Origin of the sequence: Kitasatospora purpeofusca (assembly GCF_042691725.1) — a bacterium.
GTDB classification, from domain to species: Bacteria; Actinomycetota; Actinomycetes; order Streptomycetales; family Streptomycetaceae; genus Kitasatospora; species Kitasatospora purpeofusca_B.
Genome location: NZ_CP170483.1, coordinates 3,400,470 through 3,514,998 on the forward strand (window position 1 = coordinate 3,400,470; position 114,529 = coordinate 3,514,998).

Below are 114,529 nucleotides of genomic sequence, written 5' to 3' on the forward strand. Positions count from 1 at the left end.
CAGTCACCCATCGGACAATACGGACATCTGCTCGGCTCCTCCAAGCGCAACGCCGCCCCGCCCGGTCAGCCCCGCTCCTCCGCGGCGGCCGCCCCCGGCCACTCCTCGGCGGTCAGCGCGAACCGCTCGTGGTCCCGCCAGGCCCCCTGGAGGAACAGCATCCGCGGGGTGAACCCCTCGTGCCGGAAGCCCAGCCGCTTGGCCAGGGCGATCGACCGGTCGTTGTCCGGCTGGACGTTGATCTCCAGCCGGTGCAGGCCGAGCCCGCCCTCCGACTGCGGGGCGAAGCAGCGGTCCAGCACCAGCCGCAGGCCCTCGGTCATCCGCCCGGTCCCGGCGAACGGCAGGAACGAGTCGTAGCCCAGCGCGCCGTTGCAGAACCGGCCCATCGCGATGTTGGCCACATTGACCTTGCCGACCAGCCCGCCGGTCTCCCGGTCCACGATCAGGAAGGTCCGCAGGGCAGGCCCCTGGCGCTCCACCAGGTCGGGCAGCGCGTCCGGCTCCACCGGGTTCCACCGGCCGATGTGGTCGGCGGACCGCCGGACCGCCTCGGCGTACGCCACCTCGTCCCCGGCCCGCGGGGCCCTGATCGTCACTCGCATCGGACCATCATCTCGGATGACCATCGGGCATGCGAACGGCCCACCACCCGGAGGCAACCGGGCGGCGGGCCGTTCGCCGCACGTCTCCGGACCGCGCGCGGTCCGGAAGGACTACAGCAGGTCCTTGAACTCCTTGGGCAGCTCGAAGTCGGCCGGGCCCTTGCCCGCGCCGAGGCCGAACGCGCCCCCCTCGGCGGGCGGCTGGCCGCCACCGGCACCGAGTGCGCGGCGCTCGGCGGCCGCGGCCTCCTCCTGCGCCCGCTTCAGCGGGTTGCCGCTCTTGCGCTTGCCCTTGGCGGCCGGGGCCTTCTTGGCGGACTTCTTGCCGCCGCCGCCCATGCCCGGGATGCCCGGCATCCCGGGGACGCCCTTGCCGGAGGCCATCGCCGACATCATCTTGCGGGCGTCGAAGAACCGCTCGACCAGGTTCTTCACCTCGCCGACCTGGACGCCCGAGCCCTTGGCGATGCGGGCCCGGCGGGAGCCGTTGATCAGCTCCGGCTCGGCGCGCTCGGTCGGGGTCATCGACTTGATGATCGCGCCGACGCGGTTGACGTCCTTGTCGTCGATGTTGTTGATCTGCTCGCGGATCTGGCCCATCCCCGGCAGCATGCCCAGCAGCTTGGAGATCGAGCCCATCTTCTGGACCTGCTCCAGCTGGGACAGGAAGTCGTCCAGGGTGAACTGCTTCGGGCCGCCGCGCAGCTTGGCGGCGATCTTCTCGGCCTCGGCCTGCGAGAAGGTCTGCTCGGCCTTCTCGATCAGCGAGAGGACGTCACCCATGCCCAGGATGCGCGAGGCCATCCGGTCCGGGTGGAAGGCGTCGAAGTCGTCGACCTTCTCGCCGTTGGAGGCGAACATGATCTGCCGGCCGGTGACGTGCGCGACCGAGAGCGCGGCACCGCCGCGGGCGTCGCCGTCGAGCTTGGAGAGCACCACACCGGTGAAGTCGACGCCCTCGAGGAAGGCCTGCGCGGTGGTGACCGCGTCCTGGCCGATCATCGCGTCGACGACGAACAGGACCTCGTCCGGGTCGACGGCGGCCCGGATGTCGGCGGCCTGCTGCATCAGCTCGGCGTCGATGCCGAGGCGGCCGGCGGTGTCGACGACGACGACGTCGTACTGCTTCTGCTTGGCGTACTCGATCGAGTCCCGGGCCACCTGGACCGGGTCGCCGACGCCGTTGCCCGGCTGGGGCCCGTAGAACGCGACGCCCGCGCGCTCGGCGACGACCTGCAGCTGGTTGACGGCGTTGGGGCGCTGGAGGTCGCAGGCGACCAGCAGCGGGGTGTGCTTCTGCTGCTTCAGCCAGTGGCCGAGCTTGCCGGCGAGGGTGGTCTTACCGGCACCCTGCAGACCGGCCAGCATGATCACCGTCGGGCCGTTCTTGGCGAACCGCACCCGTCGGGTCTCGCCGCCGAGGATGGCGACGAGCTCCTCGTTGACGATCTTGATGATCTGCTGCGCGGGGTTCAGCGCACCGGAGACCTCGACGCCGAGCGCGCGCTCCTTGACCTGCTTGATGAAGGCCCGGACGACCGGCAGCGCGACATCCGCCTCCAGCAGCGCGATGCGGATCTCGCGGGCCGTGGCGTCGATGTCCGCCTCGCTCAGGCGGCCCTTGCCCCGGAGGTTCTTGAACGTCGCTGCGAGGCGATCGGAAAGGGTGTCGAACACGTCGTCGCGGGTCCTCTGCGGCATCGGTCTGAGTACGGTCGTCGCCCCCAAGGGTATCCGGCCGCCCCGGGGACGGTCTCCACCCGGGTTCGACCGGATCTCGCGGGCCTCCCGAGCGGCCTCGCGAGCGGCCTCCCGAACGGGCTCAGCCCAGCGCCGCCCGGACCGCCGCCGCCACCTCCCCGGCCCGCCGGGCGCAGAGCGGACGGCCCACCTCGTCGGTCAGGTAGAAGGCGTCCACGGCCTCCGCGCCGAGCGTCGACACGTGCGCGGTCCGCACCCGCACCCCGGCGCCGTCCAGCGCCCGGCCGATCCGGTGCAGCAGCCCGGGGGCGTCGTGCGCGCGCACCTCCAGCACGGTCGCGCTCGCCGAGGCCACCGGCGGCGCCACCACGACCACCGGCGGCGGAACCGGGACGCCACGCCGGCGCGGGGCCGCCGCGTCGCGCTCGGCCAGCCGGCGGGCGACGTCCAGCGAGCCGTCCAGCGCCCGGCGCAGGTCGCTCCGCAGCCGCGCGGCCTCCGGCAGCCCGCCGAACTCCGCGGCCACCGTCCAGGAGAGCAGCAGCACCGGCCCGGCGCCGACCGGGTCCAGCTCGCGCAGGCCCGCCGAGCGGACCGCCAGCCGGTGCAGGGCCAGCACCCCGGCGACGGTGCCCAGCAGGCCCGGCCGGTCCGGGACGGCCAGCAGCAGCCGCACGCCCGCCGGCCCGGCACCGGACGCGGCCGCCCCGCCGCCGGCCGACAGCGACAGCGCCGGCCCGCCGGTCCGGGCCGCCTCCACCGCCAGCCGCTCCTGCTCCGCGGTCGGCTCGCTCTCGGCGGCGCCGGGGTACCCGCCGGGCGCCCCGGTCAGCCGGGCGGCCGCGCGGGCGGCCAGGCCGTCCACCAGCGAGGCCCGCCAGTCGCTCCACGCGGCCGGGCCGGTGGCCAGCGCGTCCGCCTCGGTCAGCGCCCGCAGCAGCTCCAGCCGCGGCACCGAGCCGACCGCCTTGGTGACGGCCTCCACGGTGGCCGGGTCGTCCGGGTCCCGCCGGGTCGCGGTGTCCACCAGGGTCAGGTGGTGGCGGACCAGCACCGCCAGGGTCTCCACCGACTCCGGCTCGAAGCCCATCCGGGCGGCCAGGCCGCGGACGGCGGTCTCCCCCGCCTCGCTGTGGTCGCCCGGCCCGCCCTTGCCGATGTCGTGCAGCAGCGCGGCGACCAGCAGCAGGTCCGGCCGGGCCACCCGGCGGGTCATCGCGGCGGCCCGCACCGCGGTCTCCACCAGGTGCCGGTCCACCGTCCAGCGGTGCACCGCGTTGCGCTGCGGGCGGCAGCGCACCCGCTCCCAGTCCGGCAGCAGCCGGGTGATCAGCCCCCGCGCCTCCAGCGCCTCCCAGACCGGCAGGCAGGCCCCGCCCGCGCCGAGCAGGGTGACCAGCTGCTCGCGCGCCTCGTCCGGCCAGGGCACCGGCAGCGGCCGGCACTCCGCCGCCAGCCGGCGCACCGTCGCGTCCGCGAGGGTGAGGCCGTTCTGCGCGGCAGCGGCCGCGGCGCGCAGCGGCAGCACCGGGTCCGCGGCCGGGCGGGCGCCCTGGGCGAGCACCGCCTCGCCGTCCTGCTCGACCACGCCCTCGGCGAGCGGCCGGCGCTCCACCGCGCCCCTGGCCACCGCGCCCGCGCCCCGTTTGACGGCGGCGGCGAACGGGAAGCGCCGGTACGGGCGGCGGCCACGGCCGGCCCGCGCGGCCAGCACCCGCTCCACCGACCGCCAGGCGACGTCGGAGGCGTAGGCGACGGTCCGGGCCGCCTCGTAGACCCCGCGCAGCAGGGCGTCCGCGTCCGGCACGCCCAGCCGCTCGGCGACCTGGTCCTGGTCCTGCAGGGCGAGCCGATCGGTGGCCCGGCCGGTCACCAGGTGCAGGGCATCGCGGACGTCCGCCAGCCGGAGCGCGGCGGCGTCCAGGCCCTCCCGGGGCGCGTCGGCCAGCCAGCTCGCGGCGATCGCGCCGAGCACGACGACGTCCCGCAGGCCGCCGCGGGCCTCCTTCAGGTCGGGCTCCAGCAGGAACGACAGCTCGCCGTGCCGCTCGGCCCGCTCCCGGCCCAGCTCGCGCAGCTCGGGCAGCCGCCGCGGAGCGCCCGCCCGCCAGTCGGCGAGGACGGCGGAGCGCAGCGCGGCGGTGAGCGCCGGGTCGCCGGCCACGTGCCGGGCGTCCAGCAGGCCGAGCTGTGCCCGCAGATCGGCGGCGGCCACCGACCGGGCCTCGGCCGGGGTGCGGACCGCGTGGTCGAGCGAGGCCCCGGAGTCCCACACCGGGTACCAGAGGCGCTCGGGCAGGGCCGGGTCCAGCCGGCCCTCGTGCAGCAGCAGGACGTCGAGGTCGCTGCGCGGGGAGAGCTCGCCGCGCCCGTAGCCGCCGACCGCGACCACGGCGACCCCGGCGGGGGCGCCGGCCGCGGCGAACAGGCCGGCCAGCCAGTCGTCGGTGAGCGCGGACAGCGCGGTGCGCCGCTCCCGGCCGCCGGGGCCGGGGGCGGCGAGCAGCCGGGCCCGGGCGGCGGCGGGGCCGTCGGGGCCGGGCCGGCGGGCGTCGGGGGCGGTGGCCATGCGGTCGGGCCCCTCAGAGGGCGTCGGGGCCGCGCTCGCCGGTGCGGACCCGGACCGCCGTCTCGACCGGCACCGCCCACACCTTGCCGTCGCCGATCTTGCCGGTCCGGGCCGCGTTGACCAGGACGTCGATCAGCGGCTCGGCGTCCTCGTCCTCGACCAGGACCTCGACCCTGACCTTGGGGACCAGGTCCACGGTGTACTCCGCACCCCGGTAGACCTCGGTGTGGCCGCGCTGGCGGCCGTAGCCGCTCGCCTCGGAGACGGTCAGGCCGTGCACGCCGAAGGCCTGCAGGGCGGCCTTCACCTCGTCCAGGCGGTAGGGCTTGATGACGGCGGTGATGAGCTTCATCGGGCGTCCACCTCGGTCTTCTCGGTGCTGGGCGCCGTCGCTGCCGGCGCGGGTGCGGGTGCGGGTGCAGAGGCCGCGGCGACCATCACCGCGGCCGGGGCGGCCGGGCGGCCGAGGCCCGAGCCCAGGGCGCTGAAGTCGTACGCGGACTCGGCGTGCTCGGCCTGGTCGATGCCGCCCAGCTCGACCTCCTCGGCGACCCGGAACCCGATCACCCGGTCGACCGCCTTGGCCAGCAGCCAGGAGAGCACGAAGGAGTAGCCGCCGACCACCGCCACGCCCATCGCCTGCTTGCCCAGCTGCTCCGGCCCGCCGCCGTAGAACAGCCCCTTGGCGCTCTGGCCGACCGTCCCGGTGGCGAACAGGCCGACCAGCAGCGAGCCGATCGCCCCGCCGACGGCGTGCACGCCGACCACGTCGAGCGAGTCGTCGAAGCCCCAGCGGTACTTGAGGCCGATCGCGGCCGCGCAGCCGGCCCCGGCGACCAGGCCGATCGCCACCGCGCCGAGCGGGGAGACCGAGCCGCAGGCCGGGGTGACGGCCACCAGGCCGGCCACCGCGCCGGAGGCGGCGCCCAGCGTGGTGAACGCGCCGTGCCGCAGCTTCTCGAAGACCAGCCAGCCGACCAGCGCGGCGCCGGTCGCGACCTGGGTGTTGAGCAGGGCCATCGCCGCCACGCCGTTGGCGGCCAGCGCCGAGCCGGCGTTGAAGCCGAACCAGCCGAACCAGAGCAGCCCGGAGCCGAGCATCACCAGCGGCAGCGAGTGCGGGCGCATCGGGTCCTTGCGGAAGCCGATCCGCCGGCCGAGCACCAGGCAGAGCGCCAGGCCCGCGACCCCGGCGTTGATGTGGACGGCCGTCCCGCCGGCGAAGTCGATCACGCCGTTGCGGTCGCCGAGCCAGCCGCCGTTGCCGCCGTCGAAGAAGAAGACCCAGTGGGCGACCGGGAAGTACACCACGGTCACCCAGAGCCCGATGAACAGGCCCCAGGCCGCGAATCTCGCACGGTCCGCGACCGCCCCGCTGATCAGCGCCGGGGTGATGACCGCGAACATCAACTGGAAGGCGGAGAACGCGGTCACCGGGATCGTCCCGGTGAGGTCGGTGAGGCCGATCCCGTGCATCCCGAGGAAGTCCAGGTTGCCGATCAGACCGGCGCCCGCGTCGGGTCCGAAGCTGAGCGAGTAGCCGTAGAGGACCCACAGCACGCTGACGATGCCCAGCGACAGGAAGCTCATCGCCAGCATGTTCAGCGTGCTCCTGGCCCGGACCATCCCCCCGTAGAAGAAGGCCAGCCCCGGGGTCATCACCATGACCAGGGCCGCACTGATGAGTACGAAGGCGGTGTCGCCCGCGCTGAAGCCGTCCGGCATCGGCTCTCCTCCTGACTGGAAGCCGATCCGCACCCGGGTCCCTGTCCCGTGCACCCGGGGCGTCGGCGTTGACCAGGAGCGTGCCGAAGGCCGGTTTCGGCCGATGCGGCCGGGTGTTTCACCTCCGTGACGAGGGCGACCGCGGGGTTACACCCGCGTGAACACGGCACCGACCGTGCCGTCGGCGGCCGGCACGGTCGGTGAGGGGTGTCGCGGTGGCGGCTCAGACCACCGAGACGTACTCGGGGATGTCCTGGACCACCCGCTCCTTGAGCCGGCTGACCGCGTCCACGCCCTTGAACCGGGAAGCGGCGGCCTCGGTGGTCTTGCGGACCCGCGAGTTGAGCCGCTCGGAGCGGACCTTGGTGGCGATGTCCACCGCCTGCTCGGCGAAGACCGCCGCCTCCTCCGGCTCGTTCTGCAGCAGGTGCACGCTGGCCATGCCGACCAGGTTGAAGGCGAACGAGCGGACGTGGTCGCCGTCCTGCCGGAAGAGGTCGACCGCGCGCTCCATCACCGGCGCCGACATCGAGGCGTACAGCTCGGAGTTGTCCGAGTGGTAGGCGAGGTCGCGGAAGGAGTGCGCGTTCTCCGCGTTCAGCTCGGCCGGTGAGAAGAACTTCAGCCAGTCCGGGTCGCCGTCGCCCTCGCGGATGTCGGTGAAGGTGTCCTCGGCCAGCCGGATCGCCCGGGCGCACCGGTTCACCTCGCCGATCGTGGCGTACGCGCGCGCCTCCATCGCGTACAGCAGGGACTGCTGGCGCGGGGTGGCGGTGTCGCGGCTGCCGTACTGGGCGAGGTGGATCAGCTCCAGCGCGTCCTCGCCCCGGTTGAGGTGGATCATCTGCCGGCTCATGTCGGTGAGGATCAGCGCGCCGAACGGGCGGTCCCCGGCCTCCTTGGCGGCGTGCAGCGCCAGCACGTAGTACTTCTGCGCGCTGGGGTGCATGCCGACGTCGTAGGACATCCAGCCGGCCAGGTGGGCCAGCTCGGCGGTCAGCCGGAACAGCCGCCGGGTGGTCTGCTCGGGGTAGGTCTCCTGGAGCAGGTCGGTGACCTCGTGGAGCTGGCCGACCACGGCCTTGCGGCGCAGCCCGCCGCCGTTCTGCGCGTCCCACTGCCGGAACATGACGGTGGTCTGCTCGAGCAGTTCCAGCTCGGGCTCGGAGAGCCGGCCGGTGAACGGCTCGCCGCCGTTGGCCGCGGTCAGGATCGGGGTGGGGGCGCCGGTCGGGCCGGGCGCCAGCCAGCGCTGCATCGGCTCGATCAGGGCGGCACCGGCGGTCAGGGCGAGCGAGGTGCCCAGGAAGCCGCGCCGGTTGAGCATCAGGTCGCTGCGCGAGTAGTCGCTGATCAGCTGGACGGTCTGCGGCGCGCTCCACGGCAGGTCGACGCCGCCGCCGACGGTGGAGACCGGCACGGCGGCGCGCAGGCCGAGGTCCTCGATGGAGACCACCGAGCCGAACCGCTCGGAGAAGAGCTCGGACATGATCTTCGGGATCGGCTCGCGCGGCTGCTCGCCGTCGAGCCAGCGCCGCACCCGTGAGGTGTCCGTGGAGACGTGGTGCGCCCCGATCTGCCGGGCCCGGCGGTTGACCTGGCGGGCCAACTCCCCCTTGGACCAGCCGCTGCGGGCGAACCACGTGGTCAGCTTCTCGTTGGGTTGCTTCTCTGCCATGGGTCCGTCCCATCCCGCCCGGGCCCCCGGGGCCCCGATCGTGACCGCCCGACGGTTGCGGGCTCTTACCAGACGTGTCGTACCGGACTGCGGCGCTGGCGCCGCGGACGAACCGTCAGTTCCCCAACTCCGGGCCCGCCATGGCCCGGAGCGGACTCCCCGACGAGGTCCGTGTGCTGAACGTAACGCCCCGCACACCGCCCCGGGGAGCGGCCCTGGCGAAACGCCACCTTTCGCCACCCCCAGGAGTGAACCGAACCGTGTCGGCAGGCGGTTCACTAGGAAGTCCCGGCGGCCCGGCATATGCGGGCTGCCAAGTCCCCGACGGCACCCGGCTTTTCAGGCGAACCGCCGCCGCCACCGGCAGATTTGGCACCCGTACCGACCGACGGTCCTCCCGCGCACCGACGATCCGGCATCACCACCGCCGACCACAAGGCGGCGCACGGGGCGCACCAGGGCAACTGGCGCACACCCTGCGCTGCGCGCCGCCACCGCACCACGCACCACACACAGAAAAAGCAACACACAGTCACCGTCCCGTAACCATCGGCAACGAGAACCTGTTGGGGGAGGCATGGACAACCTGTTCGGCGTACTTCGACTGGGGCACCTGCGGCTGGCACCGCGGGGCGCGCGCCACCGCACCCGCGCCACCGCGAGCCAGGCGGCCGCGGAGTACACCGGGCGGTGGGGCTGGACCGTCGTCGTCGGCGAGCCGGCCCGCACGGCCTCCACCCCGCACCGCTGCCACTGCGGTGCGCCGCGCTGCGCCGCCCCCGGCCTGCACCCCGTCCACGGCGCCGGACCGGCCGCCCGCCCCGGCACCGACGTCTCGGTGCTGTTCCCCACCGGCCGCGCCTTCGACGTCCTCGACGTCCCCGAGCAGGCCGGCCTGCAGGCACTGGTCCGGCTGGAGCGGATGGGCACCCAGGTCGGCCCGGTGCTCGCCGCGCCCACCGGGCGGCTGCAGTTCCTGGTCGCACCCGGCACCGCCCGCCGGCTGCCGGACCTGCTCTACCGGATGGGCTGGGACGACGCGGCGCTCGACCTCACCTGCCACGGCGAGGGCAGCTTCGTCGCCGCGCCGCCCACGGTGCTCGCCGGCCTCGGCCCGGTGCGCTGGCTGCGCCGCCCCACCCGTGACAACGCCGGCTGCCCGCCCGAGGCCCGGCTGCTGCTCGGCACCCTCGCCTACGCCTGCCACCGCGGCCGCGAGCGCACCCGCGAACCCGCCTGGATCGCCTGAGCTGTACCTTCGCCCGCTCGCCTCCGGGGCGCTCTTGTCCGGCGCCGACGGTCGGCGTTCCAACACCGCGACTTCGTCACGGCCTCCTCGCTTCTCCCTTTCGGCACCGGCGCGCCCCTTCGGCTCGGGGCGGGTGGGCCTTCGGCCCGGGGCGGACGCGGTTGGGCCCGGCGCGGCGCGGGTGGGCCGGCGGGGAACGCCGAAGGGCCCGCCCCTCGCGGGAGCGGACCCTTCACCGGTGGCACCGGGCGGTGCTCAGTCCCCGATCAGCGCGTCCACGAACGCGCCCGGCTCGAACGGCGCCAGGTCGTCGGCACCCTCGCCGAGCCCGATCAGCTTGACCGGCACGCCCAGCTCGCGCTGGACGGCCACCACGATGCCGCCCTTGGCGGTGCCGTCCAGCTTGGTCAGCACGATGCCGGTGATGTCGACCACCTCGGCGAAGACCCGGGCCTGGATCAGCCCGTTCTGGCCGGTGGTGGCGTCCAGCACCAGCAGCACCTCGTCCACCGGGCCGTGCTTCTCGACGACCCGCTTGACCTTGCCCAGCTCGTCCATCAGGCCGGTCTTGGTGTGCAGGCGCCCGGCGGTGTCCACCAGCACGGTGTCCACGCCCTCGGCGATGCCCTCCTTGACCGCGTCGAAGGCGATCGACGCCGGGTCGCCGCCCTCGGGCCCGCGCACGGTGCGCGCGCCGACCCGCTCGCCCCAGGTCTGCAGCTGGTCGGCGGCGGCGGCACGGAAGGTGTCGGCCGCGCCGAGCACCACCCTGCGGCCGTCGGCGACCAGCACCCGGGCCAGCTTGCCGGTGGTGGTGGTCTTGCCGACGCCGTTGACGCCGACGACCAGGACGACCGCGGGGCCCTCCGCGTGCTTGGTGGAGTGCACGGTGCGGTCGGCGTCCTTGCCGATCAGCTCGACGAGCTCCTCGCGCAGCAGGCCGCGCAGCTCGTCCGGGGTGCGGGTGCCGAGCACCTTGACCCGGGTGCGCAGCCGCTCGACCAGCTCCTGGGTGGGGGCCACGCCGACGTCGGCGGTCAGCAGGGTCTCCTCGATCTCCTCCCAGGTGTCCTCGTCGAGGTGCTCGCGGGAGAGCAGCGAGAGCAGGCCCTTCCCGAGCGAGTTCTGCGAACGGGAGAGCCGCGAGCGCAGCCGGACCAGACGGCCGGCGGTGGGCTCGGGGACCTCGATGGCGGGGGCTTCCTCGACCGTCTCGGGGACGGCCTCGACCTCGGCCCCGACCTCGGCCTCGGCCTCGGGGAGCTGGACCTCCTCGACGGTGCGGCGCGGTTCCTCGGTCGGTGGCGCGGCCTCTTCGCCGACGGCGGGCTCGCGCGGGGTCGGGGGCGCCGTGATGACCGGCGCCTGCGACTTCGGGGGCAGCTGCTGGCGTCGTCTGCCGGAAACGACGAGTCCGGCGATCGCTCCGACGGCGACCACCGCGATGACTACGGCAAGAATCACGTATTCCATAACGCCCTAAGTATCCGCGACACCGATCCTCCCGGACCGCAGGCGGCCGGGTGGATCACCGGCGAACCGGCCGGGGACCGGAAGTGGATCACCGGTGGGTCAGGACCGCCGCTCCTTCCGGTCCTCCCGCAGCCGCTGGCTGATCACCTGCGAGATGCCGTCGCCCTTCATGGTCACCCCGTACAGGGCGTCGGCGCACTCCATGGTCAGCTTCTGGTGGGTGATCACGATCAGCTGGGAGCTCTCCCGCAGCTCCTCCATGATCGCGACGAGTCGGCGCAGGTTGGTCTCGTCCAGCGCCGCCTCGACCTCGTCCATGACGTAGAACGGGCTGGGCCGGGCCTTGAAGATCGAGACCAGCAGCGCCACCGCGGTCAGCGAGCGCTCGCCGCCGGAGAGCAGCGACAGCCGCTTGACCTTCTTGCCCGGCGGGCGGGCCTCCACCTCGACGCCGGTGGTCAGCATGGACTCCGGGTCGGTGAGCACCAGCCGGCCCTCGCCGCCCGGGAACAGCCGCGAGAACACGCCCTCGAACTGCGCGGCGGTGTCGTGGTAGGCGGCGGTGAACAGCTCCTCGACCCGCTGGTCGACGTCCTTGACGATGTCGAGCAGGTCGCGCCGGCTGCGCTTGAGGTCGTCCAGCTGTTCGCCGAGGAAGGTGTGGCGCTCCTCCAGCGCGGCGAACTCCTCCAGCGCCAGCGGGTTGACCTTGCCCAGCTGCTGGTACGCCCGCTCGGCCGAGCGCAGCCGCTTCTCCTGCTCGGCCCGGACGTAGGGGCGCGGCTCGCCCGGCGCCTGCCCCTCCTCCGGCGTGGACGGCGGGACGAGCTGGTCCGGCCCGTACGAGGCCAGCAGTTCGGAGCCCTCGATGCCGAACTCCTCCAGCGCCCGGCTCTCCAGCTGTTCGATCCGCAGCCGCTTCTCCGCCCGCAGCACCTCGTCGCGGTGGCCGGCGTCGACCAGCTTGTCCAGCTCGTCCTTGAGTGCGCGCCCGCGCTCGCGGTGCTCCTTCAGCTCCGCCTCGCGCGCCGCCCGGGCCTGTTCGACGGCGGCCCGCTCGGCGTCCGCGCGGGCGAGCGACACCTCCAGACAGGCGAGCAGCTGCCGGGCACCGGCGGTGACGGCGCCCGCGACGGCGGCGTCGTGCTCGGCGCGCCGGCGGCGTTCGGCGGCCCGGGCGCGCGTCTCGCGCTCGGCGCGGGCGGCCCGGTCCAGCTGCTCGGCCCGGCCGGCCAGGGCGCGGACCCGCTCCTCGTGGGTGCGCACCGCGAGCCGGGCCTCCAGTTCGGTCTGCCGGGCGGCGGTGGCGGCCGCGGCCAGCCGCTGCTGTTCGGCGGCGTCCGGCTCGTCCTCCCCGTCGGCGGCCGTCTCCTCGGCGACGGCCAGCCGCTCGGCCAGTTCCTCGGCGGTGGCGAGCAGCTGGGCCAGGCCGTCCTCGGCGCGGCGGGCGGCGGCGGTCAGCCGTTCGGCCTCGCCGGCGGCGGCCCGGGACTGTCCGCCGAGCCGGCCCAGGGTTCCCGCGATCTCGGCCCGCTCGCGTTCCAGCTGCCTTCGCCGGACGGCGAGTTGCTCCAGTTCGGCGGCCGACTCCCGGCGCTGCTCGGTGAGTTCGGCCAGCCGCCGGGCCGACTCGGCGCAGCGGACGTCGAGTTCGGCGATCGCCCGGGCGGTCTCGTCCACCGCGGCCTGGGTCTCCAGCAGGCTGGGAGCGGCGCCGGAGCCGCCGTGCGCGAAGCCGGCGCCGAGCCGGTCGCCCTCGGCGGTGACGGCGCTCAGCGCGGGGTGCGCGGCGACCAGCCCGAGGGCCTGGTCGAGGGTGTCCACCACCGCGACGCCGGCCAGCCGCCGGGCGACGGCGGCCCGCAGGTCAGCCGGTCCGTCGACCAGGTCGGCCGCCCAGCGGGCGCCGGGCGGCAACTCCCCCGCCGGGCCGTCCGGTTCGGGGGCATCGGCGATCAGCAGGGCGGCCCGGCCGGCGTCCTCCTTGCGCAGCAGCCGCAGCGCCTCGGCGGCGGTGCGGGGCGAGTCGACGGCCACCGCGTCGGCGGCGGCGCCGAGCGCGGCGGCGACGGCCGACTCGTGGCCGGGGGCGATCCGCAGCAGCGCGGCGGCCGGTCCCAGCAGCCCGGTCAGCCGGTCCCCGGCGGCGAGCAGCGCGCCGCTGCCGTCCTTGCGGCGCAGGCCGAGCGCCAGCGCCTCGCGCCGGGCGGTCAGCGCGGCCCGCTCGCGCTCGGCGGCGCCGGCGGCCTCCCGCGCGGCGGTGAGCTCCTGTTCGACGGCGGCGAGGCGTTCCCGGGCGTCGTCGTGCGCGGTGTCGGCCCGCTCGCCGTCCTCGGTGTCGGCCTCGACCCGGGCCCGCAGCTCCTCGTACTCCCGCCGGGCGGCCTCGGCGCGCTGCAGCGCCTCGTCGCGGGCCTCGGCGAGCCGGCCGATCTCGGCCTCGGCGGCGGCGGCCTTGGAGCGGGCGGCGGCGGCCTGCCCCTGGAGCCGGGCCAGCCCCTCGCGGCGGTCGGCGATGGCCCGGGCGGCGTCCTTGAGCCGGCGTTCCTCGGCGGCGAGGGCGCGTTCCAGCTCCGCCTCGGCCTCGACCGTCTCGTCGAGCGCCTCCCGGGCCTGCTCCAGGGCCTCGGCCAGCGCGGCCTCCTCCTCCCGGACGCGCTCGGCCTCGCGCTCCAGCTCCTCCGGGTCCCGGCCGCGCCGCTCCTCGGCCTGCCCGCCGGCGGCGGCGTGCCGGGCCCTCGCCTCGGCCAGCCCGATGGTGCCGCGGGTGCGCTCGGCCAGCGCGGAGAGCCGGTACCAGGTCTGCCGGGCGGCCTCCAGGCCGGGGCCGAGCTGCTGGACCTGCGCCTCCAGCACCGCCTCGCGCCCGATCGCCCGGCCGAGCTCCTGCTCGACGGTGGAGCGGCGCAGCCGCAGGGCCAGCTCGTCGGCGATCTCCGCCTCGACAGCGGTGCGCAGCGCGAGCAGGTCGTCGGCGAGCAGCCGCAGACGGGCGTCGCGCAGGTCGGCCTGGATGCCGGCGGCGCGCCGGGCGATCCGGGCCTGCCGGCCGAGCGGGCCGAGCTGGCGGCGCAGCTCGGCCACCAGGTCCTGGACGCGGTTGAGGTTGACCTGCATCGCGTCCAGCTTGCGCAGCGCCTTCTCCTTGCGCTTGCGGTGCTTGAGGACGCCGGCCGCCTCCTCGATGAAGGCGCGCCGGCCCATCGGATCGGCCTGCAGGACGGAGTCGAGCCGGCCCTGGCCGACGATGACGTGCATCTCGCGGCCGATCCCGGAGTCGGAGAGCAGCTCCTGGATGTCGAGCAGGCGGCAGGTGTCGCCGTTGAGCGCGTACTCGCTGCCGCCGTTGCGGAACATCGTCCGGGTGATGGTCACCTCGGAGTACTCGATCGGCAGGGCGCCGTCGGTGTTGTCGATGGTGAGGCTGACCTCGGCGCGGCCGAGCGGGGCGCGCCCGCTGGTCCCGGCGAAGATGACGTCCTCCATCTTGCCGCCGCGCAGCGACTTGGCGCCCTGCTCGCCCATCACCCAGGAGAGCGCGTCGACGACGTTGGACTTGCCGGAGCCGTTGGGCCCGACCACGCAAGTGATACCGGGCTCGAACCTGAGGGTGGTGGCGGAGGCGAAGGACTTGAAGCCGCGCAGCGTCAGACTCTTCAGGTGCACGCGCCGGTCTCCTCACCTCGCTCGCCAGGGGCTTCAGCGGCGACTGTATCCCCCGGCGGGCGGTCCCCGGACACGACGAAGGGACGCCACACGGGGCGTCCCTTGCAAGCTGCGTCCCTTTCGGGGCGGCTCAGTGCACAGCGGCGTCGATCGAGGGGATCGGGCGGGACTCAGGTGAGAGCCGGCTCCCGCTGGTCCAGATCGATGCTATTGAGCAGCGAGTGCTCGCCGGCGACAGCGGTGAGAGCGTCGTTCACAGCCTGCATCCGAATGAGCTCGGCTTCGAGATCCTGGACGCGCTGCTGCAGCCGTCGCATCTCGGAGAGCATTCGCGGGTCGGGGCCGCCGACGTACCCGAGAAGCGCCTTTGCCATGATGAATGGTCCTCCACGCTGAGTGACCGAACCGGAACGGTACAGGTCTAGGGGGAAGGGGGACGCACGCGCGGCGCGCACCGGCAGTGCTGGCTGGGCACTACGGCACAACCACCGTGAGCTGGGCTCGCGGGGGCGTGTGCCTACCGGAATGGCGCGGTCGTGTGCGCGGGCTTCCAGCGTCTCACCAAAGACGGTACGGGTCAACACGATCACCGCACGCTACCGCGCCCCTGTCACCTGCCTGGCGGTGTCGTCACGCCGGGCGGCTACGAAGGGGGGTCCACCACATGCTCGTGGATCATCGTTCGATGCGGAGTCAACCACGAGTCTGCCCGGATGGCAACCGTACGACACCGCCGGTTGCCGATCGTTTTCCGTCGGCCCGCTCCGGACCCGGTCCGCGGGGGCGGTCAGCGGATCGCGAAGCTCTCGTAGCCGGGCCCGACCGCGGTCCAGATCTCGGTCACCCCGCTGACCCGGCCCGGCGTGTCCGGGCCCCTGAGCAGGGCGAGCAATTCCTCGCAGTCCGGGGCGAGGCCCTCGGCCACCACCTGCACCCGGCCGTCGCCGAGGTTGCTCGCGTAGCCGGTCAGGCCGATCTCCAGCGCCCGCGCCCTGGTCCACCAGCGGAAGCCGACCTGCTGGACCTTGCCGCGCACCCAGGCGGTGACCCGGACCGGCTCGTCACTGTGGGCGTCGCGACCGTGCATGCCACCGACCCTATCCGTCCCGGTGGCGGCGCGCGTCACTGGCCGGACGGCCCCTCGGCCGTCCAGCCGGGGCTGCGGATCTCGGCCCGCAGCTCCGCCGTGCGCCCGGGTTCGCCGCAGGTCCGGCAGACCCACCGCGGGTCGTACGGGTGCGGCGGGTGCCCCTCGGGCGCGTGCTCGAAGACCACCGGCGCCTCGGGCAGCACCCAGCGGTCGCCCCAGGCGAGCAGCGCCTGGGTGAGCGGCGCGAGGTCGCGGCCGGCCTCGGTCAGGTGGTACTCGTAGCGCGGCGGCCGCTCGCTGTAGGGCCGCCGCTCGACCACGCCCGCCTCCTCCAGCGCCCGCAGCCGCGCGGTGAGCCGGTCGCGGGGCGCCCCGGTGTTGCGGGCGATCCGGTCGAAGCGGTGGTTGCCGTAGAACAGCTCCCGCACCGCGAGCAGCGCCCACTTCTCCCCCACCACGTGCAGCGCGGCGGCGATCGAGCACGGCCGGCCGGGCAGGGACGGCGCGAGGGGGAGGTCGGAGGTCACGTCCGACAGCCTGCCACACCGGGTTGGGTTCTCAAACCGGTCCGCTCAGGGACGCCAGCCCGGCCAGCGCCTTGAGCCGCTCGGGCGCCACCCGCACGGCGACGGTCGAACCGTCCGCGAAGCGCAGCTCGACCCGGCGGGCGCGCGAGCGGGGGCGGCCGGCCGGGGGGCGACGCAGGCGGAACGGGCCGAGGTCGGTCAGGTGTTCGGTCACCAGCGCGCCGCGCCGCTTCAGCAGCAGGACCCGGCGGTCGGTGACGGCCAGCACCACGTAGCGGAAGGTGTCCGACGCACGCGCGAGCTCGGCCTCCCGGGCCATGGCCGCGAACCGGCCCGCGGTGCTCTCCCAGCCGCCGCGCACCGGCGGCGTGACCAGCCGCCCGCCGACCACCAGCACGGTCAGCCCGGCCAGCGCCAGCAGACCCTCGGGGTCCAGCAGGTCGAGGCCGTGATCGAGCACGAGCTCCGCGCCGGTGTCCACGTCGCGCCCGGGCCGCCGGTACCGCTTCGGCGGCCGGCGGACCAGCACGCTCAGCCGGACCTCGACCAGTCCGAGCAGTTCCTCGTCCGCCCGCAGCCACGGCCGGGCCGGGCCACTGTCCGGTGCCACTCCCCCGTCCCCCCTCCGGCGACGCCGCCGCTATCGACACACCACGGCCCCCGCCGGTCGCCCGGCGGGGGCCGTGAGCCGATCATCGCATCGGCCGGAGGGGCGGGCCAGGGTCAGAAACCGCCACCGAAGTCGCCACCGCCGCCGAAGTCCCCGCCGCCTCCGACATCGCCGCCGTCGAAGCCGCCACCGAAGTCGGAGGAGTTGAAGTCGGCGCCGGAGAAGTCGCCGCCGTCGTAGCCGGCGCCCGCGTCGACGGAGCCCGCCGCGTACGCCGGGGTCGCCATCATCGAGCCGAGCATGGTGCCGACCAGCAGCCCCGGCAGCAGGCCGCCGCCGCCGAAGCCGCCGAAGTAGCCGCCCGCCCACGGGCCGTAGGCCGGGCCGGCGTTCCAGTACGGCTGCGGGCCGTGCTCGGTCGGGACGGTCCGGATGTCCGGGTCCTGGCCGGCCGCCAGCCGGTCCGCGTCGGCCCGGCAGACCGGGACGGAGCGGGCGGCGCCGCCCGCCGGGGTCCACTCGGCGTCCAGCACCGACGGGCCGTGCCGCGGGTCGAAGAAGCACGGCGGCCGGCGCTCCGGCAGCGGGCGCTGCTCCCGCCGGGCCGCCAGGACGGCCAGCGCGAACCGGCCGTCCTCCAGCGCCTCGGTGACCGGCTTCACGTCCTCCGGTCCCCTGGCCTCGTCCATCAGCCGCTTGGCCTTCTCGTACGAGTCCAGCGCGTGCGTGTAGTCGCCGCGCTGCACGTCGTCGGCGTCCGGCGCGGACGGGGCGAAGTCGAGCCGGTCCAGCTCCTCGCCGTAGGCGGTGATGTCCTCGTCGACCACCTGGCGCAGCTGCGCCAGCTCGGCCCGGCGCTGCTCCTCCTTGCGCCGCTTGGCCCGGCGGAACAGCAGGAACACACCGGTGCCGGCGAGCGCCAGCAGGGCCAGCGGGACGACCACCGCGGCGGTGGAGACGCCGCCCTTGTCACTGTTCACCCCGTGCCCCTTGATCTGCGGGGCGGCGGTGTCGACGAAGTCGTTCAGGGTGGCGTCGATGTCGCCGGGGTGGGAGCGGAAGGAGGCACCGGCGATCCGCTCGGCGTTCGCGCTGGGCAGCGCGGCCTTGTCGGAGCGGGCCTGGAACTGGTCGCCGCGCCAGACCGCGTAGGTACCGGTGATGCCGACCTTGGTGCGCAGGTCCTCGAAGACGGTCCTGGTCCCGTACGGGTCGGCGGCCGGGACGACCGCCACGAAGATCGGCTTGTCCGCCTTGCGGATCTTCTCGGTCAGGGCATCGGCCTGGCTCTGGCCGAACCGGCCCGCCATCGCCGGGTCGACGTACACCCGGCCCTGCTTGAGCGCGGCGGCCGCGTCGTCGAGACCGCCGGCCGCCGAGGCCGTCGGCGCCAGCAGGAGCAGCAGCCCGAGCAGCGCCGACACCAGCGCCAGCGGCCCGGCGGCCCGGGAACGTCGTCGTGCAAGGGTTCTCATGTCTCGACGCTACCCCGAGCGGCCCCCTCGCCGGGCATACCGGTCGGACGCGGTCCGGCCCGGCACCCCCACCGTCCGCCGGGGTGGGCCCCCTTCTGCGGGATGATCTTCCGCCCGGCCGCCCCCGAGGCTTCCCCGGACGGGAACCCGGTCGGCGCCCCGCGCGTACCTCCCGGCAGACATCGGACCGGACCGGCCGCCCGGGCCGGGGGTCCCGGCGGTACCGCGCGACCGGGCATAGTGGTGGCGGTACCGCCACCCCGTGAGCACCTCCCGCCCCATACCTCCTGATCGGAGCTCCGCGTTGTTGATCGGCCTCGTCACCGCTGTGGCGGCCTCCGCCTGCTACGGCACCGGTTCGGTCCTGCAGGCCGTCGGCTCCCGGCGCTCCGCCCGCGAGGAGGCCGCCAAGGGCAGCGCCGCCGGCACCACCGCACACGGCGGGCCCAGCCTCGCCTCCACCGCCAAGGCCGCCGTGACCTGGGAGTTCATCCTCGGTACGGTGCTGGACTTCATCGGCTTCGGGCTCGGCGCACTGGCCGCCCGGCTGCTGCCGCTGTTCCTCTCCCAGACGATCATCAGCGCCAACCTGGTGATCACCGCGGTGCTCTCGATCAAGCTGCTCGGCATCCGGCTCAAGCAGCTGGAGTGGGCCTCGATCGGCGTGCTCTGCTCGGCACTGGTGCTGCTCGCGGTCTCCGCCGGACCGGAGGGCGGCCACCACGCCGCGATGGCCTTCCACTGGTGGCTGCTCGCGATCACCACCGTGCTGCTGGTCGGCGGCGGCCTGCTGGTGCGGCGGATGGGCGCCAACGGCGCGATCGTCGCCGGTCTGCTCTCCGGCCTCGGCTTCGGCGCGCTCGGCGTCGGCGTGCGCATCCTCAACGGCATCGAGCCGTTCGACCTCGCCCAACTGCTCTCCGACCCGGCCCTGTACGCGATCCTGGTCGGCGGCATCGGCGGCATGTACGTGCACACCGTGGCCCTGCAGATCGGCTCGGTGAACGGCGCGACCGCCGCCCTGGTGGTCGGCGAGACGGTGCTGCCGGGCGCGGCCGGCGTCCTGTGGCTCGGCGACTCCTCCAAGGCCGGGCTGGGCTGGCTCGGCGTGCTCGGCTTCCTGATCGCGGTGGTCGCGGCGGTCGGCGTCGCCTACTTCGGCCAGGACACCCACGGCGGACTGCCGGAGGCCGCGCCGGCCGAACCGGAACTCACCAAGAGCTGACGGTCCGGGGGGCGGCCCGCGCCCCGAGCGGCGAACGCTCGCCGAGCGGGCGAGCCCCCGCCCCGAGCGGCGAACGGTCGGCGAGCGGGCGAGTCACCCCCGCCCCGAGCCGAAGGGGCGCGCCGGTGCCGAAAGGGAGAAGCGAGGACGCCGTGACGAAGGAGCGGCGTTGGAGCGCCGACCGTCGGCAGCGGGTCAGAGCGCCCCGGAGGCGAGCGGGCGAGTCACCGCACACGCGGTACGCGTTGGCAGCGGGGGCAGAAGTAGCTGGAGCGGTTCATCCAGGCGGCCCGCCGCAGCGCGGTGCCACAGCGGCGGCAGGGCTCGTGCTCCCGGCCGTAGGCGTCCAGGTCGCGGGAGAAGTAGCCGCTCTCGCCGTTCACATTGACGTACAGGCTGTCGAAGCTGGTACCGCCGACGGCCAGCGCCGCCGTCATCACGTCCCGGGCGTTGGCCAGCAGCAGCAGCGCCTGCGGACGGGTCAGGGTCGCGGTCGGCCGGTCGTAGTGCAGCCGCGAGCGCCACAGCGCCTCGTCGGCGTAGATGTTGCCGACCCCGCTGATCAGCGTCTGGTCCAGCAGCGCCCGCTTGACCGTGGTGCGCCGGGCGCGCAGCGCCGCCGCGAAGGCGGCGTCGTCGAACCGGGGGTCGAGCGGGTCGCGGGCGATGTGCGCGATGGAGACCGGGGTGCCCTCCGGATCGCCGTCCTCGGCCTCCTCGACGGCCAGCCCGCCGAAGGTCCGCTGGTCGACGAAGCGCAGCTCGCGCCCGCCGTCGGTGAACCGCAGCCGCACCCGCAGGTGCGTCTCGTCCGGCACCGCCGGATCCTGGACGAGCAGTTGGCCGCTCATCCCGAGGTGGCCGATCAGCGAGAAGCCCTCGCCCGCGCCGGACAGCGGCACCCAGAGGTACTTGCCGCGGCGCTGCGCGGCGCCGAGGGTGGTGCCGGTGAGCCGGGCCGTGAAGTCCGCCGGGCCGGCCGGCTGGCGGCGCACCGCACGCGGGTGCAGCACCTCGACGCCGGCGACGGTCCGCCCGGCGACCCAGTTCGCCAGACCGCGGCGGACGACCTCGACCTCGGGAAGTTCGGGCACGGGAAAACGCCTCCAGCGGAACGGACTCGGCTCTGCAGGAGGAAGGCTACTGCGTGGTCAGGCGCCGCTCGGCAGGCGGTCGGCGTACTTCTCCTTGATCGCCCGCCAGGCGCTCTCCGCGGCCTTCTGCTCGGCTTCCTTCTTCGAGCGGCCGACGCCGCTGCCGAAGTCCTCGCCGGCCACCCGGGCCGCGGCGGTGAAGGTCTTCTCGTGGTCCGGACCGGACTCCTCGACCACGTACTCCGGCACTCCGATGCCCACCGAGGCGGTGAGCTCCTGGAGGCTGGTCTTCCAGTCCAGGCCGGCGCCCAGCTGAGAGGATTCCTCGATCAGCGGGTCGAACAGCCGGTGGACGAACTCGGTGGCGGCGTCCAGGCCGCGGTCGAGGTAGACGGCCCCGATGACCGCCTCGACCGTGTCGGCGAGGATCGACGACTTGTCGCGGCCGCCGGTGCCCTCCTCGCCCTTGCCGAGCCGGATGAACACGCCCAGTTCCAGGCCGCGGCCGACGTCGGCGAGCGCGCGCGAGTTGACCACCGCGGCGCGCAGCTTGGCGAGCGTGCCCTCCGGGACGTCCGGGTGGACGCGGTAGAGGGTGTCGGTCACCACCAGGCCCAGCACCGAGTCGCCGAGGAACTCCAGGCGCTCGTTGGTGGGCAGACCACCGTTCTCGTACGCGTACGAGCGGTGGGTCAGGGCACGTACCAGAAGGGCGCGCTCGAGCGTGTACCCGAGGCGCCCTTCCAGAACGTCGTATTCGGTCGAAGCCGGCCCGCCGGCCTTGCCACCGCCCGAAGGAGTCTTCGGAGCCGCGGTCGCCTTGCGGGAGGAGTTACCGTCCGACATCGATCCGTACACCCTGCCGATCAGACCGAGAGGACCTGGCGGCGGTTGTACGTGCCGCAGCTCGGGCACGCGATGTGCGAGAGCTTCGGCTCGTGGCAGCGGTCGCACGCCACGAGGGCCGGGGCAACGGCCTTCCAGTTGGACCGGCGGTGGCGCGTGTTGCTGCGCGACATCTTCCGCTTCGGAACAGCCACGGCTACTTCTCCTGGTTCTCGGCGAGACCCTCACGGGTACCGCTGTTCTCGATTCCGTCACCCTCGTCGCCGTGGGCGGCGGAGAGTCCCTGCAGAGCCGCCCACCGGGGGTCGGCGGCATCGTGGTGGTGCGCCGGGTCGTCACTCAGGCGCGCTCCGCACTCGGAGCACAGGCCCAGGCAGTCTTCCTGGCACACCGGCTGCAGCGGCAGTGCGAGCACCACCGCGTCACGCAGCACCGGCTGGAGGTCGAAGTAATCGCCCTCCAGGCGGTAAGTCTCTTCCTCCGAGTCCTCTTCGAGGTCCTCGGTCCCGGCGGTCCGGGCGCGATGGCGCTCGTCGGACTCCGGGTAGTAGTACAGCTCCTGGAAGTCCACGTCGAGGTCGAACTCGACGGGCTCCAGGCACCGGACGCACTCGCCCTCGACCATGGTCTCGGCGGTACCGGTGACCAGCACGCCCTCGACCACGGACTCCAGGCGGAGGTCCAGCGTGAGCTCGCTCTTCTCCGGCACGGCGATCACGTCGATGATCCCCAGGCCCTCGGGGGCCTCCACGGTCCGGGACACCTTGCGCAGCGCACCCGGACGACGGCCCAGCTCGTGCGTGTCGAACACGAGGGGGTCGCGGTGGTCGAGGCGGTTCAAGGTGTCCTGACTTCCTGGGGGTATCCGGTGCGCGGCGCTGCTCGTCGGGGGATGCGCGGGCAGACCGACGGCCCGACACGGAGAGGCCGGAGTGGTCAGACTACCCGAGTCTCCCGCCAGGCCCAACTTCGTGCCCGGGCGCTACCGTCCGCCGAGCTCCCGCAGCCGGGTCATGTCGATCATGCTGGTGTCGAAGAAGCTGGTCTCGTCCAGCCCCGCCTGGGCCTGCTGCGGCACGGGCGCGGGCGGGTCGGCGGGCTGCTGCGGGTAGCCGTAGCCGCCGCCGTACTGCTGCTGCTGCTCCGGGTAGCCCTGCGGCTGGGGCGGGTAGCCGTAGCCGGCCTGCCGGCCGTCGTCGTACCCGGGCTGCTGCTGCTGCCCCTGCTGCTGGTAGGCGTACTGGCCCCCGTACGGGTCCGCGGGCGGGCCGGCGGCCGGGTCGAAGCCGCCGCCGTACACCTCGGCGTACTGGGCGCCGCCCTGCTGCGCGGCCGCGTACTGATCCGCGCCCGGGGCCTGCCAGCCGGCCGCGGCCGGGGCCTGCTCCGGCCAGGTCTGCTGCTGCGGCACCTCCTCGCGGTACCAGGCCAGCTCGTTGCCGTCCGCGTCCGCGGCGAAGCCGGCCGCGACCGCCTCGGCGCGCTCCTTGGCGTGCTGCGCCTCGTCGGCGGCGGCCAGGTAGGCGCCGAGGTCGTCGATCGGCCGCTTGCCGGTCAGCTTGTCGCGGCCCTTGCCGACCGCCTCCAGGGTCGCGCTGAGCACGTTCTCCAGGGTGGCGAGCTTCACATCGACGTACTCGTCGACCTCGGGGCTGGGGCTGATCCGCTGCGGCTGGAACTCCTCGCCGTCGGTCTCGCCCTCGTACTCGGTCTCGAAGACGCTCGCGTCGCCGCGCAGCTTGGTGCGGCCGCGGCCGACCGCGCCGAGGGTCTTGGTGAGCACGACCTCGAAGTTGGCGAGCTTGCTGTCGACGTAGTCGTCGGCCTCGGCGCGCTTGGTCTCGATCTCGGTCCGGGCCTCGGAGAGGATCCGGTCCGCCTCGGCCTGGGCGCGGCGGACCACCTCGGTGTCGGAGATCAGCGAACCGCGCTCGCTGTGCGCGCCCTGGATGATCCGGTCGGCCTCGGCCTGGGCGTCCGCGACCACCGACTCGTGGTCGGCCATCACCGACTGGGCCTGGGCCAGCTCGGCGGGCAGGGCCGCCCGCAGGCCCTGGAGCAGTGCGATCAGCTCGGCACGGTTCACCACACAGGAGGCCGACATGGGCATCGAACGGGCGTTCTCGACGGCCGCCACGATCTCGTCGACCTTGTTCTGCACGTCCACGGGCCTTCGTCTTTCCGTGTGCCGCCGAGGTCCGGCGGAGGCAGCGCCCCGACGCGATGGACGTCACCGCAGGGCAGGAATACAGACTGTACGGCCACTGCCCGGCGAGGTCACAACGCCTGCGTACGCCCACCTTTGCCCCCCTCGGGCAAACCGTGACGAACCGGCAGAAACGGACGGCCGGTCATCCTCGGCCCGGCTACTGCTGGGCGCGCCGCTCGGCGATCCGCTCGACCAGCCGGCGGTGCACCGTCTCCGGCAGCAGGTGCGAGACGTCGCCGCCGTAGGAGGCGACCTCCTTCACCAGCGTCGAGGAGAGGAAGCTGTAGGTCGGCGAGGTCGGCACGAAGAGCGTCTCGACGCCGGTCAGGCCGTGGTTCATCTGGGCCATCTGCAGCTCGTAGTCGAAATCGCTGACCGCCCGCAGGCCCTTGATGATCGCCGGGATCTCCCGCTCCCGGCAGAAGTCCACCAGCAGGCCGAGGTGCGACTCGACCACCACGTTCCCGTACTGGGCGGTGGTCTCCTCGATCAGCGCGATCCGCTCCTCGACGCTGAACATGCCCTGCTTGTTGCGGTTGACCAGCACCGCGACGTGCAGCACGTCGTACAGCTTCGAGGCCCGCCCGATGATGTCGAGGTGACCGTTGGTGATCGGGTCGAAGGACCCGGGGCAGACGGCACGGCGCATGGTGTGTGTGCTCCCTCGTGGGTGGCGGGAATCCTGCGGGCCCGGGCCCGCTAGGGGTGGTCGCGGGTCTCGGCGGCGGCGCGACCGTACCAGAGCGTGCCCTCGCCGTAGCGGCGGGAGCGCAGCACCTCGAAGCCCTCCGGCCAGCCGAAGTCCCCGCCGCGGGTGCTGCGCTCCACGGTGACGAGTGCGTCCTCCGCGAGCCAGCCCCCGGCGAGGAGTGTGATCAGCATCTCGCGCACCTCGTCGTCGGTGACCACGTACGGCGGGTCGAGGAAGACCAGGTCGTACGGGGCCTCCGGGGCGGGCCCGGTGATCACCTTCTCCGCCCTGGCCGCCTTCACCAGCGCGCCCGGCAGGCCGATCGTCCGGACGTTCTCCTTGATCACCCGGGCCGCCTGGGCGTCCGCCTCGACCAGCAGCACGTGCTCGGCCCCGCGCGAGAGCGCCTCCAGGCCGACCGCGCCCGATCCGCCGAACAGGTCCAGCATCCGGGCGCCGTGCAGGGTGGTGCCGCGCAGCGCCTCCAGGGTGGAGAACATCGCCTCGCGGGCCTTGTCGGAGGTCGGGCGGGTGCCCCGGCCGGGCGGTACGGCCAGCCGGCGGCCGCCGGCCGCCCCGGCGATCACGCGGGTCATGGTGGTGGGAGGTCCTTTCGTCGCTGCCCGACCACGCTATACGGCCGTGGCCCCCGCCGGTCCGCCCGGCGGGGGCCACGCTCACGCACTCAGGTGATCAGCCCGCCTCGGAACCGGCCGGCTGGGCCGGGACGGCCGCGCCGAGCAGCGACGGCGAGGCGTAGCGGGACCAGGACAGGCAGCCGTCGGGCGGGCAGTACTCGGGGCGGCGCGGGTCGTGGCCGAGCTCGCGCAGCTTGGTGCGGACGGAGTCGGGCGTGCGGCCGAAGCGGGCGGCGATCCGGGCGACGGTCTCGCCCTCGTGGAAGCGCCGGACCAGCTCCTCCTCGTGCTGCGGCACCCAGGGGGCGCCGTGGCCGGGGTAGAGCTCGCGCAGCACGTCGCGGTCGGGGATGGGCTCGGAGACGTCGGCGACGATCGCCAGGGCCCGGAGCGCGCGGTTGAGCGCGATCCGCAGCGAGGCGACGTCCTCGACCGGCAGCCGCAGCTTGCCGGAGGCGAGCGGGGCCGCCGCCGCCCCCTCGCGCCAGCCGGTGAGGGTGAGGGTGACCTCGCGGTCGTCGTCGCTGGCGAGTTCGATCCGGAAGACCTTGTCGCCCAGCGGGAGCTCGTTGAGATGACGGAATGCCATGGCTAAACCCCCAAGTGTCGTGCCAGGAACGCACCTTGGGGGTGCGCCCTGAACACCTTCATTCTCTCGTGGGGGTCTGACAATCGGGCCCCGCGGGCGGGGCCGTCAGCCCTTCTCCATGTAGGCCGCACGGTCCTCGTCGAGCAGGCTCTCCAGGGCGGTGCGCAGGTCCGGGTGGGCGGCGAGGTCCGGGTCCTCGGCGACCAGCCGGGTGGCCTCGGCCCGGGCGGTGACGATGACCTCCTCGTCCTCCAGCACCGAGAGCACCTTGAGCGAGGACTTCACCCCGGACTGCGCCTGGCCGAGCACATCGCCCTCGCGGCGCTGTTCGAGGTCGATCCGGGACAGCTGGAAGCCGTCCAGGGTGCCCGCCACCGCGTCCAGCCGGGCGCGGGCGGCACTGGCCGCCGGCATGTCGGTGACCAGCAGGCAGAGCCCGGGGGCGGAGCCGCGGCCGACCCGGCCGCGCAGCTGGTGGAGCTGGGAGACGCCGAACCGGTCCGCGTCCATGATCACCATCGCGGTGGAGTTCGGCACGTTGACGCCGACCTCGATCACCGTGGTGGCGACCAGCACGTCCACCTCGCCGGCCGTGAACCGGCGCATCACCTCGTCCTTGGCCTCCGGCGCGAGGCGCCCGTGCAGGATCTCCACCCGCAGCCCGGCCAGCGGGCCCCCGGTCAGCTTCCCGGCGGTCTCCACGACCGACAGCGGGGGCCGCCGGTCGCCCTCGGCCGCCGCGCCCTCGTCCGGCGCGTCGTCGAGCAGCTCCTCCAGGTCCTCGGCGCGACGCTTCTTCCTCGCGCCCTTGGCGCCCTTCGGCTCGTCCGGGTCCTCGTCGCCGATCCGCGGGCAGACCACGTACGCCTGGTGGCCCTTGGTGACCTCCTCGCGCACCCGCTCCCAGGCGCGGGTCAGGAAGTTGGGCTTCTCGACGGCCGGCACGACATGGGTGGAGATCGGCGAGCGGCCGGCCGGCAGCTGGTCCAGGACGGAGGTCTCCAGGTCCCCGAAGACGGTCATCGCGACCGTGCGCGGGATCGGGGTGGCCGTCATCACCAGCAGGTGCGGCGGCTGCTCGCCCTTGGCGCGCAGCGCGTCCCGCTGCTCGACGCCGAAGCGGTGCTGCTCGTCGACCACCACCAGGCCGAGGTCCTGGAACTGCACCTTGTCCTCGATCAGCGCGTGGGTGCCGATCGCGATGCCGGCGTCCCCGCAGGCCATGTCGAGCAGCGCCTGGCGGCGGGCCGGCACGCCCATCGAGCCGGTGAGCAGCACCACCCGCGTCCCCAGGTCGGCCCCGCCGAGCATGCCGCCCTCGGCGAGGTCGCCCATCATCTCCACGATCGACCGGTGGTGCTGCTGGGCGAGCACCTCGGTGGGCGCCAGCAGCACCGCCTGCCCGCCGGCGTCGACCACGGCCAGCATGGCGCGCAGCGCGACCATGGTCTTGCCGGAGCCGACCTCGCCCTGGAGCAGCCGGTGCATCGGGTGGTCGCTCGCGAGGTCGGCGGCGATCTCGGCGGAGACCTTCCGCTGGCCCTCGGTGAGGGTGAACGGGAGCCGGGCGTCGAACGCGTCCAGCAGCCCGCCCGGGCGGGCCTCGCGCGGCTTGGCGGACAGCGCGGAGTCGGCGGCCCGGCGCTGGGCGAGGGCGACCTGCAGGACGAACGCCTCGTCCCAGCGCAGCCGCTCCTGGGCGCGCTCCCGGTCGGCCTGGCCCCGCGGGCGGTGGATCAGTTCGAGCGCCTCGGGCAGCGCGATCAGCCCGTGGCGCTCGCGCAGTTCGGCGGGCAGCGGCTCGCCGACGTCGGACAGGTGCTTGGTCAGCGCCGTCTCCACGCAGAGCGAGAGCTTCCAGCTGGGCATCTGGGCGCTGGCCGGGTAGACCGGGATCAGCCGTCCGGCGAACTGGGCGGCGGCGTTGTCGCCGTCCGTGTCGTCGAGCAGCTGGTAGTCGGGGGAGGCCAGTTGGCGGGTGCGGTTGAACATCCCGACCTTGCCCGCGAACAGGCCCTGCGTCCCCGGCCGCAGCTCCTTCTGCCGCCAGCCCTGGTTGAAGAAGACCAGCGAGAGCCGGCTGCGGCCGTCGGTGACCACCACCTCCAGCCGGTCGCCCTTGCGGCCGCGGAACGGGATCAGGGTGACCTTCTCGATCCGGGCCAGCACGGTGACGTGCTCGTCGATCTCCAGCTCGTCCAGGCTGGTGAGCTGGCCGCGTTCGACGTAGCGGCGCGGATAGTGGTGCAGCAGGTCCCCGACCGTGCGCAGCTTGAGGCTGTCGGCGAGCACCTTGGCGGTCCGGTCGCCGACGAGCTTGGTCAGTGGTTCATCGAGAGCGCCCATCAAGGCCCCTGTTTACACCACCGGGCCGACAATCCGGGCGCTCACTCCACGCCGATCAGCAGCGGCGCCGACTCCTGGCCGCCGTGGAAGACCACCGCGTCCACCTCGGGCCGGCTGTGCCGGGCGTGCGCGACGAGGCCCTCGGCGAGGCCCTCGGGGGCGCCCTCGCCGAGGATCAGGGTGACCAGTTCGCCGCCCCCGCCGAGCATCCGGTCCAGCACGCTCTCGCCGACCTCGGCCAGGCCGGCGCCGATCACCGCGACGTCGCCGTCGATCAGGCCGAGCACGTCGCCGGCCTGGCAGACCCCGGCCATGGTCCAGGACTCGCCCTCGGCGACGGCGAGTTCGGCGTACCGGGTGGCGCCGGCCGCCGAGGTCATGGCGACCACGTCCTCGTCGAAGCGCCGCCCGGCCTCGTGCACGGCGAGCGCGGCCAGGCCCTGGACCGGCGAGCGGGTGGGCAGCACGGCGATCCGCACGCCCTCCTCGCGCAGCTGGTCGGCGGCGGCGCCGGCGGCGGCCCGCAGTTCGGGGTCGTTGAGCAGCAGCACCACCTCGCGGGCGGCGGCCCGGCGCACGGCGGCGGTGAGTTCGGCGCTGGCCGGCGGGCGGCCGGGCTCGGCGTGCAGGACGACCGCGCCGGCCTGCTCGCAGAGTTCGGCGAGGCCCTCGCCGGAGACCACCGAGAGCACCGCGCGGACCGGCCGCTCGGGCTCGCCGCGGTCGGCGGCGGCGGCGCCGGAGCGGGCGGCGGCCTCGGCGAAGTGGGTGATCCGGATCTGGTGCGGGCGCCCGGCCTCGACCCCGGCCTCGACGGCGGCGCCCGCGTCGTCGACGTGGACGTGCACGTTCCACAGGCCGTCGCCGCCGCCGACCACCAGCGAGTCGCCGAGCGCGCCGAGCCGCGTCCGCAGCGCGGGCAGCGCCTCGTCGGGCGCGTCCAGCAGGTAGATCACCTCGAACGCGGGGTGCCCCGGACCGGGCGGCCGCACGTGCGCCGCGCAGTTCCCCGCCGGTTCGACGGCGTCCTCGTCGTTCGGCTCCGGGCGCTCCGGCCCGGTGCCGGCGCTCCTCCCCCCGGCGCTCCTTCGTCGCTTGTCGCTCGTCGCTCTCGGCGCCGGCGCGCCCTCCGGCTCGAAGTCCCGCAGCGCGACCGGCCCCATCGGCTGGTGGCCGGCCACCGCGTCGGCGAGCGCCCCGAGGACCGCGACCAGGCCGCGGCCGCCGGCGTCCACCACCCCGTTCTCGGCCAGTACGGCGAGCTGCTCGGGGGTGTGCCGCAGCGCGTCGCGGGCGGCCCGGTAGGCGGCCTCGGCGACCTGTCCGAGGCCGTCGCCGGCCCGGCCGGCCTCCCGGGCGGCGATCCGGGCGACGGTCAGCAGGGTGCCCTCGACCGGTTCGGCGACCGCCTGGTAGGCGGCGTCGGCGGCCCGCTGGAGGGCGGCCCGCAGCTGGTCGGCGCCGCCGCCCTCGGCGAGCTTCTCGGCGGCGCCGCGCAGCCACTGGGCGAGGATCACCCCGGAGTTGCCGCGGGCGCCGACCAGGGCGCCGCGGGCCATCGCGCGGGCGGTCTCGCCCAGGCCGGGCGCCGGGCCGGGGCCCGGGTCGGCGAACCGGCTCTCCACCTCGGCGGCGGCCGACTCCACGGTCAGGTACAGGTTGGTGCCGGTGTCGCCGTCCGGGACGGGGAAGACGTTGAGTGCGTCGATCTCCTCGCGGGCCTGGCCGAGCGCGCGCAGCGCCAGTTGGCACCAGCTGCGCACGGCCGGGGCGTCGAGCGTGTGCAGCACCAGGTCTCCTCCGGAGTGGGACGCCGTGATGGCCTGAGAGTGAACGGCGAGGGGTGGTACCGGCAGGTTATCGGGGGCCGGGAGACGGCGGCGGACACGGCGGCCGGAGCGATCACCCGGCCGGTCATGGTAGTTTCGTCGAACGGAAGCAAGCGTTGTATGCTCTTCCGGTTGCCTGGAACAGGTTCAGGCTCACCCCTTGGTCCGGTTCGGTTCACGTGAGTGCTCCACTGGTCTGGCGGGTTGTCTCACGTAAATGATCTGAAGTCTTGGAGTGACTCCTGTGGCTGCCAACTGCGACGTCTGCGGCAAGGGGCCGGGCTTCGGCAACAGCATCTCCCACTCGCACCGCCGTACCCCCCGTCGCTGGAACCCCAACATCCAGACGGTGCGCGCTGTGGTTGGGCGGACGCCGAAGCGGCTCAATGTCTGCACCTCGTGCATCAAGGCCGGTAAGGTCTCGCGCTGACGCGCAGACCGGTATGCCGGTCCTCCAGTGAGCCGGTTCATCCTCGGGTGAACCGGCTTTCTGTCGTTCCGGCATGCGATCGTCCTTCTGTGGGCGGGCCCTCGGGCCCGCCCACGGGCGTTTTCGCACCGCGCCTCAGCGCCAGCGCCAGGCGTGGTCGACCGGTCCGATGCCGGCGCCGAGCGCGAAGCCGCCGGCGATCGCTCCGGTGATGTACTCCTTCGCCGAGGCGACCGCCTCGGGCAGCGTCTCGCCCTTGGCCAGGCCGGCGGCGATCGCGCTGGCCAGGGTGCAGCCGGTGCCGTGGGTGTGCCGGTTGTCGTAGCGCGGCGCCCGGTACCAGTGCTCCTCGCCCGCCCCGCCGTACAGCAGGTCGGCCGCCTCGCCGGGCAGGTGTCCGCCCTTGACCAGCACCCAGCGCGGCCCGAGGTCGAGCAGCGCCTTGGCGGCGTCCACCATCTGCGCCTCGTCCTCGACCACCCGCCCGGTGAGCTGCGTCACCTCGTGCAGGTTGGGCGTGGCGAGGGTGGCGACCGGCAGCAGCTTCTCCCGGACGGTGGCGACGGCCTCGGCGGCGAGCAGCGCGTCACCGTGCTTGGAGACCCCGACCGGGTCGACCACGACCGGCGCGTCGAGGCCGGCCAGCAGCTCGGAGACCGTCTCGACCAGCTCGATCGAGGCGAGCATGCCGGTCTTCACGGCCTGGACGCCGATGTCGTCGACCACGCTGCGGAACTGGGCGCGGACGGCCTCGGCGGGCAGCTCCCAGTAGCCCTGGACGCCGAGCGAGTTCTGCGCGGTGACGGCGGTGATCACGCTCATGCCGTGGACGCCGAGGGCGAGCATCGCCTTGAGGTCGGCCTGGATGCCGGCGCCGCCGCCGGAGTCCGAGCCGGCGACCGTGAGAACGCGGGGAGGTGCGGTGGAAGACATGCGCCCAACCTACGCGGTCACAGCACGGCCTCGGACTCCGCCCAGCGGTCCTCGGGGACGGTCTTGAGCCGGGTGACCGCGTCGGCGATCGGCACCAGCCGGATGTCGCCCCGGCGCAGCGCGGTGAAGTGGCCGAACGCACCCTGGTGGACGGCCTCCACGGCGTGCCAGCCGAACCGGGTGGCGAGCACCCGGTCCCGGGCGGTGGGGGTGCCGCCGCGCTGGACGTGGCCGAGGATGACCGGGCGGGCCTCCTTGCCGAGCAGGTTCTCCAGCTCGTGGGCGAGGCGGTTGCCGATCCCGCCGAAGGTCCGGTGCCCGAAGCGGTCGACCTCGCCGTGGTCGAAGCGCATGGTCCCGGGCATCGGGGAGGCGCCCTCGGCGACGGCGATGATGGCGAACTTCTTGCCGCGGGCGAAGCGGTCCTCGACCATCCGGGCCACCGCCTCGATGTCGAACGGCCTCTCCGGGATCAGGATGCCGTGCGCGCCGCCCGCCATGCCGGCGGTGAGCGTGATCCAGCCGGTGTGGCGGCCCATCAACTCCACGACCATGACCCGCTGGTGGGACTCAGCGGTGGTCTTGAGCCGGTCGATCGCCTCGGTGGCGACGTGCACCGCGGTGTCGAAGCCGAAGGTGACGTCGGTGGCGTCGATGTCGTTGTCGATGGTCTTCGGGACGCCGACCACCGGCAGTCCGGCCTCGCTGAACATCCGGGCGGCCGTGAGGGTGCCCTCGCCGCCGATGGCGATCAGCGCGTCGATGCCGATGTCCCGGGCGAGGGTCTTGGCGTTCTCCACCGCCCACTGGATCCGCTCGCGCTGGACCCGGGCGGAGCCGAGGATCGTGCCGCCGAGGGTCAGCAGGCCGGTGACGTCGTCGTGCGAGACCGGGCGGGTGCGGCCCTCGATGAGGCCGAGGAAGCCGTCCTCGATGCCGACGATCTCGTCGCCGTGCACATCGGTGCCCCGGTGCACCACGGAACGGATCACCGCGTTCAGCCCGGGGCAGTCGCCGCCGCTGGTCAGGACTCCGATTCGCATGGTGGTGGACTCTCCCGCTCGACGTGGTTCAGACCACAGTGGTCCAGACCACCCATGCGAACGACGGGCGGCCGGGCTGTGGGCCAAGCCTACGCACTCCCCCGCCCGGAGGTCCCGCCGCGCGCTGCACCGGGAGCGTCGCGCGCCCCGCCGCGCGCCCCGGCCGGGGCGACCGCCGCCCGGCGCGGGCCGGTCGTCACTCCGCGAAGTGGTCCCAGCCGCCGACCCGGTCCCAGGCCTCGCCGTCCACCGTCACCCGGCCGCCGCGGGCCGCCCGGGCCCGGCCGACGACCTCGCCCACCACCCGCCAGCGGGCGGGCAGTTGGATCCCGCGCGGGAAGGTCGCGGCGATCGCGTGGTCCTCCCCGCCGGACAGCACCCAGACCAGCGGGTCGACCCCGACCGCCTGGCCGATGTCCGCCATCTGCGCCGGCACGTCGAGGTCGGCCGCCCGCAGGTCGATGTCCACCCCGCTCGCCCCGGCCACGTGCCCGAGGTCGGCGACCAGCCCGTCGCTCACGTCGATCATCGAGGTGGCGCCGAGCTCCGCCCCGGCCGGCCCCGCGTGGTACGGCGGCTCCGGACGGCGGTGCGCCTCGACGAAGGCCCGCGGCGAGCGGAAGCCGCGCTGCAGCACCGTCAGGCCGGCCGCCGACCAGCCGAGCCAGCCGGTGACCGCGACCACGTCGCCCACCTGGGCACCGGCGCGCGTCACCGGCGCGCGCCCCTGGAGATCCCCGAGCGCCGTGATGGCCAGCGTGATGGTGTCCCCGCGCACCACGTCGCCGCCGACCACCGCCGCGCCGGCCACCTGGCACTCGTCCCGCAGCCCGTCCATCAGCTCGGTGGCCCAGGTGGTCGGCAGGTCCGCCGGCGCGACCAGGCCGAGCAGGAGCGCGGTCGGCACCGCGCCCATCGCGGCCACGTCGGCGAGGTTCTGCGCGGCCGCCTTGCGGCCCACGTCGTACGCGGTGGACCAGTCCCGGCGGAAGTGCCGGTTCTCGATCAGCACGTCCGTGGTGGCCACCACCCGGCCGTCCGGGGCCTTCACCACGGCCGCGTCGTCGCCCGGGCCGAGGTCGACCGCGTCGGTGAGCGGTACCCGGGCGGTCAGCTCCCTGATGAGTCCGAACTCGCCGAGCTCGCCCACGGTCCCCTGCATCTGCCGTCCTCTCGGTTGCGCCCGGCCGGGCGCGTTCGTCCTGCGGCCATGCCGCCTCCGCGCGCAGCGTACGCCCTCCGACGGCGCAGGGGTCTCCCCTCCCCGGCCCGCCGGGAGGTAGCGTGGTGATCAGTCTGCCGTGAGCCCCGTTCTCCCACCCGACGCCCGAGCGGGCGATCACGGCGGTGATCCCCGTACCCAGCCGCCGGGAGGTCCCCGTGGTACAGGCCTACATCCTGATTCAGACCGAGGTCGGCAAGGCCAGCGCCGTCGCCGAGTCCATCGCCAAGATCCCCGGAGTCATCCAGGCCGAGGACGTCACCGGCCCGTACGACGTGATCGTCCGGGCCGAGGCGGACACCGTGGACGCCCTCGGCCGTCTGGTGGTCGCGAAGGTCCAGCAGGTCGAGGGCATCACCCGCACCCTCACCTGTCCCGTCGTCCATCTGTAAGACGCGCATACCATCGGCGGGTGACCCGAGAATTCCGTGCCCCCCGCTTCCTCGCGGCACTGCCGGCCCCCGTCCGGTGGCTGGCGGTGCCGACCGCGCTCGCCTGCACCGTCGTGGTGCTGATCGGCAGCTGGAGCGCGCCCGTCGAGCCGAAGATCGAGACGCCCGAGCCGCGCGGCAAGGCGGCCGAGTCCTGCCGGGCGCTCGCCGCGGCGCTGCCGCAGCAGCTGCTCGGCCACGCCCGCAAGGACCCCTCTCCGGCCTCCCCGTACGTCGCCGTCTGGGACTCCTCGCCGCGCATCGTGCTGCGCTGCGGCGTGCCGCACCCCGCCGGGCTGGTCGACGAGAAGCAGGCGGAGATCGCGCCGACGGTCAACGACGTCACCTGGTGGCCGGAGCAGCTCGCCGACGGCGGCTACCGCTTCACCGCCACCCAGCGCGCCGCCTTCGTCGAGGTGACCGTCCCCGGCGGGGCCACCGGCAACCCGCTGGACGCCGCCGCCGCGCTCTCCGACGTGGTCAGGGCCGCCATCCCCTGACGGCGCCCCGGCGCGGCGAAGGGCGGTCCCGGGGTTCCGGGACCGCCCTTCGCCGGTACGCGCCCGGTTACCGCAGACCGGTCGAGCGGCGCAGCGCCGCCTGGAGCAGCCGGTCGATCAGCTCCGGGTAGGACAGCCCGGTGGCCTCCCACATCTTCGGGTAGGCCGAGATCGGGGTGAAGCCGGGCATGGTGTTGACCTCGTTGACCATCCAGCTTCCGTCGTCCAGCAGGAAGAAGTCGACCCGGGCAAGGCCCTCGCAGCCGAGCGCCTCGAACGCGGCGATCGCCTGCCGGCGGATCTCGGCGGTCTCCTCGGCGGAGAGCTCGGCCGGGATCCGGACCTCGGAGGAGTCGATGTACTTGGCCTCGAAGTCGTAGAACTCGTAGCCGCCGCCGACCAGGATCTCGGCCGGGACGCTGGCCCGCGGGCCGTCCTCGGACTCCAGCACCGCGCACTCGATCTCGCGGCCGCCGACGCCCGCCTCGATGATCAGCTTGGGGTCGTGCCGGCGGGCCTCCTCGATCGCGGCGTCGAGGTCGGAGAGGTCCTTGACCTTGGTGATGCCCATGCTGGAACCGGCCCGGCAGGGCTTGACGAACAGCGGCAGCCCGAGCCCCGAGGCGCGCTCGCGGACGGCGGCGCGGCCCTCCTCGGTCTCCCACTCGCGCGGGCGGACCACGGTGTAGTGCCCGACGCCCAGGCCGTGCGAGGCCAGCAGGCGCTTGGTGAACTCCTTGTCCATGCCCACCGCGCTGGCCAGCACCCCGTTGCCGACGTAGGGCACGCCGGAGAGCTCCAACAGGCCCTGCAGGGTGCCGTCCTCACCCCACGGCCCGTGCAGCAGCGGGAAGACCACGTCCACCTCGCCGAGCACCTTGGGGGCGGCGCCGGGCTCGCTCCAGACCACCTCGCGGCTGCCGGGGCCGACCGGCAGCGCGACCTGGCCCTCGGTGGACTCGGCGACGTGGTCGACGTCCGGCAGCCGGCCGTCGGTGATGGCCATCCGGGCCGGCTCGTCGCTGACCAGCGCCCAGCGGCCCTCGTGGGTGATGCCGATCGGCAGCACCTCGTACTTGTCGCGGTCGATCGCCTTCAGCACGCTGCCCGCGGTCGAGACCGAGATGGCGTGCTCGGAGCTGCGGCCGCCGAACACGACGGCGACCCGCGGCTTCGTGGACGGGTTCTGGGAGGTCTGTTCGATGCTCATATCGCGACGAAGGGTACCCCGAGGCCCGCGACGGAGCGGCGACCGACCCGGGCCGCCCCCCCCGACACGCCTCAGTGCCGTTCGGGCTTGGCCGAGCGGGACATCAGCGCCTGCAGCGCCTCCTGGGTGGGCCGGCCGTTGTGGACGACGTCCACCACCGCCTCGACGATCGGCATGTCGACGCCGTTGCGCCGGGCCAGGTCGAGCACCGACTCGCAGGACTTGACGCCCTCGGCGGTCTGCCGGGTGGCCGCGATGGTCTCGGCGAGCGACATGCCCCGGCCCAGGTTGATGCCGAAGGTGTGGTTGCGGGAGAGCGGGGAGGAGCAGGTCGCCACCAGGTCGCCCATGCCCGCCAGCCCGGCGAAGGTGTAGGGGTCGGCGCCGAGCGCCGTCCCCAGCCGCGTGGTCTCGGCGAGCCCGCGGGTGATCAGCGTCGCCTTGGTGTTGTCGCCCAGCCCCATGCCGTCGGCCATGCCGACCGCCAGGCCGATCACGTTCTTGACCGCCCCGCCGAGCTCGCAGCCGATCACGTCGGTGTTGGTGTACGGCCGGAAGTACGGCGTGTGGCAGGCCGCCTGGAGCCGCTTGGCGACCGCCTCGTCGGTGCAGGCGACCACACTGGCGGCCGGCTGCCGGTTGGCGATCTCCAGGGCCAGGTTCGGTCCGCTGATCACGGCGATCCGCTCCGGGCCGATCCCGGCGACCTCGGCGACGACCTCGCTCATCCGCTTGACGGTGCCGAGTTCGATGCCCTTCATCAGGCTGACCAGGACGGTCTGCGGCTCCAGCAGCGGCGCCCAGGCGGCCAGGTTCTCGCGCAGCGTCTGCGAGGGCACCGCGAGCACCGCGAAGTCCGCCCCGGCCAGCGCCTCGGCGGGGTCGGTGGTGGCCCGGACGGAGCCGGGCAGCCGGACACCGGGCAGGTAGTCCGGGTTGGTGTGGGTGGCGTTGACGGCGTCCGCCAACGCCTGGCGGCGGCCCCAGAGGGTCACCTCGCACCCGGCGTCGCCGAGGATCATCGCGAACGCGGTGCCCCAGGAGCCGGTGCCGAACACGGCGCAGCGGGTCACTTGACGCCCTCCTCGTTCTCGTCGGTGCCCCGGGCGCGGCCCGGTCGGCGGGCCGCCGCGGCGGCCCGCTTCCGGGCGGCCTCCCGCATGTCGTACCGCTCGGCGGGCGGCTCCTCGCCGCGGATGTCGGCCAGCACGGCGGTGATCGCCGTCATGATGTCCTCGGTGGCGTCCCTGAGCACCTGGGCGGTCAGCTCCTGGCCCTGGTACCTGCTGAGGTCGACGGCCGGGCCGGCCGCCACGACCACCCGGTGCCGCGGGAAGAGGTTGAACCTGCTCCTGCCCGAACCGCCTCTGCCGTACGGCGGGATGATCTCGTGGGCGCCCCAGTGGGCGACCGGGATGACCGGCGCGCCGGTCATCAGCGCCACCCGGGCCACGCCGCTCTTGCCGGTCATCGGCCACAGGTCCGGGTCCCGGGTGAGCGTGCCCTCCGGGTAGAACTGCACGCACTGGCCCCGGTCGACGGCGTCGATGGCCGACCGGAACGCCTGCGCCGCGTCGGTCGACTCGCGGAACACCGGGATCTGGCCGGTCTTGCGGAGCATGAAGCCGATGAACGGGACCGAGAACAGCGAGGACTTGCCGAGGATCCGCGGCGGCCGCCCGCTGTTGTACTGCCAGTGCGCGTACACCACGGGGTCGATGATCGAGTTGTGGTTGACCGCGGCGATGAAGCCGCCCTCCTTCGGGAGGTGCTCCCAGCCCCGCCAGTCCGGCTTGACCAGGGCGGTCGTCACCGGTTTCACCAGCACGGCCGCGAAGCGGTACCAGAAGCCGTAGTCGGCGTTGCCGAAGCTGGCGTACGAGCGGCGGGCCACCCCAGGTCCTCCTCATCCGGGCGGCACGCTGGGGTGCCGCGGTCGATCTCGCGTCCGCGACCTCGCGGGGTACGGGCGCGGAACAGTCTCGCCCGACCGCTCACCGGCTGTCGAGCAACCCCGCCCGCCCGCCGCACGGGCGTGATCAAGCGCACGTCCGTACAGCTCGGACGGCCTGGCGAGGGCTCCGGGACCAGCGTCACAATGACGCCGATGACCCAGGACACCGTACGCCCCAGCGCGCCCACCGCGCCCGTCGCGCCCGCCGCACCCGCCGCCGGCTGGTCGTTGGTGCTGCCGCTCAAGCCGCTGGCCCGGGCCAAGTCCCGGCTGGCCCCGTTCGCCGGTCCGCACCGCCCGGACCTCGCGCTCTCGTTCGCCCTGGACACCGTCACCGCCGCGCTGGCCGCGCCCGGGGTCGGCCGGGTGCTGGTGGTCACCCGGGACGCCGCGGCCGGCGCCCGGCTGGCCGCGCTCGGCGCCCTGGTGGTCGACGACGAGCCCGGCGACGGACTCAACGAGGCCCTGGCGCACGGTGCGGCGGCCGCGCTGGTCCTCGCGCCCCGCGCGCCGTTGGCCGCGCTCTCGGCGGACCTGCCGGCGCTGCGCCCGGCCGAGCTGGGCCGGGTGCTGGGCGCGGTGCCCGCGACCGGCCGGGCCTTCCTGCCGGACGCCCCGGGGCTGGGCACCACCCTGCTGGCCTGCACCCCGGGCAGCACGCTCGCTCCCGCGTTCGGGGGCGGCTCGCGCGCCCGGCACGCGGCCGGCGGTGCCCGCGAACTGCGGCTACCCGGCGTGCAGTCGGTCCGCCGGGACGTCGACACCGGGGAGGACCTGGCCGAGGCGCTGGCGCTCGGCGTCGGCCCGCACACCCGCGCCCTGGCCGTCCGGCTCGGCTACCTGCCGCGGCCCCGCTGAGACGACGCTCGGCCCTGTCGGCGGCCCTCGCTATGCTGCTGCCATGCAGGCCACCGCGTTCACCTTCGACCCCGCCACCCGGGCCGGCTCCGTGCTGCTCGACGACGGGACCCCGGTGCCGTTCGACGCGGCCGCCTTCGACGCCGGCGGTCTGCGGCTGCTGCGCCCGGGCCAGCGGGTGCGGATCCGCACCGAGGGCACCGGCGAGGCCCGCCGGGTGGTCTTCGTGACGCTGCAGACCTTCCCGGACCCGGCCGCGGGCTGACCCCGGGAAATCCCCCGAAAAACGAGGAACCGCGGCGCCGCCCTTCCCGGAATTCCGGGGAGGGCGGCGCCGCGGCTCTCGAAGGCCGTCCGGTGAGGACGCGCGGCGACTACTTGGCGGAAGTCTTGCGCGCGGTGGTCTTGCGGGTGGCGGTCTTCTTCGCCGGCGCGGTCTTCTTGGCCGTGGCGGTCGCCTTCTTGGCGGCGGCCGTGGTCTTCTTCGCCGGGGTGGCGGCCGTCTTGGTGGCGGTCGCCTTCTTGGCGGCGGCCGCGGTCTTCTTGGTCGCGGTCGCGGTGGTCTTCTTCGCGGCGGCGGCGGTGGTGGTCTTCTTGGCCGTGGCGGTCGCCTTCTTGGCGGCGGCCGTGGTCTTCTTCGCCGGGGTGGCGGCCGTCTTGGTGGCGGTCGCCTTCTTGGCGGCGGCCTTCTTGGCCGGGGTCGCGGCGGCAGCGGCGGCGGCGGCGGTGGCGGCACGCTTGGTGGCGGCCCGCTTGGCGGCCGGGGTCGCGGCGACGCCGCTCTTGCCCGGGGTGAGGGAGCCCTTGGGCGCCTTCTTCACCGAGGGGCCTTCCTTCGGCAGCTTCTTGGCGCCGCTGACCAGGTCCTTGAAGCCCTGGCCGGGGCGGAAGCGGGGCACCGAGGTCTTCTTGACCTTGACCTTCTCACCGGTCTGCGGGTTGCGGGCGAAGCGCGCGGAGCGCTCCACCTTCTCAAAGGTGCCGAAACCGGTGACCGAAACGCGGTCACCGGCCACGACGGCGCGCACCATGGTGTCGAGCACTGCGTCGACGGCCTCTGCGGCAGCCTTGCGACCGCCCAGCTGCTCGGCCACCGCTTCGACAAGCTGAGCCTTGTTCACGTCTTCCCCTTCGGAAACGGGCGCCGGATGATTCCATCCGTTCATTTCGCACGTTAGGTATGTATCTGCGGACTTTCAATTACCAAACGCGCGAATCACCCTAGTGTCGCAATGGATTTGCGCGTCGGCGACCTCAGTCGACGGGCGGGCGCCCCTCGTCGAGGTCCTGCACAATGCGACTCAACCGCCGCGCCGCCTCCGGAAGATCGCGCTTGGCGGTCTCCGTGACGATGAGCAGTTGACGGGTGAGAGCGGTCTTTGCATCGGCAGACACGTTCAGCGCATGCACGCGGTCGTGAGCTTGCTTCAACCGCTCGGCCACAAGCGCGAAGAGCGCTGCGACTTCCGGGTCGTCCGGCCCCTCAGCAGGTGAGGTTGCGGCGTACGGCCGATCGTCAATTCGGCGTTCGGATCCCCGGCCCGTGGACTCCGGTGACGCGGGTTCGCCGCCCGCGTACGGAGGTTCATGGTGCCGGTGCATGCACTGATTGTGCCATCTACGCGCAGTTGTGCATGCTGCGGGGCCCTCTGTCGCAAAACCGAATCCCCAATCCGGGGGCGGCGGGCGGGCACAACTCCGGCCCCGGAACGCCGGATGGCCCGCCCCCCCGAGGGGGAGCGGGCCATCCGGCGGTTCGTCAGAATGCTTGTTCAGAACGGGATCTCAGGCCACCGGAAGGGTACGCGGCTTGAACGAGGGGCGACGCGTCTCGAACGCGGCGATGTCCGCCTCGTTCGACAGGGTGATGCTGATGTCGTCCAGGCCGTTGAGCAGCCGCCACCGCACGTTGTCGTCCAGTTCGAAGGGCGCGGTGACGCCCTCGGCGCGCACCTCGCGGGCCTCCAGGTCGACGGTGATCTCGATGGTCGGGTCGGCCTCGGTGAGCTCCCAGAGCCGCTCGACGGTCTCCTGCGGGAGGACCACGGTCAGCAGGCCGTTCTTCAGCGAGTTGCCGCGGAAGATGTCGGCGAAGCGCGAGGAGATCACCGCGTGGAAGCCGTAGTTCTGCAGGGCCCAGACGGCGTGCTCGCGGGAGGAGCCGGTGCCGAACTCGGGGCCGGCCACCAGGACGGTGGCGCCCCGGCGCTCGGGCCGGTTGAGGATGAACGACTCGTCCCGGCGCCAGGCCTCGAACAGGCCGCCCTCGAAACCGGAACGGGTGACCTTCTTGAGCCAGTGGGCGGGGATGATCTGGTCGGTGTCGACGTTGCTGCGGCGCAGCGGCACGGCCCGGCCGGTGTGGGTGGTGAACTTCTCCATGCTGCTCAGACCTCCACGGCGGCGTCGGCCACCAGATCGGCGGGGGCCGCCAGGCGGCCGAGGACGGCGGTCGCGGCGGCGACCTGCGGCGAGACCAGGTGGGTGCGCCCGCCCTTGCCCTGGCGGCCCTCGAAGTTGCGGTTCGAGGTGGAGGCGCAGCGCTCGCCGGGGGCGAGCTGGTCGGGGTTCATGCCCAGGCACATCGAGCAGCCCGCGTGCCGCCACTCGGCGCCGGCCGCGGTGAACACCTTGTCCAGGCCCTCCTCGACGGCCTGCAGGGCGACCCGGACGGAGCCGGGGACGACCAGCATCCGCACGCCGTCGGCGATCCGGCGCCCGCGCAGCAGGTCGGCGGCGGCGCGCAGGTCCTCGATCCGGCCGTTGGTGCAGGAGCCGACGAAGACCGCGTCCACCGCCACCTCGCGCAGCGGGGTGCCGGCCTCCAGGCCCATGTAGGCCAGGGCGTTCTCGGCGGCGATCCGCTCCTGCGGGTCGGCGAAGGAGGCCGGGTCCGGGACGGCGGAGCCGAGCGGGGCGCCCTGGCCGGGGTTGGTGCCCCAGGTCACGAACGGGGTCAGCTCGGCGGCGTCGATGAAGATCTCGTGGTCGAAGACCGCGTCCTCGTCGGTGCCCAGGGTCTTCCAGTAGGCGACCGCGGCGTCCCAGTCCTCGCCCTGCGGGGCGTGCGGGCGGCCCTCGAGGTACGCGAAGGTGGTCTCGTCGGGGGCGATCATGCCGGCCCGGGCGCCCGCCTCGATGGACATGTTGCAGATGGTCATCCGGGCCTCCATGGAGAGGCCGCGGATCGCCGAGCCGCGGTACTCCAGGACGTAGCCCTGGCCGCCGCCGGTGCCGATCCTGGCGATGATCGCCAGGATGAGGTCCTTGGCGGTGACGCCGTCCGGCAGCTCGCCCTCGACGGTGATCGCCATGGTCCGGAACGGGGCCAGCGGCAGGGTCTGGGTGGCCAGCACGTGCTCGACCTGGCTGGTGCCGATGCCGAACGCCAGCGCGCCGAAGGCGCCGTGGGTGGAGGTGTGGGAGTCGCCGCAGACCACGGTGGTGCCGGGCTGGGTGAGGCCCAGCTGCGGGCCGACCACGTGCACGACGCCCTGCTCGACGTCGCCCAGCGAGTGGATCCGGACGCCGAACTCGGCCGCGTTCTTGCGCAGGGTCTCCAACTGGACCCTGGAGACCGGGTCGGCGATCGGCTTGTCGATGTCCAGGGTCGGGGTGTTGTGGTCCTCGGTGGCGATCGTGAGATCGGTGCGGCGGACCGTGCGCCCGGCCAGCCGGAGGCCGTCGAAGGCCTGCGGGCTGGTCACCTCGTGGAGCAGGTGCAGGTCGATGAAGAGCAGGTCGGGCTCGCCCTCCGCGCGCCGCACGACGTGGTCGTCCCAGACCTTCTCTGCGAGTGTCCGTCCCATCGGATTCCCTCCAGCCGGCCGCGTTGCCGGCCTTCTCGTGTCGTCGAGGTCAAAGCTGTCGCCGCCCCGTGCGGCGCGTCGCGCGACCTGCACGCCGGATCGGTGTCCACGATGCGGACGCCTCGACGGGGCCGCATCCTGGATGTCTCCCGGGCTGCTGCATCCAGAGTGGCGCTTTTCGCCGAAGATTGAACTTGCGTCTCGCGGAATGAGACTGCAGTCTTAGCGCATGGACAACTCTAGCGGCGTCGGCGTGCTCGACAAGGCCGCTCTGGTGCTGAGCGCACTGGAGTCGGGCCCCGCCACGTTGGCGGGGCTGGTCGCCGCCACCGGTCTGGCGCGCCCCACGGCCCACAGACTCGCCGTCGCACTCGAACACCACCGCCTGGTCACCAGGGACATGCAGGGACGGTTCATCCTCGGCCCCCGCCTGTCCGAACTCTCCGCCGCGGCGGGCGAGGACCGGCTGCTCGCCACCGCGGGCCCGGTCCTGACCCACCTGCGCGACGTCACCGGCGAGAGCGCACAGCTCTACCGCCGCCAGGGCGAGATGCGGATCTGCGTAGCCGCCGCCGAGCGGCTCTCCGGCCTGCGGGACACCGTCCCGGTCGGCAGCACCCTGCCGATGAAGGCCGGCTCGGCCGCCCAGGTCCTGCTGGCCTGGGAGGAGCCCGAGCGGCTCCACCGCGGCCTCCAGGGCGCCCGTTTCACCGCCACCGCGCTCAGCGGCGTCCGGCGGCGCGGCTGGGCCCAGTCGATCGGTGAGCGCGAGCCGGGCGTGGCGTCCGTCTCCGCACCGGTCCGCGGCCCCTCCAACCGCGTCGTGGCCGCCGTCTCGGTCTCCGGCCCGATCGAGCGCCTGACCCGTCACCCGGGCCGGCTGCACGCCCAGGCCATCATCGAGGCCGCCAACCGCCTCACCGAGGCCCTGCGCCGCAGCTGACCCCCACCCCGCCCACCAGTTCCCCCCTCCCGCACCCGACTCCCCCACTCCCCCACGGACGACCGAAAAGGGCCCCGCTCGATGTCGAGCGGGGCCCTTCGGGTCGGTCCGGGAATTCCTGGTCCGGGAAAGCAAAAAAGACCCCGGGAAACCGGGGCCTTCCTCTTCTGGCTGGGGTACCAGGACTCGAACCTAGACTAAATGAACCAGAATCACTCGTGCTGCCAATTACACCATACCCCAACAAAGCAATCAGCCGATGAGCAGACCCATCGGCTTCGTGCTTCGGTACCCCCGACCGGATTCGAACCGGCGCTACTGCCGTGAGAGGGCAGCGTGCTAGGCCGCTACACAACGGGGGCTTCCTGGCGATCCCTTGCGAGATCAGTACCCCCGACCGGATTCGAACCGGCGCTACTGCCGTGAGAGGGCAGCGTGCTAGGCCGCTACACAACGGGGGCTTTCCAGGCGGTTCCTCGCGGAACCTGTACCCCCGACCGGATTCGAACCGGCGCTACTGCCGTGAGAGGGCAGCGTGCTAGGCCGCTACACAACGGGGGCTTGTTCTTGAATTGTACGGCCCAGGTGGACCGCGATACTGCGCTGGGGTACCAGGACTCGAACCTAGACTAAATGAACCAGAATCACTCGTGCTGCCAATTACACCATACCCCACCAGAGTTGAACCCCTGTCGGGGAACCGCTCGGGCTTGCGCCTCCCGCTCCGGCTCCGGCGGGGGTTTCGCTCCCTCGTCGTTGCCCTCCCGGGCGGCGCAGAAAGAACATTACCCGACGTCTGCCCCGGCTCCAAAATCGATAACCCCAGGCAGCGGGCAGGGGGCCGTCCGGTGACGTCCGGGAAGGCCGCGGGCCCGGCGCGCGACCGGGCCCGCGGGCGAGGTCAGGCCGCCGGGAGGGCCGCCAGAGCGGCGGTCAGCCGGCGCAGCGTCTCGGGGCGTCCGAGCAGCTCCATCGACTCGAACAGCGGCGGGGAGACCCGCCGGCCGGTCACCGCGACCCGCAGCGGGGTGAAGGCGAACTTCGGCTTGATGCCCAGGCCGTCCACCAGGGCCTCGCGCAGCGCGGCCTGGATCGGCTCCGGGCCGAAGTCGCCGACCGCCTCCAGTGCCCGGATGCTCGCCTCCAGCACGGGCCGGGCGTCCGCGGTGAGCACCTTGGCGGCGTCGTCCGGGTCGACGGCGAAGTCCTCGGGGGCGACGAACAGGAACCCGGCCATGCCGACGATCTCACCGAGCACCACCATCCGCTCCTGGGTGAGCGGCGCCGCCTTCGCCAGCAGCTCCAGCTGCGCGGCGGTCGGCTCGGCCGGCAGCAGGCCGGGGGCCTGCAGGTACGGCACCAGGCGGCGGACGAAGTCCTCCGGGGCCAGCCGGCGCAGGTGCTCGGCGTTGATCGCCTCGCACTTCTTCAGGTCGAAGCGGGCCGGGTTGGAGTTGACCTTGGCGATGTCGAAGGCCGCGACCAGCTCGTCCACGGTGAAGACGTCACGGTCCTCGGCGAGCGACCAGCCGAGCAGCGACAGGTAGTTGAGCAGGCCCTCGGGGATGAAGCCGCGCTCCCGGTACAGGTTGAGCGAGGCCTGCGGGTCGCGCTTGGAGAGCTTCTTGTTGCCCTCGCCCATGACGTAGGGCAGGTGGCCGAAGCGCGGGGTGCCGCCGTCCCCGACGCCGATGTCGGCGAGCGCGGCGTAGAGCGCGATCTGGCGCGGGGTCGAGGAGAGCAGGTCCTCGCCGCGCAGCACGTGGGTGATGCCCATCAGGGCGTCGTCCACCGGGTTGACCAGGGTGTAGAGCGGCGCGCCGTTGGCCCGGACGATGCCGTAGTCGGGGACGTTCGCCGGTTCGAAGGAGAGCGTGCCGCGCACCAGGTCGTCGAAGGCGATGGTGGTGTCCGGCATCCGGAAGCGCAGGATCGGCTCGCGCCGCTCCAGCCGGAACACGGCGACCTGGTCGTCCGTCAGGTCGCGGCAGTGGCCGTCGTACCCGGACGGCTTCCCGGCGGCGCGGGCCGCCTCGCGGCGGGCGTCCAGCTCCTCGGTGGAGCAGTAGCAGTGGTAGGCGTGGCCGGCCTCGTGCAGCCGGCGGGCGACGTCCGCGTAGACGTCCATCCGCTGCGACTGCCGGTACGGCGCGTGCGGGCCGCCGACCTCGGGGCCCTCGTCCCAGTCGAAGCCGAGCCACTTCATCGCGTCGAGCAGCTGCTCGTAGGACTCCTCGGAGTCGCGGGCCGCGTCGGTGTCCTCGATCCGGAAGACCAGGGTGCCGCCGTGGTGGCGGGCGAAGGCCCAGTTGAACAGGGCCGTGCGGACCAGGCCCACGTGCGGGTTGCCGGTCGGGGACGGGCAGAAGCGCACCCGTACGGCCGGCGCGTCAGCCACGCTTGACCACCTTGTTGGCGAGGGTGCCGATGCCCTCGACGGTGACCGCGACCTCGTCGCCGACGTTGATCGGGCCCACCCCGGCGGGCGTGCCGGTGAGCACCACGTCGCCGGGCAGCAGCGTCATGGCCTCGGAGATGTGCACGATCAGCTCGGCCACCGAGCGGACCATCAACGAGGTGCGGCCGGTCTGCCGGAGCTCGCCGTTCACCGTGCAGGTGATGGCGAGGTCGGACGGGTCGAGGTCGGTCTCGATCCACGGGCCGAGCGGGCAGGCGGTGTCGAAGCCCTTGGCGCGGGCCCACTGGCCCTCGCGCTGCTGGACGTCGCGCGCGGTGACGTCGTTGGCGCAGGTGTAGCCGAGGATCACCTCGGGGACCCGCTCCAGCGGCACCTCGCGGCACATCCGGCCGATCACCACGGCCAGTTCGGCCTCGTGCTGGACGTCCGAGGAGAACGGCGGGTAGGCGATGCTCTCGGTCGGGCCGATCACCGAGGTGGAGGGCTTGAAGAAGGTGAGCGGGACGTCCGGGACGGCGTTGCCCAGCTCGGCGGCGTGCGCGGCGTAGTTGCGGCCGACCGCGACGATCTTGTTGGGCAGCATCGGGCTGAGCAGCCGGACGTCCTGGAAGCGGTAGCTCTCGCCGGTCGGCTGGGGCTGGCCGAACGGGTGACCGGCCAGGGCGTGGACCACCAGCGACTCCGGCCGGGCCGGGTCCCCCTCGACCACACCGAAGGAGACGCTGCCCGCGGCAGGGCTCCCTTCCCGGACGGAAAACCTGGCAATGCGCACGGCTGGGGTACCCCTCGCTTCGACGGCCGCCCGGGGCGCGCCCGGGCGCTGGTGGGTGCCGCGCCCCCTTCGGGCCCGGCCCCGCTCGATCGCTGCCAGGCTATCGCGTGGGCCCTGACCTGGCCTGCTCCACAGCACGACAGGCGCCGTCACCGGGGTGACGGCGCCTGTTCGGGGCGATGCGGAACGCCTCAGTCCTGCGGGAGGCTCACCGCCGGGGCGACCGCCAGCTGGGTGCGGCGCGGGTTGGCGGTGGCGACCGGCAGCTCGGTCGCGTAGGTCGCCACGTGCTCGGGCTTGCGGGCGCCGGGGATCTGGCCGAAGTCCTCGACCGAGGCCAGCGTCGTCCGGCGCGGGTTCGCGGTGGAACGGCTGGTCAGCGTGGACCTGGTGGCCTTCTTCGCCTGGGACATCTCGTCAGCACCTCAAGGTCGCGGCCGGCGACCGACCGCGATCGGCTCCCGGCCTGAGTGATTCGGGGAGATTCTGGGCAGGCTGATCGGGGCCGTGCTCCGGATACAGCAAGGTTACGGATCTCTTTCCACAGTCACCGTGACCAAAGCTACACATTCATCTGTGATTTTCGCCACAAATCATGGAACATACCTCCGATATCCGGCATATCGCCGCATCGACCTTTACCGGCATATCGGAAATATCGGGCATTTCCGAAGCTCCGCCCATCCCATTGGTCTCGACCCTGCTTGGCATGCATCCGGCGAGTGTCCGAAAAAGGCGGTATTCCGGTCCGTTTGTCGCACAGTCGGTGAGATCGTGCGCGCGGTGAGTAGTGCCGTCCGATGTGCCCCGTCCGCCCTTGTTGGGATTCCCCGGCTGTGCTGGAATGCCACGGACCGTGGGTAGGGAGCAGTCCACCCCGGTGACCCGCTCTCCCGGACCGGCCGGGGTGCGGATGGAAACTCGACACCGTCCAGGCCGCGGCGACGCGGTGGGACGCCCGGTCCAGAGGTTGCGACGCCAGTGCAGGGACGTTTCAAAAGGGGTAGCGGCGCCGCGGGTGACCCGGAGTCGCATGAGCCCGCGCCAGCCCCCCAGCCGGCGGCGGCCCCCGGCAGCCCGGCCGAACCGGCACCCGATGTGATCGGCGGGCCGGAGGAGGACGGCGGGGAGCGGAAGTCGACCCGCGGCAAGCTCCGCAGCTCCCTGACCCGCCGGCGCGCCAAGGGCATGAGCCGCCTCGCCATGCGCAACTGGCGGATCCGCAGCAAGCTGATCGCCCTGCTCGCGCTCCCGGTCCTGGTCGCGCTGGTCCTCGGTGGCCTGCGCATCCAGACCTCGCTCGAAACCTCGCAGCAACTGGCCCAGATGGCCAACCTCTCGGACCTCGCCAAGAAGGCGACCGACCTCGCCAACGCCCTGCAGAACGAGCGGGACGTCAGCGCGGGCCCGATCACCGCCAAGCCCAGCGCGGCGCTGGACGACGACATCGTCGCCGCCCGCAAGGTCACCGACGACCTCAGCCGCACCTTCACCGCGTCCTCGGACAAGTTCGAGAACCTGGAGCTCTCCGGCGGCAAGGCGCTGCTCTTCCAGATCCGCAAGGACCTGAACTCGGTCTCCGACGCGCGCGGCAACCCGTACCAGAACAACCAGAACATCCAGGCGACGATCACCGCGTACGACGTGATCATCCGCGACCTGCTGTCGATCACCCAGGACATCGCGCTCGCGTCCAACAACCGCGAGCTGGTCCGCTCGACCCGCGCCCTGCAGCAGTTCTCGCTCGCCAAGAACGCCACCTCCCAGCAGCGCGCGCTGATCAGCGCCGCGCTCGCCAACCCGGGCGGCCCGGACCTCAGCCTGAGCGACGAGTCCTTCGGCATCCGCCTGCGCGCGTCCTACGACAACGCGCTCCAGGGCTTCAACAACATCTACACCTCGCACGACCTGGACAACCTGCGCGGCCAGCTGAGCTACAACTCGGTGGTCGCCGCGGCCGACCGCTACGCGCGCTCGATCCTCCAGCAGAGCGGCATCCACCAGAGCGAGGTCGTCAGCTACAAGGACTGGTACGAGCAGTCCACCGCCAAGATCGCCGCCGAGCGGCGCATCGAGTCCAAGCTCATCGAGGACCTCGACGGCAAGGCCCAGGAGCTGCAGTCCCAGGCCGACACCGAGGCCCTGATCATCGGTGCCGCCGTCGCGCTCGTGCTGCTGGTCGCCCTCGGTGGCGCCGGTCTGATCGCGCGCTCGATGGTGCGCTCGCTGACCCGTCTGCAGGCCGCGGCCGAGGACGTCGCCGAGCGGCGGCTGCCCGAGCTGGTCAAGACGCTCTCCGAGACCGACCCGCACGACGTGGACGTCACCGTCGAGCCGGTCGGCGTCGACTCCGCGGACGAGATCGGCCACGTGGCGCACGCCTTCGACATGGTGCACAGCGAGGCCGTGCGCCTCGCCGCCGAGCAGGCCCTCCTGCGCGGCAACATCAACGCGATGTTCACCAACCTCTCGCGCCGCAGCCAGGGCCTCATCCAGCGCCAGCTGTCGCTCATCTCGGAGCTGGAGAGCCGCGAGGCCGACCCGGACCAGCTGGCCAACCTCTTCAAGCTGGACCACCTCGCGACCCGCATGCGCCGCAACGGCGAAAACCTCCTCGTCCTCGCCGGTGAGGACCCGGGCCGCCGCTGGACCCGCCCCGTCCCGCTGGTCGACGTGCTCCGCGCCGCCGCCTCCGAGGTGGAGCAGTACGAGCGCATCGAGCTCGCCGCCGTGCCGTCGGCCGAGGTCGCCGGCCGCGTCGTCAACGACCTCGTCCACCTGCTCGCCGAGCTGCTGGAGAACGCCACCTCGTTCTCCAGCCCGCAGACCCGCGTCCGGGTCACCGGCCACGCGCTGCCGGACGGCCGGGTGCTCGTCGAGATCCACGACACCGGCATCGGCCTGAGCCCCGACGACCTCGCCGAGATCAACGAGCGCCTCGCCAACCCGCCGACGGTGGACGTCTCCGTCTCCCGCCGCATGGGCCTCTTCGTGGTCGGCCGCCTGTCGCTGCGCCACGGCATCCGCATCCAGCTGCGTCCCAGCGACTCCGGCGGCACCACCGCGCTGGTCATGCTCCCGGTGGACGTCACCAACTCCGCCGACCGCCGCGGCCCCGGCCGTCCCGGCGGCGGGCAGCCCAAGCAGCAGCGGGGGGCCGCCCCGACGCCGCGCCAGCAGCGCCAGGTCCCGGCCGGCCAGGGCGGCCGCACCGGCGGCCCGGCGGCGCTCGGCCAGGGTCCGGCGGGCGGTGCCCCGCAGGGCGGCCGGCCGCAGCTCGGCCAGGGCGGCCCCGGTCCGTCCGGCGGCAAGGGTGGTCCCGGTGCGGGCGGCGGCCTGCCGACCCGTCAGGTCGGCCAGTCGCTGCGCGAGAACCCGGCGGCGGAGGGCGGCCGGCCGGGTGCGCCCGGCCAGCAGGGCCCGAACCAGCAGGGCCCGAACCAGCAGGCGTCCAACCAGCAGGGCGGTCTGCCCCAGCGCACCCCGGGCCGGCCGGGCCCGCAGCAGGGCGGCCCCGGCGGTCTGCCCCGCCGCGGCCCGCAGCAGGGCGGCCAGCCGCAGGGTGCCCCGCAGCAGGGCGGCCCGGGCGGACGCCGCCCCGGCCAGGAGCGTCCGCAGGGCGACGGCGTCCCCGCCGCCCGCGGCGGCGAGCAGCCCCAGCACGGCTGGGCCGACCAGTCGGGCCGCCCGGGCGCGCCGCAGGGCGCCCGCCCCGGTGAGCGTCCGCAGGAGGGCCTGCCGCAGCGTCAGCGGCCCGGCCAGGGCCGTCCGCCGCAGGGCCAGCAGGGTCCCCAGGGCCCGCAGCAGGGCCAGGGCGGCCGTCCGCAGCGGCCCGCGCCGGGCGACCGGCAGCAGCCGCTCCAGCAGACCCAGCCGCTGCCGAAGGTCCAGCCGGCCCAGCCGCTGCCCTCGGCCGAGCCCACCCCGGAGGAGAGCACCCAGCAGTTCGCCCGCCCCCGGTTCGAGGCCAGTGACATCGACCCGCGCGACCCGCTGGGCCTCGGCCTGGTGGAGCCGGTGCTGCCGGCCGTGCCCAACCCGGTCCGTCCGGAGCAGGCCGCCCGCCCCCAGCAGCCGCAGGCCCCGCAGCAGCCGGTCCAGCAGCAGCCGCCCGTCCGGCAGGAGCCGATGGCGCTGCCCACCGGGCCGTCCGACGGCGGTGCGCCGGCCGACCAGGGCTGGCAGCGCGAGGAGGGCCGCCCGGCCCAGCGGGAGAGCCGGCCGCGCCCGTACCAGCCGCGCCGCCCCGGCACCACCGCCCCGGGCCACCCGCCGCAGGGGCCCGCCCCCCGGGCCGCCCAGGCCCAGCGGCCGCCGGTCCAGCAGCCGGCGCCGCAGGCCCAGCAGCCCCAGGACCAGCCGCAGCGGCAGGCCCAGCAGCCGCAGCCCGGTGACGCCCCGTGGCGCCCGTCCGCCAACGACGAGCGCTGGCGCCGCGCCGAGCAGGTCCGCGAACCGTCGACCAGCGGCGTCACCATGTCGGGCCTCCCCCGGCGCACCCCGCAGGCCAACCTGGTCTCCGGGACCGCCGAGGCGTCCCCGCTGACCGGTCCGCAGGTCTCCCGCGCGCCCGAGGAGGTCCGCGGCCGCCTCACCAACCTGCGCCGCGGCATCCAGCAGGGCCGCCGGGCCGGTGCCGAGCAGGCGGCCGGCCAGGCGCCGGGCGGCCAGGGGCAGGGCGACCAGGGCCAGGGCGACCAGGCCGGTTTCCACCATGGTGCCCAGCAGCCCGGGTTCGATAGCTTCGGGGGCCGGAGCGACGGCAACGCCGCAGATCATCAGGAGCGTTGAGTTGAATCAGATGAGCCAGGCCGCACAGAACCTGAACTGGCTGATCACCAATTTCGTGGACAACACCCCCGGGGTGTCGCACACGGTGGTGGTCTCCGCGGACGGCCTCCTGCTGTGCATGTCCGAGGGTTTCCCCCGCGACCGCGCCGACCAGCTCGCCGCCGTCGCCTCCGGCCTCACCTCCCTCACCACCGGCGCCAGCCGGATCTTCGAGGGCGGCGAGGTCAACCAGACCGTCGTCGAGATGGAGCGCGGCTTCCTCTTCCTCATGGCCATCAGCGACGGCTCCGCGCTCGCCGTCCTGGCCTCCCCCGACTCCGACATCGGCCTCGTCGGATACGAGATGGCGCTGCTCGTCGACCGCGCCGGCGCCGTCCTCACCCCCGCACTGCGCGCAGAACTCCAGGGCAGTCTCCTGCACTGAGTGCACCCGGGCGGCACTTCCACCCGTCCCACCTCTCCGCCGGGTCCGACCCGACCGGACCCGGCGTTCCACCCTCAGCTACCCTCAGGCAGCTGATCTCGCCTCAGCTGGCATCGCCCCAGCTGGAACCGGCTGCCCCAGGCTGCAGCACAAGGAGGACCCATGACCCCGCCTTCGACACCCGCCGGCTCGTACGGCGGCGGGTACGGCAGCGGCTACGGCGGGCAGCAGTCCGACGGCTACGAGCAGCAGCCGCTGGTCCGCCCCTACGCGATGACCGGAGGCCGCACCCGGCCCCGGTACCAGCTCGCGATCGAGGCGCTGATCTCGACCACCGGCTCCGCCGAGCGGACCGGTGGCCTGCTGCCCGAGCACGCCCGGATCGTGAGCCTCTGCCGGGAGGTCAAGTCCATCGCGGAGATCTCCGCTCTGGCCGGTGTCCCGCTCGGTGTCGCCCGTATCCTCGTGGCCGACCTGGCGGAGGCCGGTCTCGTCGCCATCCACCAGCCCGCCGCCGCGGGCGAGTCGGGCGGAACGCCCGACGTCACGCTGCTCGAAAGGGTCCTCAGTGGACTTCGCAAGCTCTAACGCGGCCGCCCCCACCCGCGCCACCACCTCCGCGAAGATCGTCGTCGCGGGCGGCTTCGGCGTCGGCAAGACCACGCTCGTCGGCGCCGTCTCCGAGATCAACCCCCTGCGCACCGAAGCCGTCATGACCTCCGCATCCGCCGGCATCGACGACCTCAGCCACGTCTCCGGCAAGACGACCACCACCGTCGCCATGGACTTCGGCCGCATCACCCTCGACGAAGACCTCATCCTCTACCTGTTCGGCACCCCCGGACAGGACCGCTTCTGGTTCATGTGGGACGACCTCGTCCGCGGCGCCATCGGCGCCGTCGTCCTCGTCGACACCCGCCGCCTCGCCGACTGCTTCCCCGCCCTCGACTACTTCGAGAACAGCGGACTCCCCTTCGTCGTCGCCCTCAACGGCTTCGACGGACACCAGCCCCACACCCCCGACGAAGTCCGCGAAGCCCTCCAACTCAGCAGCGACACCCCCGTCATCACCCTCGACGCCCGCCGCCGCGACAGCGCCAAGAGCGCCCTCATCACCCTCGTCGAACACGCCCTCCTCGCCCGGCTCCGCTGAGCGGAACCCGAGGTCGGCGGCCCCGGCACCCCGTCGGCGTGACGGGGCGCCGGGGCACGTTCGCTTGCGCAGAGGTGTCGTCCGGTCGCCTCGCGCAAGACCCCCGCATAAGCAGCGGATAACAGTTCGGTAGGCATTTCGTGATCAACAATGACTGTTTGTAGCGAATCGGCATCACTCAGCGCCAGAAGACCACAGTTTTGCTCCAACATGTGGGCTAATGTCCTGAATTGCACTGCGCGCCTCGCCCACCAGCAGCTGTTTGTCCCCCATCCCTGCACGTGCTGAAATTCCAGCTACCCCTGGATCCCGCACGGTTGCCGCTCCCCGGAGCCGGCGGCCCCCGGGGGTAGCGCTGGATTGATCCATGGCCGACTGTCGGCCGAGAGGTAGTTGTCGAGTGAGGCGTAAGCAGCAGGTCGCCCCGCAGCGGCGCTCCGAGCCCCGCCAGAGCGAGCCGAACGGCACCGCGCCGGAACCGGGCGGGTTCTCGGCGTTCACGCCGGTCGAGGAACGGCCGCAGGGCGCCCCGGCCCCGCAGCAGGCCGACCCCGGCAAGGACCGCGCCTCCGGCCCGGGCACCACCCCCGGCTCAGGCTCCGGCTCAGGCTCCGACGACACCGGTCCCAAGGGCAGCCGGTACGACTTCGTACGCCCGCGGAACTGGCGCGTGCCGGCCCGTCTGATCGCGATCCTGCTGATCCCGGTCGTCATCGCCCTCGTCTTCGGCGGCCTGCGCGTCAACACCTCGATCGACGGCTTCATCAAGGCCGACCGTGCCCAGCGCACCGCCACCCTCGCCAAGGCCGCCACCGAGCTCGCCGAGGCGCTGGAGAGCGAACGCGACAAGACGCTCATACCCCTGATCACCAAGCAGGACCCGAACAACGACGTCACCAAGGCGCGCTCGACCACCGACGCCGCCCTCAAGGCGTACAACGCGGCCTACGAGGCGAGCGACAAGTCCGGCGAGCTCCCCCGGCGCCACGAGGCCTTCCAGCAGGTGGTCGTCCACCTGCCGCAGCTGCGGGCCGGCGCCTACGCCGACAACCTCTTCGCCTCGGCGACCGTCAGCGCCTACTCGGTGATGTTCGCGCCGCTGCTGTCCTACGACAACTCGGTCGGCCTCGGCTCGTCCAACCTCACCAGCAAGGGCCGCTCGATCTACGCGATGTCGCTGGCCAAGGCCTCCGCCTCGACCCAGCGCGCCCTCATGCTGCAGCTGCTGGTCGGCATCTCCGCCCAGAAGACCACCCGGTACGAGAACGTCGACCTCATCCAGCAGCTGCTGGTCGCCCAGCGCCTGGAGCAGACCGCGCTCACGGAGTTCAACACCGGCAGCGCCCCCGAGGACGCCCAGAAGTACGCCGACGCCCAGGTCGCCCAGGCCAACGCCGACCAGCGCGCCGCCTACCGCATGCCCAACGGCAGCGTCCCGACCATGCAGGGCCTGCTGAACCTCGGCACCGCCTACACCCAGGCCGCCGCCAACGGCCAGTCCCAGGGCAAGGAGGTCGCCGACAAGGCCTACAAGGAGGCCAAGGACTCCGGCCTGACCCCGGAGAACTGGAACCAGGCCGCCAACACCCACACCTCCAGCCTCCGCGCCACCGAGGTCGCGCTGCTGGACGACGTGCTCCTGGACGCCGCCGAGCTGCGCGACAACGCCCGCTTCGACGCCATCCTCAACGCGCTGATCGTGCTCACCGCGCTGATCCTCGCCGGTGTCCTCACCGGCTACGTGGCCCGCTCGATGATTCTCGGCATGCGCACCCTGCGCAACGCCGCCCTGGACATCGCCGACCACCGCCTGCCCGAGCTGGTCGAGCGGCTCTCCAAGACCGACCCGGACCGGGTGGACACCAACGTCACCCCGATCCCGCTGCACGGCAGGGACGAGATCGGCGAGGTCGCCCGGGCCTTCGACCAGGTCCACCGGCAGGCGGTCGCGCTCGCCGCCGAGCAGGCCCTGCTGCGAGGCAACGTCAACGCGATCTTCACCAACCTGTCGCGCCGCAGCCAGAGCCTCATCCAGCGCCAGCTGGCGCTGATCACCGACCTCGAGAACAACGAGGCCGACCCGGACCAGCTGGAGAACCTCTTCAAGCTGGACCACCTCGCGACCCGTATGCGCCGCAACGGTGAGAACCTGCTCGTCCTCGCGGGCGAGGAGGCCGGCCGCCGCTGGAACACCCCGGTCCCGCTGGTCGACGTGCTCCGCGCCGCCGCGTCCGAGGTGGAGCAGTACGAGCGCGTCGAGCTCTCCGGCATCCCCGAGGCCGAGGTCGTCGGCGCCGCCGTGACCGACCTCGTCCACCTGCTCGCCGAGCTGCTGGAGAACGCCACCACGTTCTCCAGCCCGCAGACCCGGGTGCTGGTCAACGCGACCCGCCTGCCGGACGGCCGGGTGCTCGTCGAGATCCACGACAAGGGCATCGGCCTCACCGCCGAGGACTTCGCGGAGATCAACGAGAAGCTGGCCGAGCCGCCCACGGTCGACGCCACCATCTCCCGCCGCATGGGCCTCTTCGTGGTCGGCCGGCTCTCCCAGCGGCACGACATCCGCGTCCAGCTCCGCCCGTCCGGCGAGTCGGCCGGGACCACCTCGCTGGTCATGCTGCCGCCGTTCCTGACCCAGATGGCCGCGGCGCCGGAGCCCGAGGAGCAGTTCACCGTCTCCCGGATCTTCGCCGAGCAGGAGCCGTCCGCCGAGTGGGCGCTCGACGGGGACCCGGCCCGCAGCGCCGCCGAACTCGGCTTCGACGACCACCTCACCGGCATCGGCAACGCCGGCCCCACCGGCTTCAGCCCGGCCCTGGAGGCCGTCCAGCGCTCGCAGCGCCTGGACCAGGTCCGCCGCGCCGCGCTGGAGCCCGGACCGCACGACGCCCAGCCGCCGGTGGTGGACGCCGAGGTCGAGGACGACTACCCCGCCTACGGCCGCCGCAACGACGAGTCCTACGGCCAGGACGAGCAGTACCCGCAGCAGGGCTACGAGCAGTCCGGCTACGCCGACGACCAGTACGGCTACCAGGACGACTACGGCCAGGGCGCCGGCTACGACGCCGAGGGCTACCAGCAGGACGGCTACGGCCAGTACCCGCAGCAGGGCTACGACGCGTACGGCCGGCCGGACGAGTACGGCCAGGAGGCCGGCTACGACCGGTCCGGCTACGCCGACGACCAGTACGGCCGGCGGACCGAGGAGGCCCCGGCGGGCCACCCGTACGCCCCCGAGCAGCCGGCCCTCCCGGCCGCCGACACCGCCCCCACCACCCTGCCGTCCGGGCTGCCGCAGCGCCGCCCGGGCCAGCAGCTGGCCGGCGGCGGCTTCCCGGCCGGCCCGCAGGACGACAACGGCGGCGGGGACGGCCCGAACTGGTTCACCGGCGCCAAGGACACCTCGGCCGCCCCGGCCGAACCCCGCGGCCACGACGTGTCCGCCCTCGGCGGCTACGGGCCCACCGGCCCGACGGCCGCCGGCAACGCGGCCTGGCAGTCGCCCAACGACGGCGACTGGCAGCGGGCCGAGAAGCTCCGCGAGCCCTCCTCCAGCGGCACCACCCAGGCCGGCCTGCCCCGGCGCGTGCCGAAGCAGAACCTGGTGCCGGGCAACGCCCAGCCCACCACGCAGGACGGCCCGCAGGTCTCCCGCGCGCCCGAGGAGGTCCGCGGCCGTCTCACCAACCTGCGCCGCGGCGTCGAGCAGGGCCGCAGTGCCGGTACCACCGGAAGCTTCCGGATCGACCCCGATCAGGTAGACCCGTCCGGCAACGGACAGCAGAATCGCAGCACCGATCTCTTCGGCGGCTCGAACCACCAGGAGCGTTGAGTTGAGTCAGATGAGCCAGGCCGCACAGAACCTGAACTGGCTGATCACCAATTTCGTGGACAACACCCCCGGGGTGTCGCACACGGTGGTGGTCTCCGCGGACGGCCTCCTGCTGTGCATGTCCGAGGGTTTCCCCCGCGACCGCGCCGACCAGCTCGCCGCCGTCGCCTCCGGCCTCACCTCCCTCACCACCGGCGCCAGCCGGATCTTCGAGGGCGGCGAGGTCAACCAGACCGTCGTCGAGATGGAGCGCGGCTTCCTCTTCCTCATGGCCATCAGCGACGGCTCCGCGCTCGCCGTCCTGGCCTCCCCCGACTCCGACATCGGCCTCGTCGGATACGAGATGGCGCTGCTCGTCGACCGCGCCGGCGCCGTCCTCACCCCCGCACTGCGCGCAGAACTCCAGGGCAGTCTCCTGCACTGACGGTCCGTCGGATACCGTCCAGGTATTCGAAGCACCTCCGCGTTCGTCCCGGGCCCGCTTCGGCGGGCTCGGGTTCGGACGTTGTACGGCCTTCGCACCACCGGCTCCGGACCCGTGCCCGAGCTCGCACCGCACCGCCGCACCCTGTGAGGAGAGGAACCGTGACACCGCCCGACGACCGCAGCGGCCAGTACGGCGTTCCGTACCCTGGCACGGGCCATGACGCCTTCGGAGCACCCGGCGTCGTCGGCCACGGTCAGCAGTACGGCCAGCCGCTCCACGGCCAGCACGGCCAGCACTACGGCGGGCCGTCGTACGGCCAACCGTACGCGCCGGGGCAGTACGACCAGTACGCCCAGCCCCGGCCCTCGTACGACGCGCCTCCGCCCGGTTACCCGGACGGGACCGTGGGACAGTACCCCGGCCGCGGCCCGGCCGTCGGGCAGCCGGCCGCAGGTCATCAGGCCGCCGGGCCCGGCCGCTACGCCCCGGCCCAGGGCCCCGCCGGCGACGACTTCGAGGACGAGCTGGACTCCGGCCCGCTGATCCGCCCGTTCGCGATGACCGGCGGACGGACCCGGCCCCGGTACGAGCTGGCCCTGGAGGCGCTCGTCTCCGCCGATGTGGACCCGCAGCGCCTGGCCACCCTGCTCCCCGAGCACCAGCGGATCTGCACCCTCTGCACCGAAGTCAAGTCCGTGGCCGAGGTGTCGGCGCTGCTCTCCCTTCCCCTGGGAGTGGCCCGCATCCTCGTGGCCGACCTGGCCGAGGCCGGCCTGGTCGCCATCCACCAGCCCGCATCCGGCGGCGAATCCGGAACCCAGCCCGACGTCACGCTGCTCGAAAGGGTCCTCAGTGGACTTCGCAAGCTCTAACGCGGCCGCCCCCACCCGCGCCACCACCTCCGCGAAGATCGTCGTCGCGGGCGGCTTCGGCGTCGGCAAGACCACGCTCGTCGGCGCCGTCTCCGAGATCAACCCCCTGCGCACCGAAGCCGTCATGACCTCCGCATCCGCCGGCATCGACGACCTCAGCCACGTCTCCGGCAAGACGACCACCACCGTCGCCATGGACTTCGGCCGCATCACCCTCGACGAAGACCTCATCCTCTACCTGTTCGGCACCCCCGGACAGGACCGCTTCTGGTTCATGTGGGACGACCTCGTCCGCGGCGCCATCGGCGCCGTCGTCCTCGTCGACACCCGCCGCCTCGCCGACTGCTTCCCCGCCCTCGACTACTTCGAGAACAGCGGACTCCCCTTCGTCGTCGCCCTCAACGGCTTCGACGGACACCAGCCCCACACCCCCGACGAAGTCCGCGAAGCCCTCCAACTCAGCAGCGACACCCCCGTCATCACCCTCGACGCCCGCCGCCGCGACAGCGCCAAGAGCGCCCTCATCACCCTCGTCGAACACGCCCTCCTCGCCCGGCTGCGGTGAACCGGGGGCGCTGCCCGACGACGCACCACCCGACGACGAACGGCCGCACGGCGCGGCCCGCGGACCCTCCGGTCCATGGGCCGCGCCGTCGTGACCCGTCGTCCGCGGCGCGCTAGGCGGCGTCCGGCTCCAGGCCGGCCCGCAGCAGGCCGTGGGTGTAGGCGTCCTCCAGCGCCAGCCAGGAGGCGGCCACCACGTTGTCGGCCACCCCGACCGTGGACCAGGTGGCGGTGCCGTCGGAGGTGTCGATCAGCACCCGGGTCTTGGAGCCGGTGCCGTGCTGGCCCTCCAGGATGCGGACCTTGTAGTCCACCAGCTCCAGCTTGGCCAGCTGCGGGTAGATCCGCTCCAGCGCGGTGCGCAGCGCCCGGTCCAGCGCGTCGACCGGACCGTTGCCCTCACCGGTGGCGATCATCCGCTCGCCCTTGGCCCAGAGCTTGACGGTCGCCTCGTTGCCGGTGGTGCCGCCCGGGCCCTGCTCGCTGATCGTGCGCCAGGACTCCAGGGCGAAGTAGCGCTCGCGCCGGCCGCGCACCTCGTCGCGGAGCAGCAGTTCGAAGGAGGCGTCGGCGGACTCGTAGGTGTAGCCGAGGTTCTCCTGCTCCTTGACCTTGGCGACCACCCGGCCGGCGAGGTCCCGGTCGGTGGAGAGGTCGTAGCCGAGCTCCTTGCCTTTGAGCTCGACGGAGGCGCGGCCGGCCATGTCGGAGACCAGCATCCGCATGGTGTTGCCGACCGTCTCCGGGTCGATGTGCTGGTAGAGGTCCGGGTCGACCTTGATCGCCGAAGCGTGCAGGCCGGCTTTGTGGGCGAAGGCGGAGAAGCCGACGTAGGGCTGGTGGGTGGACGGGGTGAGGTTGACCAGCTCGGCGATCGCGTGCGAGATCCGGGTCATCTCGGCCAGGCTGCCGGGCGGCAGCACCCGCCGGTCGTACTTGAGCTCCAGCGCGCCGACCACCGGGAAGAGGTTGGCGTTGCCGACCCGCTCGCCGTAGCCGTTGGCGGTGCACTGGACGTGGGTGGCGCCGGCGTCGACCGCGGCCAGGGTGTTGGCGACGGCGCAGCCGGTGTCGTCCTGGGCGTGGATGCCGAGCCGGGCGCCCGTCTGCGCGAGGACGTCGGCGACGATCTCGCGCACACCGGAGGGCAGCATCCCGCCGTTGGTGTCGCAGAGCACCACCACGTCGGCACCGGCCTCGTGGGCGGCGCGGACCACGGCGAGCGCGTACTCCCGGTCGGCCCGGTAGCCGTCGAAGAAGTGCTCGCAGTCGATGAAGACCCGGCGGCCCTGGGCGCGCAGGTACGCGACGCTGTCGCGGACCATCTCCAGGTTCTCGTCGAGGGTGGTGCGCAGCGCCAGTTCGACGTGCCGGTCGTGGGACTTGGCGACCAGGGTGATCACGGGCGCGCCGGAGTTCACCAGCGCGGCCAGCTGCGGGTCGTCGGCGGCACGGCCGCCGGCCCGGCGGGTGGCACCGAAGGCGACCAGCTGAGCGTGCCGGAGGTCCAGCTCCTCGGCCGCGCGGGCGAAGAACTCGGTGTCCCGGGGGTTGGCGCCGGGCCAGCCGCCCTCGATGAAGCCGACGCCGAACTCGTCCAGATACCGGGCGATGGCCAGCTTGTCGGCCACCGTGAGGTTGATGCCCTCGCGCTGGGCGCCGTCGCGCAGGGTGGTGTCGAAGACGTGGAACGCGTCGTCGGGGAGGTTGGTCGCCTGGGTCATGACCCTGGGTTCTCCGTTCCGGGAGGTCGGTTGCTGCTCTGCCGGTTCTGATCCGGCTCCACTGTCCAGCATCCCGCGCGCACCCGGTGTCCCTCGGCCCCTTGTGGGGGCTCCGGCCGGTCCGGGGTAAACAAAAAGACCCCTCGCGGGTGCGAGAGGTCTGCGCGCGGGTCTGGACGCTGGTGGTCGCCCCGCATCGGGTGGTGCGGTGGCGGTCACTGCGGACCGGCGCGCCTGCTGCTAATCATCAGCGACAGCGAGGACACGCTCGCAGTCTAGGCACATCATCCGTACCGTGGCCCGCCCGTCTCGCCATCCGGGACGGACGGGCGGGGCCGCGACGGCGGTGTCAGACGATCCTGTGCAGCCAGCCGTGGGTGTCGGGGGCCTGGCCGCCCTGGATGGCGAGCAGGGCGCGGCGCAGCTCCATGGTGACCGGGCCGGGCTCGCCGGCGCCGACGCTCCAGTCGCCGCCGTTGGACTTCACCGAGCCGACCGGGGTGATCACGGCGGCGGTGCCGCAGGCGAAGACCTCGGTGAGGGTGCCGTCGGCGTTGCCCTGCTTCCACTCGTCGGTGGAGATCCGGCGCTCCTCCACGGCGTAGCCGAGGTCGGTGGCGAGCTGCAGCAGCGAGTCGCGGGTGATGCCGGGCAGCAGGGCGCCGGACAGCTCGGGGGTGACGATCCGGGCGTCCTCGCCCTCACCGAAGACGAAGTACAGGTTCATGCCGCCCATCTCCTCGATCCACCGGTGCTCGGCGGCGTCGAGCCAGACCACCTGGTCGCAGCCCTTGGCGGCGGCCTCGGCCTGGGCGACCAGGGAGGCGGCGTAGTTGCCGGCGCACTTGGCGGCACCGGTGCCGCCGGGCGCGGCGCGGACGTAGTCCTCGGAGAGCCAGACCGAGACCGGCTTGACGCCGCCGGGGAAGTAGGCGCCGGCCGGCGAGGCGATGATCATGAAGAGGTAGGAGTTGGCCGGGCGGACACCCAGGCCGACCTCGGTGGCGAACATGAACGGGCGCAGGTAGAGGCTCTGCTCCGGCTCGTTCGGGACCCAGGCCTGCTCCTGCTGGACGAGCAGCTCGACCGCCTCGACGAAGGCCTCGACCGGCAGCTCGGGCATGGCCAGCCGGCGGGCGGAGGCCTGGAAGCGGGCGGCGTTGGCCTCCGGGCGGAAGGTCGCGATCGAGCCGTCGGCCTGGCGGTAGGCCTTGAGGCCCTCGAAGATCGCCTGGCCGTAGTGGAGGGTCATGTTGGCCGGGTCCATCTCGATCGGCGCGTAGGGCGCCAGCCGGGCGTCGTGCCAGCCCACGCCCTCGGTCCAGCGGATGGTGACCATGTGGTCGGTGAAGACGCGCCCGAAGCCCGGGTTGGCCAGCCGGGCCTCGCGCTCCGCCGGGGAGAGCGGGTGCGCGGAGGGCTTGAGGTCGAACGTGATGGGCGCCTGGGTGGGCGTGCTCATGGCTGTGTGTCCTTCACCGTGGGGTTGGTCCGGGCCGCCTCCGCCGGTGGACGTTCCGCCCATCTCGGACGGAACGGACGCACGACGGCACGGCCCACTGTCGATACTCGCATCCAGAGGGCCGTGCCGAACAGCCGCGGACTCCTTGGAGATCCGCAAGCCGCCGTTATGGGGTCCGGCCCTGCGGGGCCGGAACACCGTCTGTCGGTTCCGGCCTCCTAGGCGGATACTCGGGTGGCGAGCGCGTCGCCGACCTGGGCGGTGGTACGGGTCCCGGTGCGCTCGGTGAGGTCGGCGGCGACCGCGGCCTCGATCCGGGCGGCCTCGGCGGGGTACCCGAGGTGGTCGAGCAGCATGGCGACCGACAGCACGGTGGCGGTCGGGTCGGCCTTGCCCTGGCCGGCGATGTCCGGCGCCGAGCCGTGCACGGGCTCGAACATCGACGGGAAGGCACCGCTCGGGTTGATGTTGCCGCTGGCGGCCAGGCCGATCCCGCCGGTGACGGCGGCGGCCAGGTCGGTCAGGATGTCGCCGAACAGGTTGTCGGTCACGATGACGTCGAACCGCTCGGGCTGGGTGACGAAGAAGATGGTCGCCGCGTCGACGTGCAGGTAGTCGGTGGTGACCTCGGGGAACTCCCGGCCGACCTGCTCGAAGATCCGCGTCCACAGGTGGCCGGCGTGCACCAGCACGTTGTTCTTGTGCACCAGGGTCAGCTTCTTGCGCGGACGCGCCTGGGCCCGGCGGTAGGCGTCGCGCACCACGCGCTCGATGCCGTACGCGGTGTTGAGGCTGACCTCGGTGGCCACCTCGTGCTCGGTCCCGGTGCGCAGCGTGCCGCCGTTGCCGACGTACGGGCCCTCGGTGCCCTCGCGGACGACCACGAAGTCGATCTGCGGGTCACCGGCCAGCGGGGACGGCACCCCGGGGAAGAGCCGCCCCGGCCGGAGGTTGATGTGGTGGTCGAAGGCGAACCGCAACTTGAGCAGCAGCCCCCGCTCCAGCACTCCGGACGGCACGCTCGGGTCGCCGATGGCGCCGAGCAGGATCGCGTCATGGGCCTTGAGCTCCGCCAGGACGCTGTCCGGGAGCGTCTCACCGGTGCGGTGGTAGCGCCGGGCCCCGAGGTCGAACTCGGTGGTCTCCAGCTTCACATCGGCGGGAAGCACCGCGCCCAGTACCTTGAGGCCCTCGGCCACCACTTCCTGGCCGATACCGTCACCGGGGACGACTGCGAGACGAATCGTGCGAGACATGCTCGGAGGCTACTCCGGTGTCCCACAGCCTGACATCCGGCGTCCACCATCCGGACAACGGCCCCGAGCGGATCAGGTGAGATCGATGTCGACCGGGAAGGGACGGTCCAGCTTCAGCTGCTTGTGGTGGATACCGGTCAGCCCGTAGAGCCGGGTCGCCGGGTCGATCTCGTAGGTGTGGACCACAGGTCGGCCCTCGTCGCATTCCACCCGCCAGAAGTGGGGGATGCCGGCGGTGGCGTACTTGCGCGGCTTCACCTCTCGGTCACGCTCGCGGGACTCCTGAAAGACGACCTCGATCGCGAGCAGCACGTGTTCCGCGCTGAAGTTCGTCTGCAGGTACCCCGTGTCCGAAGTGACATCAACGACGAGGAGGTCCGGCTCGGGCCGGTTCCGCCGGTCGAGCGTCACTCCCATCTCCGGCCATACCTCCCAGCCGTCCGGAGCAGCCTTCTCCAGCGCACGCTCCAGAAGGCGCTTGGTCCTCACCTGGAACTTCGTCTGCGGGCTCACGAAGATCAGGCTCCCGTCGAGCAACTCGGTGTGCGGCGGGAGGTCCGGCAACCGGTCAAGGTCCTCGGCCGTGTACCCCTCGGCCGGGGGCCTGATCCAGTCGGGGTACGGCGCGACGCTCATGGTTCCTCCCATGCGGGCATCCTCGTGGCTGCTCTCGGGCTACTCGGACCGATCCCCCCTGGACTTCATCCGCTCGAGGGGCGTGCGCAGATCTGCGCACGCCCCTCGACAGGTACTACGGCAGGGGCAGGATCTGGCTGCGGTGGGCCTCCGGGTTGAGGTGGTGGAGCAGGAGGATCCGGGACTGCTCCCCGGAAGTGCGGCGGATGTCGAGGACGGTGGCGGGGTGGACGGGGGCGGCGATCGCGGTGGGGCCGCCGGGCGCGGTGCGGATGTCGACCGCGGGGTGCAGGACGTCGACGGCGAGGGTGGGCCGGGCGCCCTGCAGGCCGATCGCGGAGAAGGCCTCGGCCGGGTCCGGCGTGCCCGGGCCGGTGAGGCCGGACCAGAGGGCGTAGTGGACGGTGCTGTGGCCCTCGCCGATGCCCGGCAGGGCGGCCAGGCGGACCGGCAGGACCACCGTGTCGGAGTCCAGCAGGGCGGTGTCGGTGTCGCCCCAGCGGGCGTTCAGCGGCTGGACGTCCAGCTCGGCGCCGGTCCGGGCGTCCAGCGAACGGGCCACCAGGACGTCGCTGCCGCGCAGCCGGTCGGCCTTGACGATCACGTCCGTGACGCCGTCCCCGTCGGTGTCCAGCGCGGCCCGGACGGCGAACAGCCCGACCGGGGTGGCGGCCGGCGCCCACACCTGGGCGCCGAGGTAGAGCCGGCCCTCGGCGAGCGGGTCGCCGGGGAGGGCGGGCGCGTCGGTCGCGGCGCCGACGGCGCGCAGGTCGGCGGCCCGGTCGCCGGCGTGCTCGACGCAGAGGTCCGCGAGGTGCTCGGCCTCCCCGGTGCTCCCCTCCGGGACGAAGCCCGCGCCGGGACCGACCGCCGCCCCGCTGTCCGGCGGGCAGTCGGGCCAGCGGTCGCCCTCCCCGCCGAGCGCGAAGGCGCTGAGCAGGCCGGGCCCGCCGCCGGGCGCGCCGGTGCCGGTGAGGGCGGCCAGCCCACCGCCGCGGGTGGTGCGGACCGGGGTGGTGGCGGCCAGGTCGGAGGCCGCCCGCGGGGCGGCGAGCAACGGCACCCGCAGCCCGGGGGCGGCCGGGTCGTCCGGGGTGAGCAGCAGCCGGCCGGAGAGCTCGCCGCGGTAGCTGCGGGCCCGGCCGCCCTGGAGGGCGGCGGTCGTCGGGTCGGGGGTCCGGCCGAGCGCGCCGGGCACGCTGAGGGTGACCCGCACCCGCGCGGCGCCGCCGGGCGGGACCTCGACCCGGGCGGGCGCGAGCTCGAAGCGGGCGCCGGGCACGTCGGTGGCGGCCGCGTAGCCGGTGCGGTAGGCGACCGGGGCCGCGGAGAGGTTGCGCACCTCGACCTCGCGGACCAGGGCGAGCGGCCCGGTGACGGCGACCGGGCCGAAGGAGACGCCGACGGCGCCCTCGACCGCGCCCTCGCCCGCCGCGTAGGCGACGGCCGGGGTGCGCACGGCGCGGTCCACGGCGGCCCGGCCGGCGCCGGTGCGCTCGGGCCCGTAGACCGGGCCGGTGCCGCCGTCGCCGAGCCAGGTGTCCCCGGCGGTGTTCATCAGCGCGGCCTTGACCTGCTCGACGGTCCAGTCCGGGTGGGCGGCGCGGACCAGCGCGGCCAGCCCGGCCACGTGCGGGGTGGCCATCGAGGTGCCGTCCTCGCGCTGGCCGCCGGTGCCGCTGCCGACCAGGGCGGACCAGATGGTCTCCCCGGGGGCGGCGAGGTCCGGTTTGACGACGCCGGGCACGCCGATGCCGCGCGAGGTGAAGTCGGTGAGGGTGTCGAGCCGCTGCGGCTGGTCCTGGGCGACGGCGCCGTGCAGCGGGTCGCCGGGCGCCGCGAGGCGGACCCGGACCGGCCCGGCGGCGGCGCCCGCGCGCAGCCGTTCGCCGTCGGCGCGGCCGAGCAGGGCGAGCGGCACCCGGTCGTTGCCCGCGATCTCGGCGAGGTGGTCGTCGTCGGCGGCCAGCACGGCGCCGATCGCGCCCGCCTCGGCGACGTGGTCGGCGCGCGGGCCGGAGCCGCAGGCGCGCTCGGACTCCCGGGTGCTCCAGGCGAGCACCGCGATCCGCCCCGCGAGGCGCTGCCGGTCGGCCTCGGAGAAGGCCGCGCAGCCGTCCGGCTGGTCGGCGGGCAGGACGAGTTCGCCGGTGACGTCGGCGATGGACCAGTCCCGGTAGCGGGCGCTCCAGTGGGCCGGGACGACGCCGGCGAGCGACGGCGGGTCGAGCACGGTGATCCCGTCGGCGTCGCCGTGCGGATCGACGGAGGCGGCGACGGCGACCGCCCGGGCGGCGGTGCCGGGGCTGCCGCCGATGCCGTACACGTCGCCCTCGTTGCCCGCGGCGGCGACCACCACGGTGCCGAGCGCGGCGAGCCGGTCGACGGCGAGGGCGTCGGCGTCGTCGGTGGAGCCGAAGCGGCTGCCGAGCGAGAGGTTGAGGACGTCCAGGCGGTCGCTCGGGTCGCCGTCGCCGTCCGGGTCGGCGGCCAGGTCGAGGGCCTGGCCGAGCTGGTCGGTGGAGCCGTCGCAGCCGAAGACCCGGATCGCGTACAGCTGGGCGCCGGGCGCGGCGCCGGGGCCGACCTTGAAGCCGGCCGGGTCCAGGCCGGGCCGGTAGGGGCCGCGGTAGGGCTGCCCGTCGGCGGTGACGCCCAGGCCGGCGGCGGTGCCGGCCACATGGGTGCCGTGGCCGTTGCGGTCGCAGTCGATCGGGTTGTCGTCGGGGTGCGGGTCGGGCTGGTAGTGCGGGGCGCCCGGGTCGGGCTGGTAGTCGTCGCCGACCAGGTCGCGGCCGCCGACCACCTTGGCGCTGGGGAAGAGCCCGGCGGGCGCGGGCGCGGCGCCGTCGACGGACCGGAACGCCTCCTCGGTGCCGGGGCCGCCGAAGTCGGCGTGGGTGTAGTCGATGCCGCTGTCGGCGACGCCGATCCGCACCCCCTGCCCGGTGCTGCCGGCCGCCCCGCCCTCGGACGAGCCGCCCGCCCAGACCGCGGGCGCGCCGGTGACCGGCACCGAGTACGCGTTGTCGCGCCGCTTGCGGACGATCGGGTGCACGGCCGCGACCCCGGGCAGGGTGCGCAGCGCGGGCAGCCGGCCGGCCGGCGCGCTCACCGCGAGGCCGGTGACCAGGGTGCGGGTGCGGTAGAGCTCCCGGGCGGCGGGCACCGCGCCGTGGACGGCGTCGGCCAGCCGGTCCAGCGCGGTGGAGGCGCGGGAGCGCTGGGCGGCGCCGGCCCCGGCGGCCTCCCGGCGGGCGGCCTCCGGGGAGCGCCGCTGGCGCCGGGCCTCGTCGCCGGCCCGCCGCCAGACGGGGGCGACGGGCTCGGTGGCGAGTTCCAGCAGGACGGGTACGGGCCGGTCGGCGGCCCGGGCGGGCGGGGCCGCCGACGGCCTGCCCGCGGCCGGGGCGGCGCCGGTGAGCAACGCCGGTCCGGCCAGCAGGGTCAGCGCGAGGCCGATCCGGGCGAGCGGTCGGCGGACGGTGGGACGACGCATGGGGTCCTCTCCCCCGGCCGGGGGAACCGATCCGCACGCCGTGTGCCGCTGACGCCCGCCCGGTGCGGCCGTCGATCACCCTCCCGGGGGCCCCAAATTAGGAATATCGCGCCGGTCGAGGCGAGCAACCTCCCCCGAACGGTGGCAAGTTGCACCCCTTGGAGTGACATCCTGCCGGTCCGTTCGGCCCATTCGGCGGATGAACGCCACCGGGTCCGGGACTGTCCGGGAGGCGTCAGTGATGGCCGGTCACGCCGCCGTTGTCGCGGCGGTCCAGCGCGCGCTGGAGCGCGGCGGCGGCGAAGGGGTTCGGCTCGGCGGCCCGGCGGCGTCGCGGGACGCGGGTCTGCGGGGCGGCGGGGGCGGAAGCGGCGTGGCGGTCGGCGGTCGAGGGCATACCGGGGCTCCTTGATTCGATACGCGCCGTGGGGACGGACGCGGCGGTGGGGAGGAGGGGGGTACACCGGGCGGGGGTCACCTGCCCATCGGGCGTACACGCGCGCACGGGCCGCGCATCCTGGCTGCAGGGGCGGCGCACCGTACGGCTTCCACCACGGTACGGCCCCGATCCGGCGGTGTCCTCACGAATACTTGGATTTCCTACTATCTGAGACGGCCGCCACCCGGAGGAACGCGCCAGGGCCCGGACCGTCGCGGGTTGCGGCGGTCCGGGCCCTGGTGAGGGGCCGTACGGGGCGGTCAGGCGCCCAGGTCGACCGAGCGCGCGAAGCGGGCGCCGATCTCGGCGGCGATGGCCGACAGCACGTCCTGCGGGATCTCGCTGTCCACGGTGAGGGAGGCCAGCGCGCCGCTGCCGTCGCGGGCGACCTGCATGCCGGCGATGTTGATGCCGGCGTCGCCGAGGTGGCGGCCGAGGACGCCGACCACGCCCGGGCGGTCCTCGTACTTGAAGAAGGCCATGTGGTCGGTGAGCGCCACGTCCACGTCGAAGGCGTCCACGCCGACGATCTTCTGGACCTGCTTGGGGCCGGCCAGCGTGCCGGAGATGGCGATCTCCTCGCCGTTCGCGAGGGTGCCGCGCACGGTGATGACGTTGCGGTGCTCGGGGCTCTCGCTGGAGGTGGTCAGCCGCACCTCGACGCCGCGCTCCTGGGCGAACAGCGGGGCGTTGACGTAGGACACCGTCTCCGCCACGACGTCCTCGAACACGCCCTTGAGGGCGGACAGTTCGAGCACCTTGACGTCGTGCTGGGTGATCTCGCCGCGCACCTCGACGTCGAGCCGGACGGCCACCTCGCCGGCCAGCGCGGTGAAGATCCGGCCGAGCTTCTCGGCCAGCGGCAGGCCCGGGCGGACGTCCTCGGCGATCACGCCGCCCTGGACGTTGACCGCGTCCGGCACCAGCTCGCCGGCCAGCGCCAGGCGCACCGACCTGGCGACGGCGATGCCGGCCTTCTCCTGGGCCTCGTCGGTCGAGGCGCCCAGGTGCGGGGTGGCCACCACGTTGTCGAGGGCGAACAGCGGGGAGTCGGTGCACGGCTCCTTGGCGTACACGTCCAGGCCGGCGCCGGCCACCCGGCCGTCGCGCAGGGCGCTGAGCAGCGCCTCCTCGTCGACGATGCCGCCGCGGGCGGCGTTGACGATCCGCACGCTCGGCTTGACCTTGTGCAGCGCCTCGTCGCCGATCAGGCCGATGGTCTCCGGGGTCTTCGGGAGGTGGACGGTGATGAAGTCCGAGACCTCCAGCAGCTCCTCCAGCGAGACCAGCTTGACGCCCATCTGCGCGGCCCGGGCGGCCTGGATGTAGGGGTCGTACGCGACGATCTTCATGCCGAACGCGGACATCCGCTGGGCGACCAGCACGCCGATCCGGCCGAGGCCGACGACGCCGAGGACCTTCTCGCTCAGCTCCACGCCGGTGTACTTGTTGCGCTTCCACTCGCCGCCCTTGAGCGCGGCGTTGGCCGGCGCGATGTTGCGGGCGACGGAGATCAGCAGGCCGCAGGCGAGCTCGGCGGCGGTGACGATGTTGGAGGTCGGCGCGTTCACGACCATGACGCCGGCCTTGGTGGCGGCGGACACGTCCACGTTGTCGAGGCCGACGCCGGCCCGGGCGACGACCTTGAGCCTGCGGGCGGCGGCCAGCGCCTCGGCGTCGACCTTGGTGGCGGAGCGGATCAGGATGGCGTCGACGTCGGCGATCGCGGTCAGCAGCTCGGTGCGGTCGGCGCCGTTGCAGTGGCGGATCTCGAAGTCGGGGCCAAGGGCGTCGACCGTGGCGGGCGAGAGCTCTTCGGCGATCAGAACTACGGATTTGCTCACGACAGTGTGTCCTTAACTGTCCGGTTCCCCCGGGCACGAAGGTGGCGTGGAGGGAGGGGGGAAGGTGGCATGCCGCGTAGGTAGACGCACGACGCTGTGGGCCTGACGCGCACTCGGAAGTGTATCGACGGGCTGGGTACCGGGCTGCTCCCGTCCGGCGAAATCACCCGGACGGGAGCAGCCTAGTTGTACAAGGGCGTTACAAAATCGAGAGGGTCCGATTCAGCGTGTGCCCGGGGTGGCTCAGGCCTCTTCCTTGACCCAGCTCATCAGCTTGCGGAGCTTCTTGCCGGTGGTCTCCAGCAGGTGGTCCTCGTCGGCCTTCTTGTACTCGTTGTACTTGGGCAGACCGGCCTTGTACTCGGCGATCCAGGTGTTGGCGAAGGTGCCGTCCTGGATCTCCGCGAGGACCTTCTTCATCTCGGCCTTGGTGGCGTCGGTGATGATCCGCGGGCCGGTGACGTAGTCGCCCCACTCGGCGGTCTCGGAGACCGACCAGCGCATCTTCTCCAGGCCGCCCTCGTACATCAGGTCGACGATGAGCTTCAGCTCGTGCAGGCACTCGAAGTAGGCGATCTCCGGCTGGTAGCCGGCCTCGACCAGGGTCTCGAAACCGGCCTTGACCAGGGCGGCGGTGCCACCGCAGAGGACGGCCTGCTCGCCGAACAGGTCGGTCTCGGTCTCCTCGGTGAAGGTGGTCTTGATGACGCCGGCCTTGGTGGCGCCCAGGCCCTTGGCGTAGGACAGCGCCAGGTCGAAGGCCTTGCCGGAGGCGTCCTGCTCGACGGCGACGATCGCCGGGACGCCGCGGCCCTCCTCGTACTGGCGGCGGACCAGGTGGCCCGGGCCCTTCGGGGCGACCATGCAGACGTCGACGTCGGCCGGCGGCTTGATGAAGCCGAAGCGGATGTTCAGGCCGTGGCCGAAGAACAGGGCGTCGCCGGCCTTCAGGTGCGGGGCGATGTCCGCCTCGTAGACGTCGGCCTGGATCGGGTCCGGGACCAGGATCATGATGACGTCGGCCTCGGCCGCGGCCTCGGCGGGGGTGACCACGCGCAGGCCGGCCTCCTCGGCCTTCTGGCGGGACTTGGACTCCGGCTTCAGGCCGACGCGGACGTCCGCGCCCGAGTCGCGCAGGGACAGCGCGTGGGCGTGGCCCTGGCTGCCGTAGCCGATCACCGCGACCTTGCGGCCCTGGATGATGGACAGGTCGGCGTCGTCTTCGTAGAACAGCTCGGCCACGGGGGCACATCTCCTTGCGAATGGTTTGCCTGGGTCTGCGTCGGTTCCTACCGTATGCGCACCCGGCGGTGGTTTGGGGCAGTGCTTCAAAGGGTGGGACGGACCGCGGCGTCAGGCGCTGCGGTCGAGGGCGCGCAGCGAGCGGTCCGTGATCGAACGGGCGCCGCGTCCGATGGCGACCAGGCCGGACTGGACCAACTCCTTGATGCCGTAAGGCTCCAGCATCCGGAGCATGGCCTCCAGCTTGTCCGAGCTGCCGGTGGCCTCGATGGTCACCGCGTCCGGGGACACGTCGACCGTCTTGGCGCGGAACAGCTGGACGATCTCGACGATCTGCGACCGGGTCTCACTGTCGGCGCGGACCTTCACCAGGACCAGTTCCCGCTGGATCGCAGCGGACTGGTCGAGTTCGACGATCTTGATCACGTTGACGAGCTTGTTGAGCTGCTTGGTGACCTGTTCCAGCGGGAGGTCCTCGACGTTGACCACGATGGTCATCCGGGACACGTCCGGATGCTCGGTGGGGCCGACGGCGAGGGAGTCGATGTTGAAGCCCCGACGGGAGAACAGCGCGGCGATCCGGGCGAGCACGCCGGGCTTGTTCTCGACCAGGACGGACAGGGTGTGCTTGGACATGGGTCGTGGGTTCCCTTGGTCGTTCCGGAAGGGGCTCAGTCGAGGTCGTCGCCGAAGTCGGGGCGCACCCCGCGGGCGAACTGGATCTCGTCGTTGCTGGTACCGGCCGCGACCATCGGCCAGACCATGGCGTCCTGGTGGACGATGAAGTCGATGACCACCGGGCGGTCATCGATCGCCATCGCCTGCTCGATCACCGCGTCGAGGTCCTCGGGGCGCTCGCAGCGCAGGCCGACGCAGCCCATCGCCTCGGCGAGCAGGACGAAGTCGGGGATCCGGGTGCCCTGGGCGGGCGGCTCGATGCCGTCGTGGCCGGGGCCGGCGTGCAGCACGGTGTTGGAGTAGCGCTGGTTGTAGAACAGCGTCTGCCACTGCCGGACCATGCCCAGCGAGCCGTTGTTGATGACCGCGACCTTGATCGGGAGGCCGTTCAGGGCGCAGGTGGCCAGTTCCTGGTTGGTCATCTGGAAGCAGCCGTCGCCGTCGATCGCCCAGACCGCCGTCTCCGGGCGGCCCGCCTTGGCGCCCATCGCGGCCGGCACGGCGTAGCCCATGGTCCCGGCGCCGCCGGAGTTGAGCCAGGTGCCCGGCTTCTCGAACCGGATGAACTGCGAGCTCCACATCTGGTGCTGGCCGACGCCCGCCGCGTAGATGGCGTCCGGGCCGACCAGCCGGCCGATCCGCTCGATGACCTGCTGCGGGGAGAGCTCGCCGCCCGCCGCGGGCTCGTAGCCCAGCGGGTAGGTGCGCTTCCACTCGTCGAGCCGCTCCCACCAGTCGCCGTAGTCGCCCTTGTGGCCGGCGTCGAACTCGGCCTGGACGGCGACGATGAGGTCGGCCAGCACCTCGCGGGCGTCGCCGACGATCGGCACGTCCGCCGGGCGGTTCTTGCCGATCTCGGCCGGGTCGATGTCGGCGTGGACGACCTTGGCGTACGGCGCGAAGCTGTCCAGCTTGCCGGTGACCCGGTCGTCGAAGCGGGCGCCGAGGGTGAAGAGCAGGTCCGCCTTCTGCAGCGCGGTGACGGCCGGGACGGAGCCGTGCATGCCGGGCATGCCCAGGTGCTGCGGGTGGCTGTCCGGGAACGCGCCGAGCGCCATCAGGGTGGTGACCACCGGGGCGCCGGTCAGCTCCGCGAGGATCCGCAGCTCGGTCGTGGCGCCGGCCTTGACGACGCCGCCGCCGACGTACAGGACCGGGCGCTTGGCGGTGACCAGCAGCTTCGCGGCCTCGCGGATCTGCTTGGCGTGCGGCTTGGTGACCGGGCGGTAGCCGGGCAGCGAGGTCTCGACCGGCCAGCGGAAGGTGGTGGTGGCCTGCAGGGCGTCCTTGGCGATGTCGACCAGGACCGGGCCGGGGCGGCCGGTGGCGGCGATGTGGAACGCCTCGGCGATCACCCGGGGGATCTCGGACGGGTCGGTGACCAGGTAGTTGTGCTTGGTGATCGGCATGGTGATGCCGCAGATGTCCGCCTCCTGGAAGGCGTCCGTGCCGATCGCCTGGGAGGAGACCTGGCCGGTGATCGCGACGATCGGCACCGAGTCCATGTAGGCGTCGGCGATCGGGGTGACCAGGTTGGTGGCGCCGGGACCGGAGGTCGCCATGCAGACGCCGACCCGGCCGGTGGCCTGCGCGTACCCGGTGGCGGCGTGGCCCGCGCCCTGCTCGTGGCGGACGAGGATGTGGCGCACCTTGGTGGAGTCCATCAGCGGGTCGTACGCGGGAAGGATGGCCCCGCCGGGGATGCCGAAGACGGTGTCCGCGCCGACGGCCTCCAGCGAGCGGATGAGCGACTGGGCGCCGGTCATGGTCTCGACGACGTGCTGCGGGGCGGGAGCGTGGGCGGCCGGGGTGTCCCCGCGGCGGGGGGCTGCGGCGTGCTCAGTCATCTGCCTGTCTCTTCTCGGTTCTGGCCGGCCCGGTGGTTTGCGGGCCCCGGGGGCGAGGGATGGGGTCCCGCTTGCGGGCCGATCGCCGGCTCTGCCCCAATCGTCCCTTTCGCGGGGCCACGGGGCCAGGGGTCTTGCTGTGGTGGAACGGCGTCGGTGCAACAAAAAACCCCTCGTGCCCAAGGGCATGCGAGGGGTGGCGCGTCGGTCTGTCACAAGCGGGGCATGGCCCGCTCAGCCGACGCGCCCGCCAAGTACGAGAATTCGGGTGCGCATGGCAATGACCTTCCTCCCGTCAAGGCCCGGCTGTCAAGCAGGTGGGACGGCAGTCTCGCCATGCGGACCTGCTCCCGGACCGGGTACGGCCTGGTGTTCGGGCAGGTCGGAGGGGTTGTGGTGAGCTACGACACGCCCCTGGCCGCCCTCGGCGCGACCACCCGTGCGTGCGTCCGCGGCCAGATACGCCCGCCTGGCCGGCGGCGCCCCGGGCGGCCGCGGCACCGGGTAGGAGCGGCGGACCAGGGCGCGCCGCAGCCGGGGCTCGTCCAGCGGCGCGGAGAAGGCCGAGCCCTGCACCTGGCGGCAGCCCAACTCCTGCAGCACGGCCACCTGGCGGGGCAGATCGACGCCCTCGGCGCCGGTGACCAGGCCGAGGTCCCGGCCGAGCCGCAGGGCGTGCCCGGCGAGCGTGCGGGCGAGCGCGGAGTCGCCCAGGTCGTGCACCAGCGAGCGGTCCAGCTTGAGGCCGTCGAGGGGCAGCCGGGCGAGCGCGCCGAGCGAGCCGCTGCCGGCCCCGAAGCCGGCCAGCGCGGTGGAGACGCCGAGCCGGCGCAGCGCGGTGAGCCGGCGGCCGAGTTCGTCGGCCAGTTCGTCCGGGCCCATCCGGGCCACCTCGACGATCAGTTGGCCGCCGGGCAGCCCGCTGTCGCGCAGTGCGGCGGCCACCGTCTCGTACAGGCCGGGCGCGCAGAGCCGTTCCGCGGAGAGCCGGACCGACACCGGGACCGGCGGCGGGACGGGGCGGCCGCGGGCGGGCAGGCCGCGGCGCAGCGCGGCGGCGGTGACCGCCTCGCGGACCAGCCAGCGGGAGAACCGGGCGGCGGCGTCGCCGTGTTCGGTGGAGCGCAGGAACTCGGCGGGGGTGAGCAGCAGCCCCTGCGCCGAGCGCCAGCGGGCGTGTGCCTCGACGGCGGTGACCGCGCCGCTCGCGAGGTCCACCACGGGCTGGTGGAGCAGGGCGAAGCCGCCCTCCCGGACGGCCGCCCGGAGCCGTTCGTCCAGCTCGGTGCGGCGCTCCAGGTCGGCGCGCATGGCCGGGGTGTAGAGCATCACCCGGCCCTTGCCCTCGGACTTGGCGCGGTACATCGCGAGGTCGGCGTTGCGCATCAGTTCGTCGGCGGCGGCGCGCGGGTCGGCGGCCGGGCCGCGTTCGGGGCTGCCGAAGGCGATGCCGATGCTGGCGGCGACGCTGAGTTCGGCGCCGCCGATCCAGTACGGCTCGGAGAGCGCGGTGCGCAGCCGTTCGGCGAGCTCCTGGACCTGGAGGCGGCCGAGCGGGCCGCAGACCAGGGCGGCGAACTCGTCGCCGCCGAACCGGGCGACGGTGTCCCCGCAGCGGACGGCGCCCTGGAGCCGGCGGGCGGCCTGGACGAGCAGTTCGTCGCCGACCTGGTGGCCGGCCGTGTCGTTGACCGCCTTGAAGCCGTCCAGGTCGAGGAAGAGCACGGCGACCCCGGCACCGGCCTCGTCCTGCGGTCCGCGGGCGGCCAGCGCGGTGCGCAGCCGCTGGGTGAACAGCGCCCGGTTGGGCAGGTCGGTGAGCGGGTCGTGGAAGGCGTTGTGCTGCAACTGGGCCTGGAGCATGACCCGTTCGGTGACATCGCGACTGTTCAGGATGAGGCCGTCGCGGTACCGGTCGACGGTCGACTCGACGTGCAGCCACTCGCCGGCGCCGGAGCCGATCCGGCACTCCACCCGGGCGGCGGGCAGCGGTTCGGCGCCCGGGTCGCGGTGGGCGGCGAGGCGGCCGCGGGCCAGGAAGCGGCGGACCTCCAGCAGCACCCGGTCGACGTCCGCGGGGTGGATGAGGTCGAGCAGGTTGCCGCCGACCAGTCCCTCCGGGTCGCGCCCGTAGACGCCGAGCGCGGCCGGGGAGACGTAGGACAGCACGCCGTTGGCGCCGGCGATCATGATGACGTCGCTGGAGCCCTGCACCAGGGAGCGGAAGTGCGCCTCCTTGTGGGCGAGTTCCTGCGCCAGCGAGAGGTTGTCGAGCAGCATGATGCCCTGCCGCAGGATCAGCGCGAGGCCGACGGTGCAGGCGGCCGAGGCCACCACCCGGTCCAGCGAGCGCCCGCCGAGGGCGTTGTAGAGGATCCCGGCGGTGCAGACGGCGGCGGCCGCGTACGGGGTGAGCGCGCTGAAGGTGGTGGCCACCCGGCGGCGCGGCAGGCCGCCGAGCGCGGGGTGCTCGCGCAGCGGACGGCGCCAGCGCGGGGACCACGGCGCCCAGGCGAGCAGCAGGCTGCCGGCGAACCAGCCGGCGTCCAGCAGTTCGCCGGAGTGGTAGCTGCTGCGCAGTTCGGGCGAGGTGAACAGGGCGTCGCAGAGCACGGTGACGGCGAGGCCGACCATGGCGGTGTGGACGGCGGCCCGGTTGCCGTCCCGGCCGCCGAAGCGCAGGCCGACGACCAGCGAGACGAGCAGGATGTCCAGCACCGGGTAGGCCAGGTTGATGGCCAGGCGCAGCGGGGAGCCGGCCTCGCCGGCGGCGGTGCGGCCGAGCGCGAGGCTCCAGCTGAGGGTGAACAGCGAGCCGGCCACCAGCCAGCCGTCGAGCAACAGGCAGAGCCAGCCGGCGGCGGTGCGCGGGCGCTGGGCGAGCACCAGGACGCCGGTGATGGCGAGCGGGGCGAACAGCAGGAAGGCGTACTCGGCGAGCGAGTTCGGCGGCAGCGGGGTGCGTTCGACCAGCTCGTACCAGCCCCAGGTGCCGTTGCCGAAGGCGACCATGAGCGAGGAGAGGCCGAACAGCAGCCAGGCCGGGCGGGCGTGGCCGCCGACCGTGCAGCCGTACGCGAGGCAGGAGAGCGCGGCGGCGAGGGCGGCCGCGGCCAGGCCGAAGTCCCCCATGAAGACGGCGACCTGGCGCGAGCCCCAGCCGAGCGCCGCGCCGAGGGCGTAGGCGAGGCAGAGGACGCCGAGGACGGCTCCGGGCAGCTTGCGGCTGTAGAGCGCCCGGCGGAGCGGCCCGGGTCTGCCGCCCCCGGGCGCCGGCGGGGCGGGCGCCCGGACGGCGCGGTGGGACGCGCCGCGCGGGGACCGGCCCGGCGGGGGCCCGACCACGACGGGCGGACCGGTCACCGCGGGCGGACCGGTCACGGGCGGCGGTCCGCCCGCGAGCAGGTCGGTGTCCGGCGCCTCCGGCCGTCCGGCTCCGGGCAGCACCGCGTCGGTGGAGCTCACTCGGCCTCTCCCCCTCCGGCCCGGGACCTCGCGCCCCGGTCACGGACCACCGGCCGCGCGCCTGGTGGCCGTGCGCGGTGACCTGGCGCCCCGTCAGGGCGGTGGCCCAGGGGGCGGGGGGCCTGCCGGCCGTCCCGCCACACCGATGTTCCCGTTCGGGACCCTACACCACTTCGGTCACTCAATGACACGCACACTCAACTTAGAGTAATGGTCCGGGGGTGGGGAATTGCGCCCGATTCCACCGGAACGGGCCGGTTGGCGGGGGCGCACGGAGGGGGGCTCACGCGGCGCGCACGGGAGCACGGGGCAGCGCCCGTGCGGCACCGGCCGTACCGGGGCGGGGCGGCCGTCCGGCCGGGGCCGTGCGCCGGTCGGACGGGCGGCGGGCGGACGGCTGCCGGTCAGCGGCCGGCGGGGGCCAGATCCTCGGGGAACAGCCGCAAGCGGTGGGCCAGCGCGGCGGCTTCGCCCCGGCCGGCCACCGCGAGCTTGCCGAGGATGTTGGAGACGTGCACGCTCGCCGTCTTCGGCGAGATGTACAGTTCCTCGGCGATCTGCCGGTTGGTGCGCCCCCGCGCGAGCAATCGGAGCACGTCCCGCTCACGGGGGGTGAGACCGAAGGACTCCCCCGCCGACGGCGCCGCGGCGGGTACCGGACGGCCGGCGACGACCGCCAGCCCCGCCCGCTCGGCCAGCGCGTCGATCTCGGCGCGCAGCCCGGCGTCGCCCCGGACGGACGCCAGCTCCCGGGCCTCGCGCAGCAGTTCGGCCCCGGCCTCGCGCCGCCCGGCCAGCACCTCGGCCTCGCCCGCCCGCAGCAGGGCCAGCGCCAGCGGGTACGGCAGCCCGGTCGGGCGCAGCCGCTCGACCGCGGCGGCCCAGTGCGCCGGGGTGTCCGCCCCCTCGGCCCGGGCCAGTTCGCCGTCCAGCAGCCGGGCCCAGCCGTGGTGCAGCGGCGCCGTCGGGGTCAGCCCGGACGCCACCTCGACGATCCGGGCCAGCGCCGCCGCCCGGCCCTCCTCGGCCTCCGGCAGACCGCGGCTGTCCGCCTCGGCACCCGCGCCGTCGACCAGCAGTGGGAAGAAGTCGGCCAGGTAGCCGCAGGGGAAGTCCTCCGCCAGGGCGGCCAGCAGTTCGGCGCGGGCCTCCAGCGGGCGGCCCGCCAGGGCGGCGGTGCGCACCGCGAGCCGGCTGATCGGCACCGAGTGCTGGATCTGGCCGACCCGGTTGGCCGCCCGGGCCTGGGCGAGCAGGGCGGCGGCGGCGGCCAGGTCGCCGCGCAGCAGCGCCAGCTCCCCGCGCAGCCGGTCCAGGAACTCGGCGTGGGTGCCGGTCGGGCTGGTCAGGTCGCCCTCGGCGAGCACCAGTTCGGCCTCGTCGATCCGCCCGAGGTCAATCAGCGCCTCGGCGAGGTTCCCGGTCAGGATGGTGCCGATGTTGCGCTGCAGGCCGTTGCGGCGGGCCGAGTCCAGCCCCTCGCGGGCCAGCTCGGCGGCCTGCTCGGCCCGGCCGAGGCCGCGCAGCAGCGAGGAGAGGTTGTTGAGGCCGCGCAGCAGCAGGTCCGTGGCACCGAGCCGGCGGGTGGCCTCGACCGCCGCGGTCAGCTGGGCCACCGCCGCCTCCGGGTCGGCGTCCAGGTCGTTGCGCAGTCCGCCGAGCGTCATCAGGGCGTGCTGCTCGACGGTGTGCGCGCCCACCTCGCGGGCGATCCGGGCGGCCCGCTCGGCGAGCACGACCAGCTCGGGGCGGGGGTTGGAGAGCATGCCGGCGCCGGCGCCGAGGGCGAACACCTCGGCCTGCACGGCGGACGGCGGCAGGTGCTCGACCAGCCGGTGCGCGTAGGCGATCTCCTCCTCGTCGCCGGAGCGGCGCAGATGGCCGAGCATCCGGGCCCGGTTGATCCGGAACCAGGCGGCGCGGGCCGGGTGTTCGGCCTCGTCGACGAGCTTGAGCGCCCGCTTCGCCAGGCTCAGCCCGCGCTCCCGGTCGCCGCTGCGGCGGGCCGCGACCACCGCCTCGGCCAGCACGTCGATCAGGCAGAGCCGGTCGCAGTCCTCGTCGTGGTGGTCGTCGTCGCAGGAGCACGGCGGGTAGGTCTCGGCCCAGTCGTACGGGCGCAGGGTGCCGGCCAGGTGCTCGGTGGGGACCTCGTCCCACAGCTCCAGGGCCCGCTCCAGCATGCGCAGCTGCTCGGCGAAGGCGTTGCGGCGGCGGGCCGCGCGGGCGGCGTCCAGCGCGGTGGGCAGCGCCCGGGCCGGGTCGTGCGCGTGGTACCAGTAGTTGGCCAGCCGGGCCGGCCGCACGTCGGCGCCGACCAGCTGCGGCTCGGCCTCCAGGGCCTCGGCGAAGCGGCGGTTGATCCGGTGCCGCTCGCCGGGCAGCAGGTCGTCCGAGACGGCCTCGCGGACCAGCGCGTGCCGGAACCGGTAGCCGTCGCCGTCGGGGTCCGGGCGCAGGATGTTGGCGCCGACGGCGGCGCGCAGCGACCCGATCAGCCGCTCCTCGTCCTCCAGGACGGCGGCGAGCAGGGCGTGTTCGACGCAGGACCCGCCCTCGGCGGCGAGCCGCAGCACCCGCTGGGTCTCCTCGTCCAGCGCCTCGACCCGGACCAGCAGGATGTCCCGCAGGGAGTCGGGGAGCCCGGTCGAACAGCCCTCCCGGAGGGCTGCGGCCAGCTCCTCGACGAAGAACGGGTTGCCCTCGGAGCGCCGGTGGATGCGCTCGACCAGCTGCCGGTCGGGTACGGCGGTGCCGAGGATGCCGGCCAGCTGGGCGGCCACCTCGCCGGGGCCGAAGCGCTCCAGCTCCAGCCGGCGCACCGTGCGCAGCCGCTCCAGCTCGGCCAGGAAGGGCCGCAGCGGGTGGCGGCGGTGCAGGTCGTCGCTGCGGTAGGTGGCGACCAGCAGGACGCGGGCCCGGTGCAGGGTGCGGACCAGGTAGGCGAAGAGCTCGCGGGTGGAGCGGTCGGACCAGTGCAGGTCCTCGACGGCGAGCACGAAAGTACGGTCCGTGCCGAGTCGTTCGAACAACCGCGTGGTGTGCTCGAACAGCCGGGCCCGTCCGTACTCGTCGTTGGGTTCGCCGTCGGCCTCGCCGAAGTCGGGCAGCAGCCGGGCGAGGTGGCCCTCCATCCCGGCGGCGGCGTTCTCCAGCTCGGTGCCCAGACAGCGGTGCAGCCGGCGCAGCGCGGTGGCCAGCGGCGCGTACGGCAGTCCCTCGGCGCCGACCTCCAGACAGCCGCCGTCGGTGGTGAGCACGCCCTGGTCGTCGGCCTGGCGCAGGAACTCCTCCAGCAGCCGGGTCTTGCCGACGCCCGCCTCGCCACCGATCAGCACGGTCTGCGGCTCGCCGCGCCCGGCCCGTCGCAGCGCGTCGGCCAGGTCGGTGAGCTCCGGGTCGCGGCCGACGAAGACGGGACTCACCGAGGTCTGCTGCATGGAGGCGAGCATGCCACAAAGGTCCTGCGCCCTCCGAGGGGTTATCGCGCCCGGCGAACGCCCGGAGGGGGAGGCGCTCCCCTGCCGCGCCTCCCCCTCCGTTCCCCGCTCGGCACCGTGGTGCCGGTCCGTCAGCACTCGCCGGGGCGCACGACGCGCCGCTGGGAGCGCAGGCCCACGGTCGGCCGCCACCCGGTGCGCCTGGCGGTCTTCGCCGCGCGGACCAGGCGCTGGTGCTCGGCCTCGGCCCGGAGTTCGCGTTCCTGCTGCTTGATGAGCTCGTACTCGATCACGGTGGTTCCCCTCGTGGGTTCTTCGTCTCTTCCGTCTGCTGAGTAGAGACTCCTCTCCCAGGGGGGTGGCCGGCATCGGCAGGCTTCCGGATCTTCCGGGGCGCGATCGCCTTAGGCGCCCGGCCGCAGGAACGACAGAGGCCCGGCCTCACCCCTTATACGGGGTAAGACCGGGCCTCAGGCGACTAAGCAGGCCTTAGAGAGCCTTAGGTGCCTTGGAAACTCAGGCGAGTCGCTCCAGGATCAGATCCTTCACGCGGGCCGCGTCGGCCTGGCCGCGGGTGGCCTTCATGACCGCGCCGACCAGCGCGCCGACCGCCGCGACCTTGCCGTCGCGGATCTTGGCGGCGATCGCCTCGTTCTCGGCGATGGCCTGGTCGACCGCGGCGCCCAGCGCGGAGTCGTCCGAGACCACGGCCAGGCCGCGCTGCTCGACGATCTCGTCCGGCCCGCCCTCGCCGGCCAGCACACCCTCGATGACCTGGCGGGCCAGCTTGTCGTTCAGCTTGCCCTCGGCGACCAGCGCGGTGACCCGGGCGACCTGCGCCGGGGTGATCGGCTGCTCGGCCAGCTCGGTGCCGGTCTCGTTGGCACGGCGGGCCAGCTCGCCCATCCACCACTTGCGGGCCTGGTCGGCCGGGGCCCCGGCGGCGATGGTCTCCTGGATCGGCTCGACGGCGCCGGCGTTCAGCACCGACTGCATGTCCTTGTCCGACAGGCCCCACTCGGCCTGCAGCCGGGCCCGGCGCACGCGCGGCAGCTCGGGCAGCTCGGCGCGCAGCTCCTCGACCCACGCGCGGGACGGCGCGATCGGCACCAGGTCCGGCTCCGGGAAGTACCGGTAGTCCTCGGCGTTGTCCTTGATCCGGCCGGAGGTGGTGGAGCCGTCCTCCTCGTGGAAGTGCCGGGTCTCCTGGACGATGGTGCCGCCGTCGGTCAGCACCGTGGCGTGCCGCTGGACCTCGAACCGGGCGGCCCGCTCGACGCTGCGCAGCGAGTTGACGTTCTTGGTCTCCGAGCGGGTGCCGAAGGTCTCGGTGCCGTTCGGGCGCAGCGACAGGTTGACGTCGCAGCGCATCTGGCCCTTGTCCATCCGGGCCTCGGAGACGCCCAGCGAGCGGATCACCTCGCGCAGCTCGGCGACGTACGCGCGGGCGACCTCGGGGGCCCGCTCGCCGGCGCCGGTGATCGGCTTGGTGACGATCTCGATCAGCGGGATGCCGGCCCGGTTGTAGTCCAGCAGCGAGTGGGTGGCGCCGTGGATGCGGCCGGTCGCGCCACCGACGTGGCTGGACTTGCCGGTGTCCTCCTCCATGTGGGCGCGCTCGATCTCCACGCGGAAGGTCGAGCCGTCCTCCAGCTGCACGTCGAGGTAGCCGTTGAAGGCGATCGGCTCGTCGTACTGCGAAGTCTGGAAGTTCTTCGGCATGTCCGGGTAGAAGTAGTTCTTCCGCGCGAACCGGCACCACTCGGCGATCTCGCAGTTCAGCGCCAGGCCGATCTTGACGGCCGACTCCACGCCCACCGCGTTGACCACCGGCAGCGAGCCCGGCAGCCCCAGACAGGTCGGGCAGACCTGGCTGTTCGGCTCGGCACCCAGCTCGGTCGAACAACCGCAGAACATCTTGGTCTTGGTACCGAGCTCGACGTGGACCTCCAGGCCCATCACCGGGTCGTACGACGCGAGAGCGTCCTCGTAGGAGACCAGGTTCTTGACGCTCACAGCGTCCCCTTCACTCAAAAAGTCTTCGGTGGTGCGGGTCCGGCCGGTACCGCGGTACCGGCCGGACCCCACGGGCTAGCCCAGCAGGACGTCGTCGTCGCCGAGGCGGCGCAGCTCGCGCACCAGCAGCGCGGTGCCGGTGACCAGGGCGGCGGCGCCGACGAGGGCGTTGACCAGCTTCAGGGTGTCGCTCTCGTCGCGGGCCTTGCGGACGTCCTTGGCGATGGAGAGCGCGCCGAACGCGCTGGTTCCGATGGACAGCCAGAGGCCGGGCTTCGAGTGCTTCCACCCCTTCAGAGAAGCAGACTGGGCCTTCGCCTTCTCGATCTTGCTCACAGTGCCGGTGCCTCCTCCAGCAGGGTGTGCCCCCACTTGTCGTTGAGTGCGGCCTCGACGGCGCCGCCCACGCGGTACAGGCGGTCGTCCGCCATCGCGGGTGCGATGATCTGCAGGCCGACCGGGAGATTGTCCTCCGGGGCCAGGCCGCAGGGCAGCGACATGGCCGCGTTGCCCGCCAGGTTGGACGGAATCGTGCAGAGGTCGGCCAGATACATCGCCATCGGGTCGTCGGCGCGCTCGCCGATCGGGAAGGCGGTGGTCGGGGTGGTCGGCGAGACCAGGACGTCCACACCGGCGAAGGCCGCGTCGAAGTCGCGGGAGATCAGCGTGCGCACCTTCTGGGCCGAGCCGTAGTAGGCGTCGTAGTAGCCCGAGGAGAGCGCGTAGGTGCCGAGGATGATGCGGCGCTTGACCTCCGGGCCGAAGCCGGCCTCGCGGGTCAGGGCGGTGACGTCCTCGGCGGAGCGGGTGCCGTCGTCGCCGACCCGCAGGCCGTAGCGCATCGCGTCGAAGCGGGCCAGGTTGGACGAGGCCTCGCTGGGCGCGATCAGGTAGTACGCGGGCAGCGCCAGGGTGAACGACGGGCAGGAGACCTCGACGACCTCGGCGCCCAGCTCGCGCAGCAGCTCCACCGACTCGTTGAAGCGCTGCATGACGCCGGGCTGGTAGCCCTCGCCCGCGAACTCCTTCACCACGCCGATCCGCATGCCGCGGACGTCGCGCATCCGCGCGGCCTCGACCACGGCCGGGACCGGCGCGTCGATCGAGGTGGAGTCCAGCGGGTCGTGGCCGGCGATGGCCTCGTGCAGCAGCGCCGCGTCCAGCACGGTGCGGGCGCACGGACCGCCCTGGTCCAGGCTGCTGGAGAAGGCCACCAGGCCGTAGCGGGAGACCGAGCCGTAGGTCGGCTTCACGCCGACGGTGCCGGTGACCGCGCCGGGCTGGCGGATCGAGCCGCCGGTGTCGGTGCCGATCGCCAGCGGGGCCTCGAAGGCGGCCAGCGCGGCCGCCGAACCGCCGCCGGAGCCGCCGGGGATCCGGGAGAGGTCCCACGGGTTGCCGGTGGTGCCGTAGGCGGAGTTCTCGGTGGAGGAGCCCATCGCGAACTCGTCCATGTTGGTCTTGCCGAGGATGACGACGCCGGCGTCCTTGAGCCGCGAGGTCAGGGTGGCGTCGTACGGCGGGATCCAGCCCTCGAGGATCTTCGAGCCGCAGGTGGTCGGCACGCCCTTGGTGGTGAAGACGTCCTTCAGCGCCAGCGGGACACCGGCCAGCGGGCCCAGCTCCTCGCCCTTGGCGCGCTTCTCGTCGACGGCCCGGGCCGCGCCGAGCGCGCCCTCGGTGTCGACGTGCAGGAAGGCGTTGACCTTCTGGTCGACGGCCTCGATGCGGTCCAGGTGCGCCTGCGCGACCTCGACGGCGGACACCTCGCCCTTGGCGATGGCGGTGGCCGTCTCGGCGGCGGTCCACTTGATGATGGGGGTGGGGATCAGGTCGGTCATCTCGGTCAGTCCTCCCCGAGGATCTGGGGAACGCGGAAACGCTGCTCCTCGGCGGCCGGGGCACCGGCCAGCGCCTGCTCCGGGGTGAGCGACGGCCGGACCTCGTCCGCACGCATGACGTTGGTCAGCGGCAGCGGGTGGGAGGTGGGCGGGACGTCCTGTCCGGCGACCTCGGAAACGCGGGCGACCGCGCCGATGATCACGTCGAGCTGCTCGGCGAAGTGGTCCAGCTCTTCGGCCTGCAACTCAAGACGCGACAGCCGAGCGAGGTGGGCGACCTCCTCGCGCGTGATGCCAGGCATGCAGCGATCCTCAGGGTGAGTTCTGGTGAGGCCCGGATCCGCCGTCCGGCGGCCCCGGGCCCGGGCCGGGAGCGGCCTGTCCGGCACTCCCGTCCTCGTGGTCTGTGGGCCCATCCTATGGGGCGCGGCCCGGCCACCGGCCAACGACCAGCGGTGGGGCCCGGTCACCCCCGCCGCGCGGCGCCGCTCACTGCGGGCGGGTCGGCGCCCAACGCTGCTGCTGGGGCGCCTGGATCTCCACCGCGGCGGCCTGCACCGCCTGGACCACCGGCGGCAGCGCGGGCTTGATCACCGGCGGCAGCCGGTCGGCGGAGGCGGCGGCGAGCCGCTCCACCGGCGGGGCGCCGGTGCGGTGCACCCGCAGCCAGGCGGTGGCCTGCTCGGCCGGCAGCGCCGCCGAGACCAGCCAGCCCTGCACCGCGTCCACGCCCATGCAGTTCAGCCGCTCCCAGGTCTCGTCGTCCTCGACGCCCTCGGCGACCACGGTCAGGCCGAGCGAGTGGGCCAGCTCGACCGAGCAGCGGACCACCGCCGCGTCGTGGTCGTCGGCGACCATCCGGGAGACGAAGGAGCGGTCGATCTTCAGCTCGCCCACCGGCAGGCTGCGCAGCCGCACCAGCGAGGAGTGGCCGGTCCCGAAGTCGTCCAGGGACATCCCGACCCCGTAGCCGCGCAGTTCGGCGAGGGTGTCGGCGGCCCGCCGGGAGTCGTCCAGCAGCAGCCGCTCGGTGATCTCCAGCTGGAGCGCGTGGGCCGGCACCTGGTGGCGCACGAGGTGGCCGGCGACCCGCTGGGCGAAGCCGGGGTTGAGCACGTCGCGCGGCGAGACGTTCACCGCGACCTGCACCTGCAGGCCCTGCTCGCGCCAGTGGGCGAGCTGTCCGACGGCGGCCTCCAGCACGTAGTCGGTCAGCCGGGGCATCAGCCCGCTCGACTCGGCGAGGCCGACGAACTCGTCCGGCGAGACCCGGCCCTGGCCGGGGCGCTCCCAGCGCAGCAGCGCCTCCAGCCCGACCACCCGGCCGTCGAAGGCGACCTTGGGCTGGTAGTGCAGCTGCACCTCGCCGGTCTCCAGGGCCCGCCGCAGGTCGCCCAGCAGGCCGATCCGGTACGGGGTGTCGGCGTCCTGCGCCTCGTCGTACTGCTCGACCGAGGTGCGCTCGCGCTGCGCGTGGCCCATCGCGACGTCGGCGCGGCGCAGCAGCGACTCGGCGTCCTGGGCGTGCTGGGGGAAGACGCAGACGCCCGCGCTGGCCTCCAGGACGAGCAGCAGGCCGTCGAGCCGGATCGGCGCGGCCAGTTCGGCGATCAGCGCCTTGGCCACCTTCTCCAGCGAGTCCGGGCAGCCGATGCCGGGCAGCAGGACGGCGAACTCGTCGCCGCCCATCCGGGCCACCATCGGGCGGCCGCGGTAGTGCCGGGGCAGGCCGGCGAAGACGTCGTCGATGGACTCGCGAGTGGCGCTGCCGGCCGCCCCGCCGGAGCGCAGGGCCCGGTGCAGCCGGCGGGCGATGTGGACGAGCAGCCGGTCGCCGGCGGTGTGGCCGAGGGTGTCGTTGAGCGACCGGAAGCGGTCGAGGTCGAGCAGGATCAGACCGACGCTGTAGCCCGCGGAGTGCTCGGCGATCGCCTCCTGGGCGGCGATGAGTAACGCCTGGCGGTTGGGCAGGTCGGTCAGGGGGTCGGTGAGCTGGTCGCGCGCCCGGTCCCGGGCGATCCGCCAGGCGGCGACCAGGACGGCCAGCGGCACCGCGAACAGCGGCAGCAGTTCCGCTTCGTAGCGGTAGACCAGCACGGCCAGCGGGATGAGCGGCGCCGCGCCGGCCAGCAGCACGCCGAGCAGCAGGACGGCCCCCGCCACCCCCTGCGGCGGGCGTGTGGGCGCGCCGCCGGTCGTACGATCCATAAGCCCTGTCCTCCGTCGGGCCCGCCCCGTCAGGCCGCCTAGCGGTGAGGCACCGTACCGGTACCGGCAGCCTGCCGGGCATGGAGCGGCCCCGCGGGGCCCGGCTCAGCCGGTGCCCCCACCCCTGCTGACACTCTGTTGCGCTCCAGGGTATGCGCGGCCCCACCCGACGGGCAGACTTTCGGACAACCGGACATACGCCACCGAGCCCGGTGCCGCGCAGTGACACGATGCCCGATAACACTGTGCGGCACCCGGTGACGTTGCATCAGGACGATAACAAGCCGGATTCGGGGCTTCCGCGCGCGGGGTCAGCCCTCGGCGGGCTGCTCGACGGTCTCCTCGGCGGGCTGCTCGGCGATCTCCTCGGCGGTCTCCTCGGCGGGCTGCTGCTCCTCCCCCTCCGCCTCCTTCTTCGCGGCGGCCTTCTTCTTCGCGGGCGCCCTCTTCACCGGCTCCTCCGGCGGCTCCGGCGGCAGTCCCAGGTGGACCCGGGCGGCGGCCGGGCCCTGCTCCAGCAGGATCGTGAAGCCCGCGTCGTCCAGGACCGGCAGCCCCAGCTGGACGGCCTTGTCGTACTTGGAACCGGGGTTGTCACCGGCGACCACGAAGTGGGTCTTCTTCGACACCGAACCGGTCACCTTCGCGCCCCGCGAGGTCAGCGCCTCCTTGGCACCGTCCCGGGTGTGCCCGGCCAGCGTGCCGGTGACGACCACCGTCAGCCCCTCCAGCGGGCGCTCGCCCTCGTCCTCCGTCGCCTCCTCGGTGAAGCGCACGCCGGCGGCGCGCCACTTCTCGACGATCTCCCGGTGCCAGTCCACCTGGTACCACTCGATGATCGACCGCGCGGTGCCCGCGCCGACGCCCTCGGTGGCCGCCAGCCGCTCCTCGCTCGCCGCGAAGATCGCGTCCAGGTCCCGGAACTCCCGGGCGAGGTCCTGGGCGGCCACCGGGCCGACGTGCCGGATCGAGAGGCCGTTGAGGAAGCGCCAGAGCGGACGGTCCCTGGCCTTCTCGATGTTCTCCAGCATCAGCCCGGTGTTCTTCTTCGGCGCACCGGTGGTGGTGGCGAAGAAGAACACCTCCTTCTCCTCGCCGGTCTCGTCGTCGAGCTTCGGCATGCCGGTCTTCTGGTCGCGCACCAGCACCTTGATCGGGAGCAGCTGCTCGACGGTCAGGCCGAAGATGTCGCCCTCGTTGCCCACCGGCGCCTCGGCCGGCTCCAGCGGCTGGGTCAGCGCGGTGGCGGCGACATAACCGAGGCCCTCGATGTCCAGCGCCGAGCGCCCGCCGAGGAAGGCGATCCGCTCCCGGATCTGCGCCGGGCAGTACCGGGCGTTGGGGCAGCGCAGGTCGATGTCCCCCTCGGCCATCGGCCGCAGCTCGCTGTCGCACTCGGGGCAGTGCGAGGGCATCACGAACGCCTGCTCGGTGCCGTCGCGCAGGTCGTACACCGGGCCGAGGATCTCCGGGATCACGTCGCCGGCCTTGCGCAGCACCACGGTGTCGCCGAGCAGGACGTCCTTGGCCTTGACGATCTCCTGGTTGTGCAGCGTCGCGTACTGCACCATCGAGCCGGCCACCTTCACCGGCTCGGCGAGCACCGCGTACGGGGTGGCCCGGCCGGTGCGCCCGACCCCGACCTTGATCGCCGCCAGCTTCCCGGTGACCTCCTCCGGCGGGTACTTCCAGGCGATCGCCCAGCGCGGGGACTTGGAGGTGGAGCCGAGCCGGCCCTGCAGGGCGATCTCGTCGACCTTGACGACCACGCCGTCGATCTCGTGCTCGACCGAGTGCCGCTGCTCGCCGAAGTGCTTGATGAACGCCCGCACCTCGTCCAGCATGCCGACCACCCGGTTGTGCCGCGCGGTCGGCAGGCCCCACTCGCGCAGCAGCTCGTAGGCGTGCGACTGGCAGTCGATGTCGAAGCCGGTGCGCGCGCCGATGCCGTGCACCACCATGTGCAGCGGGCGGGAGGCGGTGACGAGCGGGTCCTTCTGGCGCAGCGAGCCGGCCGCGGCGTTGCGCGGGTTCATGAAGAGCCGGATCATCGCCCGGGGCCGCTTGCCCTCCTCGGCCCGCTCCTCGTTCTCCACCCGGCGGCGCTCGTTCTCCTGCGAGAAGGAGGCGTTGAGCGCCTCGAAGGCCTCGGTCGGGAAGTAGACCTCGCCCCGGATCTCCACCAGCTCCGGGACGTTGTCGCCCTGGAGCCGGTGCGGGATCTCCTTGATGGTGCGGACGTTGGCGGTGATGTCCTCGCCGACCCGGCCGTCGCCGCGGGTCGCCGCCTGCACCAACTGGCCGTTCTCGTAGGTGAGGTTGACGGCCAGGCCGTCCACCTTGAGCTCGCACAGGTAGTGGTAGTCGATCCCGGCCAGCTCACCGGCGACCCGCTCGGCCCAGGCGGCGAGCTCCTCGTCGTCCATCGCGTTGTCCAGGCTGAGCAGCCGCTCCCGGTGCTCCACCGGGGCGAACAGCAGGGTCGGCGCGCCGCCGACCTTCTGCGAGGGCGACTCCGGGGTGACCAGCGCCGGGTGCTCGGCCTCCAGCCCCTCCAGCTCGCGCATCAGCGCGTCGAACTCGGCGTCGCTGACGACCGGCGTGTCCTGCTCGTAGTAGCGGGCCCGGTGGTCGGTGATCTCGGCCGCCAGCTCGGCGTGCCGCTTGCGCACCTCCGCCGGAACGTCCTCCCAGCCCTCGACAGCCACCACCGCAAGCCCTCCGTCAATCTCTCATTCCGGGTTGTCCACCAGGCTCTGGGCCGCCTTCACGCTGAGTGACAACGCCGAACGCGCATGGGCCGGGGAGGCCCCGGCCAGCCCACAGGTCGGCGTCACCAGCACACGGCGGCCCAGCAGCTCCGGGGCGAACCCGAGCCTGCGCCACAACGTCCTGACACCCTGGACACTACCGGCCGGGTCCGACAGCGCCCTTGATTGAGCAGGGGTCCGGTCAGTGGAGGGAACGACACCGGCGAGGATCACGGTGCCGGCCTCGACCGCCTCGCCGAGGTCGTCGTCCTCACGCTCGGTCAGCAAGGAGAAGTCCACCGAGACGCCCGCCACCCCGGCCCGGCGCAGCAGCGGCAGCGGCACCCGGGGCGAGCAGCAGTGCACCACGACGGGCGCGTCGAGCCCGCGGATCAGCTCCCGCAGCGCCTCCTCGGCGACCTGCCGGTCGACCGAGCGCAGCCGCTGGAACCCGCTGGCGGTCTTCACCTCGCCGGCCAGCACGGCGGGCAGCAGGGGCTCGTCCAGCTGGAGCACGACCTCCGCGCCGGGCACCCGCTTGCGGACGTCGGCGAGGTGGCGGCGCAGGCCCTCGGTCAGCGAGCCCGCGATGTCCCGGCAGGCACCGGGGTCGGCGAGTGCCTTCTCGCCGTGCTTGAGCTCGACGGACGCCGCCAGCGTCCACGGGCCGACCGCCTGGACCTTCAGCGCGCCCTGGTAGCCCTGGGTGTGCTCCTCCAGCGCGTCGAGGTCCTCGCCGAGCCAGGAGTGGGCCCGCCGGGTGTCCCGGCCGGGGCGGTCCGCGAAGCGCCAGCCGCTCGGCTCGGTCTGCGCGAACAGCTCGACCAGCAGACCGGCGGAGCGGCCGATCATGTCGGCGCCCGGCCCGCGGGCGGGCAGCTCCGGGAGGAACGGCAGGTGCTCCAGCGCGCCGGTGGAGGTCCTGGCGGCCTCCCGGGCGTCGGTGCCGGGCAGCGAGCCGACGCCGGTGGCGGCGCCGACCAGGTCGGGGAAGGGGTGTCCGTTGCTCACCCGTCCGAGCCTAGTGCGCCGCCACCGCGCCTCTAGCGCCCCGGGCGGACGGTGATGTCGGTGATCTCCGCGTCGCGCGAGGCGTCCAGCGCCGCCAGGACGGCCTTGGCCACCGATTCCGGCTCGATCCACTGACCGGCGTCGTACGCCCTGCCCTCCTGCTGGTGCACCTTGACCTGCATCGCGGTGGCGGTGCGGCCCGGGTACACCGAGGTGACCCGCACGCCGTTGCCGTGCTCCTCCAGCCGCAGCGCGTCGGCGAGGGCCTTCAGCCCGTGCTTGCTCGCCGCGTACGCCGACCACTCGGCGCTCGCCCGCAGGCCGGCGCCGGAGTTCACGAACACCACGTGCCCCTTCACCAGCCGCACCGAGGGCAGCAGCAGCCGGGTCAGCTCGGCGGGGGCGACCAGGTTGACGTTCAGGGTCTCCTGCCAGGCCTTGACCGGCAGGTCGCCGACCGGGCCCAGCTCGACCACGCCGGCCACGTGCAGCAGCGAGTCCAGCTCGACCGGCAGCGCCTGGTGCCCGAAGGCCCAGGACAGCTTGGCCGGGTCGCCGAGGTCGCCGACCAGGGTCTTCGCGCCGGGGAACCGCTCGCGCAGCTCGGCGGCGCGACGGGCGTCGCGGGCCAGCAGCCAGAGCTCGTCGCCGCGCGCGGCGAGACGTTCGGCGAGGACGGCGCCGATGCCGGAGCCGGCGCCGGTGATCAGATGAGTGGCCATGGTCCCGATCCTCTCAGGCCTTCAGCTGCTCGAAGACCTGGGCCGGGGTGTCGGCGAAGGCGATCAGCTCGGCCAGCGGGCGCGGGAGGAAGCCCTCCGCGTCCATCCGCTCCAGCTGGGTGCGCAGGCCCGCGTAGAAGCCCTCGGTGTCCAGCACGACCACCGGCTTGTCGTGCAGCCCGTGCTTCTTGAGCTCCAGCACCTCGGTGACCTCGTCCAGCGTCCCGAGCCCGCCGACCAGCACCACGACCGCGTCCGCGCGCGACAGCAGCATCGCCTTCCGCTCGGCGAGATCGGCGGTGACGACCAGCTCGTCGGCCCCCTCGTACGCCTTGTGCCGCAGGAACTCGACGGAGATCCCGACCAGCTGCCCGCCGGCCGCCTTCACCCCGTCCGCCAGCTCGCCCATCAGGCCGGTGTCGGACCCGCCCCACACCAGCGTGTGACCCCCCTCACCGAGGAGCCGGGCGAACTCGGCGGCGGGGGCGGAGTAACGCTCGTCGAGCGAGGCGGCGGAGCAGAAAACACAGATATTCATAGTGGAATCCGGTCTATCACGGCCCGACACCCTCGTTCACCACCTTTGATCCTCAGTCCTTGTACGCCACGAGCGCCGCCAGGCCCAACGTGAAGCCGAAAGGCTCCGGGATGTGGATCTCGTCACCGAACCTCCGGTCGCTGCGGGTGTGGTACCGGTCGTGGTCCGGCTCGGAGAACAGCGTCACCGTCCGGTCGCGCGGGTCCACGATCAAGTACAGCGGGATGCGCATCACGGCGTAGTCGTGCAGCTTGTCCATCCAGTCGTTGCCCGGATTGGAGGGCGAGACGATCTCCACCACGATCAGCGCTTCGGCCGCCGGCACCCGGTTGCCCGGCCCGGAGAGGACGTCCACCGGCAGGTAGGTGAGGTCCGGCTCACGTCCCTTGGACACGTCCGGGCTGACGATCCTGGTGCGTTCACTGGGAAGGCACCCGTCAGGGGCGTGCCGCTCGAACTGCCCGCGCAGCAACGCGAGGTTGAGCTGATGAACGTTCGGCGGCGACGCCTGCATGATCAGCACGTCCCCGGACCACTCGATCCGAACGCCGTCGGGGGCGATCCGCTCCAGTTCCTCGATGAAGTCGCGGTGCCGCTCGTAGAAGCTCATACCGCGCCCTCCATGCGGCTCGCGACCGTCAGCCAAGCAGATGCCGCCCGTCATGGGCCCGCACGACCGGTACGGCGTTGTCCCGGAGCGCGTCCAGCACACGCACCGCATACACCTCGGCCATACGGTCGGAGACCTCGCCCGGTGTGAGCCAGTCGACGGCGGTCGACTCCTCCGAGAGCCGCTCGATCCCGCTCTCCGGTCGGCAACGGAAGACCAAGGCGACGATTCCGCGGCTCACGTTCTTGTAGACGCCGGTCAGCCGCTCCACGCCGACCTTGATCCCGGTCTCCTCGAACACCTCGCGCCGCACGCCGTCCTCAACGGCCTCCGTCGTCTCCAGCACTCCACCCGGCGGCTCCCAGGTCCCGTTGTCGGCCCGCCGGATCGCCAGCACCCGGCCGTCCTCCCGCACCACCACCCCTGCGACGGACACCGAGTGGAGCGGCGTTGACTCGGCGTTCCTGGCGCCGTTACTCATGTGCAGGAGAATAGGAGCCTTGAAGGACCATGGCGAATGGTGACGTGGTCTCGTCGGCCACAGCGAAGTATTTGCAGATCGCGGCCGATCCCCGCGCGAGACTGAGGAGCAATCACCTTCCGCAACCTGTCGCGGAATTCTCCCGCGACAGGTTGACTCATGCACAGGAGTCAACCGCTCCCGATGAACGCCGCCCGCGCCGCCGGGCCGGCGGCGCGGGCGGTGACAACCGACCCCGTTCTCAGACGGTGACGGCCGGGCGCTGTGTGGTCGCGATGGTGGCGGAGCCGACGACGCGGGGGCCGTCGTAGAGGACGACGGCCTGGCCGGGGGCGATGCCGCGGGCAGGGGTGTCGAGGGTGACGTGGAGGGTGTCGTCGACGACCGAGGCGGAGACGGGCACCTCCTCGCCGTGGGCGCGGAGCTGGGCGGTGTAGCGGCCGTCGGCGAGCGGCTCGGTGCCGCACCAGCGCGGGCGGATCGCGGTCAGGCCGGTGACGTCCAGGCCCTCGACCGGGCCGACCGTCACGGTGTTGTTCACCGGGGAGATGTCGAGCACGTAGCGCGGCTTGCCGTCGGCGGCCGGGCGGCCGATCCGCAGGCCCTTGCGCTGGCCGATGGTGAAGCCGTACGCGCCGTCGTGCTCACCGAGCTTGGCGCCGTCGACGTCCAGGATGTCGCCGGTCGCGGTGCCCAGGTGCTTGGCCAGGAAGCCCTGGGTGTCGCCGTCCGCGATGAAGCAGATGTCGTGCGAGTCCGGCTTCTTGGCGACGGCCAGGCCGCGCCGCCCGGCCTCCTCGCGGATGACGTCCTTGGTGGTGTCGCCGAGCGGGAAGAGCGAGTGGGCGAGCTGCTCGGCGTCCAGCACGCCGAGCACGTAGGACTGGTCCTTGGCGGCGTCCACGGCGCGGTGCAGCTCGCGCGAGCCGTCCGGCAGGTCGACGATCCGGGCGTAGTGGCCGGTGCAGACGGCGTCGAAGCCCAGCGCGATCGCCTTGTCCAGCAGGGCGGCGAACTTGATCTTCTCGTTGCAGCGCAGGCACGGGTTGGGCGTGCGGCCGGCCGCGTACTCGGCGACGAAGTCGTCGATGACGTCCTCGCGGAAGCGCTCGGCGAGGTCCCAGACGTAGAACGGGATGCCGATCACGTCGGCGGCGCGGCGCGCGTCCCGGGAGTCCTCGATGGTGCAGCAGCCGCGCGCGCCGGTCCGGAAGGACTGCGGGTTGCTGGAGAGCGCCAGGTGCACGCCGGTCACCTCGTGGCCCGCTTCGACGGCGCGGGCGGCGGCGACGGCGGAGTCCACCCCGCCGGACATCGCGGCGAGCACGCGCAGGCGGCCGGTGGCGGACGGAGCGGTCGGGGCACCCGGGAAGTCAGTCATGATGCATCCAAGCGTACGGGGTGCCGCCCGGCATTCCGCCGGGGTTTCCCGGCGGCCCCCACTCAGCGCCGGACGGCCGCCAGGCCCGCGTTGCGGGCGCGCTGGACGGCCGGGGCGATGGCCTCGGCGAGGGTGGTCACGTCGGCCCGGGTGGAGGTGTGGCCGAGCGAGAAGCGCAGCGAGGCACGGGCCAGCAGCGGATCGACGCCCATCGCCAGCAGCACGTGGCTGGGCTGCGGGACACCGGCCGAGCAGGCCGAGCCGGTGGAGCACTCGATGCCCTGGGCATCGAGCAGCATCAGCAGGGCGTCGCCCTCGCAGCCGGGGAAGGAGAAGTGCGCGTTGGCCGGCAGCCGCCCCTCCCCCGCCGGGTCGCCGTTGAGCACCGCGTCCGGGACGGCGCCCAGCACCGACGCGACCAGTTTGTCGCGGAGCGCGCCCAGCGTGACGGCGTGCTCCGCGCGCCGCTCGACGGCGACGGCCGCCGCGGCGGCGAAACCGGCGGCGCCGGGCGCGTCCAGGGTGCCGGAGCGGACATCGCGCTCCTGGCCGCCGCCGTGCAGCAGCGGCACGGGCGTCGCCCCGCGCGACAGCAGCAGCGCGCCGATGCCGAACGGGCCGCCGATCTTGTGGCCGGTGACGGTGAGCGCGGTGAGCCCGGAGTCGGCGAAGGAGACCGGGACCTGGCCCAGCGCCTGCACCGCGTCGGCGTGCATCGGGATGCCGTACTCGGCGGCCACGGCGGCGAGTTCGGTGACCGGCTGGACGGTGCCGACCTCGTTGTTGGCCCACATGACGGTGACCAGCGCGACCGAGGCCGGGTCGCGCTCGATCGCCTCGCGCAGCGCCGCCGGATGGACCCGGCCGAGCGCGTCCACCGGCAGGTAGTCGACGACGGCGCCCTCGTGCTCGGCGAGCCAGTGCATCGCGTCCAGCACCGCGTGGTGCTCGACCGGGCTGCACAGCACCCGGGTACGGGCCGGATCGGCGCCGCGGCGGGCCCAGTACAGGCCCTTGACGGCCAGGTTGTCGGACTCGGTGCCGCCGCCGGTCAGGACGATCTCGCTGGGCCGGGCGCCGAGCGACTCGGCCAGCGACTCGCGGGCCTCCTCGACCACACGGCGGGCCCGGCGGCCGGCCGCGTGCAGGGAGGAAGCGTTGCCGACGACCCCCAGGTGCGCCGTCATCGCGGCGATCGCCTCGGGCAGCATCGGCGTGGTCGCCGCATGGTCCAGGTATGGCATAACCATCCGATTGTAGAGGGCCCCCGGCTCGCACCGGACCGGCCCGGGCGGGCGTGACCCCTTGCGCCGCACCGATCCGGCCACCGGACACGGCGCACCGCGGCGCTGCCCCTCCGGGCAACCCGGTACGGGGCGCGGCCCGCGAGCGGTTAGCCTGGCGGCCAACGCGACCGGACCGGAACCAGGCGTTCCCGACCGGGAACCAGGAGTCAGGGGATGGCATGTCGCAGTCGGTCGATCGCGCCCTGACCCTGCTCGGGTCGCTCGACGACGGCCCGGTCACCCTGGAACAGGCCGCCACCTCGATCGGTGTGCACAAGTCCACCGCGCTGCGCCTGCTGCGCACGCTGGAGGAGCACGGCTTCGTCCACCGGCTGTCCGACCGGCGCTACCGGCTGGGCGGCCGGGTGCTGTCGCTGGCGCAGGCGGCCCTGCGGGAGATCGACGTCCGCCAGGTCGCGGCGCCGTACCTGGCCTCGCTGCACGAGCGCTGCGGCTGCACGGTGCAGCTGGCGGTGCTGCAGGACGACGAGGTGCTGTACCTGGACGAGCTGACCGGGCGGTGGAGCGCCGCCGCGGGCCGGCCGACCCGGATCGGGCGGCGGGCGCCGGCCGCCGGGACGGCGATCGGCCGGGTGCTGCTGGCCGGGCTGGCGCAGGACGGCCGGGCGGCGGAGGAGCTGTCGGCCGACCTGGCGGCGGTGCGCCGGCGGGGCTGGGCGGCGGAGTCGGCCGAGCACCCGGAGGCGGTGACCTGCGTGGCGGCGCCGGTGGCGGGCAGCGACCGGCGGGCGGTCGCGGCGTGCGCGATCTCGGCGCCGACGGACCGGGTGTCGCCGGCCGAGCTGGTGAAGCTGGTGCCCGAGCTGCTCTGCACGGCGGAGGCGATCTCGCTGGCGTACGGCGGCTCCCCTACTCCTCGCTGGTGCGAGAACCGTTGCGGTGCCAGGCCCGCGGTGCGCGCCAGCCGTACCTGAGGGCGAGCATCCGCAGGCCGAACGCGGTGAGCGCGGCGGCGGTGCCGGTGGCGGCGGTGAGGCTGTCGAGGGCGATCAGGACGGCGACCAGCGCGGCGCCGACCAGGGCGGGCACCGCGTAGATCTCGCGGTCCCAGCGGAGCAGCGAGGGGATCTCGCCGGCCAGGACGTCGCGCATCACGCCGCCCCCGGCGGCGGTCACCATGCCGAGGGCGACGGAGGAGACGGCGCCGAGGCCGAAGTCGTGCGCCTTGGCGGTGCCGGTGACGCAGAACAGGCCGAGACCGAGCGCGTCGAGGGTCTGCACGGCGCGGTTGATCCGTTCGACCTCGGGGTGCAGGAAGAAGACGACCAGGGCGGCGATCATCGGGGTGACGAAGTAGCCCAGGTTGGTGAAGGCGGCGACCGGGGTGGCGCCGATCACGAGGTCGCGCATGACTCCGCCGCCGAGCGCGGTGACCTCGGCCAGCACGCAGATGCCGAAGATGTCCATGTTCTTGCGGACGGCGAGCAGCCCCCCGGAGAGGGCGAAGACGAAGATGCCGACGAGGTCCAGCGACTGCTGCACGTCGGTGGGGAAGATCTGGGAGGTCACCGTCCCTGTTGTACCCGACGTCCGGGGTCACCCCCGCGCTCCGGGCACGGGGAGGCGCGCGCGGGAGAATGGTCACGGTACGGGAAAGAAGCGCCCCCCCGGGAACATTTGCCCGCCTTCGAACAATCGGTTCGGCGCGGTTTCGGCTAGCCTCCGCCTGTGAAGCTGATCGAACGCGTATCCAGGAAACGCACCGGCCGCCGGTCGGCCGGGGGCGCCCCCACCACCCCCGCCGCGTCGCGGCTCGCCTGGCTCGACGCGCTGCGCGGGATCGCCGCCCTCTCGGTGGCGGTGTACCACTTCGCGCTGCCGTTCTACTGGGTGCCGCACGGCACCAAGGTGCCGTACTACCTGGACCCGGGCATCTTCGGCGTCATGCTGTTCTTCCTGGTCAGCGGGTACATCATCCCGGCGTCGCTGGAGCGGCGCGGCGACGTCCGCGGGTTCTGGGCGGGTCGGTTCTTCCGGATCCTCCCCGTGGTGATCCTCACCGTGGTCGGCAGCCTGCTGATCCTGCCCCGCCAGTACTCGGTGGTGAACCCCTGGTCCTACGAGCACCCGCTGCTGTCGCTCGTCGCCAGCGGCACGATGCTGCAGGACATGACGGGCGTGGCGAACGTCATCGGGGTGATGTGGACGCTCACCTACGAGATGATCTTCTACTACTTCGCGACGGCCCTGTTCGTCGTCGGGTGGCACCGCAAGAGCGCGCCGATCGCTATCGGCTTCGCGGCCTTCGCCGTCGTCCTCGGTGCGTGGCTGTCGCTGGGCACCATCACCAAGGACCTGCAGTCGACCCGGCACCTGGTGGCCGCCACCACCCTGGTGGTCGTCATGGCGATGGCCTGCATCGCCACCGCGCGCCCGGAGCTGGTCCGCTGGGGCGGCGTCATGCTCGGCGGCCTCGGGCTGACGCTGGTCCTCCTCAACGGGCGGTCCACCGCCTTCGAGACCATGATGATCTTCGCCACGATGTTCGCCGGCACCGTCCTCTACCGGCTGGAGCACGGGCAGATCGAGCGGCTGCCCGCGATCCTGTGCTGCACCTTCGTGGCGGCCGCGGGCTTCCTCTCCGGCTACCTCTACAACCGCGGCCCGGCCCTGTGGCGGACGTGGAGCAGCTCGTGGATGTCGTTCTCCTACGCCTACATCGCGGCCTGGGCGGTGTTCGTGATCTGCATGCTGCTGCGCAAGCGCCGCTTCCCGCGCTGGCTCAGCTGGCTGGGCGCCATCAGCTACTCGGTCTACCTGCTGCACAACCCGCTGATCCACGCCATGAACTGGATGCTGGAGGGCCACGCGCCGATCGTCAGCTGGAAGGACCGCGGCATCCAGCTCGTCGCCTTCACGGCGGCGATGCTGATCCTCAGCTACGCCAGCTACCGGCTGATCGAGATCCCGTTCCAGAACCTCGGCCGCAAGGTCATGAAGGCCGTGAACCGCCGCTTCCCGGCGCCCGCCGCGCCGCAGCCGGCCGTCGTCGGCCAGACCCGGCCGGCCGAGGCGCCCGGCGGCGTGGCTGCGGCCGGGGCCGCGCCGGAGCCGGTGCTGTCCGGCAACCGCGACTGACGCCCCCTCGCGCACACGAGTCCGCCCGCCCCGGTGCACCGGGGCGGGCGGACTCTTTCGTTCCCGCGGACGGGCGCTACGCGGCTCCGGTGCCGCTGCGCTCGCTGCCCTGGCTGCCCGCGTTGCCCGCGTTGCCCTCAGGGCCGTGCTGGTCGTTCCCCTCGCTTCGCTCGGGGAAGTGACAGGCCACCTGGTGCCCCGCCGTCGCCGCCGTCAACAACGGCTCCTGACTCGCGCAGATCTCCTGGGCCTTCCAGCAGCGGGTGCGGAAGCGGCAGCCGCTGGGCGGGTTGATCGGCGAGGGAACGTCGCCCTTGAGCAGGATCCGCTCGCGCCCGGCGCGCTGCCGGCGGCGTGGGTCGGGCACCGGCACGGCGGACATCAGCGCCGTGGTGTACGGGTGCAGCGGGCTGCGGTAGAGCGAGTCCCGGTCGGCGATCTCGACGATCTTGCCGAGGTACATCACCGCGACCCGGTCGGAGACGTGCCGGACCACCGAGAGGTCGTGCGCGATAATCAGGTAGGTCAGGCCGAGCTCCCGCTGGAGGTCGTCGAGCAGGTTGACCACCTGGGCCTGGATGGAGACGTCGAGCGCGGAGACCGGCTCGTCCGCGACGATCATCTTGGGCCGCAGGGCGAGCGCCCGGGCGATGCCGATGCGCTGGCGCTGGCCGCCGGAGAACTCGTGCGGGTAGCGGTTGTAGTGCTCGGGGCTGAGCCCGCACAGCTCCAGCAGCTCCTGGACGGCCTTCTTGACCCCGCCCGCGGGCTCCGCCTTCTGCAGCCTGAACGGCGCGCCGACGATGGTGCCGACGGTGTGCCGGGGGTTCAGCGAGGAGTACGGGTCCTGGAAGATCATCTGGATGTCGCGGCGCAGCGGCCGCATCGCCCCGACGCCCAGGTGGGTGATGTCGGTGCCCTCGAACTCGACCGTCCCGCCGGTGGGTTCGTCGAGCCGGGTGACCAGTCGGCCCATCGTCGACTTGCCGCAGCCGGACTCGCCGACGACGCCCAGGGTCTCGCCGGCGTTGACCGTGAAGTCGATGCCGTCGACCGCCCGGACGGCGCCGGTCTGGCGCCGCAGCAGGCCGCTGTGGATCGGGAAGTGCCGGGTCAGACCGCTCACCTTGAGCAGCGGCTGCCGGTCCGAGGCGGGCGCCGGTGCGGGCACCTTCTTCATGGGTTCGGGGCCCGCCGCCTGAGTGTCCGTCATCGGTTCTCTCCAGAAAGGTGGTACGAGGCCGGGCTCACAGCCGGGGCGCGATCTCTTCGGCGAAGATGCGGTGCCGCTCGGCGAGCGCGAGGTGGCAGGCGGCGTGGTGTCCGGGCGCGACCTCGGTGAGCTTCGGGGTCTCCTCGGTGGAGCGCCCGCCGGTCAGCCCGGCGTAGGGGCAGCGCGGGTGGAAGGCGCAGCCGGACGGCACGTTGATCAGGCTGGGCGGGGTGCCCTTGACCGGGACCAGGCGGTCCTGCAGTTCGCGGTCGAGGCGCGGCATCGAACCCAGCAGGCCCCAGGTGTAGGGGTGCTCGGGCGCGTCGAAGAGGGTCTCGGCCGGGCCGCGCTCGACGCACTTGCCGCCGTACATCACGAGGATGTCGTCGGCGAGCTCGGCGACCACCCCGAGGTCGTGGGTGATGATGATGACGGCCGAGCCGAACTCCTCCTGGAGGTCCCGGATGAGGTCCAGGATCTGTGCCTGGACGGTGACGTCCAGGGCGGTGGTGGGCTCGTCGGCGATCAGCAGCGACGGGTCGTTGACCAGCGCCATGGCGATCATGGCGCGCTGGCGCATGCCGCCGGAGAACTGGTGCGGGTAGTCGTCGACCCGGCGGTCGGGCTGCGGGATGCCGACCCGGTCGAGCATCTCGACGGCTCGGGCCCGGGCCTGCTTCTTGCTCGCCTGCGGGTGGTGCACCCGGTAGGCCTCGACGATCTGCTGCCCCACCGTGTAGTAGGGGTGCATCGCGGTCAGCGGGTCCTGGAAGATCATCGCCATCTGCCGGCCGCGCAGCTGGCGGACCCGGTCCGGTCCGGCCGCGATGAGCTCCTCGCCGTCCAGCCGGATCTCGCCGCTGATCCGGGCCCGCTTGGAGCGGTGCAGGCCCATGATGCCGAGCGAGGTGACGGACTTGCCGGAGCCGGACTCGCCGACGATGCCGAGGGTGCGGCCCTTGGCGAGGTCGAAGCTGACCCCGTCGACGGAGCGGACCAGGCCGTCGTCGGTGTCGAAGTGGATCCGCAGGTCCCGCACGGAGAGGAAGGCGTCCTCGCCGCCCGGGGCGGCCGCGCGGGCCGGGGTCTTCTGGAGCTCGGTCACGACAGCCTCACCCGGGGGTCGACAGCGGCGTACAGGAGGTCAACCACGAGGTTGCACAGGACGATGAAGAAGGCCGCGAGCAGGGTGACGCCGAGGATCTTCGGGAGGTCGTTGTCGGAGATCGCCTGGACGGCGAACTGGCCGACGCCTTGGAGCGAGAAGACCTGCTCGGTGATCAGCGCGCCGCCGAGCAGCAGCCCGAGGTCCATGCCGAAGATGGTGACGATCGGGGTGAGCGCGGCCCGCAGCCCGTGCCGGGTGACGACCTTGGACTCGGCCAGGCCCTTGGCCCGGGCGGTGCGGATGTAGTCCTCGCTCATCGTCTCCAGCATTCCGGCGCGGGTGAGCCGGGCGTAGAGCGCGGAGTAGAGGAAGGCCAGCGAGATCCACGGGAGGATCAGGTTGCGGGCCCACATCAGCGGGTTGTCGGTGAAGTCGACGTACTGGAGGTTGTCCAGGATCGGCCACTCGTAGCTGAACACCGTGAGCAGCAGCGCGCCGGTGAAGAAGACCGGCAGCGAGACGCCGGCGAGCGCGATGCCCATGGAGAGCCGGTCGAAGATCGAGCGCGGCTTGAGCGCGGAGATGACACCGGTGGTGACGCCGGAGGTCAGCCAGATCACGGCGGCGCCGATCGCCAGCGAGATGGTCACCGGTACCCGCTTGATCAGCTCGGGCCAGACCTCCAGGTGGTTCTTGAAGGAGTAGCCGAAGCAGGGCACGTGGCAGGTGGCCGGTTCCGGGCCGAACTTGTACTCGGCGCCGCTGACCAGCGCCTTGAGGAAGTTCCAGTACTGCGTGTACAGCGGCTGGTCGAGGCCGAGGTTCTGCTTGACCGCCTGGATCGCCTCGGGGGAGGGGTTCTTCCCGATGTACTGGGTGGCCAGCTGGTCGACCGTCTCACCGGCGACGCGCGGGAGCAGGAAGAAGATCGCGAAGGTGACCGCGCTGACGACCAGCAGCAGCACCACGGCCGCGAGGATCCTGCGGATGATGTAGGCAAACACAGTTGGTCGGCTCCGGCCGCCCGCCGCCGTCCGGGGTCCTCCGGACGGCGGCGGGCGCCGCTGCCTTCACCTGCCTTCAGGGATGCGGAGCCAGGCTCTTACTTGGTGGTGCCGATGTTCAGGTAGTCGTACTCACCCGAGAAGGCCGGCGTGGACGCGAGGTTGGTGGCGTTGTCCGGGCGGTACAGGAAGACCTTGAAGTCGGTCAGCGGGACGTAGACCGCCTGCTCCATGACCTTCTTGTCGATGTCGCCGTAGATCTTCTCGCGGGCCGCCCGGTCCGGGTTGGTGGCGGCATCGTCGAGCAGCTTGTTGACCGCGGGGTCGTTCAGCGAGGCCAGGTTGCTGTTGCCGGAGGCCTTGATCGCGCGGCCGTCGACGATCTGCTGCAGGAAGCCGTAGCCGGTCGGCCAGTCGGCGCCCCACTGCATCATCATCAGGCCGATGTTGTGCTCCTTGGCGAACGCCGGGGCGCCCGCGCTGTCGGCCAGGTACTTGCCCTGCGGGTACTGCTGGATCTCGGCGTTGATGCCGACCTTCTTCAGCGCGGCCTGGATCGAGGTGGCGGCGGCGACCTCGGTGGCGCGCTCGGTGCGGGCGGAGAGCACGGTGCTGATGCTGTCCTTGCCGCAGGCCTTCAGCGCTTCCTTGGCCTTGGCCTCGTCACCCTTGTTGTCCTTGGTCTCCCAGACGTTGAAGTCCTGGTGGCCCGGGATGTCCGGCGGGAGCACGGTGTTGGCGACCTGGCCGCGGATCGGGCCGCCGAGCGCGGTCTGCACCGAGACCTTGTCGACCGCGTACTGGACGGCCTTGCGGCACTCGATGTTGTCGAACGGCGCGACGTCGGTGTTGATCGCCATGTAGACCAGGCGGCCGCCGTAGGCGTTGTCGGTGTTGGCCTTCAGCTTCGGGTTCTGCAGGATCTGCGCCTGGGTCTGCGGGTCGACGCCGCCGCCCACCAGGTCGACCTGGGCGTTGCCGGCCAGCAGGTCCTTGTCGATGGTGGCCTGGTCGATGTTCATCCGGAGCACGATCTTGTCCGGCAGCTGCTTGCGGATCGGGTCGGTGCTCGGGTCCCAGTTGGTGTTCGGGACCAGGACGGCCTGCTTGCCGTCCTCGTAGGACTCGAACTTGAAGGAGCCGGAGGAGACGATCTTCTTGACGTACTCGGCGCCGGTGTCCTTGGCCTGCGGGACCGGGACCGTCTGCGGGGCGCTGACCAGGTAGTCGAAGTCGGCGAAGGCGTGCTTCAGGTGGAAGACGATCGTCGTGTCGTCGGGCGTCTCGATCGACTTCAGGTCGCCGGTCTTGTCCTTGTACGGGCCCGCGTACGGGGTGCCCTCGTTGTCGACCAGCAGCTCCTTGAAGTACGTCGGGCCGTTGGAGTTGACCTCCGGCGCGAAGTTGGAGCGCTCGACGGCGTACTTGACGTCCTTCGAGGTGATCGGGGTGCCGTCGTCGTACTTCAGGCCCGCGCGCAGCTTGTACGTCCAGGTCAGGCCGTCCGCGCTGACCTGGCCGAGCGACTCGGCGAGGTCCGGGACGAGCTTGTTGCCCGCCTCGCCGGCGCCCGGCTGGAAGGTGGTGAGCGGACGACCGTACAGGCGCGAGAAGTTGTAGATGTACGCGTAGTACGTGTTGCCCGGGTCGAGCGAGTCCGGGGTGCCCTTCATCTCGAAGGTGACCGTCCCGCCCTTCTTGTCCGAGGCGTTGACGATGCCCTTGGTGGCCGCGTTGGCCCCGGAGCCGCCGGCGGCCTCGGTGCTGCTGCCGGTGGCGGTGGACTTGGCGTCGTCGCTCTTCTTGCTCGACGAGCAGCCGGTGACGACCAGGACCGCGGCGGCGGCCATGGCGGTCAGCGCGACGGTGCGGGACCTACGCATGGGTGAGATCAACCCCTTGAGGAAGTGGTGGCTGAACGAGGGATCCTGACGGTTTGTCAGTTGCTCTTGGGATCGAGGGCGTCACGCAGCCCGTCGCCGAGCAGGTTGAAGGCGAGCACGGTGAGGAAGATCGCCAGACCGGGGACCACCATGTACTGGGGGTCCACCTGGTAGTACCGGATCGCGTCCTGGAGCATCCCGCCCCAGGAGGCCTGCGGGGGCTGGATGCCGACGCCGAGGAAGCTCAGGCCGGCCTCGAAGAGGATGTTGGTCGGGATCAGCAGGGTCGAGTAGACCAGGATCGGACCGACCAGGTTGGGCAGCAGTTCCTTGAACAGGATGAACGGCCCCCGGGCGCCCAGGCTGCGGGCCGCGTAGACGAACTCGCGCTCGCGCAGCGAGAGGGTCTGTCCGCGCACGATCCGGCCGATGTAGGGCCAGTTGAAGAAGCCGATCACGAAGATCAGCACCAGGATGTGCAGCGGCAGGCCGTGCAGGCCGAACGCGCCGCCCTGCAGCGACGTGGAGATCGCGATGGCGAAGAGCAGCAGCGGGAAGGCGAGGAAGACGTCCATCACCCGGCTGATCAGGGTGTCCACCCAGCCGCCGTAGTAGCCGGCCATGATGCCGAGCACGGTGCCGATGGTGTTGGACAGCACGGTCGCGCCGAAGGCGACCAGCAGGGAGACCCAGGAACCCTCGATGACGCGGGTGAGCAGGTCACGGCCCTGCAGCGGGTCGACGCCGAGCGGGTGGTCCCAGCTCATGCCGCCCCAGTCGCCGAACGGCAGGCCGCCGAGGTCGGCGTCCAGCAGGTCCTGGTTGAGGGCGTCGGGGTCCAGCCCGAAGACCGACTCGATCGGCTTGGCCAGCACGGCGAGCAGGATCAGCAGGATCACCACGATGCCGCCGGCGACGGCGGCCTTGTCCCGCTTGAAGCGGGTCCAGGCGATCTGGCCGAGCGAGCGGCCCTCGATCTTCTTGGCCGGGCTCGCGGCGGCGTCAGCCTCCGGAGCGTTGCCGGCGGTCTTGATGGGTGCGGTCATGGTCAGTTCGGTCCCCTCGCCGACGGTGGCCGGCCCACGGGTGCCGGACGCCGGGATCGGCGGCTCGGCTGGTGCGGACGTGCTTGGGTGCGGACGTGCAAAGGTGCAGGTACGGGTGCGGGGGTGTTCCCAGCGGTACGACGTGCTCAGTACTGCTGCCACGCGGGATGAGCGTCACGTGGATCATGCGGTCCGCCGGCGCGTTCGCCTTTGTGAGGCGCCAACCACGCGCTGCGGGCTGTTGCAGAACTCTCTGCCATCCGAACTGGCTTGCGCCAGCCCTGCCAACCGACAGATGCCCAACTGTGATCTGTCCGCATGCACCTCCCGGATCTTCGGCATATCCCTCTTCACACAGCTGTAACAGCCATGTCAAGATGTCTGCCACCCACTCCGCGGAGAACGTCCGGAAAAACGCCGAAACCGGCCTGACATCATGTCAAGCCGGTTCCACCGGTGGATATTTGGCGTGTTTGGGCAGTCAGCGACCGGGGTAGCCGGGCCAGGGCTGCTGCGGCGGGGGCTGCTGCCCCGGCCAGCCCTGCGCCGGCGGCTGCGTGCCGTAGCCGAAGCCCTGCCCGTGGGCCGGACCCTGCTGCGAGGCGTACGGCGGCGGGGGCACCGGCGGGTACGGACCCGTCGGCGGACGGCCGTGCCCGGCCGCCTCCCGGTCGTAGAACGGGCGCGCGTTGGCCCGCATCCACAGCGCCACCGGGTCGTACTCGTCCGCCATCGCCACCGTCGAGACCGCGAGCCCCTCCGGCGCGACCGCGATCGCCCGCTGCATCAGCGCCCGCACGGCCTCCACGGTCGGCGGCGAACTCTCGTACAGGTCCAGGCCGATGGCCAGGTACGGTTCGCCCACCGACGGCCGCACCCAGGCCCGGCGCAGCGCCTTCACCGCACGCACCTCGACCGCCTGCCGCTCCAGCAGCGCGAAGAACTGCTGCGCCGGCACCTGCGGCTCGCTCAGCCTCAGCGGCCCGGCCGGCAGCCGGTCCAGGCCCGCCGCGACCCGGCGCAGGTCCGCCCACGGCACGCCCACCCCGCCGCCCGGGGCGTGCGGGTTCAGCCACAGGCCCCACCGGGTGCGGTACAACGAGGCCGCGATCTCCCGGCCGGAGATCACCTCGTGCGCCCGCGCCCAGCCGGACGCCGCCAACTGCTCGGGCGAGGTGACGGCCGGGGCGTACCCGTGGCCGCTGATCTCCATGTTCCCGTACTGGGCGTCCGCACTGCCCGGCATGCCGTGCCAGAGCAGCATCCAGACCCGGCCCTCCTCGAGCGCGTGCAGCATCGTCTCGTAGGCCTCGTAGCGCTCCGGCGCCACCTCGCGCAGCGCGCGCTCCAGCGCGCCCGGATCCGGGCGTCCGGTGGGCGCCTGGCCCCAGGGCCCCGGTGCACCGCCAGCTACCGATCCCGCACTCATGCGCCCACCTCGCTGCGCTTCTTCGTTCCTCGTCCGTCACCGGCGGCCCGGCGGCCGTCAGCACGCACCCTATGGGGCGGTTGCCGACCACCGCCACGCCGACGTGCCAGGGTCCCACCGCCGCCCCGCCCGAACCCGCCCGGCGGGTGCCGGACGGACGGCCGGAATCCGGATCAGCCCCGTACGTAGAAGGGCGCGACCCGGTTCACCAACCAGTCGACCACCGGATCGTCCGCGAGGTCGAGCAGTACGAGGTGGACGCCGCCGGGCAGCGGCGCGGTTCCCAGCGCTCGCCCCAATGCTTCGTTCACCGCACCCGGGTCGGCCGGGGCCAGCGGGTCCAGCTGGACGCCCACGAACATCACGGTCGGCTCGCCCTCGACGCTCGCCAGCGCCCGCCGCGCGGTCAGCACCCCCGGCAGCGCCGCGAGTTCGCCGCGGCAGGCGGCCAGGAACGCCTCCGGGTCCTCCCCCGGCACCGGCTCGCGCAGCGCCACCCGGCCGCCGCCGGGGGCGTCCGGCGCGTCCGGGGCGGTCTCCCAGCGGTCCTCGCGCGGCCCGCGGCGCAGCTCGGCCACGCCCTCCGGCGGCACCGGGATGCCCACCGCCGCCTCGGGGTTGACGGCGATGCCCACGCCCAGCGGCAGACCGCGGGCGAACTCCCAGACCGGCGCGACCGCGAACGGCATCCCCGGCGCCTGCCGGAGGAAGACCTCCTGCGAGGAGAACACCGGGACATAGGGGTCGCCGGCCAGTTCGATGACCGGCAGGTCCAACGACTGCCCCTGCGGGTCCCCGCCCGACGGCAGCGGGATCCACACCTGGCTGCGCGCCAGCACCTCGATCACCCGGGGGGTCGCGCCGGGGTCGCCGAGCGCGGCGGTGAGCACCTGCTCCAGCTCGTTGGCCGGCCACCCGCCGCCCGGCGGCGCCGAGTCCGCCCCGTCCCACCCCTGCTGTTCCACCGGGTACCCCATGCGCCGCCGTACCGTCCTCTGCTCGCCGATGCCCGCAGCCTAGCGTTCCGGCACCGCGCGCCGCCCCGCCCCGGGCCGCCGGGCCCGCGTGACGCAGCCCCCTCTCCCCTCATGGCCGAGGACGTGCCATGATGTGCCCGTCTGCGGTGGCATCCACCCCAGGCCCCGCCAACTCCATACCGGCCGCTCGAACCCGCGCGGGAGAGTCCGGAGTGCCCCGTCCAGGAGGCACAGCCGGCGCCGAAGGAGCAAGTCCTCCCCGGAATCTCTCAGGCACCCCTACCGCGCGGGCTAGGCACATCTGGAAAGCGGCGCACGGCCCTGCCGTCCGCCCACCCACGGTGCAAGCCGCCATGCTGTCCCCTACAGGGCAGTGGACGGTGAAGCTCTCAGGTTCGACGACAGATGGGGAGACCCAGCCGCCGCATGCCCGCGCGCAGGGTCCGCCGCCCCGAGCAGGGCCGGTCCCGGCGCGCGCACCCCTGAGTGCCCCGACCGAGGAGTTCCTGGCCATGTCGTCCCTCCGCCTCACCGCGCTCGACGCGCTGCACCGCGCCCTCGGCGCCACCATGACCGACTTCGCCGGCTGGGACATGCCGCTGCGCTACGGCAGCGAGCGCGAGGAGCACCTCGCCGTCCGCACCAAGGCGGGCCTGTTCGACCTCTCCCACATGGGCGAGATCACCGTCACCGGCCCGCAGGCCGGCGAGATGCTGGACCACGCCCTGGTCGGCTTCGTCTCCGCGCTCGGCGTGCTGCGCGCCCGCTACACCATGATCTGCGCCGAGGACGGCGGCATCCTGGACGACCTGATCGTCTACCGCCTGCGCGAGGACGCCTTCCTGGTCGTCGCCAACGCCTCCAACGCCCAGCTGGTGCTGGACGAGCTGATCGCCCGTGCCAAGGGCTACAACGCCGTCGTCTCCGACGACCGCGACGCCTACGCGCTGATCGCCGTCCAGGGCCCGGAGTCCACCGCGATCCTGGCCGAGACCACCGAGGCCGACCTGCCCGGCCTGAAGTACTACGCGATCCTCCCGGCCCAGGTGGCCGGCCGCGACGTGCTGCTCGCCCGCACCGGCTACACCGGCGAGGACGGCTTCGAGATCTTCTGCAACCCGGGCGACGCCGAGCAGATCTGGCAGGCGCTGACCGGGGCCGGCGCCGACCGCGGCCTGATCCCCTGCGGCCTGTCCTGCCGCGACACGCTGCGCCTGGAGGCCGGCATGCCGCTGTACGGCCACGAGCTGTCCACCGGGCTGACCCCGTTCGACGCGGGCCTGGGCCGGGTCGTCCGCTTCGACAAGACCACCAACGAGGGCGCCTTCGTCGGCCGCAAGGCCCTGGAGCGGGCCGCCGCCGAGGCCGAGGCCAACCCGCCGCGGGTGCTGGTCGGCCTGGTCTCCGAGGGCAAGCGCGTGCCGCGCGCCGAGTACTCCGTGGTCTCCGCCGACGGCGAGCCGATCGGCCGGATCACCTCCGGCGCGCCCTCCCCCACCCTGGAGAAGCCGATCGCGATGGCCTACGTGGACGCGGCCCACGCCACCCCCGGCTCCACCGTCGCGGTGGACGTGCGCGGCAAGCACGAGCCGGTCCAGGTCGTCGCGCTGCCGTTCTACAAGCGCGCCCGCTGACCCCTCCCCCAGCTGTTTTCCCAGGCGAGGCACGTCCGCGCGCCGGGCCGCTTCGTCGTACCCGCTTCCCATCCTGGAGAATGACGCCATGAGCAACCCCCAGCACCTGCAGTACACCGAGGAGCACGAGTGGCTGACCGCCGCCGGCGCCGACGGTGTGTCCACGATCGGCATCACCCAGCACGCCGCCGACGCCCTCGGTGACATCGTCTACGTGGAGCTCCCCGAGGTCGGTTCCACCGTGACCGCCGGCGAGACCTGTGGCGAGCTGGAGTCGACCAAGTCGGTCAGCGACCTGTTCTCGCCGGTGACCGGTGAGGTCACCGAGGTCAACGAGGACGTCAAGAACGACAACGGCCTGGTCAACAGCGAGCCGTTCGAGGGTGGCTGGCTGTTCAAGGTCCGCGTCGAGTCGACCGGCGCCGTGCTGACCGCCGACGAGTACACCGCGCTCACCAACCCCTCGGCCTGAGCCACCGCCGGGGCGGCCGCAGCGCGGCGGCCGCCCCGCACTCGGCCCACCCGTCGCCCGCCGCCACCCTTCCGACGACGCGCGAGGCGCGGCCCCTCCTGCCTCTCCTCCCGGGAAGACCCCACCATGACGGTTCTGAACCAGTCCCTGCACGCCCTCGACCCGGAGATCGCCGCCGCGGTCGACGCCGAGCTGCACCGCCAGCAGACCACCCTGGAGATGATCGCCTCCGAGAACTTCGCCCCGGTGGCGGTCATGGAGGCCCAGGGCTCGGTCCTGACCAACAAGTACGCCGAGGGCTACCCCGGCCGCCGCTACTACGGCGGCTGCGAGCACGTCGACGTGGTCGAGCAGATCGCGATCGACCGGATCAAGGCCCTGTTCGGCGCCGAGCACGCCAACGTCCAGCCGCACTCCGGCGCGCAGGCCAACGCCGCCGCGATGTTCGCGCTGATCAAGCCGGGCGACACCATCCTGGGCCTGAACCTGGCCCACGGCGGTCACCTGACCCACGGCATGAAGATCAACTTCTCCGGCAAGCTCTACAACGTGGTGCCGTACCACGTGAACGACAAGAGCGGCCGGGTCGACATGGAGGAGGTCGAGCGCCTCGCCAAGGAGCACCAGCCGCAGCTGATCATCGCCGGCTGGTCCGCCTACCCGCGCCAGCTCGACTTCGCCGAGTTCCGCCGGATCGCCGACGAGGTCGGCGCGCTGCTGATGGTCGACATGGCCCACTTCGCCGGCCTGGTCGCCGCGGGCCTGCACCCCAACCCGGTGCCGTTCGCGGACGTGGTCACCACCACCACCCACAAGACCCTGGGCGGCCCGCGCGGCGGCGTCATCCTCTCCAAGGCCGAGCACGCCAAGAAGATCAACTCCGCGGTCTTCCCCGGCCAGCAGGGCGGCCCGCTGGAGCACGTCATCGCCGGCAAGGCCGTCGCCTTCAAGGTCGCCGCCTCGGAGGAGTTCAAGGAGCGCCAGCAGCGCACCCTGGACGGTGCCCGGATCCTCGCCGAGCGCCTGCTGCAGGACGACGTCACCGAGGCCGGCGTCTCCGTGCTGTCCGGCGGCACCGACGTCCACCTCGTCCTGGTCGACCTGCGCAACAGCCAGCTCGACGGCCAGCAGGCCGAGGACCGCCTGCACGAGGTCGGCATCACCGTCAACCGCAACGCCATCCCGAACGACCCGCGCCCGCCGATGGTCACCTCCGGCCTGCGGATCGGCACCCCGGCGCTCGCCACCCGCGGCTTCCGGGCCGAGGACTTCCGCGAGGTCGCCGACATCATCGCCCAGGCCCTGAAGCCGGCCTTCGACGAGGGCACCGCCGAGGCGCTCAAGGCCCGGGTCACCGCCCTGGCCGAGAAGTACCCGCTCTACCCGAACCTGTAAGTCCCGCCGTTCGGCTGCGGGTGACCGGGCTCACCCCGCCCGGACACCGGGGATTCCGGGGCACCGCGCACACTGGAGAGTGCACGCGGTGCCCCGTCCCGTGTCAGCCGCCCGACCGAACCTCCGCCACCGCCGTCCTCCCTCCCTGCCGGCACCATCCACGAGACCAGACAAGGACGTCCCTCCGTGGCCATCAGCGTCTTCGACCTCTTCTCCATCGGCATCGGCCCGTCCAGCTCCCACACCGTCGGCCCGATGCGCGCCGCCCGGATGTTCGCCCGCCGCCTGAAGTCGGAGGGCCTGCTGACCGAGGTGACGGCCGTCCGCGCCGAGCTGTACGGCTCGCTGGGCGCCACCGGCCACGGCCACGGCACCCCCAAGGCGGTGCTGCTGGGCCTGGAGAACGCCTCCCCGCGCACCGTCGACGTCGACCAGGCCGACCGCGACGTCGAGCGGATCACCGCCGAGAAGCGGATCCACCTGCTCGGCGTCCACGCCATCGACTTCGACCCCGACACCCAGCTGGTGCTGCACCGGCGCCGCTCGCTGCCGTACCACGCCAACGGCATGACCCTGTGGGCCTACCGGGCCGACGGCTCCGCCGTGCTGGAGAAGACCTACTACTCGGTCGGCGGCGGCTTCGTCGTCGACGAGGACGCGATCGGCGCGGACCGGGTCAAGCCCGACGACACCGCGCTGAAGTACCCCTTCCGCACCGGCGAGGAGCTGCTGCGGCTCACCCGGGAGACCGGCCTGTCGATCTCCGGCCTGATGCTGGAGAACGAGAAGGCCTGGCGCACCGAGGAGGAGATCCGCGCCGGGCTGCTGGAGATCTGGCGGGTCATGCAGGAGTGCGTCCGGGCCGGCATGTCCCGCGAGGGCATACTCCCCGGCGGCCTCAAGGTGCGCCGTCGCGCCGCCGCGGCCGCCCGCGCGCTGCGCGCCGAGGGCATCGGCCCGGCCAACGCCATGGAGTGGGTGACCCTCTACGCGATGGCGGTCAACGAGGAGAACGCCTCCGGCCGCCGGGTGGTCACCGCCCCGACCAACGGCGCGGCCGGCATCATCCCCGCCGTCCTGCACTACTACCTGAACTTCATCCCGGGCGCCGACGAGGACGGCATCGTCCGCTTCCTGCTTACCGCGGGCGCCATCGGCATGCTCTTCAAGGAGAACGCCTCCATCTCCGGCGCCGAGGTCGGCTGCCAGGGCGAGGTCGGCTCCGCCTGCTCGATGGCCGCCGGCGGCCTCGCCGAGGTCCTCGGCGGCAGCCCGGAGCAGGTCGAGAACGCCGCCGAGATCGGCATCGAGCACAACCTCGGCCTCACCTGCGACCCGGTCGGCGGCCTGGTCCAGATCCCCTGCATCGAGCGCAACGGCATGGCCTCGGTCAAGGCCGTCACCGCCGCCCGGATGGCCCTGCGCGGCGACGGCCGCCACCACGTCTCCCTCGACAAGGCGATCAAGACCATGAAGGAGACCGGCGCCGACATGAAGATCAAGTACAAGGAGACCTCGCGCGGCGGCCTCGCCGTCAACGTCATCGAGTGCTGACCCCGCCCCGCCGACGCCCGCGCCCCCGCCCTCCCGGCGGGGGCGCGGCCGTTCCCGGGCTCGGCCCCCCGCCGCGGCCGCGGTCGGCCGGACTCCACGGCAGCCGGCACGGATGTGGCGACAGTCGCACTACTCACCCGCCCGGGTGAACCGCGCCCGGAGGACCCGCCCCCGGATCCGGACGGCTGTCAGGGTGGCCGGAACAACACCCCCACGAGCCCCCGGAGCGCGGATGAAGCACACCCGAACCGGTGTCCGCACCCTCACCACCCTGCTGCTGGCCGCCGCCCTGGCCGCGGTCGCCACCACCCCGGCCGCGGCCCGTGCCGCGCTGCCGGACGCCACCGACGCGGCCTTCGCCGACGACTGCCTGCGCGCCCACAACGAGTACCGCGCCCGGCACGGCGTCCCGGCGCTGACCCTGGACCCCGCCGTCCAGGACCACGCCAGGACCCGCGCCGCCCGGCTCTCGACCTACGAGCGGCTCTCCGGCGGCCACGCCGGCCTCGACCCCGCGTACGGCGAGAACCAGTCCTGGTTCGCCTCCACCGTCCCCGACAGGGCCGGCTGCCGCCGGGCCGTCGACGCCTGGTACGCGCAGGCCAAGGACTACGACTACGGCCGCCCCGGCTACTCCGCCGCCACCGGCCTGTTCACCCAGGTGGTCTGGAAGTCCTCCACCCGCCTCGGCTGCGCCCGCGCCTACGGCCGGGGCGACACCTGGTACGAGACGTACGTGGTCTGCGACTACGGCCCCCCGGGCAACGTCACCCCCGAGTACGCCGAGAACGTCCCCCGCCCGCGCACCTGATCAGCAGGCCGCCCGGTACCGGACGCCGGGCAGGTGGGTGCGCCACTCTGCCCGGTCCGCCCCCGCCTCCTGCGCGGACTCCCCTCGCCCGCAAGGCCCCTGACGTCACGCCGAACCTTCGTCCACGGCGGCCCGAGGAGCCTTGCGGACAGCGCCCCGACGGCGAAGACCGAGGCCATCGGCCCGGGCCTCCCCCCACGGGGGTGGGGAGGCCCGGGGCGGATCAACCGGCGGGCAGGCGGCGGCGGAGTTCGTCCGCCGAGAGGTCCTCCAGGTGGGTCAGGAAGATCCAGACATGGCCCGAGGGGTCCCGGAGCACGGCGGTGCGGTCGCCGTGGAACATGTCGGTCGGCGGCTGGAGGACCTCCGCACCGGCGGCCGCGGCCCGCTCGGCGAGGGCGTCGACGTCCGGCACGTAGACGTGCAGGGCGACGCTCGTCCCCCCGAGCGCGGACGGCGCGGCGAACGGCGCCCCGTCCCCTCCGGAGTCCCCCAGCATCAGCACGGACCGCCCGACGCTGATCTCCGCGTGCAGCACCCCGCCCCCGGGCGCGTCGATCCGGACGTCCTCCCGCGCCCCGAAGGCCCGTACGTAGAAGTCGATCGCCGACGCGGCGTCGCCGACCATGATGTGCGGGACGACGGCGTAGCGGTAGCGGTCGGGAACGACACTGTCGGCGGTGGCGGTCATGGCGGATCCCCCTCGATGGACGCCGCCGGCCGTTCGCCGGCGGTCTGGGGACGACCGTAGGAGCTGAAGCCGACTTCAGGTCAAGCCCGATCCGGAGCGAGAGGTCAGCCCGGCCGTCGGAGCCGCCATTTCGTGCCGATCATGAATAATCTCAGGCCGCAGCGTGAACCTATGCAAATTACCAAGGTGAACTAAGTTACAGACCTTGAAATCGAAGCCATCCGGTTTGCCCGCATGCTGAGATCCATGCGATAGTCGAGATGTCCAAGGGCGGACGCCGGCGACTGGCGCGCTCCTTGGGCGCGACAAGACTTCGGCCGACCCGACCTGGCACGGCCGACGCCCATCGCCCGGCACGCACCCCCTTGGCCGGCGCGATGACCTGCAGGGGCCCCCAGCCACCGGACCACGGTGAAATCGGGGGCCCCGCGTGTTTTCCCGGACGGACGGACGGCCCCGGGACTCAGGCCCGCTCGCGGACCTTCAGCTCGAACCAGACGCCCTTGCCGCGCGGCAGCAGGTCGGCGCCCCAGCGGTCCGCCAGGTCGTCCACCACCTGCAGCCCGCGCCCGCGCTCATTGGCCGGCAGCGGCTCCGCCACGATCATGCACGGCAGCGCCCGCGAGGAGTCCCGCACCTCCACCCGGACCCAGCCCGGCTTGCGCACCACGTGCAGTCCGATCGTCCGGCCGGCCGCGTGCCGCAGCGCATTGGCGACGAGTTCGCTGGTGAGTAACTCGCCGACCTCCAGATGCTGGTGCAGGTCCCAGTTCTCCAGGGCCGCGAGCACCAGTCTGCGCGCCAACGGGCCGGTCGCCGGCCGGGACGGCAACCGCACCTCGTGCGGCGCCTCCCGGTCGCACAGCTTCCCGGCGTACAGCTGCTCCAGCTCCTCGGAGCTGAGCCGCTCCAGGGCCGCGAGGGCGTCCTGGAACGGTGCCCACGACGCGTCAGCGACCAAGCTGGATCCCGGAAGTGATGACTGATCTGTTTCGCCCCAACCCGCCATGCGGTCCATCATTGCGGAACGCAAGCGGCCGCGTACGGACAATGAGCAAACGATCACCGAGTGTTTCGGCATATGCCGCGTGCAACCCGAACCCGCGTTCGGGCAGGTCCGGGTCACGACGCGTCGAGCGCTACCAGGTGGTCCAGTCGAGGTTCCAGCCGCTGAGGCCGTTGTCCGGCGCGACCCGGCCGCGCGTGGAGTTCTGCACGGTCACGACGTCCCCGATCAGCGAGCCGTCGTAGAACCGGCCCGCCGAGGTGCCCGAGCCGCCGCCCTTGGCGTCCTTCAGGCCCACGCAGCCGTGGCTGACGTTGTCCTCGCCGAAGGCGTTGCTCCAGTAGTTGCCGTGCACGTAGGTGCCCGAGTCGGTGAGCCGCATGGAGTGCGGCACCTGGAGGTCGTAGGG

General features: G+C 73.2%; 96 protein-coding genes, 5 tRNA genes, 1 pseudogene and 1 riboswitch (2 of these 103 only partly in view). Of the genes and pseudogenes, 23 read left to right on the top strand and 79 right to left on the bottom strand.

Annotated elements, in window-relative coordinates; all coding sequences use genetic code 11:
* The 7 genes from ftsH to ACFCLZ_RS14235 all read right to left on the bottom strand — a co-directional run.
* On the bottom strand, positions 1-7 hold the beginning of the coding sequence (ftsH, locus tag ACFCLZ_RS14205) for an ATP-dependent zinc metalloprotease FtsH (RefSeq protein WP_380285257.1). Its footprint begins 1,913 nt before the window's first position; 7 of the gene's 1,920 nt are visible here — the first part of the coding sequence; it begins with the start codon at positions 5-7; its stop codon lies off the left edge, out of view.
* A 58-nt stretch (positions 8-65) separates the two neighbouring features.
* Complete coding sequence (locus ACFCLZ_RS14210; RefSeq protein ID WP_380285258.1) at positions 66-605, bottom strand: GNAT family N-acetyltransferase; 540 nt, start codon at positions 603-605, stop codon at positions 66-68.
* A 111-nt stretch (positions 606-716) separates the two neighbouring features.
* Complete coding sequence (ffh, locus tag ACFCLZ_RS14215; RefSeq protein ID WP_380286165.1) at positions 717-2,282, bottom strand: signal recognition particle protein; 1,566 nt, start codon at positions 2,280-2,282, stop codon at positions 717-719.
* A gap of 145 nt (positions 2,283-2,427) precedes the next feature.
* Positions 2,428-4,875: a [protein-PII] uridylyltransferase gene (locus ACFCLZ_RS14220; protein WP_380285259.1), complete on the bottom strand. Its 2,448-nt coding sequence runs from the start codon at positions 4,873-4,875 to the stop codon at positions 2,428-2,430.
* 13 nt (positions 4,876-4,888) lie between these two features.
* Positions 4,889-5,227, bottom strand: a complete 339-nt coding sequence (locus tag ACFCLZ_RS14225) for a P-II family nitrogen regulator (RefSeq protein WP_380285260.1) — start codon at positions 5,225-5,227, stop codon at positions 4,889-4,891.
* Positions 5,224-6,600, bottom strand: coding sequence for an ammonium transporter (locus ACFCLZ_RS14230; protein WP_380285261.1), 1,377 nt, complete (start codon positions 6,598-6,600; stop codon positions 5,224-5,226). Before ACFCLZ_RS14230 ends, ACFCLZ_RS14225 begins: the two co-directional genes overlap by 4 nt.
* Before the next feature lie 223 nt (positions 6,601-6,823).
* Positions 6,824-8,278, bottom strand: coding sequence for a hypothetical protein (locus ACFCLZ_RS14235; RefSeq protein ID WP_380285262.1), 1,455 nt, complete (start codon positions 8,276-8,278; stop codon positions 6,824-6,826).
* A gap of 577 nt (positions 8,279-8,855) precedes the next feature.
* On the opposite strand from ACFCLZ_RS14235, the gene ACFCLZ_RS14240 reads away from it, so the two are divergent.
* The gene (locus ACFCLZ_RS14240) at positions 8,856-9,527 is read left to right on the top strand and encodes a bifunctional DNA primase/polymerase (RefSeq protein ID WP_380285263.1); all 672 of its coding nucleotides are present in this window, start codon (positions 8,856-8,858) and stop codon (positions 9,525-9,527) included.
* Positions 9,528-9,782: 255 nt separating this feature from the next.
* Here the strand turns inward: ACFCLZ_RS14240 and ftsY are convergent, their stop codons facing one another.
* The 7 genes from ftsY to ACFCLZ_RS14275 form a co-directional block, all read right to left on the bottom strand.
* Positions 9,783-11,000, bottom strand: coding sequence for a signal recognition particle-docking protein FtsY (gene ftsY, locus ACFCLZ_RS14245; protein WP_380285264.1), 1,218 nt, complete (start codon positions 10,998-11,000; stop codon positions 9,783-9,785).
* Between the two features lie 99 nt (positions 11,001-11,099).
* Positions 11,100-14,666 carry a chromosome segregation protein SMC gene (gene smc / locus ACFCLZ_RS14250; RefSeq protein ID WP_380285265.1) on the bottom strand — a complete coding sequence of 1,189 codons (3,567 nt, stop codon included), beginning with the start codon at positions 14,664-14,666 and terminating at the stop codon, positions 11,100-11,102.
* 170 nt (positions 14,667-14,836) lie between these two features.
* Positions 14,837-15,040, bottom strand: coding sequence for a hypothetical protein (locus ACFCLZ_RS14255; protein ID WP_093860391.1), 204 nt, complete (start codon positions 15,038-15,040; stop codon positions 14,837-14,839).
* Between the two features lie 413 nt (positions 15,041-15,453).
* Positions 15,454-15,753, bottom strand: a complete 300-nt coding sequence (locus tag ACFCLZ_RS14260; protein WP_380285266.1) for an acylphosphatase — start codon at positions 15,751-15,753, stop codon at positions 15,454-15,456.
* Positions 15,754-15,788: 35 nt separating this feature from the next.
* A complete protein-coding gene (locus ACFCLZ_RS14265) occupies positions 15,789-16,283 on the bottom strand; it encodes a winged helix-turn-helix transcriptional regulator (protein WP_380285267.1) in 495 nt (164 codons plus the stop codon).
* A gap of 31 nt (positions 16,284-16,314) precedes the next feature.
* Positions 16,315-16,893: a hypothetical protein gene (locus ACFCLZ_RS14270; protein WP_380285268.1), complete on the bottom strand. Its 579-nt coding sequence runs from the start codon at positions 16,891-16,893 to the stop codon at positions 16,315-16,317.
* A 113-nt stretch (positions 16,894-17,006) separates the two neighbouring features.
* Positions 17,007-18,368, bottom strand: coding sequence for a hypothetical protein (locus tag ACFCLZ_RS14275; RefSeq protein ID WP_380285269.1), 1,362 nt, complete (start codon positions 18,366-18,368; stop codon positions 17,007-17,009).
* Positions 18,369-18,672: 304 nt separating this feature from the next.
* Here ACFCLZ_RS14275 and ACFCLZ_RS14280 point away from each other — a divergent pair, with 304 nt between their 5' ends.
* Positions 18,673-19,593 (top strand): hypothetical protein, encoded by a 921-nt coding sequence (locus ACFCLZ_RS14280; protein WP_380285270.1) that lies wholly within the window; start codon positions 18,673-18,675, stop codon positions 19,591-19,593.
* Between the two features lie 224 nt (positions 19,594-19,817).
* On the opposite strand, the gene mutM is transcribed toward ACFCLZ_RS14280, so the two are convergent.
* The 10 genes from mutM to ACFCLZ_RS14330 form a co-directional block, all read right to left on the bottom strand.
* Complete coding sequence (gene mutM / locus ACFCLZ_RS14285) at positions 19,818-20,687, bottom strand: bifunctional DNA-formamidopyrimidine glycosylase/DNA-(apurinic or apyrimidinic site) lyase (RefSeq protein ID WP_380285271.1); 870 nt, start codon at positions 20,685-20,687, stop codon at positions 19,818-19,820.
* A 57-nt stretch (positions 20,688-20,744) separates the two neighbouring features.
* Positions 20,745-21,533 carry a ribonuclease III gene (gene rnc, locus ACFCLZ_RS14290; protein WP_380285272.1) on the bottom strand — a complete coding sequence of 263 codons (789 nt, stop codon included), beginning with the start codon at positions 21,531-21,533 and terminating at the stop codon, positions 20,745-20,747.
* A 20-nt stretch (positions 21,534-21,553) separates the two neighbouring features.
* Complete coding sequence (gene rpmF, locus ACFCLZ_RS14295; RefSeq protein WP_097236113.1) at positions 21,554-21,727, bottom strand: 50S ribosomal protein L32; 174 nt, start codon at positions 21,725-21,727, stop codon at positions 21,554-21,556.
* Positions 21,728-21,729: 2 nt separating this feature from the next.
* Positions 21,730-22,374 (bottom strand): YceD family protein, encoded by a 645-nt coding sequence (locus ACFCLZ_RS14300; RefSeq protein ID WP_380285273.1) that lies wholly within the window; start codon positions 22,372-22,374, stop codon positions 21,730-21,732.
* A 141-nt stretch (positions 22,375-22,515) separates the two neighbouring features.
* A complete protein-coding gene (locus tag ACFCLZ_RS14305) occupies positions 22,516-23,700 on the bottom strand; it encodes an ATP synthase F0 subunit B (RefSeq protein ID WP_380285274.1) in 1,185 nt (394 codons plus the stop codon).
* A gap of 199 nt (positions 23,701-23,899) precedes the next feature.
* Positions 23,900-24,391: a pantetheine-phosphate adenylyltransferase gene (gene coaD / locus ACFCLZ_RS14310; protein WP_380285275.1), complete on the bottom strand. Its 492-nt coding sequence runs from the start codon at positions 24,389-24,391 to the stop codon at positions 23,900-23,902.
* A 50-nt stretch (positions 24,392-24,441) separates the two neighbouring features.
* Positions 24,442-25,029, bottom strand: a complete 588-nt coding sequence (gene rsmD / locus ACFCLZ_RS14315) for a 16S rRNA (guanine(966)-N(2))-methyltransferase RsmD (RefSeq protein WP_380285276.1) — start codon at positions 25,027-25,029, stop codon at positions 24,442-24,444.
* 97 nt (positions 25,030-25,126) lie between these two features.
* Positions 25,127-25,660, bottom strand: coding sequence for a hypothetical protein (locus tag ACFCLZ_RS14320; RefSeq protein WP_380285277.1), 534 nt, complete (start codon positions 25,658-25,660; stop codon positions 25,127-25,129).
* Between the two features lie 105 nt (positions 25,661-25,765).
* The gene (gene recG / locus ACFCLZ_RS14325; protein ID WP_380285278.1) at positions 25,766-28,006 is read right to left on the bottom strand and encodes an ATP-dependent DNA helicase RecG; all 2,241 of its coding nucleotides are present in this window, start codon (positions 28,004-28,006) and stop codon (positions 25,766-25,768) included.
* Between the two features lie 41 nt (positions 28,007-28,047).
* Positions 28,048-29,796 carry a DAK2 domain-containing protein gene (locus tag ACFCLZ_RS14330; RefSeq protein ID WP_380285279.1) on the bottom strand — a complete coding sequence of 583 codons (1,749 nt, stop codon included), beginning with the start codon at positions 29,794-29,796 and terminating at the stop codon, positions 28,048-28,050.
* A 283-nt stretch (positions 29,797-30,079) separates the two neighbouring features.
* On the opposite strand from ACFCLZ_RS14330, the gene rpmB reads away from it, so the two are divergent.
* Positions 30,080-30,265 (top strand): 50S ribosomal protein L28, encoded by a 186-nt coding sequence (gene rpmB, locus ACFCLZ_RS14335; protein WP_073813963.1) that lies wholly within the window; start codon positions 30,080-30,082, stop codon positions 30,263-30,265.
* A 135-nt stretch (positions 30,266-30,400) separates the two neighbouring features.
* Here rpmB and thiD read toward each other — a convergent pair whose 3' ends face one another.
* The 3 genes from thiD to ACFCLZ_RS14350 form a co-directional block, all read right to left on the bottom strand.
* On the bottom strand, positions 30,401-31,198 hold the full coding sequence (gene thiD / locus ACFCLZ_RS14340; RefSeq protein WP_380285280.1) for a bifunctional hydroxymethylpyrimidine kinase/phosphomethylpyrimidine kinase: 798 nt from the start codon (positions 31,196-31,198) through the stop codon (positions 30,401-30,403).
* Positions 31,199-31,215: 17 nt separating this feature from the next.
* Positions 31,216-32,241: a 6-phosphofructokinase gene (locus tag ACFCLZ_RS14345; protein ID WP_380285281.1), complete on the bottom strand. Its 1,026-nt coding sequence runs from the start codon at positions 32,239-32,241 to the stop codon at positions 31,216-31,218.
* Between the two features lie 196 nt (positions 32,242-32,437).
* Positions 32,438-33,403, bottom strand: a complete 966-nt coding sequence (locus ACFCLZ_RS14350) for a thiamine-phosphate kinase (protein ID WP_380285282.1) — start codon at positions 33,401-33,403, stop codon at positions 32,438-32,440.
* Positions 33,404-33,621: 218 nt separating this feature from the next.
* On the opposite strand from ACFCLZ_RS14350, the gene ACFCLZ_RS14355 reads away from it, so the two are divergent.
* On the top strand, positions 33,622-33,855 hold the full coding sequence (locus ACFCLZ_RS14355; protein ID WP_376093679.1) for an Lrp/AsnC family transcriptional regulator: 234 nt from the start codon (positions 33,622-33,624) through the stop codon (positions 33,853-33,855).
* A 20-nt stretch (positions 33,856-33,875) separates the two neighbouring features.
* The gene (locus ACFCLZ_RS14360; protein ID WP_380285283.1) at positions 33,876-34,394 is read left to right on the top strand and encodes a DUF3515 domain-containing protein; all 519 of its coding nucleotides are present in this window, start codon (positions 33,876-33,878) and stop codon (positions 34,392-34,394) included.
* A 67-nt stretch (positions 34,395-34,461) separates the two neighbouring features.
* Here ACFCLZ_RS14360 and ACFCLZ_RS14365 read toward each other — a convergent pair whose 3' ends face one another.
* The 3 genes from ACFCLZ_RS14365 to ACFCLZ_RS14375 all read right to left on the bottom strand — a co-directional run bounded on the left by ACFCLZ_RS14365 (position 34,462) and on the right by ACFCLZ_RS14375 (position 37,498).
* A complete protein-coding gene (locus tag ACFCLZ_RS14365) occupies positions 34,462-35,604 on the bottom strand; it encodes a D-alanine--D-alanine ligase family protein (protein ID WP_380285284.1) in 1,143 nt (380 codons plus the stop codon).
* A 71-nt stretch (positions 35,605-35,675) separates the two neighbouring features.
* Positions 35,676-36,677: an NAD(P)H-dependent glycerol-3-phosphate dehydrogenase gene (locus ACFCLZ_RS14370; protein ID WP_380285285.1), complete on the bottom strand. Its 1,002-nt coding sequence runs from the start codon at positions 36,675-36,677 to the stop codon at positions 35,676-35,678.
* A complete protein-coding gene (locus ACFCLZ_RS14375) occupies positions 36,674-37,498 on the bottom strand; it encodes a lysophospholipid acyltransferase family protein (protein WP_380285286.1) in 825 nt (274 codons plus the stop codon). Before ACFCLZ_RS14375 ends, ACFCLZ_RS14370 begins: the two co-directional genes overlap by 4 nt.
* A 213-nt stretch (positions 37,499-37,711) precedes the next feature.
* On the opposite strand from ACFCLZ_RS14375, the gene cofC reads away from it, so the two are divergent.
* A complete protein-coding gene (gene cofC / locus ACFCLZ_RS14380) occupies positions 37,712-38,416 on the top strand; it encodes a 2-phospho-L-lactate guanylyltransferase (RefSeq protein ID WP_380285287.1) in 705 nt (234 codons plus the stop codon).
* Between the two features lie 43 nt (positions 38,417-38,459).
* Complete coding sequence (locus ACFCLZ_RS14385; RefSeq protein WP_371517044.1) at positions 38,460-38,681, top strand: hypothetical protein; 222 nt, start codon at positions 38,460-38,462, stop codon at positions 38,679-38,681.
* 109 nt (positions 38,682-38,790) lie between these two features.
* Here the strand turns inward: ACFCLZ_RS14385 and ACFCLZ_RS14390 are convergent, their stop codons facing one another.
* The 4 genes from ACFCLZ_RS14390 to leuC form a co-directional block, all read right to left on the bottom strand.
* Complete coding sequence (locus ACFCLZ_RS14390) at positions 38,791-39,537, bottom strand: HU family DNA-binding protein (RefSeq protein ID WP_380285288.1); 747 nt, start codon at positions 39,535-39,537, stop codon at positions 38,791-38,793.
* A gap of 133 nt (positions 39,538-39,670) precedes the next feature.
* Positions 39,671-40,018: a hypothetical protein gene (locus tag ACFCLZ_RS14395; RefSeq protein ID WP_380285289.1), complete on the bottom strand. Its 348-nt coding sequence runs from the start codon at positions 40,016-40,018 to the stop codon at positions 39,671-39,673.
* Positions 40,019-40,201: 183 nt separating this feature from the next.
* Positions 40,202-40,798, bottom strand: a complete 597-nt coding sequence (leuD, locus tag ACFCLZ_RS14400) for a 3-isopropylmalate dehydratase small subunit (RefSeq protein ID WP_380285290.1) — start codon at positions 40,796-40,798, stop codon at positions 40,202-40,204.
* Between the two features lie 5 nt (positions 40,799-40,803).
* Positions 40,804-42,225 (bottom strand): 3-isopropylmalate dehydratase large subunit, encoded by a 1,422-nt coding sequence (gene leuC / locus ACFCLZ_RS14405; protein WP_380285291.1) that lies wholly within the window; start codon positions 42,223-42,225, stop codon positions 40,804-40,806.
* A gap of 229 nt (positions 42,226-42,454) precedes the next feature.
* Between leuC and ACFCLZ_RS14410 the strand changes: the two genes are divergently transcribed.
* A complete protein-coding gene (locus ACFCLZ_RS14410) occupies positions 42,455-43,168 on the top strand; it encodes an IclR family transcriptional regulator (protein ID WP_030306825.1) in 714 nt (237 codons plus the stop codon).
* Positions 43,169-43,336: 168 nt separating this feature from the next.
* Here the strand turns inward: ACFCLZ_RS14410 and ACFCLZ_RS14415 are convergent.
* From ACFCLZ_RS14415 to ACFCLZ_RS14450, 8 genes are all read right to left on the bottom strand, one after another.
* Positions 43,337-43,411 (bottom strand) — tRNA-Gln (locus ACFCLZ_RS14415).
* Between the two features lie 46 nt (positions 43,412-43,457).
* Positions 43,458-43,530 (bottom strand) — tRNA-Glu (locus ACFCLZ_RS14420).
* A 26-nt stretch (positions 43,531-43,556) separates the two neighbouring features.
* Positions 43,557-43,629 (bottom strand) — tRNA-Glu (locus ACFCLZ_RS14425).
* Positions 43,630-43,656: 27 nt separating this feature from the next.
* Positions 43,657-43,729: transfer RNA gene (locus ACFCLZ_RS14430), tRNA-Glu, on the bottom strand.
* 42 nt (positions 43,730-43,771) lie between these two features.
* Positions 43,772-43,843, bottom strand: a tRNA-Gln gene (locus ACFCLZ_RS14435).
* Between the two features lie 226 nt (positions 43,844-44,069).
* Positions 44,070-45,566, bottom strand: coding sequence for a glutamate--tRNA ligase (gene gltX, locus ACFCLZ_RS14440; protein ID WP_380285292.1), 1,497 nt, complete (start codon positions 45,564-45,566; stop codon positions 44,070-44,072).
* The gene (locus ACFCLZ_RS14445) at positions 45,559-46,359 is read right to left on the bottom strand and encodes a fumarylacetoacetate hydrolase family protein (protein ID WP_380285293.1); all 801 of its coding nucleotides are present in this window, start codon (positions 46,357-46,359) and stop codon (positions 45,559-45,561) included. The genes gltX and ACFCLZ_RS14445 overlap by 8 nt, the downstream gene beginning before the upstream one ends.
* Before the next feature lie 191 nt (positions 46,360-46,550).
* On the bottom strand, positions 46,551-46,772 hold the full coding sequence (locus ACFCLZ_RS14450; RefSeq protein WP_380285294.1) for a hypothetical protein: 222 nt from the start codon (positions 46,770-46,772) through the stop codon (positions 46,551-46,553).
* Positions 46,773-47,457: 685 nt separating this feature from the next.
* On the opposite strand from ACFCLZ_RS14450, the gene ACFCLZ_RS14455 reads away from it, so the two are divergent.
* From ACFCLZ_RS14455 to ACFCLZ_RS14490, 8 genes are all read left to right on the top strand, one after another.
* Entirely contained in the window at positions 47,458-51,150 is a 3,693-nt protein-coding gene (locus ACFCLZ_RS14455) for a nitrate- and nitrite sensing domain-containing protein (protein WP_380285295.1), read from the top strand.
* A 10-nt stretch (positions 51,151-51,160) separates the two neighbouring features.
* The gene (locus tag ACFCLZ_RS14460) at positions 51,161-51,574 is read left to right on the top strand and encodes a roadblock/LC7 domain-containing protein (RefSeq protein WP_344345973.1); all 414 of its coding nucleotides are present in this window, start codon (positions 51,161-51,163) and stop codon (positions 51,572-51,574) included.
* A gap of 162 nt (positions 51,575-51,736) precedes the next feature.
* On the top strand, positions 51,737-52,162 hold the full coding sequence (locus tag ACFCLZ_RS14465) for a DUF742 domain-containing protein (RefSeq protein ID WP_380285296.1): 426 nt from the start codon (positions 51,737-51,739) through the stop codon (positions 52,160-52,162).
* Positions 52,143-52,727, top strand: coding sequence for an ATP/GTP-binding protein (locus ACFCLZ_RS14470; RefSeq protein WP_380285297.1), 585 nt, complete (start codon positions 52,143-52,145; stop codon positions 52,725-52,727). The genes ACFCLZ_RS14465 and ACFCLZ_RS14470 overlap by 20 nt, the downstream gene beginning before the upstream one ends.
* 400 nt (positions 52,728-53,127) lie before the next feature.
* Complete coding sequence (locus ACFCLZ_RS14475; RefSeq protein ID WP_380285298.1) at positions 53,128-56,559, top strand: nitrate- and nitrite sensing domain-containing protein; 3,432 nt, start codon at positions 53,128-53,130, stop codon at positions 56,557-56,559.
* 10 nt (positions 56,560-56,569) lie between these two features.
* Entirely contained in the window at positions 56,570-56,983 is a 414-nt protein-coding gene (locus ACFCLZ_RS14480) for a roadblock/LC7 domain-containing protein (protein ID WP_344345973.1), read from the top strand.
* Positions 56,984-57,144: 161 nt separating this feature from the next.
* Entirely contained in the window at positions 57,145-57,858 is a 714-nt protein-coding gene (locus ACFCLZ_RS14485) for a DUF742 domain-containing protein (RefSeq protein WP_380285299.1), read from the top strand.
* Positions 57,839-58,423, top strand: coding sequence for an ATP/GTP-binding protein (locus ACFCLZ_RS14490; RefSeq protein WP_380285297.1), 585 nt, complete (start codon positions 57,839-57,841; stop codon positions 58,421-58,423). The genes ACFCLZ_RS14485 and ACFCLZ_RS14490 overlap by 20 nt, the downstream gene beginning before the upstream one ends.
* Before the next feature lie 112 nt (positions 58,424-58,535).
* Here ACFCLZ_RS14490 and cimA read toward each other — a convergent pair whose 3' ends face one another.
* From cimA to ACFCLZ_RS14620, 26 genes and pseudogenes are all read right to left on the bottom strand, one after another.
* Complete coding sequence (gene cimA, locus ACFCLZ_RS14495) at positions 58,536-60,146, bottom strand: citramalate synthase (protein WP_380285300.1); 1,611 nt, start codon at positions 60,144-60,146, stop codon at positions 58,536-58,538.
* Positions 60,147-60,495: 349 nt separating this feature from the next.
* The gene (locus ACFCLZ_RS14500; protein WP_380285301.1) at positions 60,496-61,608 is read right to left on the bottom strand and encodes a branched-chain amino acid aminotransferase; all 1,113 of its coding nucleotides are present in this window, start codon (positions 61,606-61,608) and stop codon (positions 60,496-60,498) included.
* Between the two features lie 218 nt (positions 61,609-61,826).
* Positions 61,827-62,864 (bottom strand): 3-isopropylmalate dehydrogenase, encoded by a 1,038-nt coding sequence (locus tag ACFCLZ_RS14505; RefSeq protein WP_380285302.1) that lies wholly within the window; start codon positions 62,862-62,864, stop codon positions 61,827-61,829.
* 72 nt (positions 62,865-62,936) lie between these two features.
* Positions 62,937-63,500, bottom strand: a complete 564-nt coding sequence (locus ACFCLZ_RS14510; RefSeq protein ID WP_380285303.1) for a Uma2 family endonuclease — start codon at positions 63,498-63,500, stop codon at positions 62,937-62,939.
* Positions 63,501-63,615: 115 nt separating this feature from the next.
* Complete coding sequence (locus ACFCLZ_RS14515) at positions 63,616-66,999, bottom strand: S8 family serine peptidase (protein WP_380285304.1); 3,384 nt, start codon at positions 66,997-66,999, stop codon at positions 63,616-63,618.
* A gap of 235 nt (positions 67,000-67,234) precedes the next feature.
* Positions 67,235-67,396, bottom strand: coding sequence for a hypothetical protein (locus ACFCLZ_RS14520; protein WP_380285305.1), 162 nt, complete (start codon positions 67,394-67,396; stop codon positions 67,235-67,237).
* A 302-nt stretch (positions 67,397-67,698) separates the two neighbouring features.
* Positions 67,699-69,282: a phosphoglycerate dehydrogenase gene (gene serA, locus ACFCLZ_RS14525; RefSeq protein WP_380285306.1), complete on the bottom strand. Its 1,584-nt coding sequence runs from the start codon at positions 69,280-69,282 to the stop codon at positions 67,699-67,701.
* 243 nt (positions 69,283-69,525) lie between these two features.
* Positions 69,526-70,524 (bottom strand): ketol-acid reductoisomerase, encoded by a 999-nt coding sequence (gene ilvC, locus ACFCLZ_RS14530; protein ID WP_350550163.1) that lies wholly within the window; start codon positions 70,522-70,524, stop codon positions 69,526-69,528.
* 111 nt (positions 70,525-70,635) lie between these two features.
* On the bottom strand, positions 70,636-71,160 hold the full coding sequence (ilvN, locus tag ACFCLZ_RS14535; protein WP_380285307.1) for an acetolactate synthase small subunit: 525 nt from the start codon (positions 71,158-71,160) through the stop codon (positions 70,636-70,638).
* Positions 71,161-71,195: 35 nt separating this feature from the next.
* Entirely contained in the window at positions 71,196-73,049 is a 1,854-nt protein-coding gene (locus ACFCLZ_RS14540; protein ID WP_380285308.1) for an acetolactate synthase large subunit, read from the bottom strand.
* A gap of 309 nt (positions 73,050-73,358) precedes the next feature.
* Positions 73,359-76,268 (bottom strand): putative bifunctional diguanylate cyclase/phosphodiesterase, encoded by a 2,910-nt coding sequence (locus ACFCLZ_RS14545; protein WP_380286166.1) that lies wholly within the window; start codon positions 76,266-76,268, stop codon positions 73,359-73,361.
* Between the two features lie 650 nt (positions 76,269-76,918).
* On the bottom strand, positions 76,919-79,966 hold the full coding sequence (locus tag ACFCLZ_RS14550; protein ID WP_380285309.1) for an AAA family ATPase: 3,048 nt from the start codon (positions 79,964-79,966) through the stop codon (positions 76,919-76,921).
* A gap of 119 nt (positions 79,967-80,085) precedes the next feature.
* Positions 80,086-80,247 (bottom strand): hypothetical protein, encoded by a 162-nt coding sequence (locus ACFCLZ_RS14555; RefSeq protein ID WP_380285310.1) that lies wholly within the window; start codon positions 80,245-80,247, stop codon positions 80,086-80,088.
* A gap of 223 nt (positions 80,248-80,470) precedes the next feature.
* Positions 80,471-81,970 carry an Asp-tRNA(Asn)/Glu-tRNA(Gln) amidotransferase subunit GatB gene (gene gatB, locus ACFCLZ_RS14560; protein WP_380285311.1) on the bottom strand — a complete coding sequence of 500 codons (1,500 nt, stop codon included), beginning with the start codon at positions 81,968-81,970 and terminating at the stop codon, positions 80,471-80,473.
* 75 nt (positions 81,971-82,045) lie between these two features.
* A complete protein-coding gene (locus ACFCLZ_RS14565) occupies positions 82,046-82,306 on the bottom strand; it encodes a hypothetical protein (RefSeq protein WP_380285312.1) in 261 nt (86 codons plus the stop codon).
* On the bottom strand, positions 82,303-83,811 hold the full coding sequence (gene gatA, locus ACFCLZ_RS14570; protein ID WP_380285313.1) for an Asp-tRNA(Asn)/Glu-tRNA(Gln) amidotransferase subunit GatA: 1,509 nt from the start codon (positions 83,809-83,811) through the stop codon (positions 82,303-82,305). The genes ACFCLZ_RS14565 and gatA overlap by 4 nt, the downstream gene beginning before the upstream one ends.
* Before the next feature lie 5 nt (positions 83,812-83,816).
* Positions 83,817-84,113: an Asp-tRNA(Asn)/Glu-tRNA(Gln) amidotransferase subunit GatC gene (gatC, locus tag ACFCLZ_RS14575; protein WP_035845952.1), complete on the bottom strand. Its 297-nt coding sequence runs from the start codon at positions 84,111-84,113 to the stop codon at positions 83,817-83,819.
* A gap of 187 nt (positions 84,114-84,300) precedes the next feature.
* A pseudogene (locus ACFCLZ_RS14580) lies at positions 84,301-85,956 on the bottom strand (putative bifunctional diguanylate cyclase/phosphodiesterase); the annotation flags it as partial.
* A 374-nt stretch (positions 85,957-86,330) separates the two neighbouring features.
* Positions 86,331-88,727 carry an NAD-dependent DNA ligase LigA gene (gene ligA / locus ACFCLZ_RS14585; RefSeq protein ID WP_380286167.1) on the bottom strand — a complete coding sequence of 799 codons (2,397 nt, stop codon included), beginning with the start codon at positions 88,725-88,727 and terminating at the stop codon, positions 86,331-86,333.
* A gap of 24 nt (positions 88,728-88,751) precedes the next feature.
* Complete coding sequence (locus ACFCLZ_RS14590; RefSeq protein WP_380285314.1) at positions 88,752-89,780, bottom strand: methionine synthase; 1,029 nt, start codon at positions 89,778-89,780, stop codon at positions 88,752-88,754.
* A 32-nt stretch (positions 89,781-89,812) separates the two neighbouring features.
* Positions 89,813-90,502, bottom strand: coding sequence for an SDR family oxidoreductase (locus ACFCLZ_RS14595; RefSeq protein ID WP_380285315.1), 690 nt, complete (start codon positions 90,500-90,502; stop codon positions 89,813-89,815).
* Positions 90,503-90,515: 13 nt separating this feature from the next.
* Positions 90,516-91,040 carry a TIGR00730 family Rossman fold protein gene (locus ACFCLZ_RS14600; protein WP_380285316.1) on the bottom strand — a complete coding sequence of 175 codons (525 nt, stop codon included), beginning with the start codon at positions 91,038-91,040 and terminating at the stop codon, positions 90,516-90,518.
* Positions 91,041-91,092: 52 nt separating this feature from the next.
* Positions 91,093-91,650: a Uma2 family endonuclease gene (locus tag ACFCLZ_RS14605; protein WP_380285317.1), complete on the bottom strand. Its 558-nt coding sequence runs from the start codon at positions 91,648-91,650 to the stop codon at positions 91,093-91,095.
* 28 nt (positions 91,651-91,678) lie between these two features.
* The gene (locus ACFCLZ_RS14610; protein ID WP_380286168.1) at positions 91,679-92,143 is read right to left on the bottom strand and encodes an NUDIX hydrolase; all 465 of its coding nucleotides are present in this window, start codon (positions 92,141-92,143) and stop codon (positions 91,679-91,681) included.
* 229 nt (positions 92,144-92,372) lie between these two features.
* Positions 92,373-93,512, bottom strand: coding sequence for a tRNA 2-thiouridine(34) synthase MnmA (gene mnmA / locus ACFCLZ_RS14615; protein ID WP_380285318.1), 1,140 nt, complete (start codon positions 93,510-93,512; stop codon positions 92,373-92,375).
* 62 nt (positions 93,513-93,574) lie between these two features.
* Positions 93,575-94,756 carry a cysteine desulfurase family protein gene (locus ACFCLZ_RS14620; RefSeq protein WP_380285319.1) on the bottom strand — a complete coding sequence of 394 codons (1,182 nt, stop codon included), beginning with the start codon at positions 94,754-94,756 and terminating at the stop codon, positions 93,575-93,577.
* Between the two features lie 221 nt (positions 94,757-94,977).
* Between ACFCLZ_RS14620 and ACFCLZ_RS14625 the strand changes: the two genes are divergently transcribed.
* Positions 94,978-95,733 carry an IclR family transcriptional regulator gene (locus tag ACFCLZ_RS14625; RefSeq protein ID WP_380285320.1) on the top strand — a complete coding sequence of 252 codons (756 nt, stop codon included), beginning with the start codon at positions 94,978-94,980 and terminating at the stop codon, positions 95,731-95,733.
* Here the strand turns inward: ACFCLZ_RS14625 and ACFCLZ_RS14630 are convergent.
* Positions 95,669-96,328: a trimeric intracellular cation channel family protein gene (locus ACFCLZ_RS14630; protein ID WP_380285321.1), complete on the bottom strand. Its 660-nt coding sequence runs from the start codon at positions 96,326-96,328 to the stop codon at positions 95,669-95,671. The genes ACFCLZ_RS14625 and ACFCLZ_RS14630 overlap by 65 nt on opposite strands.
* A 159-nt stretch (positions 96,329-96,487) precedes the next feature.
* Here ACFCLZ_RS14630 and ACFCLZ_RS14635 point away from each other — a divergent pair, with 159 nt between their 5' ends.
* Complete coding sequence (locus ACFCLZ_RS14635; RefSeq protein ID WP_380285322.1) at positions 96,488-97,897, top strand: acyltransferase family protein; 1,410 nt, start codon at positions 96,488-96,490, stop codon at positions 97,895-97,897.
* A 76-nt stretch (positions 97,898-97,973) separates the two neighbouring features.
* On the opposite strand, the gene ACFCLZ_RS14640 is transcribed toward ACFCLZ_RS14635, so the two are convergent.
* The 7 genes from ACFCLZ_RS14640 to ACFCLZ_RS14670 all read right to left on the bottom strand — a co-directional run bounded on the left by ACFCLZ_RS14640 (position 97,974) and on the right by ACFCLZ_RS14670 (position 106,545).
* Positions 97,974-99,077, bottom strand: a complete 1,104-nt coding sequence (locus ACFCLZ_RS14640; protein ID WP_380286169.1) for an ABC transporter ATP-binding protein — start codon at positions 99,075-99,077, stop codon at positions 97,974-97,976.
* 67 nt (positions 99,078-99,144) lie between these two features.
* Positions 99,145-100,215, bottom strand: coding sequence for an ABC transporter ATP-binding protein (locus ACFCLZ_RS14645; RefSeq protein ID WP_380285323.1), 1,071 nt, complete (start codon positions 100,213-100,215; stop codon positions 99,145-99,147).
* Positions 100,212-101,222 carry an ABC transporter permease gene (locus tag ACFCLZ_RS14650; RefSeq protein ID WP_380285324.1) on the bottom strand — a complete coding sequence of 337 codons (1,011 nt, stop codon included), beginning with the start codon at positions 101,220-101,222 and terminating at the stop codon, positions 100,212-100,214. The genes ACFCLZ_RS14645 and ACFCLZ_RS14650 overlap by 4 nt, the downstream gene beginning before the upstream one ends.
* Positions 101,223-101,320: 98 nt before the next feature.
* Complete coding sequence (locus ACFCLZ_RS14655) at positions 101,321-103,105, bottom strand: ABC transporter substrate-binding protein (protein ID WP_380285325.1); 1,785 nt, start codon at positions 103,103-103,105, stop codon at positions 101,321-101,323.
* 56 nt (positions 103,106-103,161) lie between these two features.
* Entirely contained in the window at positions 103,162-104,151 is a 990-nt protein-coding gene (locus ACFCLZ_RS14660; RefSeq protein WP_380285326.1) for an ABC transporter permease, read from the bottom strand.
* A 481-nt stretch (positions 104,152-104,632) separates the two neighbouring features.
* Positions 104,633-105,580, bottom strand: a complete 948-nt coding sequence (locus tag ACFCLZ_RS14665; RefSeq protein ID WP_380285327.1) for an enhanced serine sensitivity protein SseB C-terminal domain-containing protein — start codon at positions 105,578-105,580, stop codon at positions 104,633-104,635.
* Positions 105,581-105,753: 173 nt separating this feature from the next.
* Complete coding sequence (locus ACFCLZ_RS14670; RefSeq protein WP_380285328.1) at positions 105,754-106,545, bottom strand: enhanced serine sensitivity protein SseB; 792 nt, start codon at positions 106,543-106,545, stop codon at positions 105,754-105,756.
* A 200-nt stretch (positions 106,546-106,745) separates the two neighbouring features.
* A riboswitch (glycine riboswitch) is annotated at positions 106,746-106,852 on the top strand.
* Between the two features lie 217 nt (positions 106,853-107,069).
* Between ACFCLZ_RS14670 and gcvT the strand changes: the two genes are divergently transcribed.
* The 5 genes from gcvT to ACFCLZ_RS14695 all read left to right on the top strand — a co-directional run bounded on the left by gcvT (position 107,070) and on the right by ACFCLZ_RS14695 (position 112,423).
* Complete coding sequence (gene gcvT / locus ACFCLZ_RS14675; protein WP_380285329.1) at positions 107,070-108,191, top strand: glycine cleavage system aminomethyltransferase GcvT; 1,122 nt, start codon at positions 107,070-107,072, stop codon at positions 108,189-108,191.
* An 88-nt stretch (positions 108,192-108,279) separates the two neighbouring features.
* Positions 108,280-108,663 (top strand): glycine cleavage system protein GcvH, encoded by a 384-nt coding sequence (gene gcvH / locus ACFCLZ_RS14680; RefSeq protein ID WP_380285330.1) that lies wholly within the window; start codon positions 108,280-108,282, stop codon positions 108,661-108,663.
* A 126-nt stretch (positions 108,664-108,789) separates the two neighbouring features.
* A complete protein-coding gene (gene glyA, locus ACFCLZ_RS14685; RefSeq protein ID WP_380285331.1) occupies positions 108,790-110,058 on the top strand; it encodes a serine hydroxymethyltransferase in 1,269 nt (422 codons plus the stop codon).
* 186 nt (positions 110,059-110,244) lie between these two features.
* Positions 110,245-111,612 carry an L-serine ammonia-lyase gene (locus ACFCLZ_RS14690; protein ID WP_380285332.1) on the top strand — a complete coding sequence of 456 codons (1,368 nt, stop codon included), beginning with the start codon at positions 110,245-110,247 and terminating at the stop codon, positions 111,610-111,612.
* 232 nt (positions 111,613-111,844) lie between these two features.
* Complete coding sequence (locus tag ACFCLZ_RS14695; RefSeq protein ID WP_380285333.1) at positions 111,845-112,423, top strand: CAP family protein; 579 nt, start codon at positions 111,845-111,847, stop codon at positions 112,421-112,423.
* Between the two features lie 223 nt (positions 112,424-112,646).
* Here ACFCLZ_RS14695 and ACFCLZ_RS14700 read toward each other — a convergent pair whose 3' ends face one another.
* From ACFCLZ_RS14700 to ACFCLZ_RS14710, 3 genes are all read right to left on the bottom strand, one after another.
* Positions 112,647-113,114, bottom strand: a complete 468-nt coding sequence (locus ACFCLZ_RS14700) for a VOC family protein (protein ID WP_380285334.1) — start codon at positions 113,112-113,114, stop codon at positions 112,647-112,649.
* 463 nt (positions 113,115-113,577) lie between these two features.
* The gene (locus ACFCLZ_RS14705) at positions 113,578-114,075 is read right to left on the bottom strand and encodes an ATP-binding protein (RefSeq protein WP_380285335.1); all 498 of its coding nucleotides are present in this window, start codon (positions 114,073-114,075) and stop codon (positions 113,578-113,580) included.
* Positions 114,076-114,253: 178 nt separating this feature from the next.
* On the bottom strand, positions 114,254-114,529 hold the final stretch of the coding sequence (locus tag ACFCLZ_RS14710) for an Ig-like domain-containing protein (RefSeq protein ID WP_380285336.1). 981 nt of this gene lie beyond the right edge of the window; the window shows 276 of its 1,257 coding nt (coding positions 982-1,257); the start codon falls outside the window, past its right edge; the stop codon is at positions 114,254-114,256.

What these genes read in the sequence shown, in the direction of transcription:
- rsmD (WP_380285276.1), bottom strand. Translation starts at nt 25,029, where the DNA reads ATGACCCGCGTGATCGCCGGGGCGGCCGGCGGCCGCCGGCTGGCCGTA.
- ACFCLZ_RS14235 (WP_380285262.1), bottom strand. Translation starts at nt 8,278, where the DNA reads ATGGCAGAGAAGCAACCCAACGAGAAGCTGACCACGTGGTTCGCCCGC.
- ACFCLZ_RS14320 (WP_380285277.1), bottom strand. Translation starts at nt 25,660, where the DNA reads ATGGCATTCCGTCATCTCAACGAGCTCCCGCTGGGCGACAAGGTCTTC.
- ACFCLZ_RS14625 (WP_380285320.1), top strand. Translation starts at nt 94,978, where the DNA reads ATGTCGCAGTCGGTCGATCGCGCCCTGACCCTGCTCGGGTCGCTCGAC.
- ACFCLZ_RS14640 (WP_380286169.1), bottom strand. Translation starts at nt 99,077, where the DNA reads ATGAAGAAGGTGCCCGCACCGGCGCCCGCCTCGGACCGGCAGCCGCTG.
- ACFCLZ_RS14550 (WP_380285309.1), bottom strand. Translation starts at nt 79,966, where the DNA reads ATGCTCGCCTCCATGCAGCAGACCTCGGTGAGTCCCGTCTTCGTCGGC.
- gatA (WP_380285313.1), bottom strand. Translation starts at nt 83,811, where the DNA reads ATGACCGACCTGATCCCCACCCCCATCATCAAGTGGACCGCCGCCGAG.
- ACFCLZ_RS14510 (WP_380285303.1), bottom strand. Translation starts at nt 63,500, where the DNA reads ATGAGCGTCGCGCCGTACCCCGACTGGATCAGGCCCCCGGCCGAGGGG.
- gatC (WP_035845952.1), bottom strand. Translation starts at nt 84,113, where the DNA reads ATGCCTGGCATCACGCGCGAGGAGGTCGCCCACCTCGCTCGGCTGTCG.
- ACFCLZ_RS14465 (WP_380285296.1), top strand. Translation starts at nt 51,737, where the DNA reads ATGACCCCGCCTTCGACACCCGCCGGCTCGTACGGCGGCGGGTACGGC.
- ACFCLZ_RS14260 (WP_380285266.1), bottom strand. Translation starts at nt 15,753, where the DNA reads ATGCACGGTCGCGACGCCCACAGTGACGAGCCGGTCCGGGTCACCGCC.
- ACFCLZ_RS14345 (WP_380285281.1), bottom strand. Translation starts at nt 32,241, where the DNA reads ATGCGAATCGGAGTCCTGACCAGCGGCGGCGACTGCCCCGGGCTGAAC.
- ACFCLZ_RS14660 (WP_380285326.1), bottom strand. Translation starts at nt 104,151, where the DNA reads ATGACCGCACCCATCAAGACCGCCGGCAACGCTCCGGAGGCTGACGCC.
- leuD (WP_380285290.1), bottom strand. Translation starts at nt 40,798, where the DNA reads ATGGAGAAGTTCACCACCCACACCGGCCGGGCCGTGCCGCTGCGCCGC.
- ACFCLZ_RS14620 (WP_380285319.1), bottom strand. Translation starts at nt 94,756, where the DNA reads ATGCCATACCTGGACCATGCGGCGACCACGCCGATGCTGCCCGAGGCG.
- ACFCLZ_RS14240 (WP_380285263.1), top strand. Translation starts at nt 8,856, where the DNA reads ATGGACAACCTGTTCGGCGTACTTCGACTGGGGCACCTGCGGCTGGCA.
- ACFCLZ_RS14480 (WP_344345973.1), top strand. Translation starts at nt 56,570, where the DNA reads ATGAGCCAGGCCGCACAGAACCTGAACTGGCTGATCACCAATTTCGTG.
- ACFCLZ_RS14460 (WP_344345973.1), top strand. Translation starts at nt 51,161, where the DNA reads ATGAGCCAGGCCGCACAGAACCTGAACTGGCTGATCACCAATTTCGTG.
- ACFCLZ_RS14695 (WP_380285333.1), top strand. Translation starts at nt 111,845, where the DNA reads ATGAAGCACACCCGAACCGGTGTCCGCACCCTCACCACCCTGCTGCTG.
- rnc (WP_380285272.1), bottom strand. Translation starts at nt 21,533, where the DNA reads ATGTCGGACGGTAACTCCTCCCGCAAGGCGACCGCGGCTCCGAAGACT.
- glyA (WP_380285331.1), top strand. Translation starts at nt 108,790, where the DNA reads ATGACGGTTCTGAACCAGTCCCTGCACGCCCTCGACCCGGAGATCGCC.
- coaD (WP_380285275.1), bottom strand. Translation starts at nt 24,391, where the DNA reads ATGCGCCGTGCCGTCTGCCCCGGGTCCTTCGACCCGATCACCAACGGT.
- mnmA (WP_380285318.1), bottom strand. Translation starts at nt 93,512, where the DNA reads ATGACTGACTTCCCGGGTGCCCCGACCGCTCCGTCCGCCACCGGCCGC.
- ACFCLZ_RS14220 (WP_380285259.1), bottom strand. Translation starts at nt 4,875, where the DNA reads ATGGCCACCGCCCCCGACGCCCGCCGGCCCGGCCCCGACGGCCCCGCC.
- ACFCLZ_RS14505 (WP_380285302.1), bottom strand. Translation starts at nt 62,864, where the DNA reads ATGTCTCGCACGATTCGTCTCGCAGTCGTCCCCGGTGACGGTATCGGC.
- ACFCLZ_RS14450 (WP_380285294.1), bottom strand. Translation starts at nt 46,772, where the DNA reads ATGTCCCAGGCGAAGAAGGCCACCAGGTCCACGCTGACCAGCCGTTCC.
- cimA (WP_380285300.1), bottom strand. Translation starts at nt 60,146, where the DNA reads ATGACCCAGGCGACCAACCTCCCCGACGACGCGTTCCACGTCTTCGAC.
- leuC (WP_380285291.1), bottom strand. Translation starts at nt 42,225, where the DNA reads ATGGGACGGACACTCGCAGAGAAGGTCTGGGACGACCACGTCGTGCGG.
- ACFCLZ_RS14230 (WP_380285261.1), bottom strand. Translation starts at nt 6,600, where the DNA reads ATGCCGGACGGCTTCAGCGCGGGCGACACCGCCTTCGTACTCATCAGT.
- ilvN (WP_380285307.1), bottom strand. Translation starts at nt 71,160, where the DNA reads ATGTCCAAGCACACCCTGTCCGTCCTGGTCGAGAACAAGCCCGGCGTG.
- ACFCLZ_RS14255 (WP_093860391.1), bottom strand. Translation starts at nt 15,040, where the DNA reads ATGGCAAAGGCGCTTCTCGGGTACGTCGGCGGCCCCGACCCGCGAATG.
- gcvT (WP_380285329.1), top strand. Translation starts at nt 107,070, where the DNA reads ATGTCGTCCCTCCGCCTCACCGCGCTCGACGCGCTGCACCGCGCCCTC.
- ACFCLZ_RS14395 (WP_380285289.1), bottom strand. Translation starts at nt 40,018, where the DNA reads ATGCACCGGCACCATGAACCTCCGTACGCGGGCGGCGAACCCGCGTCA.
- ACFCLZ_RS14410 (WP_030306825.1), top strand. Translation starts at nt 42,455, where the DNA reads ATGGACAACTCTAGCGGCGTCGGCGTGCTCGACAAGGCCGCTCTGGTG.
- ACFCLZ_RS14275 (WP_380285269.1), bottom strand. Translation starts at nt 18,368, where the DNA reads ATGAGAACCCTTGCACGACGACGTTCCCGGGCCGCCGGGCCGCTGGCG.
- ACFCLZ_RS14655 (WP_380285325.1), bottom strand. Translation starts at nt 103,105, where the DNA reads ATGCGTAGGTCCCGCACCGTCGCGCTGACCGCCATGGCCGCCGCCGCG.
- ACFCLZ_RS14365 (WP_380285284.1), bottom strand. Translation starts at nt 35,604, where the DNA reads ATGAGCATCGAACAGACCTCCCAGAACCCGTCCACGAAGCCGCGGGTC.
- ACFCLZ_RS14520 (WP_380285305.1), bottom strand. Translation starts at nt 67,396, where the DNA reads ATGCCCTCGACCGCCGACCGCCACGCCGCTTCCGCCCCCGCCGCCCCG.
- gcvH (WP_380285330.1), top strand. Translation starts at nt 108,280, where the DNA reads ATGAGCAACCCCCAGCACCTGCAGTACACCGAGGAGCACGAGTGGCTG.
- ACFCLZ_RS14515 (WP_380285304.1), bottom strand. Translation starts at nt 66,999, where the DNA reads ATGCGTCGTCCCACCGTCCGCCGACCGCTCGCCCGGATCGGCCTCGCG.
- ACFCLZ_RS14605 (WP_380285317.1), bottom strand. Translation starts at nt 91,650, where the DNA reads ATGAGCTTCTACGAGCGGCACCGCGACTTCATCGAGGAACTGGAGCGG.
- ACFCLZ_RS14700 (WP_380285334.1), bottom strand. Translation starts at nt 113,114, where the DNA reads ATGACCGCCACCGCCGACAGTGTCGTTCCCGACCGCTACCGCTACGCC.
- thiD (WP_380285280.1), bottom strand. Translation starts at nt 31,198, where the DNA reads ATGTCTTCCACCGCACCTCCCCGCGTTCTCACGGTCGCCGGCTCGGAC.
- ACFCLZ_RS14540 (WP_380285308.1), bottom strand. Translation starts at nt 73,049, where the DNA reads ATGACTGAGCACGCCGCAGCCCCCCGCCGCGGGGACACCCCGGCCGCC.
- ACFCLZ_RS14225 (WP_380285260.1), bottom strand. Translation starts at nt 5,227, where the DNA reads ATGAAGCTCATCACCGCCGTCATCAAGCCCTACCGCCTGGACGAGGTG.
- ACFCLZ_RS14500 (WP_380285301.1), bottom strand. Translation starts at nt 61,608, where the DNA reads ATGAGCACGCCCACCCAGGCGCCCATCACGTTCGACCTCAAGCCCTCC.
- ACFCLZ_RS14665 (WP_380285327.1), bottom strand. Translation starts at nt 105,580, where the DNA reads ATGAGTGCGGGATCGGTAGCTGGCGGTGCACCGGGGCCCTGGGGCCAG.
- ACFCLZ_RS14350 (WP_380285282.1), bottom strand. Translation starts at nt 33,403, where the DNA reads ATGCAGGGGACCGTGGGCGAGCTCGGCGAGTTCGGACTCATCAGGGAG.
- ACFCLZ_RS14385 (WP_371517044.1), top strand. Translation starts at nt 38,460, where the DNA reads ATGCAGGCCACCGCGTTCACCTTCGACCCCGCCACCCGGGCCGGCTCC.
- ftsY (WP_380285264.1), bottom strand. Translation starts at nt 11,000, where the DNA reads ATGGAATACGTGATTCTTGCCGTAGTCATCGCGGTGGTCGCCGTCGGA.
- ACFCLZ_RS14600 (WP_380285316.1), bottom strand. Translation starts at nt 91,040, where the DNA reads ATGAATATCTGTGTTTTCTGCTCCGCCGCCTCGCTCGACGAGCGTTAC.
- recG (WP_380285278.1), bottom strand. Translation starts at nt 28,006, where the DNA reads ATGGGCGCTCTCGATGAACCACTGACCAAGCTCGTCGGCGACCGGACC.
- ACFCLZ_RS14595 (WP_380285315.1), bottom strand. Translation starts at nt 90,502, where the DNA reads ATGGCCACTCATCTGATCACCGGCGCCGGCTCCGGCATCGGCGCCGTC.
- ACFCLZ_RS14210 (WP_380285258.1), bottom strand. Translation starts at nt 605, where the DNA reads ATGCGAGTGACGATCAGGGCCCCGCGGGCCGGGGACGAGGTGGCGTAC.
- cofC (WP_380285287.1), top strand. Translation starts at nt 37,712, where the DNA reads ATGACCCAGGACACCGTACGCCCCAGCGCGCCCACCGCGCCCGTCGCG.